The sequence below is a fragment of the Yimella sp. RIT 621 genome (assembly GCF_004146205.1).
Lineage (GTDB): Bacteria > Actinomycetota > Actinomycetes > Actinomycetales > Dermatophilaceae > Yimella > Yimella lutea.
On record NZ_SEIP01000010.1, the window covers coordinates 57,170 to 158,671 of the forward strand.

Below are 101,502 nucleotides of genomic sequence, written 5' to 3' on the forward strand. Positions count from 1 at the left end.
TGTGCAACATCCTCAGGCGATTAGATCGGAATACACGCGCAGGTAAATGTCCGCCACGTGCTCCCACGACAACGACTCCGCGTGGGATCGTGCAGCCATGGGGTCGACTGGCTCGCGATGCGCCGCGACGAGTGCATCTGCGAGGGCGCGGGTGTCATTCGGGTCGACGCCCCAACCCAAGCCGCCGGTCGCGTCGGCGAGTCCACCGTTGGTGCTCCAGACTACGCCCCGCCCAGCAGCCATCGCCTCGACGGCGACGATCCCGAAGGGTTCGAGCCGGCTCGGCACCACGGCGACCCGGCTGCGCGCGAGCAGGTCCTGGACGCCGGAGCGGTCGAGCGACCCGACGAATTCGACTCCGGAACCGGCCAATTCGCGCAATGCCGGGGTCTGTTCGCCGTCGCCACCGATGCGCAGCACAGCGTCCGGCAACTCCGTGCGGACCAACGCGAACGCCCGGATGAGGAGGTCGAGCCCCTTCTGCGGCACGTGGCGGCCCCACGCAGCGAAGGTCGGTTGGGTGGGCAGTTCGGTCACTTCCCACTGGGCGGGGTCGACGCCGTTCGGCACCACCAGGCAGTCGGCGAAGCGTGCGGCCACGGCGGCTGCGTCGTCGCCGGCCCTGCGTGAGCACGCGGTGAGCAGCGCTGCCCGCCGCGACCCGGCCCGCAGCGCGAGACGCATCTGAGCGCTGTGCTGGTAAATCTGCCCCGCATCCATCGTCACCTCGCCCTGCGTGGTGATCACGAACGGCACGCGGTGTCGCGCGGTATATGCGGTGAGGGCCGGCACCTGGTTGGCCGGGCACTGCACGTGCACCAGGTCTGGGGGTGCCCCGATCGCGGCCAGCGCACGCAGTTGGCGGGCGACGGTCGCCGGGTAACCGGCGAGTGCCCGCGGGTCACGACCCGGCAGGTCGAACACGATCCGGCGCACCGGAACCCCCTCCGCTTCGTCGACCTCGGGGAGGTCGGGCGGGTGACGATGGACGACGACGGTCACCTCGTGACCGCGTCGCTGATACTGCCGCGCCAACTGGAGTGTGAGTTCTTCGACGCCCCCCTTGGCGGGAAAGAAGGCACTGGGGGCCAGCCATATCCGCACAGGCTCAACTAAACAACACAGGTCGTGGTTCGATGTGTGTCGGTCCGACTTCCGGACCAGGGGTTTCACGCGGAATAGGGCGGCAATGGTCGAACGTCGGGTGTTGGTTACTGGCGGCGCGGGATTCATCGGGTCGCACCTGGTGGAGCGCTTGCTCGAGCGGGGCGACGAGGTGCTCGTCGTCGACAACTTCTACTCCGGGCTGCGGTCGAACGTGCACCATTTGATCGGCCACCCGTCGTTCGAGCTGATCCGGCACGACGTCACGTTCCCGCTGTACGTGGAGGTCGACGAGATCTACCACCTGGCCTGCCCGGCAAGCCCGGTCTACTACCAGCGCGACCCTGTGCAGACCACCAAGACCAGCGTGCACGGCTCGATCAACATGCTGGGCCTGGCAAAGCGCACCGGGGCGAAGATCTTGCTCGCCTCGACCTCCGAGGTCTATGGCGACCCGGAGGTGCACCCCCAGCAGGAGGGCTACTGGGGCCACGTCAACCCGATCGGCATCCGCTCTTGCTACGACGAGGGCAAACGGTGTGCCGAGACGCTCTTCTTCGACTACTGGCGCCAGCACGACCTGCCGATCAAGGTGGCGCGCATCTTCAACACCTACGGGCCACGGATGCGTCCCGACGACGGGCGCGTGGTGTCGAACTTCATCGTTCAGGCGCTCGCCGGCGAACCGATCACCATCTACGGCGACGGCCAGCAGACTCGCTCGTTCTGCTTCGTCGACGACCTGGTCTCGGGGCTGATCTCGCTGATGGATTCGCCCCCCTCGTTCACCGGGCCGGTGAACATCGGCAACCCCGGCGAGTTCACCATGCTCGAACTCGCCCAGAAGGTGATCGCACTGACCGACAGCGACTCGCAGATCGAGCATCGTCCGCTCCCCCAGGACGACCCGGTGCGACGCCGCCCGGACATCTCGCTCGCCCAGTCGGAGCTCAGATGGGCCCCGCAGGTCGTACTGGACGACGGTCTCGCGAAGACCGTCGACCACTTCCGGTCGCTGCAAGATGCCTGACCTCACCGCCGATCCGCTGCGGATCGCGATGATCTCGCACTACCTGCCCAGCGCCAGCAAGATCGGGGTCGGTTACCAGGCGCACGCATTGGCCAACGCTCTTGCTGATCGAGGCCACCACGTCACAATGTTCAGCGACTCCCCGCCCGTCGAGGATGCGCGGTATGCGCACCGGCTCGTCGCGGTCGAAGGACCGCTGCGGACCTTCCGCTTCGCGACCCACTTGAGGCGCATCGACTTCTCCGGCTTCGACGTCGTGCACGCACACGGGGACGACTACTGGCTGTGGAAACGTCGTGCGCCTGTTCACGTACGCACCATGCACGGGTCGTGTTTCGAGGAGGCGAAGCACATTCCCGGCGCGAAGGAGAAGCTGCGGATGGGCGCGCTCGGGGTGACCGAACTGCTCGCCTCGGTCGTTGCGGACCGGACCGTCTTGGTCTCCCCCGACACCCGCAAGTGGATGCCGTGGGTGCTCGATGTCGTGCCCAACGGCGTTGACACCGCACGCTTCACGCCTGCGGCGGCGCCGAAGTCAGACCACCCCACGGTCCTTTTTGTCGGCACGTGGCGCAACCGCAAACGAGGCGCCGAACTCGCCCGGATCTTCACCGCCGAGGTGCGCCCCCAGGTGCCCGACGCCGAGCTGTTGATGGTGACGCACGATGCCCCCGCGACGCTGCCCCACGGTGTGCGGGCGCTAGGTCGCCTCTCCGACGAGGAGTTGGCGCGTGCGTATGCGAGCGCATGGGTGTTCTGCCTGCCGTCGGACTATGAGGGGTTCGGCATTCCCTATGCCGAGGCCATGGCCTCGGGCACACCGGTGGTCGCAACGCCCAACATCGGTGCGCGGTATGTGTTGCAGAGCGGGCAGACCGGCGGGGTGCTCGCCGAACTCGACGGGCTCGGCGCTGCGCTCGTGAAGGTATTGACCAGCAGCCCCTATCGAGAGTCGTTGCGGCGCAAAGCGATCGAGCGCAGCGAGGACTTCTCCCTCGATCGAGTGATCGACCGCTACGAGGCGTACTATCGTAATCGTATACTACACCGCTGAGCACATCGCCTGTCGGCTCTGCCAGACGGCGACAAGTGCGGGCCCGAGGATGCTGCGATGCAGAAACTACCTGCGATGCTGCGCCCAACAACTTCGACACTGCCTCAACGCTTTGAGATGCCTGCACGCGAAGTGACCGCCGGAACGAGGGTGCGAGTATAGCGCCCCGCGTGAGCCCGACTGCCACCGAGAGATGCGTCGCTGTGCCTCGCTTATCACCTCGTCGATAGCACCCCCTCGCCGCGTCCAATGCCTGGAACCCGTAAAGTTCACGAGTACGACTCAGGCCAGAATCGCACGCCCGAACAGAGTCGAAATCACCCTTACCGACCGCCTGATCTCTGTGCGCAGCGATGATGCGCGAGCGCTCGCGCAACCCGGCCCGATAGTTCGCTGAGGAATTTGCGCCATGCTAATGATAACGCGCGAGGGATTCCATAATTCCCACATAGACCCCTCCAAGGCGTGCGGGGGACTGACCGTGGCGGTTGGCGGGGAAGGTCCGTAATGACCGAGACACTGGCGGTCGTGCCGCCTGAAGATGCTCCTGTCCCTGACCTCGATGCGTCTGCCTCGGTTGCTGAGCCGAGCGCCGTGCCTGACAAGGCGCTGGATACGGGTCCGTTTACCGCGACAGTGCGTCCTCGTAGGCCGCGGCCAATAGTGGAGCGACGGCCGCCACGGAGTAACGCTCGACTGCCCGAGACCGGCCACGCAGACCAAGCTCTGCCGCCACGTCGGGGCTGGTGAGCGTCTCCGCGATGGCGCGAGTCAGTCCGTCAATGTCGTAATCATCGACCACCCACGCTGCGTCCCCGACGACATGCGGGATCGAACCCGTCCTGGTCGTTATGAGGGGCCTCCCCGACGCCATGGCCTCGGCCAAAACGTATCCGAACTGTTCTTGCCAATACGGCGTGGAAAGGCTCGGGATGACAACGACATCGGCGGACCGGAACACCCGGGGTATGTCCGCGTACGACTGACCTTCCAGCAGATGAACGCGCTCGGCAACACCGAGTGCCTCCGCGGCCACTTTCACCCTTGTCGTTTGCGGGCCATTGCCGACAAGCACCAAGTGGGGAGCCGCCGCAGCACCGACGACCTTTGAGAAGGCGTGGACGAGTTCGATGACGCCCTTCTCCCTGATCATCCGACCCACGAAGAGCACGATCGGCGCGTCGGCAGGGATGCCGGCCCGCGCCGCAAGGAACGAGCGGTCGTGACCGGACTCGAATCGATCCGTGTTCAGGGCCGCAGGAACGACTCGGATCCGGTCTTCTTCCACTCCCTCGGCAATCAGCGTGTCCCGCGCCGGTTCCGTCACCGCTACGAAGACGGCGGCTGCGTCGCGGACACGCTGTTTGCGCTGCGTCATGACCGGGTCATCGTCGTACAGGAACGGAATGTTCTCCCAACAGGTCAACACAAGCCGAGCGCCGATGCTGCGGGCAATTTCGACGCACTGGTCAGTGAACGGGATGAACGTCTCCGCAGCGTGGACGATGTCGGCCGACCCGATTGCTTCGCGCAGTCCGCGCAGCATGCCGGCCTTCTTCAGGGGTGGGGGCAGGGGCAACCCGGCGCGGCGCGCAACTCGCACCGCTCGCCCGTTCACGTGCGGCGCCAGCAGTGTGACTGGCACGGGAACCAGGTCGACCTCATAGTTTGCGGGCGACTCTCCGATGGCTCGGACCTCGAAGCCGTCCAGGCCGGCGAATACCTGCGTCTCGAACGGGTTCAGCGCGCTACCTCGCACAAACGCCACCGACGGCCCCGCACCTGTCATGCCAATCCCCCATTGCTCATTAATCGCCGAACTCGATCACGTCTCCATCCTGCCCTGTCGCTCAATCACCCTCGCAGTCGGATCCAACGGCGCGGAGGTCGCTTTCCGCACTGCCGCCCGCTGCATACGACTGTGGGTCCTGCTCGGCCCAGTGCTTTGCGGCTCGTTGGAGCCGAGCAGGCGCCGCACCGAACCGGCCGGTGACCGCGTCGCGGAGGGCGTAGCCCAGCACAAGCCCGTTTCGTACGACGGCCCGGGTGCCCCGGCCTGGGCGCGGCTTGAGGTGCGGAAGCAGTTGTCTTCGTAGGAAGCGGGTCTCGCCGAGCACTCCCGCATTCGTGCGCTCATGCACAAACGTCAGACCGTTGCGCGCGTAGAAGTACAATCCGAGGTAGCTGAATTCTCCTGCGAATGAAGCGGAAACGGTGTGGTGGATCACCGCCCGTGTGTCGACCAGCAGCGGAACTCCAAGCCGCGCAGCCCGAACACTCCAGTCGGAGTCCTCGAAGTTGAGGAAGAACCGCTCGTCGAACAGCCCGACGCGCCGCCACACCGCCGCCGTGGCCGTGATGCAGCAGCCGGTGAGCACCTCGGACTCACGAACGCCGTCGTCGGTCGGCGACAATTCGCCCTCGCCCAGATGGCGCGCAAGCCCTGTGGACGGGTCGACGACGCCACCACCGAACCACACGCGGCCGGGCTTGCTGAGATACCGGACCTCCGGCGCAACCGCGGCCCCTCCTGCAGCTGTCAGTTCCAGTTGCTCAAGGGCGCCGGGCAGAACCATGGTGTCGTTGTTGAGCACAGTCACCGTCCGGGCACTCCGCTCCAGCGCCCAACGGAGCCCCGCGTTCATGCCTCCCGTGAAGCCCCCGTTCGTTCCCAATTGGAGCGTTGAGATGCGGTCACCGAATCGCAGGCGGGACGCATCGATGACACCGTCGAAGGATCCGTTGTCGATCACCAGCGGGTGAATCGTGGGCTCGCTCAGTACGATCGAGTCGAGACAACGCAACGTGTCTTCCCTACCGAAGTAGGAGAGAACCACAACCACATGATCCATTACCTCAACCCTGCACAGTCAAGAGCCGGAGCACTGCCCCGGCGGAGCGGTGGAGGCGACGTGGCATAGCACGCTGGATGGCGACGGCGTCTTCCTGTGCCAGGCCGGCCCGAGTGGTCCGAAGCATCAGAAGGAAGACTGCACACCCGACGGGGATCGCACAGAATGCTGCGACCCACCGACCCAGCTGGATCGGCTCGATCAGGGCCCATGTCGCAACTGCGACCGTGACTGCGAATGTCAGGCTCCCCGTCTGCTTGACCATTTCGGACCAAGGCATCTGCATCGCGCGCAGTTCGCTGCCGACGAGCAGGACCAGTTGGACCAGCGCCCCACTCACATTGGCGATCACTGCTCCCCATCCGCCGAGCGATGGAATGAGTGCGAATGCGACACCCACATCGACGATCAGCGCCAGCAAGTTGACCCTGAGAATCGTGCCGGCGGCCAGGCGCCCCATGACGAACGCTGAGACCGGACCACTTGCGACGAGCAACCCGGCAGAGATCGCAAGGGCGACGAACATCGGTTCGCTCTGCGAGTAGGCGTCTCCGTAGAGCGCTGGCATGAGCAGTGCGAAGAACGGAACACCTGCGACCAACAACAACGAAACGATCAGCGCTGAAGCACGGATCGTCCGCCGGAATGCCGCCTCCACCGCCGATGCTTGAATCTCCCGAAGTCCGGAGATCGCGGGCATCAACGGTCCGACCAATGCCTGCGCTGGGGCGAAGATGTGCGACGCCAGGCCGTAGGCCAAAGCGAAAGTACCGACCGCCGCCGCGTCCCCGAGCCAGGCGAGGAAGAACACTTCGGTGCGCGACAGGACCAGCGTGGCAACGAGCCCTCCGATCGCCGTTGGCACTGCGAATCTCCAGAAACCCGCCGGCATGCCCACCGGAATCTGTGGGTGGAGCACCGCGCGCCGATAGCCGGGATCAACAACAACGAGGGCGAGGCCAACCCCGAGCCCGCCAGCGGCCAGACGAGCAGCCCAGACAGCGTCTGCCGTGCCTACCAACCAGAGTGAAAGTAACGTCGCCGCCTGAACCAATATGTTCACAACCATCGCGTTCTGGGCGCCGGCGGCTGTCTTGTTCTCGATCGCAAGACATGTCGTCGCGCCGTCAAGAAGCGCAGGGCACCAGACACCGAACACAAGCGCAAGCAGAAGCATCGGCAGAGGTACATCGGCCACGAGCAAAACCACGAGCGTCAGCAGGGGTGCCGCGATGAACAGTCGGAAGCCTTGTGCCTTGGACAGGAGCCGTCGAACGTCGTCGTGGCGCCCTAGTGCGTGCCGCTTGGCGCCGAACTGGATCGTTCCAGTCGTCACCCCCACTGCGATGATCCCGCCCACGACGTCCATCAACGTCATCAGGAACGCGAGTCGTCCGTAATGAACGACTCCCAGCGCCCGTGCCAGGATCAGATTGACGACGAAGCCCATGGGAACAGCAGTGATCGTGTGGAGCATGGTCCAACTCGCACCGCGGATCGCCCGGTCCTGCAGTGCCCGGGGCCCCAGTTGTCCGGCAGCCCCAGCGCTGGCCATTTGATCCGGCCCCGGGCCGCTTTCAGCGCTCATCTTCGGTGCTCCATCTTCGAGCGTCGCTGCCGCGCTCACCGTCCTCCTCGCCGCCGACAGAACTCGGAGTCTCATGAAGCGCGTTGGCGGAGTCAACGATCACCGGGCGTCGCCAGCCGCTGATGGCCATTGCGATCGCCGTCGTGCCCGCAACGAGCAACAAGCTGCCGAGCACGTCGCTAGGCAGATGGGCATAACTCACGACGTTGCCGAGCGCCCCCAGCCCAGCAACTCCCGCGGCGACCACGAGGACGACCTGCGGAGGGCGCGACGGCCAGAGGAACACGGCTGCGACACAAGCCGATGCAATGAGCGCGGCGTGGGTCGACGGATAGGTGTTGTTGCTCGGGAGCGAGACGCCGAAGTCGGGACGATCCGGACCGCTGCGACGCAGAAGCCAAGCGATCACAGGTGCCACCGCGACTATCGTCGTTGCGACGAGTGCCCTCCACCGGCGTCGCGCGGCAGCGACGAGCGCGAGCGGAGCGACGACGACAAGACCGAGGACAGGCCCGACGTCGCGGGCCATCTCACCAAGCACGGTGTCGATCGGCGGTCGAATGTGATTGTGCAGGAAGCTGTTTGTCGCGGAGTCCAGGCGTTGGCCCTGGGCCGATCGGACAGCCACGAGGTATGACACGGTAAACAGTGCGAACAGGGCCGCCCCCGCGACCATGGACCGCCGGCAGTGGCGCCGTCGCTCGGTCACCGGCGCGCGAGTGCCCGCCGCCGGCCACCCTTCGCGTGGCTTTCACGCTTGGTCCCCGAACGCGTCGACGATTCCGACTCATAGGTATAAGTGCCGTAGTACGACTCCGACTTCGCGCTCACCATGTTCATCGCAAAACCGTCGATCTCGACACCGGCGGTCTGCAGCACCTTCACCGCCTGTGCGAGATCCCGCTTTCGCGTTCGATCTGCAGCCACGACCATCACAAGTCCGGCGGTCAGTTTGTCGAGCAGCACCGCGTCAACCACCGGGAGCACGGGAGGGCTGTCCACCAGGACATAGTCGAAGTCTGCTCCGAGCTTCTCGAAGACCTCGGTCATCCGTTGGGAACCGAGAAGTTCGCTCGGGTTCGGCGGCACCTGCCCGGCGGCGAGGATGTGGAGGTTGGTGTCGCCGTAGGGCTGAATCACGTCGTTGAGGTCGGCCCGGCCGAGCAGCACAGTCGTCAACCCGGCCGCGCCTTCCAAGCCGAGCGTGCTCGCCACGGTCGGCCTCCGGAGGTCGGCGTCCACAAGCAGCGTGCGAGAGCCGGTCTCCGCCACGGCTCGGGCCAAGTTGATCGCCGTCGAAGTCTTCCCTTCACCCGGCACGGCAGACGTGATCAGAAAGGCGTTCCCGGTGGTCGTGACGTCGACGAACATGAGACTCGTGCGCAGTCGACGCACGGCCTCCAGGTAGCCGTGGCGCTCCGCTGCGCGCGAGTTCCAGGACGAGATCACCTTCTGCATATTGTCTGCCGGGAGAGCCGCCAGAAGCGGGCTGTCCGACACCGTCTGCAGGTCACCCTCGCCTCGAACCTTCGTGTCGAACACATTGCGCATGAGGGCGAAAGCGACGCCGAGCAGCAGGCCTGCAAGCGCGGCAAGCTCGATGTTGCGTGTGACGTTCGGCGACGTCGGTGACGCAGGCACGCCGGCCGGCGAAATCGTGGTCGCGGCGACAGCCTGGCCGGACGACTTCAGCAAGGGCGAGAAGGTGGCTGCGGCCTCGGCGAGCTGGGGTCCCGTTGCATTCGCGATGGCGGCCGCCCGACGAGGATCGGAATCGACGGCAGTGACGTTCAGGATGGAAGCGCTTGGATTGACTGTCGCCGAGACATTGATCGGGTACCCGGCCGGCAGCCCGAGGCGGCGGCGAAGGGGCTCGATGACCGGGGGCGATCCGAGGACCGCAACATAGGTGTTGAGATCTTGTGCAGTGATGACTGCGATGCCATTGTTCGCGTTTGAACTCTGGGCAGTCGTCTGGAGGTAAAAACTCGATCGCGCAGTGTAGGAGCGGGGCTGTTGCATGGTGACGAGAGCCGCGACCGCGACGACGACGAGGGTGCACAGGGCGATGATGCGCCATCTGCGGCGCATTACCCTCAGAAACTCACGCAAGGTCACGATTGAATCCATCTGTCCGGTGGACACGTCGTCGTCAGCGATGATGCTGCGCCAGTGGACGCCCCCAACTGTCCTTACCCCAATTCTGCAGGAGTGTAACGTGCGTGTCCTACGCCTCTCGCACAGCGCGGTCGTCACCGCCTGGCGGGCCCGCGATCGGTTGATCCGCGCGCATGACATCGACCTCCGGCTGCTGTCGGCGAAGGTGTGGGACGAAGGCGGGCGCAACGTCACGCTCACTCCCCATCCAGGCGAGCAGGTGACCGGGGTGGCCACTCGGGGTAAGCACCCTGCCCTCTTCGTCTACGACCCGCGGCCCGTTTGGCGGGAGCTGCGCCGGCCGCTCGACGTCATCGACATCCACGAGGAACCGTTCGCGCTGGCGACTGCCGAGGTGCTGCTGCTACGGCGGCTGGCCCGCCAACCGGCGCCGTACGTGCTCTACTCCGCGCAGAACCTCGACAAGCGCTACCCCGTGCCGTTCCGTTGGCTCGAACGCTGGGCCTTGCGGCACGCAGCGGCCGTGCAGGTCTGCAACGCCGAGGCCGGGCGCATCGTGGAGCGGAAAGGATTCCCCGGCCGGTCGACGCTGCTCGGCCTCGGCATCGACACCTCCCAATTCACACCCCGTCCCGACCACCGACCGACAACGGGTGAGATTTGCGTCGGCTACGCCGGACGCTTCGAATCGCACAAGGGAGTGGGCGTGTTACTCGAGGCGCTCGCCCTCGAACCGCGGCTGCATCTCCAACTCGCCGGCGCGGGTCCGTCCGAGGCACGGCTTCGAACACAGGCCGCAGAACTGGGGATCGAGCCGCGGATCACCTGGCGCGGGTCGCTTTCCGGTGCGGCGCTCGCCGACTTCTACCGCGAAATCGACGTACTGGCCGTGCCGTCGTTGACCACGCCGAGTTGGATCGAGCAGTTCGGCCGCGTCGCCGTCGAGGCGATGGCCTGCGGCACCCCAGTGGTCGCTTCCGCCAGCGGTGCCCTACCCGATGTGGTCGGCGACGGCGGCCTGCTGGTGCCCGAAGCCGACCCCCACGCGCTGGCCGAGGCGCTGGTGCGGGCCGGCACCGAGCCGGAGCACGGTCGTCTCTCGGCGGCCGCGACCGCACGGGGCGTGCACTACGACTGGCGGCAGATCGCTGCCGACCAGGTGGAGATGTACCGCCGGATGCTGCACGAGCCATTGGCGACCGGGGAGCGCCGAGTGCACGTCGTGCTGGTCGCCTACGGCTCCCCCGACCTCGTCGACCGCGCGCTCGCGCCCCTCGTCGGCTTCGACATCACGGTGGTCGACAACAGTTCACGGACCGACATCGCCGAGGTCGCCGCCCGCCACGGGGCCGCCTACGTCGACCCCGACCGCAACGGCGGGTTCGGCGCGGGAGTCAACGTCGCGCTCGGGCGGCCCGACGTGGCGGGCGCCGACGTCCTGCTGCTCAACCCCGACGCCGTGATCTCCCCCGCCGAGGTGCACATCCTGCATACCCACCTCCTGGCCGACCCGGACCTCGCGAGCGTCGCGCCCGCTCAACACGATGCCGACGGAAGTCCGTCACGGGTCGCTTGGCCGCTCCCCTCGCCGGGCCGGTCGGTGCTCGAAGCGGTCGGTCTCGGCCGCCTCGGCCCACAGAACACGTACGTCATCGGGGCGATCATGCTGCTGCGCGCCGAGGCGCTGGCCCAGGTGGGCGGTTTCGACGAGCGGTTCTTTCTCTACGCCGAGGAGACCGACTGGGCGTCTCGCGCCGTGCGCCTCGGCTGGCGGCACGCGCTGGTGCCCGAAGTCGACGCCCTGCACATAGGCGCTGCGACGAGCAGCAACTCCGATGTCCGCGAGGCGCATTTCCACGCCTCGCAGGAGATCTACCACCGCAAGCACTTCGGGGCGGCCGGTTGGCAGGTTGCCCGCTGGGCACAGATCGCCGGCGCGGCCGCACGCAGTGTGGTCTTGAGCGGCGACCGCGGCGCGCAGGCTCGGGCCCGGGCCCGTCATTACCTGCAGGGGCCGTTGGCGGTGCGTGCCGCACTTGTGCGAACCTCTGACCAGTACGAGTCGACGACCTGATCAGGGCAGGCGCACATAGGACCCAGGGCGAGAGCAGGAGGGGGACGCGTGGCCGCACACAGCACCGTGCGACGGCTGCTGCATTGGGGCGGCGTCGCGTTGGTGGCAGTCGTCGCCCTGGCACTACTGCTCGGAGCCGGCCAACAGATTACGCACCGGCCGACCTTGGTGGTGATCGGGGCGGTGATCGTGTTGTTGTTCGCGCTCAGCCTCACCGAGTCGGCGCTGGTGCCGATCGCGTTCCTCCCGCTCTACCTGGTCAGCACGCGCGCAGGCCTCGGTGGCATTGACCTGTCGGTGTCCGACCTCGCCCTCTTCGCCGCCTTCTGGCCGGCGGTGCTCCTCGCGCCCCGTCCGTTCTCCCCCGCCCTCCGCACCCTGCTGTGGCTGTCGGCGACCTACCAGGCGTGCCTACTGTTCACCCTCATCCAGAACCCCTACCGCGCGAACTACTTCGAGTGGGCACATGAGTGGTTGCTGATCAGCGGGGCGTTGGTCATCGGCTGGACCATCGGGAGGCGCGGCTACGCCGGGCTCGGCCTCAGCATCCTGCTCGCGGGCGCGAGCGTGCTCGCGGTGATCACGATCGTCACCGGTCTGCGGCAGTACGCCGGAGGCGACTTCTCTGCGGTGTACGTGACGTCGCCGATGCCGATGCACAAGAACTTCATCGGACCGCTCATGAGCGTCTGCGCCATCGTCGCCTGGCTTCGGCCACCCCAGATGAAGCTCGGTCGGCTAACCCCCGTGGTGCTCGGCCTGCTGCTGGTGGCGCTCGGGATGAGCCAGTCGCGCCAGGCGATCGTCGGTCTCGCTGTTGCCATGGCGGTCGTCGCCGTGCGCCGGGGCGTGAAGCACCCGCGCCGCGTGCTGACGTTCGCGGCAGTTCCTGCCCTCGGCTTCACCACACTCACCGTGCAGGAACAACTCAGCACGACTTCCGATGCCGCGCAGTTCAACTCGGCCAACCAACGAGTCACCTGGTTCGCCGACACGATGGACGTCTGGGCGCACCAACCTCTCGTCGGGGTCGGCCTGCGCTGGTGGTACACCAACCGGTTCACCCACCGCTTCCAACCACCCAATGCATTGCTCGAGGTCGGCTCGTCGGCCGGCCTCGTCGGCGTGCTCGGCTTCGTGATCTGGGCCATCGGCAGCGTCGTAGTCACCTCGCGCGACCGCTCGGTCTATGGAATGATCGCCTTCGGCGTGCTGGTCGATCGCATGGTGCAGGGGCAACTCGACATCTTCTGGGTGGCCGTGACAGCGTCTCTGCCGTTCGTCATCATCGGCATCTGTCTCGGTGGCCGAGCCGCCGAACTCGACCCCACCGGCGCGGGCGCAGACATCCGGACTATGCGCGGCGCCGGTGGCAGCCACCGCGTCGAGGTGGCCGGAGCCAGTCCGCGGTGAGGGTGGTCCACGCGATCCGGTCGGGCAACTTCGCCGGAGTCGAACGCCATGTGCTCAGTTTGGCCATCACCCAGCGGCAGCGCGGTGACGAGGTGACGGTCATCGGTGGCGATGCCTCGCGGATGCAGGCCCCATTGGCCGAGGCCGGCGCACGGTTCACCCCGGCGACGACCACCCTCGACGTCGTCCACGCGTTGGCACGGCTGCGCAGTTGGGGCCCCGACGTGATCAATGCGCACATGACGGCTGCGGAGACGGCGGCAGTGATTGCCGGGCTCGCCCCCGGCGCGGCACCGATCGTCGCCACCCGGCACTTCGCTGCGCATCGTGGCCGCCGGCCGGCGCTCCGACCGATCCTGCGCCTCGGTACACGCCGCTTGGCCGCACAGATCGCGGTGAGCGACTTCGTTGCAGCGCACATCGATGGGCCGTCCACCGTCGTCCACTCCGGCGTGCCGGTGCGACCGCACTCCGACGTGCCACGCGAACGCACCGTGCTGGTCGTGCAGCGGTTGGAGCCGGAGAAGCTCACCGACCTCACGTTGAGCGCGTTCTCGCGCTCGGGCCTTGCCGCCGAAGGCTGGCGGCTGGAGTTGGTGGGCGACGGCGCCTTGCGTAACGACCTGCAGGACAACGCTGTTCGGCTCGGTATCGCCGGAGCCACAACCTTCCTCGGGCACCGCTCCGACGTGCCCGACCGGATGGATGCGGCCTCGATCCTCGTAGCGCCCACCGCCTCCGAGGCGCTGGGCCTGACCGTCCTGGAAGCGATGGCCGGTGGCCTGCCGGTGGTCGCATCGGCGTCCGGCGGCCACCTGGAGACCGTCGGATCCGCCTCGGATGCAGCGATGTTCCCGGCGGGTGACGTCGACGCTGCCGCCCAGCTGCTGCGCGAGCTCGCCGCCGCCGAGAGTCGACGCGTTGCCTACGGCGCGGCCCTCCGCGCGATCCAACGCGAGCGATTCACCCTCGAAGCCCAGGCCGAGGCCACCGACGCCGTCTACCGGAGCGTGCTGTGACCGCACACGACCTCGTGGTGATCTCGTTGGAGGCCTGGGACGAGGTCTGGCGCCGCAACCAACATCTCGTGCACCGACTGCTGCTCACCGACCCCGCGCTGCGCGTGCTCTGGGTCGAGCCGAGCGTCGACCCGCTCCACGCCGCTCGCTCGGGTCGACGTGCACGACCTGGGCGTGGCCTGCGTCCCGGCCCGAGCCTGCCGGGCGAGAACGGCACCAGAATCCTCCTGCTCGAGCCCACCAAGCTCCTCCCCCGCAAAATCGATCGCGGACAGGATCTGCGGTGGGCCCGCCACATCGCGCAGACGGCGAGGCGCATCGGTTTCGAACGTCCCCTGCTGTGGGTGAACGACCCACGGGGCGCAGACGTGCTCGACGCGACGGGTTGGCCGGCGATCTACGACATCACCGATGACTGGCTGCAAGCGGATCGCACCGCTGCGGAGTTGGCGCGATTGCATCAGCACGAGTCACTGCTGCTCGACCGGTGCGCGCAGATCGTCGTGTGCTCGCCCGCGCTCGAACGCACCAAGCAACGCGCCGGTCGCACCACCCTCATCCCGAACGCCGTTGATCCGGAGACCTACCGCCGACCCGCACCGCGCCCACATGATCTCCCGGTCGGCGCCAACGCCGTATACGTCGGGACGCTGCACACCGACCGCATCGATGTGTCCCTGGCCATCAGGACAGCAGAGCGTCTCGCCGGCCGTGCGACGCTCACCCTCGTGGGACCGAACCTTGTTACGCCCGACGACCGCACCCGCCTCGAGAGGGCAGGAGTGGTGCTCCTAGGGCAAAAACCGGTGATGGATGTGCCCGCCTATCTCCAGCACGCTGACGTGCTCGTCGTGCCACACCTGGTCAACGCATTTACCGACAGTCTCGACCCGATCAAGGTCTACGAATACGCGGCGGTCGGTCGACCGGTGGTGAGCACAAACGTCGCCGGCTTCCGGGATGCGCGTGACGATCGCGTGACGATCGCCGACGGCGAAGCATTCGCAGATGCTGTTGCCGAAGCGGTGCCCGCCCAGTGGCGGTTCCCCGATCGGGCCGACCGGCCGGTGCCGTCGTGGGACGACCGAGCACGCCAGATGGCGAGTGTTATCTCCGCCGCCACGGGCTGGGCGTAAGGGCGGAGACGATGGAGCCGGTCAGAAACGGTCACTGCCCTCGCGTTCAGGCTCCAGCGCGACATCACCGCTCTCGCAGGATCCCCACTGCAAGCAGTTCCACGACGAATCGGTCGACCTCAGGCGCGAGTTCACTCGGTGGCATGTCGTAGTGAGCCGCCAGGTCGCGGATCAGACCTTCGCGCGACGTCCCTGCCTGACATGCCCCCCAAATCGCCGCCGCAGTCTCGTTCATCACCATCAACGGGCCGTCCGGCAGCTTCGCAACGTAAAAAGTGTCGTCGGTGCATACCCAGCCGACACGTTCACCAATCACAAGGTCAGCCACGTCGTGACCGCCCGCGCCACCATGTCCAACTCTCCTGCCCTGCTTTCGATGCGCGCCGGATCGTCTCCGCAACAATCTCCGACCGTGTCGGCTGCCGTCCCAACCGATGAGACAAATCATCGAAATTGACGCGCGGCGCACGTGCGATGATCCGAATCCGCTGCCGCCACGAGTGCGCTGCACGGTACCGTCCCAACCATTCGGCAGTGCGGCTCCCGTCCTGCGTCACCGCGCTCCAGAGGGTGTAGTCAGGCTCCCTGCTGAAATCAGCGAGATGTCCCGTCGCTGCCGCGAAGGCCACCTGAGCCTGAAGTTGCCCAACACAGCGCTCGATCACCGCGGGATCGATGCCCGGCTCTACGATCCAGCGCTGGACGGGGTCGCCGACGCCCGACCTGGCGGCATTCAGGATCAGAATCGTGGCCTGCATCGGCAAGGATGGAACAGAACCGGTCGCCCCCGCGAGCTGGCGGGGTTGTCGTTCCTTCCACAGCAGCTCGAACGCTTCGTCGGCGGGGAGGTTGATGCCGGGAAACCAGCGATGTAGATCGAAGTAACCCCACAAGTCGTGCAAGTACGTCTGTGCATGCTCGAACGGCGACCCATTCGCGAAGGTGCTGTGGATCCGCCAGCCACGGGCACGTAGCGCCGTGTCGAGCCGGCTGACGTGGGCCGGGCGGACCAACGCATCGACGTCTGAGCCAGGTGCTTGTCTCGGGCTGAGGCGAGAATCGACAGCCTCGCCTTTGATGTGCAGCAAGTGAGCGCCGGCATCATCTGCGATGAGCTGCACCGCCGCTCTGCCGAGGACCACACGGACGCCGGAAGGCGCCTCCACCCGCTGCACACCGGTCCCACTCTGCATCGTCATCGGATGCAGCCTAACCCCGGTGGACAGCGACGCGTCTGGTCTCCGTTCTGCCCACTTCGTGCTGTTCCGTTGCCTAGTCCCTACCAGGGGTCTACTATCGGGCTCGGATAGTCGAAGTCCCCGGGGGGGTCCACCGATCCGACTCGGGACGACCAACGTCGACTCTGAAGGTGGGAATCATGAGTAGAAGCAAGACCGACGGCACCGTCACTCGGCGCAATGTAGCGAAAGGCGCAGCGTGGGCAGTGCCCGCCGTCGCGCTCGTGTCAGCTGCGCCCAATGCCGCCGCGTCGGTGCCGTGTGTGCCGACCTTCAGTTTCGGTGGCAACAGTTGTAAGTGCCCTGGGCAGTCGACCGACCAGTCGTGGGGGTATTACCTGCAGATCTGCGCGACCGTGAACGGGTGTACTGGTCCGGGCGGCGCGACCAAACTTTATATCTGGGACGTGACGAACAACGCTAAGAAGAAGCTGATACCGAGTGGGGCCAGTTTCCCGCTGGTTCTCGACATCGGAACCGGCAGTGCCTGCAGTACTGGATACCTCCTCTTCAACAGTGAGAGCAGCGCATCGAAGATCCGCTTTCAGTACAGCTTCGCTGCCAACGGAAGCGGCGCTCAATGGAGCAGCGACATCGATGCTCCGCCCAACTGCGGAACTAACGCCAGCGGCGGCTGCCTGCCGCCACGTTAGGTGAGTCGGCGCAGCGAGAGACGCGCCACAGCAGGTAAGCGGCCCCACCGACAGGTCGGGGCCGCTTACCTGTGTCAGCGAAATCAGGCGGCGCTCATCGCCTTCTGCAGGTTTTCGTCGATCGCGGCGAGGAACTCCTCGGTGGTGAGGAACGCCTGGTCCTTTCCGACGAGCAGCGCGAGGTCCTTGGTCATCTTGCCTTCCTCGACCGTCTCGACGCAGACGCGCTCAAGCGTCTCGGCGAATTTGGTGACCTCCGGGGTCTCGTCGAGTTCCCCGCGCTTGGCGATGCCACGCGTCCAGGCGAAAATCGACGCGATCGGGTTGGTCGAGGTCGCCTTTCCCTGCTGGTGCTGACGGTAGTGGCGGGTGACCGTGCCGTGCGCGGCCTCGGCTTCCACCGTCTTGCCGTCAGGGGTCATGAGCACCGAGGTCATCAGGCCCAGCGAACCGAAGCCCTGGGCCACGATGTCGGACTGCACGTCGCCGTCGTAGTTCTTGCACGCCCAGACGTAACCGCCCTCCCACTTCAGCGCTGCCGCGACCATGTCATCGATCAGTCGGTGCTCGTAGGTGAGGCCGAGCTCGTCGAACTTCTCCTTGAACTCGGTGTCGAAGATGCGCTGGAAGATGTCCTTGAACGCGCCGTCGTACGCCTTGAGGATGGTGTTCTTGGTCGACAGGTAGACCGGCACCTCGCGCTGCAGGCCGTAGTTGAACGACGCGCGGGCGAAGTCCTCGATGGATTTGTTGTAGTTGTACATACCCATCGCGACGCCGCCGTCCTCACCGAACTCGGCGACCTCGAGCTCCATCGGCTCGCTGCCGTCGGCCGGGGTGTAGGTGATCGTCACCTTGCCCTTGCCGGGCACCTTGAAGTTCTGCGCCTTGTACTGGTCACCGTGCGCGTGACGGCCGATGATGATCGGCTTGGTCCAGCCCGGCACCAGACGCGGGATGTTGCTGATGATGATCGGCTCGCGGAAGATCACGCCGCCGAGGATGTTGCGGATCGTGCCGTTGGGGCTCTTCCACATCTCCTTGAGGCCGAACTCCTCGACGCGGGCCTCGTCCGGGGTGATCGTCGCGCACTTGACGCCGACGCCGTACTGCTTGATCGCGTTCGCTGCGTCGACGGTGATCTGGTCGTCGGTCGCGTCGCGCGACTCCATACCCAGGTCGTAGTACTTCAGATCGATGTCGAGGTACGGGTGGATCAGGCGGTCCTTGATGAAGGCCCAGATGATGCGCGTCATCTCGTCACCGTCGAGTTCGACGATGGGGTTCTTGACCTTGATCTTCTCCATGCGGTTGCTGGCTCCTGAATCGGTGGGGGTACGGCGTTGTTCGCTCGCAACAGGCTATCCCCGACCGGCAGCTAGCGAACAACCCGGCCGCTACCGGCCGGTCAGGTACGCAACGACAACGGCACTCCAAGCGCCTTGGAGTGCCGTTGTCGTTGTACACGTCGGTTAGGAGGCAGCGACGCTGACGGCAGTGTCTGCCGTGCTCACGCCGTCGCTGCCCGACGCACTCCGCGCCTGCGGCGCGCGGTTGCCGGTGTAAGGACCCAGCGTTCCATTGCGTCGCTCGAAGGTCAGGTCCACAGCAGGCTGCGACCCAACGCCATCCTGGTCGATCGTGATTGACCGTTGCGTCCAATAGGTGACGTTGTTACAGCGGTCGCTCGGTTGGGTGAAGGTTGCCGTCACGTGGAAACCACCCAGGCGGAGTCTGCCGTCGGCGCTGACACTCGCCGGGTCGATCGAGCACGTGTAGGTAAAAACATAGGGCGTGTACACGAAGCCGTCCGCCTTTATCGTCGGAGTGCCGCGGACCGGGCTGGACCAACACGTCGAGTGCCCGCTGTTCGTTGCCCAGGTAGCGGTCTGGTTGCCGATGATCCAATATGTGAGGACCGCGTTCGAGATCACAGCCGTCGACTGCACGTCGTACAGGTATAGGCCGTAGGGAGCACCATCTGGCCCGTTGCCGCTGAGCGTTGAGTTCACCTCGAGGGTGTAGTTGCAGTTACCTCGAGACGTGGGCGAATTCAGCACCCAGCCATTGATTCCGGGATCCTTCCGGAGTGAGGCCGCTGCGGGGGGCGCGGCGCTTGCGAGCGCCACTACTGGCGCAGCCCAAGCCATCCCCTTGGCCACCGTCCGACGGTTCACACTGTTTTCCGAAGTCATACTTTCCCCACTAGGTCGTGCCCGCTACATCGTGCGCAGTCGCGCACTCCCGAATCGGCCAGGCGGCAGGTACGACCCAATTATCACACAACCATGGAGATGCGTCTCGCGGTCGACGAACTAACGGGCACTCTCCACACCCACGGGTGGTGCCGCGGTCGTGGTCAAGCCCGCACCCGGATCAGTCGAGGCCGACTCCTGCTCAGTGGTCGAGCTCGACGTCCACTGACGGCTCGAGGTGGGAGTCCATTGCCTGGTCGAGCTCGGTGTCCACTGCTGGGTCGAGCTCGGTGTCGACTGCTGGCTGGTGCTCGGCGCAACGTACGGGTTGGAGGTCGAGCTCGGCTCCGCCGCGGAGTTGCTTGCCGCGGCCTCGGTCGAGCTCGCGGACTCCTGGGTCGAGCTCTGCGTGGTTGTGGACGACTGCTCCGCAACGGGATTGGACATCGGCACGACCCACGCCTTGGTCTGGTCGGCCGCCCAGATGGTGCGACCCCAGATCGCGATGTCGGCCGACTTGACGCCGGTGGTGCCTTCGACGCATCCGCTGGCGGAGCCGTTCGCCTCGTCGGCGAGCGCGGCCACCCGGATGCCGCAGTTCTGGCTGCTGGCGACGTAGACCCGGTAGCCCTGCCCCGAGCCAGCGGTCGAGATGCCGGTGGAGTTCTTCACCCTGCCGACCGTCGACCAGGTGGCACCGGCGTCGGTGGTGCGGCGCACCACGCCGCCGTCGCACAACACGTTCGCGCGGTCGTTCGAGTCGGTCGCCAGGTCGTGGATACGCCCGGTGGCGCACGCCTTCGCGGTCGCCTTGCCCTCGCGCAGCAGAGTCGTCATCGCCGTGGGCTCGACGGCCCAGGCCGAAGCAGTCTTGGTGACCCTCGCCTCACGCTCGGTGAGTTCGACCGTCGCCGGCTTGCAGGAGGCGTCCAGCCCGGTCAGCACGGGGTTGCCCGCTTCGTTGATGGCGGCCGACGAGACAGAGCGCAGGGGCACCCGAGGGCCGTTCGCCCAGTTCGCCCCGGCGTTCTGGCTACGAGTGATCACCACCGAGCCCTCGCAGTTCGAACCGGTCACCACTCGCCACGCGGACTCTGCGCTCATGGGCACCACGATGACCCGATCGGCTTGCGCCGCCAGCGCTTTCGAACTCGTCGTCGACGAGGTCACCGACGTGGACGTCGACGGCGACGGGTCCTCGCTCGCCGTCCGCTCCCCCGGACGCATCGCCCAGGCGACGAGTGCGACGTCGAGGATCAGCAGCAGCCCGAGGGCGAACGGCCACAGGCTTCGGCGCACGGGAGGTCCCTTCGATCAGGTGGAATTCCTCGGACAGTATGCCGCCTTCGCCGCACTGGTCACACAATTCCCATATCTCATGGCTGCCGGGGCGTCACGCACCGACCGCTGATACTTTCGACCCGTACCCACCCGTAGACGTCCTGAGGGGATTTACGTGAGCACCCAGCCTGTCAAGGTAGCCGTCACCGGCGCCGCCGGCCAGATCGGTTACAGCCTTCTTTTCCGCATCGCCAGCGGAGCCCTGCTCGGCCCGGACACCCCGGTCCAGTTGCAGTTGCTCGAAGTCACCCCTGCGCTGAAGGCGCTCGAGGGCGTCGTCATGGAACTGGACGACTGCGCGTTCCCGCTGCTGCACTCCGTCGAGATCGGCGACGACGCCGAGAAGATGTTCGACGGCGCCAACGCGGCCCTGCTGGTCGGCGCCATGCCGCGCAAGGAGGGTATGGACCGCTCCGACCTGCTGTCGGCCAACGGCAAGATCTTCACCGGCCAGGGCGCCGCGCTGAACAAGGTCGCCGCCGACGACGTCAAGATCCTGGTCACCGGTAATCCGGCGAACACCAACGCGCTCATCGCCAAGGAGAACGCCCCCGACATCCCGGCCGAGCGGTTCAACGCGCTCACCCGTCTCGACCACAACCGTGCGAAGGCGATGCTCGCCAAAAAGCTCGAGGTTGCGGTCGACGAGATCAAGGACCTCGCGATCTGGGGCAACCACGACGACTCGATGTACCCGGACCTTTACAACACCAAGGTCGGCGGCAAGGTCGCGGCCGACCTGGTCGACGAGGCCTGGATCAAGGACGAGTACATCCCGACCGTCGCCACCCGCGGTGGCGCGATCATCAAGGCGCGCGGTGCATCGTCCGCCGCATCGGCCGCCTCTGCGACCATCGACCACATGCGCGACTGGATGCTCGGCACCGACCAGATCGTCTCGATGTCCGTCCCGACCGACGGTTCGTACGACGTGCCGGAAGGCATCATCTCCTCCTTCCCGTGCCGCGTGAAGAACGGCGAGTACGAGATCGTCCAGGGTCTGGAGCTGAACGACTTCAGCAAGGAGCGCATCATGGCGTCCGCCAAGCGCTTGCAGGACGAGCGCGCCGCGGTGGAGAAGCTCGGCCTCATCTGAGTCTCACTCGCGCGCGAGCCCCACGACCACTCGGTCGTGGGGCATCGTCGTCCCACCCCGAGGGAGGGCAGTACGTAAAGACCCGGTAAGTAGCCCGTCGCCGAAGGCCGCGCAGCAGAAGATCCGGTCTTCGTACAGCCGTAGCAGTACGCACTGGCGCGGGGCTCCCGGACCGGTGCAGGTTCCGGGGCCCTTCGCCGTGCCGGAAGAATCAGAGCCGGACGAGTGAGAACACCGTCGCGAGTGCGACGGCGAGCAGTCCGTACATCAGGACATCGGTGCCTCGGCGACGCACGACGATGCCGCCCGCGAACCGCTCCGGCAACGCCAGGCGCAGCAGAGCTCCCCCGGCCGCGGTGGCCGCCAGCAGATAACCGCCCGTGCGCACGTCGCCGAGCACCAGGACGGCGATGGAGCACACGGCGCCGGCGGCCAGCAGAGACCAGGCCGGACCGAGCGGCGGACGCCTCACGCCACCTTCTGTTCGGCTATCGTGACCAGATTGCTCAGCAACATCGCGCGGGTCATCGGGCCGACCCCGCCCGGGTTGGGGGTGATCCACCCGGCGACCTCGGCGACGTCCTTCGCCACGTCGCCGGCGATCTTGCCGTCGCGGCGGCTCACGCCGACGTCCATGACGGCTGCACCTGGCTTGACCATGTCCTTGGTGATGAGGTCGGGCACTCCGGCCGCGGCGATGACGATGTCGGCTTCGCGGACGTGGTCCGCAAGGGCACGAGTTCCGGTGTGGCACAACGTGGTTGTCGCGTTCTCCGATCGGCGGGTCAGCAGCAGGCCAAGCGGGCGGCCCACGGTCAGCCCGCGCCCGACCACGACGACGTTCGCTCCGTCGATCGGCACCTGGTAGCGCCGCAGGAGTTCGATCGCACCGAGCGGAGTGCAGGGCAGCGGGCCGTCCTTGCCGAGCACCAGCTTGCCGAGGTTCACCGGGTGCAGACCGTCGATGTCCTTCTCAGGGGAAACCCTTGACAACAGGGCGAATTCGTCGAGACCGGTGGGCTGCTGGACGAGGAACCCGGCGCACGCGTCGTCCGCGTTGAGTTCGTCGATGACCGCTTCCACCTCGGCCTGCGTGGCCGACGCGGGAAGGTCATGGCGCAACCCGCGGATGCCGATCGATTCGCAGTCCTTGTGCTTGGCACCCACGTACCAGTGCGACGCGGGGTCGTCCCCGACGAGGACTGTGCCGAGACCGGGAGTCACACCTTTCTCGGCGAGAACGGCGACGCGGGTGCGCAGTTCGTCCTTGATCGCTCGCAAAGTTGCCTTGCCGTCCATCACGATTGCGGTCACGGTCACCCATCCTGCCAGGTGGCACGGTTCGAGGTTCGCCGACTACTGACAATCGGAGGTCGCCGTGGTGGGCGAGGCGCCCGCCTGCCGGAAGAAGCTCTCGTGCAGGTGCAACAGCCTTCAGCGATTGCGGGCGAGACCTGCCCCCACGGCCGCGACCAATGTGATCAGCAGTCCGATCAACAGTTGCGCACCGATGCGGTCTCGGGCCGCAGGATCGATCAGATCAAGACCGACGGCCGTCAACAGCTGACCGGCGACGGCGAGCAGGCCGAAGATCAACACGCCGGTGATCCGTACCGCCCACGACGTGATCGCGATGAAGACGATCCCGATCAGTCCGCCGGTCAGTGCCCAGGGCGGCACGTCGCTCGACAGCGTCCAATCGTGTGCCCCGGACGTCAGCAGCACGACGAAGCTCACGACGAGCAGCGTGACGGTGCCGACGAAGAAGTTCTGCCAGGTCGTCGCCATCGGACTCTTGTTCGCGACCGACACGCGTCCGTTGACCGCCTGCTGGACCGCCATACCGGCTCCCACCAGGAACGCAGCGACCGCGGGCAACAGCGAGAACTCCCCCGCCCCTGCGGTGGTCGAAGCGACCACGACTCCCACGACAGCCACGATCGCGGCGAGCAACCGGACACCGGTCACCGCACGCACTCCCGCCGGTCCGAGTCCGAGCCGGTCGACGAGCAGTCCGTTCAAGGTCTGCCCGCCGACAACGGCCACGCTGAAGATTGCGACACCGACGATCGGCACCGACCACGCCTGCACGGCCACCAACAGCCCGCCGAAGAACCCACCGATGCACTGCCACCACTTCAGCCGTCCGGCTCGCAGCGCCTCGATCATCCGCAGGACGCCTCGCCGCACCGACGCAATCACCAGCGCAGCGATGGTCAACACGACGAGTCCGGAGCCGAAGCTCCACAACGCCGCCATCAGCGGGCGTCCGCTGTGTTCGCTGACGACGCCGTTCAAGCGTGACTGGACAGCGAGCATCGCGCCGGAGGAGAACGCGCCGGCGAGCGCCAGGAACTGGACGCGCGGAGAATGGACTTCAGTATTGGTGGACATCGAGATCCATTGTGTTCCGATACTTCATCCGCATGCGATGCGGGTCAGTAGGCGGACCGTGTCGCACCCGCCGCGGACCCGCTCGCGAACAGCAGAAGTCGCGGACCCTGCTCGATACGTCCGCGACTTCTGCTCGATGATCGTGAGGCTCAGTGCGCGAAATGGCGGGTGCCGGTGAAGTACATCGTCACGCCGGCTGCCTCGGCGGCGTCGACGACTTCCTGGTCTCGCACCGAACCACCAGGTGCGACAACGGCTTTCACACCGGCGTCGATCAGCACTTGGAGTCCGTCGGCGAACGGGAAGAACGCGTCGGACGAGGCGACAGCGCCGCGAGCTCGCTCTTCACCCGCGCGTGAGACCGCGAGGTGGGAGGAGTCGACCCGGTTGACCTGGCCCATCCCGACGCCGACGGACGCACCGTCCTTGGCGAGCAGGATCGCGTTCGACTTCACCGCACGCACAGCTCGCCAGGCGAAGCGCAGATCGGCGAGCGTCGCCTCGTCGACCGCGTTGCCGGCGACCAGGCGCCAGTTGTCGACCTCGTCGCCCCCGATCACTGTCCCGGACTCGTCCGTGACCTCGGCGTCCAGCGCGTCGCCGTCCTGCAGCAACATGCCGCCGAAGATGTGTCGCATGTCGCCGCCCATGCGTCGGGGCGCGACCTTGAGCAGGCGGATGTTCTTCTTGCCCTGCAGCACCTCCAGCGCCTCGGACTCGAAATCGGGCGCGATGACGACCTCGGTAAAGATGTCCTTGACCGCCTCGGCCATCTCGCGGGTCACCGTCCGGTTCGCTGCGATGACACCGCCGAACGCCGACACCGGGTCGCACGCGTGCGCCTTGCGGTGCGCGTCCGCGATGTCGGAGCCGACGGCGATCCCGCACGGGTTGGCGTGCTTGATGATCGCGACGGTCGGTTCGTCGCCCTGGTCGTACGCGGCCCGGTGCGCGGCGTCGGCGTCGGTGTAGTTGTTGAAACTCATCGGTTTGCCGTGCAGCAGTTCACCCTGCGCCAGGCCGGGGCCGCCGGGCTGGAAACCGTTGTCGTACAACGCTGCCGACTGGTGAGGGTTCTCTCCGTAACGCAGCGTCTGTGACTTGGTCCAGGTAGCACCGATCCACGCCGGGTAGCCGTCGCCGTCGGAGGTGTCGGTGAGCACGTTGCCCATCCAGGACGCCACATGGACGTCATAGGTAGCGGTGTGCACGAAGGCCTCCGCTGCCAGACGCTTGCGCTGCTCGAGCGTGAACCCACCGGCGCGGACCGCCTCCAGCACCGCGTCGTACGACGCCGGGTCGGTGACGATCGCGACGCTCGGGTGGTTCTTGGCTGCGGCACGCACCATCGAGGGGCCGCCGATGTCGATCTGCTCGACGCACTCGTCGGGTGAGGCACCGGAGGCGACGGTCTGGGTGAACGGGTACAGGTTGCTGACCACCAGGTCGAACGGCTCGACCCCCAGCTCGCCCAACTGCGTGACGTGCTCGGGCTTGCGCGTGTCGGCCAGGATGCCGGCGTGCACCCGCGGGTGCAGCGTCTTCACGCGTCCGTCGAGGCATTCGGGGAAGCCGGTGAGGTCCTCGACCTTGGTGACCGGCAGACCGAGCTTCTCGATGAGGGCGGCCGAGCCCCCGGTCGAGACGAGTTCCACACCGGCCTCGTGCAGACCGCGGGCCAGATCCTCCAGCCCGGTCTTGTCGTACACGGAGACGAGAGCGCGCTTGATCGCACGTTGATCGACGGACATGACACTCCTGAACAGTCGCTTGCATGCGATGTGGACCCAGGCGATCGATCCACGATCCAGTCACTCCCTGGTGGTCACCCACCTGCGCCAGTCGTGTGCGCCCAGCGTACCGAGGGGCCGTGACGACCCGAGCGGTAACCTCGCCCGCGTGAATTCCCCCGCCCGCGTGGTCGTCCTCCTGTCCGGTTCCGGCTCGCTGCTCCAAGCCCTGCTGGACGCGTCCGCGGACGACTCGTACGGCGTCGAGATCGTGGCCGTGGGTTCCGACCGTCCGGACGTACTCGGACTGGAACGTGCCGAGCGCGCCGGCGTCCCCACCTTCGTCCTGCGCACCAAGGACTTCGAGTCCCGGCAGGCATGGGACGACGCGCTCGGGGCGAAAGTGGCCGAGTACTCCCCCGATCTGGTCGTGTCCGCGGGCTTCCTGAAGCTCGTGGGGCCGGCGTTCCTGTCGAGGTTCGGCGGCCGCTATCTCAACAGCCACAACGCGCTGTTGCCGAGCTTCCCCGGAATTCATGGGCCGGCCGACGCCCTTGAGTACGGCGTCAAGGTGACCGGTGCGACGCTCTTCGTCGTGGATGAAGGGATCGACACCGGCGCGATCGTGGCGCAGTGTGTGGTGCCGGTCGAGGACGACGACGATGTTGACACCCTCACCGAGCGGATCAAGCAGGCCGAGCGGCCCCAACTCGTGGAGTACGTCGGACGCATGGCACGTGAGGGTTTTCGGGTCGAGGGACGTCGCGTGCGCATCGGCAGCACCGACAGCGGCTGAAACCCCCACCGGGCCACAGCGTTTCGTACCCTCGAAGGAACGACGCAATCGCCCCCGACAGCCGGGCGAGACAACGGTTGGAAGGGACACATGATCGATCGCGACGCGGCTCTCGACGCCGATCCACGCGAGTTGCGTGCCCAGGCGGTCGTTCTCGAGCATTCGGAGTCGGTGATTCGCTCGGTCGCCGAGACATTCACCGTCCCGACCGACCAGATCGTCGACGACGAGTTGTCCACGCTGGTCGCGCGAAGTCTTGCGGTCGCCGCCGGGACGGCCGACGGGATCGCCGACGGCATTGCCCAACTCAGCGAGTTCGTCCACGCCCAGGCCGCCACGCACGAAGAGGGCGCCCAGTGACAACTCCACCGATGCTGGACGACCCGGCGCAGATCCGCGCGATCGCGAAGCGGTTCGCCGATCAGACGACTCCGCTGACCCGCCAGCGCGTGAACGTCCTGTCAGCTGCCGCCTCGGTCGTCACCCAGCTACCGGCCGACGAACTCGCGACGTTCGTCCGCTCGAGTGCTCATCTGTCGACCCGATTGCTCGAACTCACCGCGACCCTCGACACCGCAGGGCGTGCATTGTTGGACTACGCCGAGGCGCTGGAACGTCGTCAGACCATCAGCGAGGAACCCGACTACCTCGACGAGACGATGCCGCGCAGCCTCGACACCGGTTCGTCGCTGGTTCATCCCCGGGCGTTGCCGACTCATTCGATCTCCGAGCATCTCGTCGGGGCCAAGGCGGACGAAGGCACCGTCACCGGTAGGAGCGCGACCGAAGCCGTCGAGCACGAACTGGACTTCCTGCGGACCCGGTGCCTGGAGGTGCTGAGCGAGCAGGCCGACCGTTGGGTGCATACACAACGCGACGGTGACCCTTACGAAATCGCCCGCAGCCTCGTCAGCCGACCGGGCGGTCGCAGGATCCGCCGGGCCGGGGAGATCGAGGTGTTCGACAGTGTCGTACCCGTGGAGATCGACGCACCGAAGGTGCCCCGGATCGGCCGCTGACCGGCCTTCGCCTCAGCGCAGGCGACGCCGGTAGTGCACCGCTGCGGCTGCGATCACAGCACCGACCAGCAACTCCCCCGCAACCCAGAGCGCCGAGGTCATGGCCGGCCCGATGAGGTCGAGTTGGCCCGGGTTCATCCCGGCGCGGCTCCACCACAACAGGATCGACACCACCAACGCGCCGAGGACCGCCGCAGACGATGCCACCTGCAGCTTGCGACCCAGGTGGGTCAGCACGGGCATGGACCACGTGGCGCGCCAACCGATGAAGGCGCCGGCCAGTACCGGGATCAGCAGGGCAAGCCGGAAGACTCCCGGCAAGGCACCGGGTTCGGGCAACGCGCCGAGCACCGGGATGCTCGGCAGCACGGTGGCCGTCGCCGACGAGGTGCTCAACGCACCCATACCGAGCACGACCGGCGCGCCGGTCAGCCAACCGGTCGCGAACAGGATCAGGTTCGGCAGCGCCAGCACTTGCGCGAACCACAGCAACGCGATCCCGCTGCCGTGCACATCGAGCAGCGCAGCGACCTTGCCGACCCGGTCGAGCCGCGTCATCACCAGCACGAACGTCACCATGGCGCCCGCGGTCAACAGGACGCCGACTCCTTCGATCGCCGGACGCAGCGAGCGTCGGACGTTGAGGTGCAGCCGCTCGGCGAGCTTCGCTGCCCACGGTAATTCCACCCCCGTGCCGTCGCGCCGGATCGACCAGATCACCGCGGCAAGCGCGATCAGAATCGCTCCGGGCAGGACGCTCCACCACTTCACCGGAGCCGATCCGGACAGCGACACGGCGGTGACGCCCAGACAGGAGATCACGAAGCCAGCAAGAAACGCCAGCGGGGTGCGCTGTTGCTCCTCGCCGGCCGCGTCCGCGTCGTCCAGAGCGCTCTGGACGGGTCGGTAGGCGAACCGGGTGAGCAACAGAAGCAGGGCGGTCAGCAACATCGGCGCGAAGTGCAGGCCCTCGATCTCGTTGTGCGGCACTGAGATCGAGCCGCGCAGCGTCAGCCCGACCCCGGAGGCGGTGATCGCCAGAGCGTCGGCCCACTGCGTCGAGGTGCGCGGGTCGAGCGTCCAGGACGCCAGCACCGGCGCGAACAACAGCAGAGCGAAAGCCACCGGAGCGAGCACGCCGTAACCGAACGCGAGCGCGTACGGCGGCGCGCCGCGTCCGACGGATCGTCCATCCGATTCGGTGCGGGCAGCAGGAGTGACACGGTCGAGCAGGCTCATCGCGAACCATGGTGACGCGGGAGCCCGCGCAGGCCGTTCAGGCGCGCCGTACCCAAAAGAATCAGGCCCGGAGACAGTGTCTCCGGGCCCGACAAGAACTCGGTCAGCCGAGCTTCTTCATGATCTCGCGCATGAGGTCGGCAGTCGCGGACGGCGTCTTGCCGACCTTGACGCCGGCGGCCTCGAGGGCCTCCTGCTTCGCCTGGGCGGTACCGGACGAACCGGACACGATCGCACCGGCGTGGCCCATGGTCTTGCCCTCGGGGGCGGTGAAGCCCGCGACGTAACCGACGACCGGCTTGGAGACGTTGTCCTTGATGTACGCCGCGGCGCGCTCCTCGGCATCGCCACCGATCTCGCCGATCATGACGATCGCGACGGTCTCGGGGTCGGCCTCGAAAGCTTCGAGCGCGTCGATGTGGGTGGTGCCGATGATCGGGTCACCACCGATACCGATCGCGGTGGAGAAGCCGAAGTCCTTCAGCTCGTACATCATCTGGTAGGTCAGGGTGCCGGACTTCGACACCAGACCGATCTTGCCCGGACCGGCAATGTCGGCCGGGATGATGCCGGCGTTCGACTGTCCGGGGCTGATGATGCCGGGGCAGTTGGGACCGATGATGCGGCTGGTGCCCTTGTCCTTGCAGTAGTTGAAGAACTCCGCGGAGTCCTTCACCGCGATGCCCTCGGTGATGACCACGATCAGCGGCATCTCGGCGTCCACGGCTTCGATGACGGCAGCCTTGGCGAACGCCGGCGGCACGAAGACGACCGACACGTTCGCGCCGGTCTCGTCTATGGCTTCCTTCACGGAACCGAAGACCTTGACCTGCTCGCCACCGTCGAAATCGACGGTCTGGCCGGCCTTCTTCGGGTTCACGCCACCGACGATGTTCGTGCCCGAGGCGAGCATGCGCGTGGTGTGCTTCATGCCCTCCGAGCCGGTCATGCCCTGGACGATGACCTTGGAGTCAGCGTTGAGAAAAATCGACACGAGTCTTCAGTCCTGTTCAGTTCGCGGCCAGTTCGGCGGCCTTGCGGGCAGCGCCGTCCATGGTCTCTTCGATGGTGACCAGCGGGTGGTTGAAGTCGGCGAGGATCTTGCGGCCCTCCACGACGTTGTTGCCGTCGAGGCGGACGACCAGCGGCTTGCTGGCTTCGTCGCCGAGGGTCTTCAGTGCGCCGACGATGCCGTTGGCGACTGCGTCACAGGCGGTGATTCCGCCGAAGACGTTGACGAAGACGGACTTGACCTGCTCGTCGTTCAGGATGACGTCGAGGCCGTTGGCCATGACCTCGGCGGAGGCTCCGCCACCGATGTCGAGGAAGTTGGCCGGCTTCGACTTACCGCCGGTGTGCTCCTCACCGGCGTAGGCAACGACGTCAAGGGTCGACATGACCAGGCCGGCGCCGTTGCCGATGATGCCGACGTTGCCGTCGAGCTTGACGTAGTTGAGGTTCATCGCCTTGGCCTTGGCCTCCAGCGGGTCGGCCGCGGCCTTGTCCTCCAGCGCCTCGTGCTCGGGGTGGCGGAAGTCGGCGTTCGCATCGAGTGAGACCTTGCCGTCGAGAGCGACGATCTCGCCGTCCTCGGTCTTCACCAGCGGGTTGACCTCGACGAGCGTTGCATCCTCGCCCGAGTAGACCTCCCACAGCTTCTGCAGGACGGGGACGATCTTCGCGCCGGTCTCGGCGTCGAAGCCGGCCTCGTCGACGATTTCCTTCGCCTTGGCCTCGTCGATGCCGACGTTGGGGTCGACGTTCACCTTGGCCAGAGCTTCCGGGCGCTCCACAGCGAGCTGCTCGATGTCCATGCCGCCCTCCTTGGAGCACATGGCCAGGTAGCTGCGGTTCGCACGGTCGAGCAGGATCGAGAAGTAGTACTCCTCGGCGATCTTCGCGCCCTGGGCGATCATCACGGTGCCGACGGTGTGGCCCTTGATGTCCATGCCGAGGATCTGCTCGGCGTACTGCTCCGCCTCGTCGGCGGTCTTGGCGACCTTCACGCCGCCGGCCTTGCCGCGTCCACCGGTCTTGACCTGGGCCTTGACGACGGTCACACCGCCGGACTTGGCTCCGATCTCCTCGGCAGCTGCCTTGGCCTCAGCCGCAGTCGTGGCGGTCTTGGCGGCCAGGACCGGGACGCCGTGCGCCTCGAACATGTCTCGCGCTTGGTACTCGAAAAGATCCACGCGGAATCCATCCTCTTCTCGGGGTTCAAAGGGATTTCCGCCTCGCACTCTAGCCCTCGGCTGTGACGCCGCCCACGTGGGTCCGAGTCCATTCCACGATGTCCGTGGTGGTTGCGCCGGGAGTGAAAACTGTGGCGACTCCGAGACCTTCCAGGGCCGGGATGTCCTCCTCGGGGATGATGCCGCCACCGAACACCACGATGTCTTCGGCATCCTTGGCCGCGAGCAGCTTCATCACCTCGGCGAACAACGTCATGTGCGCTCCCGAGAGCACCGACATCCCGATGGCGTCGGCGTCCTCCTGGATCGCCGCCTCGACGATCTGCGCGGGCGTCTGGTGCAGGCCGGTGTAGATGACCTCCATGCCGGCGTCACGCAGGGCACGGGCCACAACCTTTGCACCGCGGTCATGTCCGTCGAGCCCGGGCTTGGCCACGACGACACGCAACGGGGAAACAGCCTGATCAGCCGTGGACTCGGGAGAAACTGCTGCGGACGGCGCCGAATCGTTCATGCTCTCAAGCGTAGACCTGCGGGCGGGTTCAATCGCATTGTGGTGTTGTTCACAGATTTTCTTGGGGATTGGAATGTCACGGGATGATCACGGTACGGTGTTCCCCGCTCGGCCCCCGAAGAGAAGAAGTTGGTCCCTGTTTTGACTCGTTACAAAGGGCGGCATCGCCAGTCCGGTCCCTCGTTCATCAAGCGAGGGAAGGTCATCCTCCCGACGACGGCCGTTGTTGCCGGTGCTGTGGCTGCGGGGGCGGTCAGCACGGCGAACGGGGCCACCTACGCCACGGGGCCGACGACGGTCGGCACCGTCGAAGCGGTGAACTCGTGGACCGTCACAGCGCAGAACCAGTCGGTGTCGCGCAGCGCGACCCGCGCTTCTGCCGCGGTCGACGCCAAGGTGAGGGCGGCCGTCACGGCCCGCGCCAAGGCCAAGACTGCCGCCCAGACACGGGCGAAGACGCTCAAGGCCACCGCGAAGCAGAAGGCCGCGGTCGCGGCCATGAGCACGGCCACCACCGCACGCGACCACGTCGAACCGCCGAAGGCCCTTGCGGCGCCGCGCCTCGAGCAGCAGCCGACGCGTCAGGCGGCCACCGGCCTGCCGGCGCCCACCCAGCAGTACGGCGCCTCCGCCGGCAACGGCCCGGTGAGCTCGACAGCTCGCGCGCCGCAGCGGGCCACCGGTGCACCGGCAGCTGTCAACACCAACAGCGGTGGTTACGTCTGCCCGATCGCCGGCTGCGCAGGTGTCTTCACCTCCGGCTTCGGCTACCGCAACTCCCCCGGCGGCATCGGTTCCACGAACCACGGCGGTATCGACCTGTCGGTCCCGGTGGGCACCCCGCTGCGCTCGATGTCGTCCGGCACCGTGACCGCTGTCGGTTGGTACGGCGGCCAGGGCATGCGCGTCAACATCGATTTCGGCAACGGTGTGAGCGCGGTCTACGCGCACATGTCCGGCTTCGCGGTCAGCCCGGGCCAGCAGGTCGCTGCCGGCCAGATGATCGGCTGGTCCGGCAACACCGGCAACTCCACCGGCCCGCACCTGCACCTCGAGATCCACATCGGCGGTGTGGCGATCAACCCGTACGGCTGGCTGTCCGCGCGCGGCCTGCTCTGATCTCTCGACGAACAAACCCCATCGCCGTTCGGCGGTGGGGTTTGTTCGTTGTTCTCAGATCTTCTCGACCTTGCCGTACCGCAGCGCAAGACGCTTCACGCCGTAGTCACCGCCGAAGTCGATGTGTGCGATCGTACGATCCCCGCTGCCTTCGAGCCGGACGACGGTGCCCAACCCGAAGGAGTCGCTACTGACACGGTCACCTGCGTCGAGTGACGGAATCGGATGATTACCAGGGCTTTTCACACCCGGACGCGCGGCGAGACGGGCGACAGCAGGCGTGGATGACGGACGCATTCCGGTGGTCGCGACCCGCACCCAGTCGATGAGGTGACGCGGGATCTCGTCGAGGAACCGCGAGGGCGGGTTGTACTGCGGTGCACCCCAGGCAGACCGCACCTCCGCCCGCGAAATGTGCAATCGCTGTCTTGCTCGGGTGATGCCGACATAGGCGAGCCGGCGTTCTTCCTCGAGTTCCTTCGGATCACCCAGAGCCCGCATATGCGGGAACGTGCCGTCCTCCATCCCGGTGAGGAACACGACCGGGAACTCCAGGCCCTTCGCGGTGTGCAGAGTCATCAACGTGACGACGCCTTTGTCGTTCTCGTCACCCTTCGGGATCTCGTCGGCGTCGGCCACCAGCGAGACCTGCTCGAGGAAGTCCTCCAGCGACCCTTCGGGATAAGACTCGTCGAATTCCCTTGCGACTGCGACCAGTTCGGCGAGGTTCTCGATACGAGTCTCGTCCTGCGGGTCATGGCTGGCACGGAGTTCGGCGAGATAGCCGGACTTGTCGAGGATCACCTCGAGCAGGTCGCCGATGCCGTTGCCCTCGGTCTCGCGGGCCATCCGGAACTGTTCGAGGATCGAGGTGAAGTTCTCGATCGCGGCCACCGATCGGGTGGCGATGCCGGGGGCGTCCGCCGCTCGGCCGAGCGCGGCGATGAAAGTGATCCGTTCACGCTCGGCGAGCGCGGAGACGCAGGCTTCGGCACGGTCACCGATGCCGCGCTTGGGAGTGTTGAGGATGCGGCGCAGGTTAACCGTGTCGAGCGGATTGGAGACGACGCGCAGATAGGCGAGCGCGTCCTTGACCTCCTTGCGTTCGTAGAAGCGGGTGCCGCCGACGACCTTGTACGGCAGCCCGACGCGAACGAACACTTCTTCCAACGCGCGTGACTGAGCGTTAGTGCGGTAGAACACGGCGACGTCGCCCGGACGCACCCCATGGTCGTCACCGAGCGTGTCGATGGTGCGGGCTACGAAGGCCGCCTCGTCGTGTTCGGAGTCGGCGACGTAGCCGGTGATCATCGACCCGTCACCGGAGTCGGTCCAGAGGTTCTTCGGGCGGCGTCCTTCGTTCTTCTCAATGACCGCGTTGGCCGCCTGCAGGATGGTCTGCGTCGAGCGGTAGTTCTGCTCCAGCAAGATGGTGCGTGCGTCCGGGTAGTCCTGCTCGAACTCCACGATGTTGCGGATCGTCGCGCCGCGGAAGGCGTAGATCGACTGGTCGGCGTCACCGACGACACAGAGTTCGGCGGGCGGCACCTGACCGACGGCCGGATCGTCCGTACCGTGCCCGACCAACTCCTTCACCAGTTGGTACTGCGCGTGGTTGGTGTCCTGGTACTCATCGACCAGCACGTGCCGGAAACGGCGGTGGTAGTACTCGGCGACGTCCGGAAAGGCCTGCAGCACATGGACGGTGGTCATGATGAGGTCGTCGAAGTCGAGCGCGTTCGCCTGCCGCAGGCGGCGCTGGTACATCGTGTACGCCTCCGCGAGCATCCGCTCCTGATGCGTGCCCTCCCCCACCTGTCCGGCGTAGGTCTCCTCGTCGATCAACTCGTTCTTGAGGTTGCTCACCTGGTGGCTGAAGGAGCGCGGCGGGAAACGCTTGGGGTCGAGATCCATGTCGCGCATGACCATCGCCATCAGTCGCTGGCTGTCGGCCGCGTCGTAGATGGAGAAGGTCGACTTCAGACCGACCTTGGTCGCCTCGCGGCGCAGGATGCGCACGCACGCGGAGTGGAAGGTTGACACCCACATCATCTTGGCGGCGGGGCCGACCAGCGCCTCGACGCGTTCGCGCATCTCGGCGGCGGCCTTGTTGGTGAAGGTGATGGCGAGAATCTGACCGGGCTGGACGCCACGCGCACCCATCAGGTGCGCGATGCGGTGGGTGAGCACGCGTGTCTTGCCGGAGCCGGCACCGGCGACGATCAGCAGCGGCGAGCCGTGGTGCAGCACGGCTTCCTTCTGCTGGGGGTTAAGTCCTTCGATCAGCGACTCGGGGTCACGCATGGTCGGACGGTTCGGCCGCTCCCGGGGTTGTTCGGGCGCGTCGTGGCCCAGGCTCGCCCAGGTGGGGACGCCGTGCTCGTCGACGTCCGTCGCCGCGCCGGAGGAACCGGGCGCGCGGTGCGGTGACGCCGAATCGGGGGTCAGGCCGGGCAGGGGAAGGTCGTCGAACAAGCTGCTCATCTCACCGTCCAGGGTACGTCGCGCCACCGACGACCCCGAAGTCTGCGCCGATCATCGCAAAAGTGTGCCCAGCATGTGCCGCCGTCACGACACCCCGAACCCTCGGCGAAAGCGCCGGATAGCCTCGCCACCATGATCCGCCTGGTCGAACCGTCCGAAGCTCTCCGCGACTCATGGTTTAAGTCGATCGCCGAGTTCGGCGGCGATCATGTGCACGGCTACTCGATCTTCGGGTTCACCGCAAAGGAGCTCGCTGACCCCGACGGCTTCGGACGGTGGTTGGCACAGCAACGTCGTAACCTCACCGACCCCCCGGAGGGTTTCGTCCCCGCCGCGCTGTACTGGATCGTCGATGACACCGACCCGGATCAGGTGCTGGGCTCGCTCAGCCTCCGCCTCCGCCTCAACGACTTCCTGCTCGAGGAGGGTGGGCACATCGGCTATGGCGTGCGCCCGTCAGCCCGTCGGCGTGGGGTCGCGACTGCGGCACTCGCTGCCTCGCTCGGCACGGCGCGCGAGCACGGACTGGCCCGGGTGCTGGTGACCTGCGACGAGGACAACGAGGCTTCTCGACGCACGATCGAGCGATGCGGCGGTGTGCTGGAGGACGTGCGCAAGGACAAGCGCCGCTACTGGATCTCGCTCTAGCCGAAAGTCCGCATGACTCGCGGGCCGACTCGCTGAGCGCGCGGACTTTCGTTCACAGGCGCGGCACGAGCCAAGCGGCCGTCATGGTCAGGCCCGCGAGCACGAAGCCGCAGATGATCGTGGTGACGAACCCGTCGAAGCCCGAACGGCGGGGTCGAACGACCTCGGGATGCATCAATTCCCGCACCGCGTAGGCAGCGAACCCCAGTCCGAGTGGGACGCCCGCGATCCAGAACCAGTACCAGCGGGTGCCGCGCACCGGTCTCGGCCCGAAGACGATGAACGCCAAGGCGGCGAGTCCGAACGCCAGGCCCACCGTGCTCGCCGGCGTCCTGCGTTCGAGGCTGAACGATGAGTCCGGGCCGACCTGCTTGGTCAACCACTCGGTCACGGACCTGCGTTGCAGGTCGGAGAAGTAGGAGGTGTTGTGATCGACCGAGCCGGCAACGTCCGGGACCTCGATCCAGTGCGGGTGGTTCGCTCGGTCGAGCCAGACGATCACAGCCCCAGGCCACCTCGCCGACAAGGGAATCGCCGAAGAAGCGTGCGCCCCTGATTGGATGATCCGGTGGAAATCGAGTCTTCGCTGCGCCATGAACTGATCACCCGCCAACGCCGGCACCGTGCACCGTCGGTGTCGATTGCGCTGATCCGTGACGGTGAGGTCGTCTGGTCGGATGCCGCCGGGCATCCGACCGGACGCCCCGGCTCCCCTACCGCGACCCCGCAGACGCCGTACCGGATCGGATCGATCACCAAGACCTTCGTCGCCGTCGCCGTCCTGCAATTGGTGCGAGACGGCGCAGTCGCCCTCGACGACCCGATCACCGACCACCTTCCGGAGCTGGACGAGTCCGTGCGGGGGGTCACCGTCGGGTCGCTGCTCAACCATTCCAGCGGACTCCATGCCGAGACGCAGGGGCCATGGTGGGAACGCAGCGACGGCCTCACCTGGAAGCAACTGCTGCCCAGCGTGCGCCGGGCGCACCGTCCCGGAGCACGGTTCCACTACTCCAACGTCGGGTACGCGGTCGCCGGTGAACTCGTTGCCCGGCACCGAGATTCGTGCTGGTTCGATGCCGTCCGAAACGGAATCCTCGACCCGCTCGAGCTGACCCGCACGACCTACGAACGACCGGACGACGCCGCACCCGGATGGGCGGTCCACCCGCACGCCGATCTGCTGCACGACGAACCCACACACGATTCCCGAGCGATGGCCCCTGCCGGCCAGTTGTGGTCGACCGTCGGCGATCTCGCGGCCTGGGCGCGGTTCCTCGCACGTGGTGACGAACGCGTTCTGCCCGACGACCTCCGCCTCGACATGCACGTCCCCGGCGTCGTCGACGACACACCGGGCGGACGCTGGTCGCGCGCCTACGGGCTCGGCCTGGACGTCTTCAACATCGACGGACGCCGGTTCATCGGCCACGGCGGTTCGATGCCCGGCTACCTTGCGGCGCTCCGCATCGACCCAGTGACCGGGGACGGCTTCGCCGTGCAGGCAAACACGACCGGCAACTTCGATCTCGACCTGGGTTACGACCTGCTCAAGCGGTTCGACGAGCTGAGTCCACGCGACGATGAGCCGTGGACCGCAACGGGATCCATCGAGTCACTCGACATCACGGGAACCTGGTTCTGGGGGCCGCGGGAGCATGTTGCAACGTTGCACGGCGGCGTCCTCGAACTTCGTCCGGTACGAGTCGGCCGCGGTTCCCGGTTCGCGATGAGGGAGGGCGTTTGGGTCGGGCTGGAGGACTACTACGCCGGCGAGCGACTGCAGATGCACGTCGAGGATGGCGCGCAGTACCTCGATCTCGGCAGCTTCCGGTTCACCCGGACGCCGTACGACCCGGACGCCGACCTGCCCGGCGGCGCACACCCGGACGGCTGGCACTGAGCGAAAGTCCGCAGGACTCGCGGGTCAGCCCTGCGGAACTGCGGACTTTCGAGCGGGCCTACAGCAATCGCAACTGCTCCAACTCGTCCTCGCTGAACATCCGCGACCGGATGAGGAAGCGGACACCCTCGGGCGCCTCCAACGAGAACCCGCTCCCGCGTCCGGGCACCACATCGACGGTGAGGTGGGTGTGCTTCCAGTACTCGTACTGCGACTCGCTCATGTAGAACGGCACCGGTTTGTCGACGCCGTCGATCTCGACCTCCTGCAGCAGCACGTCGACGTCGCCGATGATGAAGTCGCCGTCCGGGTAACACATGGGCGCGCTGCCGTCGCAGCATCCGCCGGACTGGTGGAACATCACCGGCCCGTTGCGTTCGACCAGGGTGCGGACGAGGTCTGCCGCAGCATCCGTGAACGCCACCCGTTCGAGTGCGGTGCTCGCCACCATCGGTTCGTCAGTCATGTGTGCACTTCCGTTCGTGCTTGCCTGCGGCTGGATGCGAAAGTCCGCAGGACGCGCGGGTCGACTCGCTCGTCCTGCGGACTTTCGGCTGTCTGTCAGAAGAATCCGAGCGCGTCCGGGGAGTAGGACACGAGCAGGTTCTTCGTCTGCTGGTAGTGATCGAGCATCATCTTGTGGTTCTCGCGGCCGATGCCGGACTGCTTGTAGCCACCGAACGCGGCGTGCGCCGGGTAGGCGTGGTAACAGTTCGTCCAGACGCGTCCGGCCTTGATGCCGCGGCCCATCCGGTAAGCCTGCGCGCCGTCGCGCGACCACACGCCGGCACCCAAGCCGTACAGGGTGTCGTTGGCGGTCTTCAGCGCGTCGGCCTCCTCATCGAAGCTGGTGACCGAGACGACCGGCCCGAAGATCTCCTCCTGGAAGATCCGCATCGAGTTGTCGCCCTCGAACACCGTCGGCTGCACGTAGTAGCCGCCGTCGAGATCGCCCCCGAGCGAGGCGACGTCGCCGCCGGTGAGCACCTTCGCGCCCTCTTGCTTGCCGATGTCGAGGTAGCTCTTGATCTTCTCGAGCTGGTCGTTGGACGCCTGCGCACCCATCGTGGTCTCGGTGTCGAGCGGGTTGCCCATCTTGATCTTCTCGACGCGAGCAACAGCGTCCTTCATGAAGTCGCTGTAGATCGAACTCTGGACGAGCGCGCGCGAGGGACAGGTGCAGATCTCGCCCTGGTTGAGGGCGAACATCGCGAAGCCCTCCTGCGCCTTGTCGTAGAACGCGTCGTTCTGCGAGGCGACGCTGTCGAAGAAGATGTTCGGCGACTTGCCACCGAGCTCCAGGGTCACCGGGATGATGTTCTGGCTGGCGTACTGCATGATCAACCGGCCGGTCGTGGTCTCGCCGGTGAAGGCGATCTTGGCGATGCGCGGGCTGGAGGCCAGCGGCTTGCCGGCCTCGGTGCCGAACCCGTTGACGATGTTGAGCACGCCCGGGGGAAGCAGGGGACCGATGAGTTCGGCGAGCTTGAGGATCGACCACGGGGTCTGCTCGGCCGGCTTCAACACGACCGCGTTGCCGGCGGCGAGCGCCGGGGCAAGCTTCCACACCGCCATCAGGATCGGGAAGTTCCACGGGATGATCTGGCCGACGACGCCCAGCGGCTCGTGGAAGTGGTACGCGATCGTGTTCTCGTCGATCTCGCTGATGCTGCCCTCCTGGCCGCGCAGCGCTCCGGCGAAGTAGCGGAAGTGGTCGATCGCGAGCGGGATGTCGGCGGCGAGCGTCTCGCGCACGGCCTTGCCGTTGTCCCAGGACTCGATGACCGCGATGTCCTCGAGGTTCGCCTCCATGACGTCGGCGATCTTCAGCAGAATGTTCGAGCGGTCGGTGGCGGAGGTGCGTCCCCACGAGTCGGCCGCGTTGTGGGCCGCGTCGAGCGCAGCTTCGATGTCCTCGGCGGTGCCTCGACCCACCTGGGTGAACACCTGTCCGGTCTGCGGGGCGTAGTTGTCGAAGTACTCGCCCTTCTTGGGCGGGACGAACTCGCCGCCGATGTAGTGGCCGTATCGGTCCTCGACCTTGATCTTCGAACCGGACGTGCCGGGGCGCTCGAACACAGGCATCGCTGTCTCCCATCGTCGTTGTTGGTGCGATGGGTGTGACGCTAATCACGTCGACGTTGCATCGACGTTGCAACATCTGCGCCGCCTTCGTCGGGCGGTCCGATCAGCGGAACGCGGTCATCCCGCCGACGGTAGCGGCCGGGTCAGGCCAGACGTTGGAGGTGCGCCTGCGCCACCGAGCGCATCGGTGACCCGATCGGTAGCAAGCCGGCGAGGGCGGCCCACGCCTCGTGGTCGTCGGCTCCCCACGGGTGCCGCGTCCACGACATCAGCAGGTCGCTGCGTCCGCTCGACCGCACCGCGGCTGCGAGCGCCGCATGCACCCGCTCGCGCAGTTCGACGACGCCCGGTGCGTCCGAGCGCGGCAGCAACGGGCCGCGGTATCGCTGCACGGCTCCGGCGACGTCGCCCTGCTCCAACAGGTCGAGCACGACCGACCAGTCGCTGTGCACCGGCATGAGCAGTCGATAGGGCCGGGAGGCGAACAGGTCGTCGCCGAGCACCGTCCGCAGCCGTTGCAGTTCGGCCCGCACGGTCGATCGACCCGACTCGAACTCGTAGAGGCCGCAAGCGATCTCATCGCCCGACATGCCGTCGGCGCGACCGGCCAGCAGGGTGACGATCTCGCTGTGGCGCGGGCTCAAAGCGACCGTGCGCTCGCCGACGGACACCACCGCCGAGTCGACCCCGAGCCCGCTGAGACGCACCCCGGTGGGGGCCGGCGAACCGATGCGGTGCAACTCCATCTCGGCCAATCGGGCCGCGGCACGCAGCATCGCCATCGTCTGCGGGACGACGATGTGGTCTGCGCCGGTGACGTCGACGGCACCGATGACCCCGCCGCTGTGCGGGTCGCGGATCGGCACCGCAACGCACGACCAGCGGTGCACCGACTCCAGGAAATGTTCCTGCTGGCGGACGACGACCGGCTCGCCGAGCGCGATCGCGGTGCCGGGCGCGTTCGTGCCGACCACCCGCTCGTCCCAGGAGGCACCCTCTGCGAAACCGATCCGCTCCGCCTTGTCGAGCGCGTCGTTGCTCCCCCGAACGAACAGCAACTGCCCGTTCTCGTCGGCCACCGCCAACAGCGCATCGCAATCGACGATCGCCTGTTCGAGCACGTCGTGCAGCACCGGCATCGCGCGCCACAGCGGATGCGCGCGGCGATAGTCCTCGAGCGAGCCGCCACTGAGCACCAGCGGTGCCTGCTCCTCGCTCGCGCGAACGCCGGCGTCGAGCGAACGGCGCCATGAGTCGGCGACCACCGGGCGGACGAAGGACATACCCCAGTAGACAACGCAACGGGTCCAAACGAAAGCGGTTCCGACGATTCAGACCGACTCACATCCGAGGCTGCTCCAGCGTCTACACGTCATGATGAAGCACTGCGTACTGGAGTCCGTCATCGGATAGCTGACGATCGTCGCGGACGATGACTCGATCGTCGGCATCTACTACCTCGGTCACTGGGTCATGGATCGCAAGCGTTTCCTGCTTGATCTGGAAGAAGCCCATGAGGTGAGGGAAAAGCGTCTGTTCTAGCGCTCGTTCATCTGCTCGATCGCGCGCTCGTACTCCGCCTCGACCATCTGCACGACGCTCGGCCACGACTCCTTCGGCAGCACCGACGTGTTGTGCGCGATCATCTTCTCCCGCATCGAGACGTCGGTGAGGAGCCGGACGAGCGCGTCCGACATACCGGCGTCGTCGCCCGCGAGCAGGCCATTGACGCGATGCTCCACGAACTCCGACACCCCGCTCTTGCGCGGCGCCACGATCGGGAGCCCGGTGGTCCGTGCCTCGAGCGCCGCGATACCGAAGGCCTCGAGCTCCGCCGGCGCGATGTAGATGTCGGAGAGGCGATACCGCTCCTGCACCTGCATCCGCGTCATTCGTCCGGGCGCGCTGAACCAGTTCTGCGCACGCAGGCGCCTCACTTTGCTCTCGACCTTTCCGCGCAGCGGTCCCTCCCCCAGTACCTCGAGCCGAACGTCGACGTCCGGCACCTGACGGCGTGCCTCGTGCACGATGTCGAGCAGTTCGAGGGGGCGCTTGCGACCCATCAGACGCATCGCCGACACGATGCGTACCGGCTCGTCCGGACTCTTGGGCGCACGCGGCAACGGTGCCCACTGCTGGGTGTCGATGCCGTTGGGCAGGATCGCGACCTTGTGCTGCAGACCGGCCAGCGACATCACCGGCGCCGCCGCGACACCGGAGACCGCAGACAGCGCGGCACCCGATTTGGCCCACCGCGCGACATAACCCGCCAGGCGGATCGGCGCCTCCATCCGGGCGTGCAGCGAGTGCCAGGTGACGGCGGTCGGCAGATCCAGGTCGAGCGCGACCCGGGCGCAGTCCATCGAGAACGGCGCAACGACCCCCATATGGACGTGGGCCACATCGAACTGTCCCGCACGCAGCAGACGACGCAACGTCGGCGGGGCGAGCGGGTTGATCGGCAGGCCGTGCGGCATCGGAATCGCCAAGCGGTGCACAGGGATACCGTCGATGATCTCGAGTTCGTTGCGTCGCTGGCCCGGCTCGCGGGTGGCGGTGAAGGCGACAACCTCGTGCCCGGCGCGGGTGAGGTGACGGGCCAGATCGTGTACTTGGACCTCGATACCGCCCAGCCTGGGCAGGTAGCAGTCCGACAACAGGGCCACCTTCACGGGCGTAAGCATGTCATGCGCGAGAATGTCCGCGATGTCGCACACACTGGTGACGTTCCACGCACACCCTGACGATGAAGCCCTGCTCACAAGCGGCACGATGGCCAAGGCCGCCGCCGCAGGGCACCGGGTGGTGCTCGTGACAGCGACCGACGGGGGGCTCGGTTTGGCGGCAGGTGAATATCGGGACGACGGCGGGCTCGGCGCGCGCCGGCTCGCCGAACTCCGGCGCAGCGCGGACGCACTCGGGGTGGCCCGTGTCGTCCACCTCGGTTACGCCGATTCGGGGATGGAAGGCCGAGCTCCTGACAACGGGTTCGTCACCGCGTCCGCGGACGAGGCCGCCGGACGGCTGGCCGAGGTGCTCGACGAGGAGGACGCCGACGTCCTGACCAGCTACGACTCGGGCGGCGGCTACGGCCACCGCGACCACGTTCGGGTGCACGAGGTCGGTGCGCTCGCCGCCGAGATGGCGGGCACGAAACGGGTGCTGGAGGCGACCGTTCCGCGCGACCTTCTGGTCGGCGCTCTCAAAGCTGTGTCGAAGGTCTACACCTTCCCGGACGCGTTCGACATCGAGGTCTACGAGCGGGCGTTCACCGCCCGCAGGAACATCACCCATCGAATCGACGTGCACCGGCACATCGCCGCCAAGCGCGCCGCGATGGCAGCGCACGCGTCCCAGGCAACCGCGGACGACGGCGACCGCACGCTCGCGGCGTTCCTTCGCATTCCGCGCCCGGTCTACGACCTGGTGTTCGGTCGCGAATGGTTCGTCGACCCGGCCCACGAGGGCCCGGTCGCCCGGGACGTCTTCGCGGGGCTCGCATGACCGAACCCGACATGGAACTCGCGCAGGACACCATCGATGTCCAGCCCGAGATGCCCAAGTTCACCTGGAAGAGCGCGGTCAACGCGCTGCTCGGGATGGGGCTGGCAGCCGCCCTCATCATCTGGGGGCTGCCCTGGCTGGCCAAGACCACCTGGACGGAGATCGGAGTTCGGCTGCAGACGGTCGGTCTGCTCCCCTCGCTCGGATTCGCCGCGCTCATGCTGGCCGGCCTGTGGATCTACACCTTCACGCTCACCGCGTCCTGGCCAGGAATCACTCATACGCGGGCCGCGATCGTCAACGTCACCGGCTCTGCCGTCGCCAACACGATGCCCGGCGGCGGTGCGACGGCGCTCGCCGCCAGTTGGGTGATCCTGCGGTCGTGGGGATTCAAACGACGGGCCATCTCCACCGGTCTCATCGTCAGCGGTGTGTGGAACGTCCTGGCGCGGATCGCCTTGCCGCTCCTCGGGATCGTGCTGGTTTCCCGCAACAAGCACGACCTCCCACCGGCGGTGAGCAACGGCGCCTGGTGGGGCGGGGTCGCCGGCCTGCTGCTCCTGGTCGGCTTCATCGTCGCGCTCACCAGCCCGGTCCGTACCCGAAAGCTCGGCTCCTGGCTGGACCGCCGAGTCAGCCCGCTCATCGCTCGGGTGCGCAAAGGTCGCCAACCGCGCCTCGAGCACCTGCTCGTCGACCAACAGTCGCGGATGTCCGCCCTCACCCGGCGTGGTTGGTTCCCGATGACGCTCGGGGTGGTCGGACAACTGCTGATCTGGTTCGTGCTCTTCTGGCAGATCATGCGGGCGGTCGGTGTGGACCTGCCGGTGACCGACCTGTTTGCCGCGTACGCCATCGGTAGCCTGCTGCGCGCCGTCGGCATCACCCCGGGGGGTCTGGGCGTGGCCGAGGCCGGCATCATCCTGGTGCTGGGTAGTTGGGGCGCCGACCACACCTCCGCCGCGGCCGGCGCGCTGCTCTACGCGATCTTCACCAACGTGGCCGAGATCCCGCTCGGCGCACTGGGTTGGCTCGCATGGTGGATGGGACCCAAGGCCGCGCATGCGGCCGAGGACGACTGAGGCTCAGGCGAGTTCGCGGTCAGCCAGCCACGCGACCAGCGTGACGGTGCCGGCGCAGACGATCACCATGCCGAGGAGGACGGCCAGCGCTGCAACCTGTTCGATCCCCTGGCCGCCGAGCACAAAACCGAGTGCGAAGAAGGCCAGGCACGACACGAGGACCACCACGCCGAGCATCTTCAGGTAGTCCCCCATCGGGCGCGAATGTGCGGGTCGGGCCCCGCGTTGGACGAGCGTCGCGACCAGGACGGCGAGGGCGGCCCAACCGAGGCAGACTGCCGCCGCCGCGGCGATGTCGGACGGACGGTGCCAGCGTCCGGCGATCGTGCCGACTCCGATCGTGCTGGCCACGATCGCGCCGACGACTGTCACGACAGCGCGCCAACCGCGCGATGACACAAGGACGGCGCCGATGGCCCACAACATCGCCGCCGTCGTGTGACCGCTCGGCAGTGAGTTCGGCAGGCTGCCGACGCGTTCGAACACTGCGTGCTTGAGCACCTGAGTAGTCGCCGTGGCACCCAGGACTGCCAGCACGGTAGCTGCAGCGACTGCGTGACGACCACGTCGGATCGCGACGAATGTCGTCACCGCCAGGATCGCGATGACGGTGACCGGTGACACGGTGCCACTCCACGCGTTGATCCGGTCGAACGCCTCGGGTGGGCCCCCCAGGAAACTCATCAACCGGTTGTCCAGACGGGCACCGGCGAGATTGTGCAGGAACACCTTCACCAGGACGGCACCGGTCAGCGCTGATCCGAGCATCGCTGCGAGCAGCACGAACACTGCCGAAGCAGGTGGCTGCGTCGAGCGGGACGAGGTCCGGCGAAGGTTCTGGGTGCGGTCGATCGTGGACATCACCGTGCTCAACGCACGATGCCGACAAATTGCTCCGCCAGATCGCTCACACCTGGCCGGACGAGAACCCCCCTGCTCGCCTGGCCCAGGCGTAGCGTTCTCTGGCACCACCCCTCACACCCGTCACATCAGTAGGAAGCGAGACGGCCATGAGCGAACACGGCCCGGTTTCGGACGAGGAATCGATCTACGACGACTCCGACACCGCAAGTGGCAAGAGCGCCGTCCGGATCGCGTCCGTCGCGGCGCTCGGCGGATTCCTGTTCGGCTACGACAGCGCGGTCATCAACGGTGCAGTCTCCGCGATCGAGAAGAAGTTCGAGGTCGGTTCCGCCTCCCTCGGATTCGCGGTCGCGTCCGCCCTGCTCGGCGCCGCGGCGGGTGCTGTGTACGCCGGACGCCTGGCGGACAAGGTCGGGCGCCTGTCGGTCATGAAGCTCGCCGCCATTCTGTTCTTCATCAGCGCGATCGGCACCGGTTTCGCCCAGAGTCTGTGGATGGTCGTGTTGTTCCGCATCGTCGGCGGTCTCGGCGTCGGTGCAGCCTCGGTGATTGCGCCTGCCTACATCGCCGAGATCGCTCCCGCAGGTATCCGTGGGCGACTCGGGTCCCTGCAGCAACTCGCGATCGTCACCGGCATCTTCACCTCGCTGCTGGTCGACTACCTGCTCGCCGCTGCTGCAGGATCGTCACACGACGAGCTCTGGCTCGGGCTGGAGGCCTGGCGTTGGATGTTCCTCGCGATGGCCGTCCCCGCGGTGATCTACGGACTGTTGTCGACCACCATCCCTGAGTCGCCGCGTTACCTGATCGCCACCCACAAGATCCCCGAAGCTCGCAAGGTGCTCTCCACCTTGCTCGGGCAGCGCAACCTCGAGGTGAAGATCGACCGGATCCAGCGGTCGCTGCACCGCGAGGACAAGCCGTCGATGGCCGACCTCAAGGGACCCGCGCTCGGACTCATGCCGATCGTCTGGATCGGCATCGGGTTGTCGGTCTTCCAGCAGTTCGTTGGCATCAACGTGATCTTCTACTACTCCAACGTGCTTTGGGAGGCCGTCGGATTCAGCGAGCAGGACTCGTTCAAGATCACCGTCATCACCTCGGTCGTCAATATCGTCACCACGCTCATCGCAATCGCCACCGTCGACAAGGTCGGGCGTAAACCATTGCTGCTCATCGGTTCTGCCGGAATGGCCGTCTCACTGTCGGTGATGGCGTTCGTGTTCCAGACCGCGAAGATCGTCACCGTCGATGGCGAGGCCACCCCACAGTTGAGCGACGCGCAGGGCATCACCGCCCTCGTCGCGGCCAACGTGTTCGTGGTCGCGTTCGGCATGTCCTGGGGACCCATCGTCTGGGTGCTTCTCGGCGAGACCTTCCCCAACCGGATGCGCGCCGCTGCGCTCGCCCTGGCCGCCGGCGCCCAGTGGGTCGCCAACTGGGTCGTCACCGTCAGCTTCCCGTCGCTGCGCGACGTGTCGCTCGGCATCACGTACGGCATCTACGCCGTGTTCGCGGTGCTGTCGTTCATCTTCGTCAAGAAGTGGGTGCGCGAGACCAAGGGCATGGAACTGGAGGACATGGCCGACTGATCTCGATCGGTTGCAATAACGACCGGATCCCTTGACTACAGGCGTAGTCAAGGGATCCGGTCGTTATTGCGGCCGTTGTCAGACAGTCACTTCCACTCGATGGTCCCCGGCGGCTTCCCACCCCAGGGTCGATGGATCAGCTCACTCCCATTCAATGGTTCCCGGCGGCTTGCTCGTGACGTCCAGGACGACGCGGTTGACCTCGGACACCTCGTTGGTGATGCGGTTCGAGATCTTGGCGAGCACGTCGTAAGGCACGCGCGTCCAGTCGGCGGTCATCGCGTCCTCGGACGACACCGGGCGCAGCACGATCGGGTGACCGTAGGTGCGTCCGTCGCCCTGCACACCCACCGAGCGGACGTCGGCGAGCAACACCACCGGGCACTGCCAGATGTCGCGGTCGAGCCCGGCGGCGGTGAGTTCCTCGCGGGCGATCTTGTCGGCAGCGCGCAGGATGTCCAGTCGCTCGGCCGTGACCTCACCGACGATTCGGATACCGAGGCCGGGGCCCGGGAACGGCTGGCGCCAGACGATGTCCTCGGGCACGCCGAGTTCGAGGCCGACCTTGCGCACCTCGTCCTTGAACAGCGAGCGCAATGGTTCGACCAGCTTGAACTGGATGTCGTCGGGCAAGCCGCCGACGTTGTGGTGCGACTTGATGTTCGCAGCGCCCGTACCCCCACCGGATTCGACGACGTCCGGGTAGAGCGTGCCCTGCACCAGCCACTTGACCGGGTGTTCCTCGTCGCCACGGTCCGCCACGATGTCGCGGGCGGCCTGCTCGAACACGCGGATGAACTCGCGTCCGATGATCTTGCGCTTCTCCTCCGGGTCGCTGACTCCGGCGAGCGCCTCGAGGTAGCGGTCCTTCGCATCGATCACGACCAGGTCGACCCCTGTCGCGGCGACGAAGTCCTTCTCCACCTGCTCGGCCTCGCCATCACGCAGCAGACCGTGGTCGACGAACACGCAGGTCAACTGATCGCCGACGGCCTTCTGGACGAGGGCTGCCGCCACGGACGAGTCGACGCCGCCGGAGAGAGCGCAGATCGCGCGGTCTTCACCGATTTTCTCCTTCACCTCGGCGGCGAGTTCCTCGACCATCGCGTCCGGGGTCCAGTCGGCTTCGAGACCGGCGCCACGCCACAGGAAGTTCTCCATCACGCGCTGACCGAAGGTGGAGTGCATGACTTCCGGGTGCCATTGCACGCCGTAGAGCTTGCGGTCGTCGTCCTCGAATGCAGCGACCTCGGCACCCGGCGTGGTCGCGGTGACGCGGACACCGTCCGGCGCCTTGGACGCCGAGTCGCCGTGGCTCATCCACACCGACTGCTCGCTGGGCTGACCGTTGAACAAGGTGGAGGACGTGTCGGTGATCGACGCCTCGGTGGCGCCGTACTCACGCAGTCCGGTGTGTTCGACCGTGCCACCCATCGCGTTGACCATCGCCTGGAAGCCGTAACAGATACCGAGCACCGGCACGCCGCCGTCCAACAGGGCGGGTTCGAGCGAGGGCGCACCTTCGGCGTAGACCGATGACGGGCCGCCGGAGAGCACGATCGCGGCCGGCTGCTTGGCCAGCATCTCGGCCGTGCTCATCGTGTGCGGGACGACCTCGCTGTAGAGGTTGGCCTCGCGCACACGGCGTGCGATGAGCTGGGCGTATTGGGCGCCGAAGTCGACGACGAGGACGGGGTGTTCCTGAAGCGGAGCGGTCACCGCTTGAGTCTATCGAGCGGGGTGCCCTGCCCCGGCCAGCTGCCCCTGCACCTCGCGAGTGACCTTCTTCTCCAGCCAGAACGACAGCAGTGGCACGAACGCGGTGAGGATGTATCCGACCATGCGCCCCATGGGCCAGCGCAGCTTGCTGCCGAGGTTGTAGGTGGCGGCGACAAAACCCATGAACAGCAGCCCGTGCACCGGCGACCACCACGACAGGGCGTCGTTGTCCATCCCGTACTTGAGCACCATCTCCACCACCAACACGATCAGCGCGACTCCGGCGATCAGCGCGGTGATGCGGAAGAAGGTCAGGGCGCTGCGGACTCGCTGTGTGTCCTCGGTCGGGTACTGCTCAGACATTGCTCTCCTCGACGGCGGTCGGTTCATTGTCGGTGGACGTCGGGCGGCGGCGACGCTCGGGTGGTCCGTACACGTCGTCGCGCAACATCCGCCAGAAGACGTAGATGGCGAAGATCGCGAAGACCCACCACTGGAAGGCGTACATCAGGTTCACGAACCGGAACCCGTGCGTCGGGTTCGGCGGGGGTGGCGGGACGCGGGTGATCGAGTCGTCCGTCGCATTCGGCTTCTCCTCGAGCGCGAACAGGAAGGCGTTGTAGAGGTCTCCGCCCCACTCGTTGAGCTTGGCCGGAAGGTCGATCGAACCCGATTGTCCCGCGGGATACGTTCCGACAGAAGGAGATTCACCCGGCGCCATACCGCCGGTCACCGTTACATCGATGCGCGTCGGCTTCGAGGCGGCGGACGGGGAGGTCACGAATCCCCGCAGGATCACCAGTCGGGCGCCCGTCGTCCGCTGAATCATGGGCGTCACGACCCAGTAGCCGGACTGCCCGTCGAGGCGGCGGTCTGCGACCAGGAACTGTTTGTCGGGTTCGTAACGGCCCTGTGCGGTGACGCGGCGGGACGACTCGATCGCAGGAAACGTCTCGTGCGGTTTCAGCAGCTCGGTGATCGGGACCACCGGCTTGGTCGGGGCCTTGGCGACCTCCTGGTTGGTGCCGCGATCCTTGGCCACGTTGAGCTGCCACAGCCCGGCGAAACCCATGCCGCCGACGACCACTGCGAGCAGGATCAGCAACGCGGTCCAGCGCAGGGTGAACAGTCGACGCAGCACCTGGCCAGCCTAAGCCGCTACACCTGTAGTCAGGCGGGACGGGTGGTCGGCAGACCGAGGTCGACGCCGGGGACTCGAGCGGCAGGCACGTCGAGGCGACGATAGGGCTCGCCCTGCGCCGGACGCTCGTCCCGCTCTCCCATCGCCGGCCAGCAGGCCATCGCCCGTTCGGCCTGGGCGGTGATCGTCAGCGAGGGGTTCACACCCAGGTTGGCCGAGATGGCTGAGCCGTCGACGACGTGCAGATCAGGGTGTCCCCAGACGCGGTGGTAGGGGTCGAGGACGCCGCGCTCCGGTGAATCGGAGATCACGACCCCGCCCAGGAAGTGGGCGGTCAGCGGGATGCCGAAGATCTCGCCCCACGTGCCGCCGGGGAGCGCCTTCTCCTTGGCGACCACCTGCAGTCGATCAGCCATGGCGCGAATCGCCTTGTGCCCCTGCGGAATCCACTTCGGGTTGGGCTGGCCGTGACCCTGGCGGCTGGTCAGTCGAACCTTGCCGAAGCGGCGCCGTGCGGAGACCGTGATCGAATTGTCGATCGTCTGCATGACCAGCGCGATGATGGTGCGCTCCGACCACCTCGGTCCGGCTGCGATGCGAAGCGCCGACATCGGCTGCTTGGCGAACTGCCCGGCAAAGTCCTTGGCCTTTCCCAGCGGTCCGTTGTCGCCGTTCACCAGCAATGAGGTGAGCAGACCCATCGCGTTCGAACCCGCGCCGTAACGGACGTTCTCGACGTGGGTGGTGTCGTCGACGTGGAACGAGGTGGTGATCGCGACGCCCTTGGACAGGTCCATGTCTGCGGGGACCTTCGCGGTCGCCGCGCCGCCGAGGGCTTCGGAGTTGGTGCGAGTGAGCAGACCGAGGCACTCGGACAGCTGCGGCAGACGTCCCGATGCCTTCAACCCGTGCAGCAGTGTCTGGGTACCCCAGGTGCCGGCGGCCAGGACGACCTGTTCCGCGGTCACGCTGCGACGATCCTTGGACAGCCACGCGCCGGACCGCTCGGTGGTGACCCGAAAACCACCCTCGGGCAACGCTTCCAGATCGACGACGGTCCGCAACGCCTCGAACTCGACGCCGCGCCGTTCGGCCAGCGCGATGTAGTTCTTCATCAAGGTGTTCTTCGCGCCGACGCGACAGCCGACCATGCAGTTGCCGCACTCGGTGCATCCGGTGCGCGCAGGCCCCTCACCGCCGAAATAGGGGTCGTCGACGGTCTTTCCCGACTCACCGAAGAACACCCCGACCGGCGTCTTGCGGAAGGAGTCGGCGACCCCGAGGTCGCTTGCGACGTCCCGCATCAGTTGCTCCACCGGGCCGTCGCACGGGTTCTCCTCGACGACGCCGAGCATCCGTTTCGCCGTCTCGTAGTGCGGGGAGAGTTCCTCGTCCCAGTCGGTGATGTTCGCCCACTGCGCGTCCTTGAAGAACGGAGCCGTGGGCTTGTACAGCGTGTTCGCGTAGTTGAGCGACCCACCGCCCACTCCGGCCCCGGCCAGGATCATCACGTCAGGCAGTTTGTGGATCCGCTGGACACCGAAGCACTTCAGCGCAGGCGCCCACAGGTAACGGCGCGCGTCCCACGAGGTCTTGGCGAACTCGTCGTCCTCGAACCGGCGGCCGGCCTCGAAGACGTGGACGGCGTAGCCCTTCTCGGCCAGGCGTAACGCGGCGACCGACCCGCCGAACCCCGATCCCACCACCACGACGTCGTAGTCGTGCAGGTGCTCCTCGACGCTCATGACAGACCCGCCTTCTTCATCACCTTCAGGCCGGAGGTCATCATCCGGGCCCACGCCTTCTCCGACATGCCCTTCGGAATCACGAATCCCGGACCGTGCTGCACGGTGACGTTCTGGCTCTCGGTGTACTTCTGGATGCCCTCGGCGCCGTGCCGGCGACCGATACCGGACTGCTTCATGCCACCCATCGGCGCGCCGTTGCTCCCCCAGGCCGCGACATAGCCCTCGTTGACATTGACTGTGCCGCAACGGATCTGATTCGCAATACGGCGACCGCGCGCCGTGTCCCGCGTCCACACCGACGCGTTGAGTCCGTACTCGGAATCGTTGGCCTTCGCGACTGCGGCGGCGTCGTCGGCGACCCGGTACACCGAGACGACCGGACCGAACGTCTCCGTGCGGCAGACGTCCATCTCCTCGGTGACGCCGTCGAGCACGGTCGGTTCGTAGAAGTACGGACCGAGATCTGGGCGCGCCTTGCCACCGGTGAGCACCTTCGCTCCTGCCGCGACCGCATCGTCGACGTGCGCGCTGACCCGCTCGAGCTGCTCGGCGGAGATCAACGAACCCATGTCGGTGCCCCACTCCAGCTGCGGCCCGAGCTTCATGTCCGCCACCATGGGCACGAACACCGCGAGGAAGTCGTCGGCGATCTCCTCGTGCAGGATGAGCCGCTCCACCGAGATGCACAGCTGACCGGCCGAGGAGAACATCGCGCGCACTGCGCATTCGGCGGCGAGTTCGAGGTTCGCGTCCTGCGCGATGTACATCGGGTTCTTGCCACCCAGTTCGAGGGACGCACCCACCAACCGTTCGCCGGCGGCCGCGGCGACCTTGCGACCGGTCGCCGTCGAGCCGGTGAACATGACGTAGTCGGCGCGCTCCAACACCGCGTTACCGATGGTCGGGCCGTCACCGAGGACGACCTGCAGGAGCCCCTCCGGCAGGCCGGCGCGGTCGATGAGTTCCACCGCACTCAGCGCGGTCAGCGCACTCTTGTTGTCCGGACGCAGGACGACCGCGTTGCCCGCCAGCAGTGCCGGCAGGACGTCGGTGATCGACATCGACAGCGGGTAGTTCCAGGGCGCGACGACACCGACGACGCCCTTGGGGTGGCGCAGTTCGCGAGCTTGGGTGAGCATCGGCAGTGCGCCGAGACGACGCTTGGTGGCCAGGTACGACGGGCCCTTGCGCGCGTAGTGCCGGCTCACACCCGCCACGTCCAGCACCTCGTCGAACGCGTGTCGGCGCGATTTTCCCGACTCGAGCTGGATCAAGTCGAGCAACTCGGCTTGGTTGTCCAGGACGAGGTCGTGCAATTCCAGCAGGAACCTGGCCCGCTGTTTCACCGACACCGCTGCCCACCGCGGCTGCACCGACCGCGCGGTGCGGTAGGCGATGTCTACGTCGTCCACCGAACTCTGCGGGATCGTGCCCAAGACCCCACCTGTCATCGGCGTGACGCAGTCGAACGTCGCGGCTCCCGGGGAGGTCAGCACCCGACGCGCGAGGCGGGCAGCCAGGCCAGGTGCGATGACGTGCGGCGGACGGCTCTGCTCCCGAACCGCCGGATCCTGCCCGGAGGGGTGCGTCGAGTCGTGCGTGGAGTTCAGCAGGTCGGTCATTACTCCACAGTAGAACGCATCGCCGCCAACGTCACCCCAACGCAGAGACCCGGCCAACGAACACCGAAAGTCCGAAGGAATCCGACGTCAACCGGGCGGATCTGCTGACCTTCGCCGGGATGGTCAGCTCTTCTGATGCGGGGCGACGATGACCTCGACCCGCTGGAATTCCTTGAGTTCGAGGTAGCCCGTCGTGGCCATCGCGCGCTTCAGCGCACCGATGACATTGGTCGTGCCGTCGGCGCCGAGACCAGGGCCGACGAGGATCTCCTCGAGTGATCCCACCGAGCCGACCTCGACCCGCTCGCCACGCGGCAGTTCGGAGTGGTGCGCCTCGGAGCCCCAGTGGAAACCGCGTCCCGGTGCCTCGGTGGCTCGCGCCAGGGCGGCGCCGAGCATCACCGCGTCCGCACCGCAGGCGATGGCCTTGACGATGTCGCCGCTGGTGCCCATGCCCCCGTCGGCGATGACGTGGACGTAGCGGCCGCCGGTCTCGTCCATGTAGTCGCGACGAGCGGCGGCGACGTCGGCCACGGCGGACGCCAGCGGCACCTGGATTCCGAGCGTCTGCCGGGTGGTGTGTGCTGCTCCGCCACCGAAGCCGACCAGGACGCCGGCCGCACCGGTACGCATCAGGTGCAGCGATGCCGTGTAGGTGGCGACCCCACCGACGATCACCGGCACGTCGAGTTCGTAGATGAATCGCTTGAGGTTCAGCGGCTCGGACCGACCCGAGACGTGCTCGGCCGAGACTGTGGTGCCGCGAATGACGAACAGATCGACGCCGGCGTCGACGACGGCCTTCCAGAACTCCTGGGTGCGCTGCGGCGACAACGCGCCGGCGACGGTGCAGCCGGAGTCGCGAATCTGCTTCAGCCGCAGCCGGATGAGGTCCTCGCGGATCGGCTCTTCATAAATCTCGCGCATCCGGGCGGTCGCGTGGGCCGGCTCGAGCGCAGCGATCTCGGCGAGCAACGGTTCGGGTGACTCATACCGGGTCCACAGACCTTCGAGGTCGAGCACCGGCAGGCCGCCGAGCTTGCCGAACGCGATGGCGGAGTCGGGCGACATCACAGAGTCCATCGGCGCGGCCATGACCGGCAGGTCGAAGTGATAGGCGTCGATCTGCCAGCCGACGTTCACCTCGCGCGGGTCGCGGGTCCGACGCGAGGGCACCACCGCGATGTCGTCGAAGGAGTACGCGCGACGCCCGCGCTTGCCACGTCCGATCTCGATCTCAGTCACCCGGCGAGCCTATCGGTGCGCCAAGGACACAGACGCTGCGGGAAGCGGCCGCAGTGGCGACCGGTTTCCTGGACTACGGGCGTAGTCAGCGTCCGGCGTAGTTCGGTGCCTCGACGATGCCCTGCACGTCGTGCGGGTGCGATTCCTTGAGACCGGCCGAGGTGATGCGCACGAAGCGCCCCTTCTCCTGCAGTTCCGGAATGGTGTTCGCGCCGACGTAGAACATCGACTGGTGCAGACCACCGACGAGCTGGTGGACCACCGACCCGAGCGGTCCGCGGTACGGAACGCGACCCTCGATGCCCTCGGGCACGAGCTCGTCGTCGGAGGCGACATCGGCCTGGAAGTAACGGTCCTTGGAGAACGACTTCTTGCCGCGCGAGGCCATCGCGCCGAGCGATCCCATGCCGCGGTAGGTCTTGAACTGCTTGCCGTTCAGCAGGATCACCTCGCCGGGCGACTCCTCACAACCGGCGATGAGCGAGCCGATCATGACCGAGGACGCGCCCGCGACCAATGCTTTGGCAATGTCGCCGGAGTATTGCAGACCACCGTCACCGATCACCGGCACACCCGCCGGCTTGCAGGCCAGCGACGCCTCGTAGATCGCGGTCACCTGCGGTACGCCGACACCGGCGACCACGCGCGTGGTGCAGATCGAACCCGGCCCGACGCCGACCTTCACCGCGTCGACACCGGCGTCGACGAGTGCCTGCGCTCCGGCGCGGGTGGCCACGTTGCCGCCGATGATCTGAACGTGTTTGGTGGCCGGGTCGGACTTCAGCTTGCGGATCATGTCGAGCATCAGGCTGGCGTGACCGTTCGCGACATCGGGCACGAGCACATCGACACCGGCCTCGACCAGACGGGTCGCGCGCTCCCAGGCGTCACCGAAGTAGCCGACGGCGGCGGCCACCAGCAGCCGTCCCTGGTCGTCCTTGGAGGCGTCGGGGAACTGCTCGGACTTCACGAAGTCCTTCACGGTGATCAGGCCGACGAGTTTGCCCTCGTCGTCGATCAGCGGCAGACGCTCCCGCTTGTGCTGACGCAGCAACAAGGTGGCGTCCTCGCGGGTGATGCCGACCGGTCCCGTGACCAGCGGCATCGGCGTCATCATCTCGTGCACCTTGGCGGTCGCCCACTCCGCGAGCGGGGTGAACCGCAGGTCGCGGTTGGTGATGATGCCGATCAGCGTGTTGTCTGGGTCGACGACCGGAAGACCGGAGACGCGGTAGCGACCACAGATCTGGTCGAGTTCCTCGAGCGTGGCGTCGGGACCGATCGTGACCGGGTTGGAGATGATCCCGGTCTGGGTGCGCTTGACCAGATCGACCTGCTCGGCCTGGTCCTCGATCGACAAATTGCGGTGCAGCACACCGATGCCGCCCTGGCGCGCCATCGCGATCGCCATCCGCGACTCGGTCACGGTGTCCATCGCCGCCGAGATCAGCGGCATGCGCAGTTTCAGATCGCGGGTGAGGCGGGAGGTGGTGTCGACCTCGGAGGGGATCACATCGGTCTCCCCCGGCAACAACAGCACGTCGTCGTAGGTCAGGCCCAGTTGGCCGAAGATCGCAGGAACATCGCTCACAGTCGGCTCAGCAGACGTCATTGTGCAAGTCTACGAAGCCGAGGGAGCCGACGCGACGAGGGTGGTCACTGACTGGTGGCGGTGAAGGTCTCGTTCGCCAACGACTCCGAGGCCTGGTCCGCGGTCACGACGGAACTCTCGCTCGCGGTCGCGGTACGGGCACGCGGAGACGGCTGCGGCGGCGTCGGAAGTGTGGGACGCGCGGTCGGGCGCCCGCGCCGACCGTCGGTTGACGTGGACGTCGGCGTGCTCGTTGCCGTCGACGTGGGCGTGCTTGTCGCGGTGGACGTAGAGGTCGGACGCGTCGTCTTGGTGGTCTTCGTCGACTTCGTCGTCGACGGACCCGAGGTCGTCGGACTGCTGGTCGCGGTGGACGTCGAGGTGGACGTCGAGGTGGACGTCGAGGTGGACGTCGAGGTGGACGTCGAGGTGGACGACGATGTGGACGACGGCGTCGAAGTGGAGGTCGGGACGCTGGTCGACGTCGGAACGGAAGTGCCGGTGGGAGGCAGCACCGGACGCGTCCCGCGCGTGGACGTCGGACGTTGCTGACTCGTCGAACCTACCGAAGTCGTGGACTGCTTCCACTGCGTGCCGGTCCAGACCCACTGCGTACTGGGGGCTCGCGGTACCGAGGTCGGGTCATCGCTCGTTGCCGACTGCGTCTGCGTCGTCGTACCGGAGTGCTCGTGGGCGCGGTCGTCGGACCTGGCGTCCGACTGTGTTGTGCTGGAAGATGATTCGGCAGGTACGCCGGTCGCCTCGACCTTGCGGGGCAAGTGGTCGGCGCCGACGAGTCCGCGGGTGACCGTGCCGAGTTCACGGAACACCGGAACCGAGGTGCCGGTGACCGCAGCAGACACCGAACTCACCGACAGGGCCGCAACCGCAATACCGGAGACCGACGCGACACGACTCAGGTTGGGGCCCGTGCCGCGACGTCCGCGAAGGAGCCCATGGCGCGAGTAACGGCCGACGACCGGTTCCGGCCTGCTGGGGAGGTGATCGATCGCCTCGACCCACTCCGAGAGAAGCGCGATCGCTTCGTCGTTCGACGCCTCCGCACCTCGACGACCGCCGAGGGCGTCCAGCCACTCGTCGTCGCGACGGATGTCGTCCAGGCGCGGCGTCACTGCTGATCCTTCGTGTCGGTCATGATCTTGCGCAGACGGGCAAGCGCACGGTGCTGCGCGACGCGGACGGCGCCGGGAGTCATGTCAAGGGCGGCGGCGGTTTCTTCGGCAGACATGCCCACGGCAACCCGAAGCGTGAGGATCTCGCGCTGTTGTTCGTTCAACTGGTCGAGGTAGGCATGCACCTGCGCCGATCGGTCGGCCTCGAGCGCGTGCTCCTCGGGGGTCAGTCGCGCGTCGGTCTGCTCGGGAAGATCATCGCTGGGCACTGCACCACGCAGCACGCCGCGCTGGGCGTCGGCCACCTTGTGGGAAGCGATGCGATAGACGAATGCCTCGAACGGGGCGCCTTGGTCGACGTATCGAGGCAGCGCGGTCAACACGGCCACACACACCTCCTGAGCAACGTCTGCCGCGGCGTCCGAGGTCGCGGAGAAACGGCCGAGCCGGGCTCGGGCGTAGCGCAACGCGATCTCGTGGACGCCTGCCATCAAAGCGGCCGCCGCAACATCGCTTCCTGCACGAGCCTCAGCAGCCAGGTCCCGCAGGGGAATCTGCGCTTCCGATGGGGACATCGTGCGAGCGGCCCAGTTTGTTACAGGTCGGTGGGCAGCGTTTGGCGATCCGCTCATCCTGCCTTCCCCGAGTCCTCGTCGTCGGTTCCTGAACCCCGTCCCGGCCGAACTCCTGGACAGATGACCGAGGGGCGCACCCACCAGAGTAGGCATCCACCTGCCGTGCTGGTCAAATGCCAGTCGATCTGCCGATGCCGGAATGCGAAGCGCCCCGGTCCGTGAGGAACCGGGGCGCTTACCTGGATGGACCGCCTCAGTGCGCGTGTCCGTGGCCTGCGGCCGCTGCGGGCTCTTCCTCTTCCGGCTTCTCCACGACGAGCGAGTCGGTGGTGAGCACCATCGACGCGATCGACGCCGCATTCCGCAGAGCGGAGCGGGTGACCTTGACCGGGTCGATGACGCCGGCCTTGATCAGGTCGCCGTACTCGCCGGTGGCGGCGTTGAGGCCGCTGCCCAGCGGCTGCTCACCGACCTTCGACACCGCGACATAACCCTCGAGTCCCGCGTTCTCGGCGATCCAGCGCAGCGGCTCGGCGGCCGCCTTGCGGACGATGTTCGCGCCCGTGGCCTCGTCGCCCTCGAGCTGCAGGGAGTCGAGCGCCGAGACGGCGTGGATGAGCGCCGAGCCACCACCGGCGACGATGCCCTCCTCGATCGCCGCACGGGTGGCGGAGATCGCGTCCTCGATGCGGTGCTTCTTCTCCTTCAGTTCCACCTCGGTGTGGGCGCCGACCTTGATGACGCAGACGCCGCCGGCCAGCTTGGCGAGACGCTCCTGGAGCTTCTCGCGGTCCCAGTCGGAGTCGGTGCGCTCGATCTCGGCCTTCAGCTCCTTCACGCGACCGTCGACGTCGGCGGTGTCGCCCTGGCCGTCGATGATCGTGGTGGAGTCCTTGGTGACCACGACGCGGCGGGCCTGGCCCAGCACGTCCAGGTCAGCCTGGTCGAGCTTGAGGCCGACCTCCTCGGCGATGACCTGACCACCGGTGAGGATGGCCATGTCCTGCAACATCGCCTTGCGACGGTCACCGAAACCGGGGGCCTTGACCGCGACGACGTTGAAGGTGCCGCGGATCTTGTTGACCACCAGGGTCGACAGCGCTTCGCCGTCGATGTCCTCGGCGATGATCACCAGCGGCTTGCCCGACTGGACGACCTTCTCCAGCACCGGCAGGACGTCGGCGATCGCCGAGATCTTGCCCTGGTTGATCAGGATGTAGGCGTCCTCGAGGACGGCCTCCATCCGCTCCGGATCGGTCACGAAGTAGGGCGAGATGTAGCCCTTGTCGAACTGCATGCCCTCGGTGAAGTCGAGCTCGGTCACCGCCGTCGAGGACTCCTCGACCGTGATGACACCGTCCTTGCCGACCTTGTCGAACGCGTCGGCGATGAGGCCACCGATCGTGGTGTCCTGCGCGGACAGGGATGCGACCTGAGCGATCTCTTCCTTGCCGTCGACCTCGCGGGCATTGGACAGCAACTGGTCGTTGACGGCCTCGACGGCCTTGTCCATGCCGCGCTTCAGACCGGACGGCGAGGCGCCGGCGGCCACGTTGCGCAGACCTTCCTTGACCATCGCCTGGGCGAGGACGGTCGCGGTGGTGGTGCCGTCACCGGCGATGTCGTTGGTCTTGGTGGCGACCTCCTTGGCGAGCTGCGCGCCGAGGTTCTCGTAGGGGTCGTCCAGCTCGACCTCACGGGCGATGGTGACGCCGTCGTTGGTGATGGTCGGGGCGCCCCACTTCTTGTCGATGACGACGTTGCGGCCCTTGGGGCCGAGCGTCACCTTGACGGCGTTGGCGAGTGCGTCAACACCGCGCTCGAGCGACTTGCGCGCGTCGTCGTTGAACTCCAGGGTCTTTGCCATGGTGATGGAAGTCCTTGTCTTTCAATCTCTTTCGAGAGGTCTTGGGTGGACCGGGGAATGTGCGACGCCCCGGATCGCGGCCCGCAGAGGGCGGCGAGCCGGGGCGCCTTGAATGCTCGTGAGGCCGATCAGCGCTCGACGATGGCGAGCACGTCGCGCGCCGAGAGGATCAGCAGCTCCTGGCCGCCGTACTTCACCTCGGTGCCGCCGTACTTGGAGTAGATGACCTTGTCGCCGACCTTGATGTCCATGGGGACGCGCTCGTCACCATCCTCGTTGAAGCGGCCGGGGCCGACAGCGACGACCTCGCCCTCCTGGGGCTTCTCCTTGGCGGTGTCCGGGATGACCAGACCGGAAGCGGTGGTCTGCTCGGCCTCGACGGCCTTGACCACGATGCGGTCCTCGAGCGGCTTGATGTTCACCACAGCGGATCCTTTCTACGTTGTACCCACCGCGTCGTGCGGCGGAAGTTTGCCCTGTGACTCACCGGTTCCCGTGCTCCGGTCGCCGTCGCGGGGGTCGACCTGAGCCTTTGCGGAGCCGGCACTGTCACAGGCTGAGTGCCACTGGCGAATCTAGCACTCGCATACGTCGAGTGCTAACTGCCGTCCGACACTCTTCATTCCGTTCGGGCGGGCAGGATGGGGACATGCGATTCGGACCCGAGCCGACCCACACCATCGCCCATCTGAGCGACCCGCACCTGCTCGCGGACGGGCGCCGGCTGCACGGGGTGATCGACGTGATCGACAACCTGCGCCGCAGCCTGGACCAAGTGGTTCGCACCGGTCGGTCCATCGACGCGATGGTGTTCACCGGCGACCTCGCCGACCTCGGCGAACCGGACGCATATCGCGCACTGCGCGAGATCGTCGAGCCCGCCGCGAAGGAGTTGTCCTGCACGGTCGTCTGGGTGATGGGCAACCACGACGAACGTGCGCCGTACGCCCGCGGGCTCTTCGATCTCGCGGTGGACGACGAGCCGCAGGATCGCGTGTACGACCTGCGCGGTCTTCGGGTGATCGCGCTGGACAGCACGGTGACCGGCTACCACCACGGTGCGATCGACGACGACCAGATCGCCTGGCTGGCAGACCGGCTGAGTACGCCCAGCCAGCACGGCACCTTGCTCGCGCTGCATCACCCGCCACTGGTCTCGGCTGTCGACCTGATGAATGTCATCGGCCTCGACAACCAGGACGCCTTCGCATCGGTGCTGCGTGGCAGCGATGTCCGGGCGATCCTGGCCGGGCACCTGCACCACAGCTGTCACGGCACGTTCGCGGGCATCCCGGTCTCGGTGGCGGCCGCGTCCTGCTACTCCCTGGACGGCGGGGCGCCGAACGGAGCGCTGGTCGGGGTCGACGGGCGTCAAGGCTTCGACCTGGTCGACATACATCCGCACGGGCTGGTGCACACTCACATTCCGCTCGGCTCTCCCCCGGTGGTCAGCGGGTTCTCGCCGCAGGTGGAGGACGCGCTGGCCGCGCTCTCGCCGGCGGAGCGCCGCGAGGCCTTCTCCAGCAAGTCCTCCACCTGGACGCCGTCCTGATGGATGCCTCTCTCGTCGAGCGAATCCTCTCGGACGACGGCCGTTCGCTGCTCGACTCGCTGCCGTCGTACGACCCTGCTTCGGTGATGGCGTTGACGACGCGACTGCGCGCACTGGGCCACGATCCCGAACTCGTCAGTGCCGTGCTCACACAGTCGGCGCTGCGACACAGGGCGGTGGAGAAGTTCGGACCCGACGCCGCGCGGCTGTTCTTCACTCCCGACGGACTCGAGCAGGCCACCCGTCCGCGCATCGCCGACGGGCACGCGGCCCGCTTCGCAGCCGCGGGCGTGAACCACGTGTACGACCTCGGTTGCGGAATCGGCTCGGACGCACGGGCATTCGCTCGCGCCGGACTTGCCGTGCACGCATTCGACCTGGACCCTGCGACCGCGGCGATCGCACGCGCGAACCTGCCCGGCGGTACGACGGTGTCGGTCGAGGACGTCACGACCGTCGACGTCCCCTCACACGTGGGTGTCTGGCTCGATCCGGCGCGGCGCACCTCGGGCGTTGCCGACATCACCGGCCGGACCAGGCGCACCTTCCGGCTGGAGGATCTCCTGCCGTCCTGGAATTTCGTCACCGCTCTGGGGGCCTCCGGACGAGCGGTGGGCGCCAAGCTCAGTCCTTCCTTCCCACGCTCGGCACTCCCCGACGGAGCGTCGGCGCAGTGGACCTCCCTCGGTGGCGAGGTGCTGGAGTGCTGCGTCTGGTTCGGCCCTGTCGCCGACGACTCGCGGTTCACGGCTCGCGTCCTCACTGCAACGGACGACGTCGTGATTCGCAGCGAGCACATCGCTGCAGAGACCGACAGCGTCGACGGCCTGGCAGCCTTCCTCTACGAAGCCGACCGGGCGGTCGTGCGTGCCGGGGCGACCGGCGCGCTCGCCGACGCAGTGGACGGCACCGAACTGGCCTCCGGCCTCGGCCACGTCACCGGTGACGTGCGTGTCGATGTTCCGTACGCCCGGCGCTACCGCGTCCGGGAGGCGGTGCCGTTCAACATCAAGAACCTACGAGCATGGTTGCGTTCCAACGACATCGGGCGAGTCACGGTGAAGAAGCGCGGTGTGAGGTTCGACGATGCCCGCTTCGTACGCGACCTCAAGCTCAAGGGCGACGCGAGTGCCCTCCTCCTGGTGACCAGGTTGGCGCAATCCCAGATCGTCCTCGTGCTCGAGCCGGACGATTCCGACGAACCGGACCCTCGCCCGTAGCCTGAGCGCGATGATCAGAACCGTCTCCGTCCTCACCGTCAGCGCTCTCGCCCTATCGGCGTGCAGCGGCGACCCCGGCGGCCCGTCCGCCGGGACGACGTCGCCGGGATCCGCCCCGGTGACACCCACGACCTCTCTTGCGTCCGGCACGTCCTCGGTCGAACCGACGCCGAAGCCTTCGTCGCCGACGTCACCGGGTGCATCCTGCGTGGACGGCCTGCTGCTATCCATGTCGCCGGCACAGCGCGCCGGCCAACTGGTGATGGTCGGGCTGGACGCGAGCATGTCCGCCGAGTCACTCGACACGATGATCAAGGACCATCACATCGGCAACATGTTCTTCATCGGCGGCTGGCGCGCGACCTCTCGAGTGAGAAGCACCTCCGATCACGTTCAAGCACAAGTGAATTCGTCGTCGACGAAGAGTGTCGGGTTTTTGATCGCCGCCGACCAGGAGGGCGGCCAGGTTCAGCAGTTGAAGGGTGACGGCTTCTCTGCGCTCCCGTCGGCGCTGCGCCAGGGCGCGATGTCGTCTGCGGACCGAGCCGCCGTCGCACGAACGATCGTCCGCGAACTGAAGGCGGTGGGCGTCAACGTCGACCTCGCCCCGGTCGCCGACACCGTGCCGCCGGCGAACCCGCGCTCCAACGAACCGATCGGACGCTGGGGTCGCCAATACGGGAACAACCCCGCGAAGGCCGGCTCCGCTGTCGCCGAGGTGGTGCGGACGATGCAGGCGGGCGGCTTGCAGAGCACGCTGAAACACTTCCCCGGCCTCGGTCGGATCACCGGCAACACGGACTTCACCGCCGACGGCATCGTCGACGACCAGACCTCGGCTGACGACGAATACCTGCGCCCCTTCCGCGACGGGATTGCCGCCGGTGCCCCGTTCGTCATGGTGTCGTCGGCCTACTACTCGAGGATGGACGCCGAGAACCAGGCGATCTACTCGCCGAAGATCATCGACGGCGTGTTGCGCAGACAGCTCGGCTTCGGGGGAGTCGTAATGAGCGATGACCTGAATGCCGTTGCGGTACGTGATCTTCCGGCCGGTGAACGCGTGGTCAAGATGGTGCGCGCGGGCGGCGATGTGGCGCTCACCGGACTCGCGTCCGCGGCGCCGCTCATGGCGAGGGCACTGACCGCCGAAGCCGCGAAGGACCCTGTTTTCCGGGCGACGCTGAACGCGTCGGTGAAACGGGTACTGACGGCCAAGACCGCGATGGGCCTGACGTCCTGTTCGGGGCGCGAGTAGTCCGCAGTCAGACCGAGACCGTGCTGACCGGCAGGCTCGAGTCCGTGCCGAGGTCGAGGCTCGACGGCGTAAGTCCGCGAGCGACGACCTGGGCCCCGAGCGCTGCGACCATCGCCCCGTTGTCGGTGCACAGCCGGATCCGCGGGACGCGCAGGCTGATTCCGGCTGCGGCACAACGCTCTTCGGCCATCGTCCGCAACTGGGTGTTCGCGGTGACTCCTCCGCCGATCTGCAGATCCTTGATGCCGTGGTGCTCGCACGCGTCGATCGCCTTGCGAGTGAGCACGTCAGCCACCGCCGCCGAAAAGCTCGCGGCGACGTCGGCGAGCGGCACGTCCAGACCGTCGCGTTCGCGCTCCTGCACCCAGCGCACGACCGCGGTCTTCAGGCCCGAGAACGAGAAATCGAAACGATGCTTATCCATGTCGCGCGCCGACGTGAGACCCCGCGGGAAACGGATGGCGGTCGGATCTCCTTGCTGCGCAAGCCGATCCAAGTGCGGTCCTCCCGGATAGGGCACTCCGAGCACCCGCGCCACCTTGTCGTACGCCTCGCCGGCGGCGTCGTCGATCGTCCGGCCCAGCGCAGTCACGTCGGACGCGATGTCGCGCACGATCAGCAGATCGGTGTGCCCGCCGGAGACCAGCAGGGCCATCGTCGGCTCCGGCAACGGGCCGTGGTCGAGCACGTCGGCGCAGACGTGCGCACACAGGTGGTTCACCCCGTACAGCGGCTTGTCGAGCGCCCATGCGACCGCCTTCGCCGCCGAAACCCCGACCATGAGCGCACCGGCGAGACCGGGTCCTGCAGTCACGGCCACCGCGTCGACGTCGGCGAGGGTGAGTCCGGCGTCGTCGCATGCTCGCTCGATGGTCGGGATGATCGCTTCGAGGTGTGCCCGACTGGCGACCTCGGGCACCACCCCGCCGAAACGGACGTGTTCGTCGACACTGCTGGCGAGGCAGTCGCCGAGCAACGTGGTGCCGCGTACGAGCGCGACTCCGGTCTCGTCGCAGGAGCTCTCGATCCCGAGAACGACGGGCTCACTCATCGTCTGCCTCCAGCAGCGCTCGCATGATGATCGCGTCGACACCGTCCGGCTGGTAGTAGCCGCGGCGCACGTTGATCTGCTCGAAACCGTTGCGGTCGTACAGCTTTCGCGCGGCAACGTTGTCGGCGCGGACCTCGAGCATCAGTGCCTCGGCGCCGGACGACACAGCCTCGGCGCGCATCCAGTCCAACAGTTCTTGGGACAGCCCGGAGCGACGTCCACGGGGTCGGACGGCGATCGTCATCACGTCGGCGACATCGCCGGGACAGTCGACTCCCGCATACCCGACCACACCCTCGTCGTCCTGCGCGATCAAGTAGCGACGCTGAGGACGACCGGCGAGCTCGGACCACCAGGTGGTCTCGCTCCACGCCTCGTGCCCGAAAAGCTCCCGGTCGATCCTGGTGAGTTCGGGGATGTCGCTCCAGTGCATCTCGCGCGTGATCATGGCCGGCGCCGTTGTCCGGCAAGTGAGGTGAGCGCCGACTTCTGGCCGGCCGACGGGACGGCGTCCGGCTGCCGCAGATACAGGGGTTGCAACGGCAGCAGCTCCCCGCCGTCACGCAGACGGGACGCGACCAGCAGGCCCAGGTGAGCGGCACTCACGTCGGCCGGCTCCATCGCCGAGGCGAACACTTCGGGATAGAGCCTCGCTCCCCGGCCGGCCGCCGGCAGCGCTCGAACCTCATCGGGGAGGCCTGCCGGTTTGTGCACCTGCGGCTCGCTCTCGCGTTCACCGCGCACGTACCGCGCCCAGTAGACCTCCTTGCGACGTGCGTCGGTGGCGACGACGAACTCCTCCACGTCGCTCGTCGCGGCTTGATGCGCGATGGCGTCGAGGCTGCAGACCCCGTGGGCCGGGACACCGAGAACATACGAGAGCGTGGCCGCCGTGGTGATTCCCACCCGCAGACCGGTGAACGGACCGGGCCCGACGCCGACGGCGAGCGCCGTGACGTTCGCCCGGGTCACCCCGACTCCGTCGAACAGGTCACGAACGAGCGGCATCAGGATCTCGGTGTGGCGGCGCGCGTCGACGACGGTCTGCTCCGCGACGACCTCTGCACCAGACACCAGGGCGACGGTGACCGCCGAGGTCGAGGTGTCCATCGCCAGCAGCAGCTCACTCATGACGCGACCTGCGCAGCAACCGATTCGAATCGAGCGCCGTTGGGTTGCAACCGAATCGAGCGGACCTCAGTCGACGTGTCCACATCGATGACCAGTTCCAGACGCTCTTGGGACAGCTCCTCGGCCAGACCGGCACCCCACTCGATGACCGTCACCGCCTCGTCCAGTTCGGAGTCGAGGTCAAGGTCATCCAGTTCGAGAGAGCCGTCCAGGCGATACGCATCCACGTGCACCAACTCCGGACCGCCGACGAGCGAAGGATGGACGCGGGCGATCACGAAGGTGGGGGAAGTGATCGGTCCACGCACACCGAGTCCCTCGGCGATTGCCTGGGTCAACGTGGTCTTGCCCGCACCGAGGCCGCCGGTCAGCACGACGACGTCGCCGGCACGCAGCAGCGCGCCAAGACGACGGCCCCAGGTCTGGGTCGCTTCACGATCGGGCAGCGTCACAGGCGGGACGCTCATCGGGCCGCCTTCTGCTTCTTCTCCAGCACACCCTTGCGCCTCGGCCGTAGGTCGGTGACGGTGCGCGGCACCGTCGAACGGCGCTTGCTGGGTGGTTCGACGACGGCGCGGGAGGCACGTTCGGCGAGCGCGACGATCTCGGTGTTGACGATCTCCGGGTGCTCCAGGGGGAGCATGTGGCCGGAGTTCTCGACGACGATGTACTCGGCGTGCGGCATCTTCGCGACCATGACATCGGCGTGGGCACGCGGGACGATGCGGTCCTGCTGACCATGGATCACCAAGGTCTCGATGCCGTCGAACTCGGCCAACACGTCGGTGCGTTCATGGTCGACGAGGGTCGGCATGAAAGCGGAGATGACCGACATCGGGGTCTCGAAGATCATGTCGGCGGTGTAACGCACGACGGCCATCGGTACGTCCGAACCGAACGAATACCGATGCACGAGATAGCTTTCCACGTCCTTGCCGATTTCGAGGACGCGTTCGACGGTGCTCTGCCTTGCGGACAGCCGGGCGACGGTGCCGGGACCGAGGCGGTGCACGGCGGCGCCGACCTGCTTGCCGAGGCCGAAGTCGAGCGTGCTCAGCGCTCCCGAGCTCGTGCAGACGAATCCGGCACCGACCACGCGTTCGCGGATGATCTCCGGGAACTGTTCGGCCATCGCCATCATCGCCATGCCACCCATCGAGTGGCCGATGAGGATGAGTGGCCCGTCGGGGGCGGCTTCTGTGATCACCGCGTGCAGGTCACGTCCCAGCTGGGCGATCGTGTAGGACGACTCCTCGCCTCGTTCGGACAGGCCGTGGCCTCGGTGATCCCAGAGCACCACCCGGAATCCGGCTTCTCGCAACGCTTTTCGCTGGAAGTGCCACACACCGTGGTGCTGGGTGTAACCGTGCGACAGCACGACGGTGGGTCGCTCGCCGATTTTCGCACCGACCGGGTCGTCGATCTCCACGTGCAGCGGCACGGCGTCGCTGATCACGACGTCCTCGTGGTCGGGGATGTCGTCGTAGTCGACTTCGAGACCGAGTTCGATCGCGGTGCGGCGAGCCTTCAGCAGCCGATCGGCCGCGACTCCCGCGGCCGTGGCAGCACCGGCCGCCAGGATGCCGACGCCGAGACCGAGCAGTCCACCGTCACTCGCCATGGTGCTCACCTCCGACGTACACCCGCGGCAGGCGCGAGCTCATCCGGGCGACGATCTCGTAGCTGATCGTGTCGTTGGCATCGGCCCAGTCCTGCGCCGTCGGGACGCCGAGTTCGCCGTCACCGAACAGGACGACTTCGTCCCCGGCACTCACCTGCGCGTCACCGACGTCTACGACGACCTGGTCCATGCAGACGCGTCCGGAGATCGTGTAGCTCGAGCCACCGATCTGTACCGGTGCCCTGTTCGAACCCGACCGTGGGACGCCGTCCACGTATCCGATCGGCACGTCGACCACCGTCGTCTCGCGATCGGGCGCATAGGTGTGTGCGTAGCTGACCCCCTGGCCGGCCGGAATCCGTTTCACCACAGTCGCATTCGCGCTGACGGTCATGGCTGCACGCAGTCCGTAGTCGGCTGGTCGGCCGAGGTCGGGCACCGGCGACAGACCGTAGACCGCCAGCCCCGGACGCACCATGTCCCAGGCCGCCTGCGGCGTCGTCAGTGTCGCGGCGGAGTTCGACATGTGGCGCACCTCGAGGTCGAACCCGGCACGTTCGCAGTCACGGACAGCGTCCGCGAACTTCTCCTGCTGCTGCAGCACGGTGGGGTGAGTGGGCGCATCGGCGAACGCGAAGTGAGTGAAGACGCCGACGACCTTCACAGCGCCCTCGGCGACATACGGACCGGCGGCCGCGACCAGCGCGTCCCAGTCGGCGCCGTAGGCTCCGTTGCGGGCGAGACCGGTGTCGACCTTGAACTGCACCCGCGCTGTCCGCCCGACCCGGCGCGCCGCTTCGACGACCGCGTCGAGTTCCCAGACCGCTGGCACCCCGATGTCGATGCCGGAGACGATGGCCCGGTCGAAGTCGGTCCCCGGCGCGTGTAACCAGGACAGCACCGGCTCCTCGACGCCGGCTGCACGCAGCTCGAAGGCTTCGTCCATCTGGGCCACGCCGAGCCAACTCGCTCCCCCGGCCACCGCTGCCCGGGCGGACGGGACCAGCCCGTGCCCGTACGCGTCGCCCTTGACGACGGCCATCACCTCGGCATCGCCGGCAAAGCCCTTCAGGGCGCGGACGTTGGCGGCGATGGCGTCGAGATCGATCGTGACGCGGGCGGGCGAACCGCCGGGCAGGGATGAGGACATAGCGGTCCCATCATCCCACCCGTGGTCGGCGTTCGGACGCGTGCCGCCGGCGAGGCCGGTCACAGGAACTCGGCGACGGCCTGACCCGCGCAGCGAGCCACGTCGAGGGCACGGACGGGCCCTCCCGGGTTGGCCAGGTGAGCGGCGCGGCCGTGCAGCAACACTCCGAGGGCACCCGCTTCGGTCACGCCGAGCCCGGAGGCGACCAGTGCGCCGATCATTCCGGCCAGGACATCTCCCGAGCCCGCCGTGGCCAGCCAGGCCGGTCCGTCGGTCTGGCTGACGAGCGGCCCTCCCGTCGAGGACGGCGGCACGATCAGCGTGGTCGCACCCTTGAGCAGGACGTGCGCGCCGAGCGCGTCTGCCACCGCTCGGGCACCCGGCACTCCTTGGGTGTGCTCCAGCCCCAGCCGCTGCGCCAGACGCTTCAACTCGCCGGCATGAGGAGTGAGCAGTGTCGGTGCGGAGCGAGGTTCGTCGAGCAGGTCGAGGGCACCTGCGTCGAGCACGATCGGAAGGATGTCGTCCAGGAGTCCATCGACCAACTCCGGCGCTCCCCCATGACCGTCCCAACCGGAGCCGAGTAGCCAGGCCTGAACGCGTCCGGGCCCGCTGACGATCTCCGGGACGCTTCCCAACACCAGGTCGGTCGCGCGACGCGGGCCGATGTAACGCACCATCCCGACCCCGGTGGTGACGGCCGCAGTCACGCCCAGGACGGCGGCGCCAGGGTAGGACTCGCTGCCGGTCATCACACCCAGGACGCCGCGCGAGTACTTGTCGTCGAACGCACCGGGGGTCGGCCAGAGCCGGGTTGCGTCGCTCGCTTCGTAACGGACGACTACGGGCGAATCCGGTTCGGGCACGCCGATGTCCACCACGGTCAACTGTCCGCACGCTGCTTCACCGGCAGGCAGGAGATGGCACGGCTTCAACAGGCTGAAGGTCACCGTCTCGTCCGCGTACAGGCAGTCGGCGGCCACCACGCCGGACGGATCGACGCCCGACGGCAGGTCGACCGCGATGACGTAGGAATCGTTCGCGAAGAGGTCGGGCCGGTTCTCCAGGTGCTCGGGCAGGCCCGGCGACGCACCGATACCGACGATCCCGTCGATCACCAGGTCGGCTTCGACAAGTGCCTCGGCGGCAGCTGCGGGCACCTTTCCCGACCGCCACTCGATCGGCACCACACCTTCCGCCGTCGCTGCTGCGAGCGCCTCTTCGTGGGTGCGCGATCCGACCAACAGCGCGACGACGTTCAGTTCGAGCCGGGCCAGGTGCGCTGCGGCGTACAGCGCGTCTGCCCCGTTGTCGCCCGACCCGGCCAGCACGACCACCCTGTCGTCCTCGTCCGACCGGGCGCGAGCAACCTCTGCCAGGCCGAGCGCCGCGCGCTGCATCAACTCGCCGGGCTCGAGCTCCCTCTTGACGGCCTCCTCGGCCGCACGGACGTCGTCGATGCTGAATGCGCGGATCACTGTGTCCCCCAGTCGAGTTCGTTCGGTAAGTCGTACGGTGACTCATATGGCGAGGGCAGGTCGTGCGATGGTGACGACCCTTCGGCCACCACCATCGCAGTGACGAAGTCGCCGTCGTGGGAGATCGACAGATGGAACCGCTCGACGCCGAGTGCGCGGGCGCGGGCCGCGACAGTACCGGTCACGTGGAACCAGGGTTGCCCGACATCGGTCTTGTGCACCTCCGCGTCGGTCCACGCCAGGTCGCCGGGAGCGCCGAGCGCCTTCGCGATCGCCTCTTTGGCGGCGAACCTGCCCGCCACGGAGGACGGCGAACCCGCCTGTTCACGGTCGGTGAACAGGCGGGTCGCGAGTGCGGGCGTCCGCTCGAGCGTCGCGGTGAACCGGCTGACGACCACCAGGTCGACGCCGACTCCGACGATCGCCATCAACGGGACCTCGTGCGACGCAGGATCACTCGACGGTGACGGACTTGGCCAGGTTGCGCGGCTGGTCGACGTCCAAGCCCTTCGCGGTCGACAGTTCGAGGGCGAAGACCTGCAACGGGACGACGGTGAGCAGCGGCTGCAGCAGCGGCGAGGTGTGCGGCACGCGGATGACCTCGTCGGCGAACGGGACGACGGCCTCGTCGCCCTCCTGCGCGATCACCAGGGTGCGAGCGCCGCGGGCGCGGATCTCCTGGATGTTCGAGACGACCTTGCCGTGCAGTCCGTGCGGGGTGTCCGGCCCGGGCACCACGATGAAGACCGGCTGGCCGGCGTCGATCAGCGCGATCGGGCCGTGCTTGAGCTCACCGGCGGCGAACCCCTCGGCGTGGATGTACGCGAGCTCCTTGAGCTTGAGCGCGCCCTCCATCGCCACGGGGAAACCGACCTGACGACCCAGGAACAGCACCGAGCGGGTGTCGGCCATGAAGCGGGCGATCTCGCGGACGCGGTCCATCGTTCCGAGCAGTTCCTCGATCTTGCCCGGCACTTCCTGCAGTTCGGCGAGCACCGCCTTGGCGTCCTCGGCGTAAGTGCCGCCACGCAGCTGTGCGAGGTAGAGACCGAGGATGTAGCAGGCGGTGATCTGTGCCAGGAACGCCTTGGTCGAGGCAACCGCGATCTCCGGGCCGGCGTGGGTGTAGAGCACCGCGTCCGACTCGCGCGGGATCGTCGAACCGTGGGTGTTGCAGATGCTGATCGTGCGAGCACCCAACTCCCTGGCGTGCTTGACCGCCATCAGGGTGTCCATGGTCTCGCCGGACTGGCTGATCGACACCACCAGCGTGCGCTCGTCGACGATCGGGTCGCAATAACGGAACTCGTGGGCGAGCGCGACCTCGACCGGGATGCGGGCCCAGTGCTCGATCGCGTACTTGGCGACCATGCCGGCATACGCGGCGGTGCCACAGGCGACGATCGTGATGCGGTCGACGGCCTCGAGTTCGTCCTCGCTGATACGAAGTTCGTCGAGCACGAGCGAGCCGTCGTCACCGGTGCGGCCGAGCAGGGTGTCGCCGACGGCGTGAGGCTGCTCGTTGATCTCCTTCTCCATGAAGGTGTCATAGCCGCCCTTCTCGGCGGCAGCGGCGTCCCAGGTGACCTCGAAACGCTTGCCCTCGGCGGGACTGCCGTCGAAGTTGATGACCTTCACCTCGTCCGGGGTGATGGTGGCGATCTGGTCCTGCTCCATCTCCATCGCGTGCCTGGTGTGACCGATGAATGCGGCGACGTCGGAGCCGAGGAAGTTCTCGCCCTCACCCAGGCCGACGACGAGCGGGCTGTTGCGGCGAGCTCCGACGACCACGCCGGGCTGGTCGGCGTGCACCGCCAGCAACGTGAAAGCACCCTCGAGGCGCTGGACGACGCGGCGCATCGACTCGGTGAGATCACCGTCGAACTCGCGAGCGAGCAACTGAGCCACGACCTCGGTGTCGGTCTCGCTGGCGAACTCGATGCCGTCGGCCAACAACTCGTTCTTGAGGCTGTGGAAGTTCTCGATGATGCCGTTGTGGATGAGCGCGAACTTACCGTCGGTACCACCGCGGTGAGGGTGGGCGTTCTCGTCGGTCGGGCCGCCGTGCGTCGCCCACCGGGTGTGCCCGATCGCGGTGCGGGAGGCGTCCATCGGGTGCGCCTCGATCTCGGCGATCAGGTTGGCGAGCTTGCCGGAGCGCTTGCGCACCTCGACCTCGTCACCGCTGACCAGCGCGACGCCCGCAGAGTCGTACCCTCGGTACTCCAGTCGGGCCAAACCCTCCATGACGACGTCAAGGGCCTTCTGGTCGTCGCTCTTGCCGACGTATCCGACGATTCCACACATGGTCGACAGCCTAGAGCCTCCGCCCGGGTGGCCTGTCCAGGTGCGGCATCCGACACAATGTCGGACGTGTCACGTCCGACAATTTCGGCAGAGTCGCCGTATCTGGAGTTCAGTCGCGCCCAATGGGCCCGGCTGCGCGACCAGCACCCGATGAGTCTCGGCCTGGACGACGTGCGCCGACTGCGTGGCACCGGCGAGCGGATCGATCTCGCCGAGGTCGAAGAGGTCTACCTGCCCCTGTCGCGACTGCTCAACTTCTACGTCGGTGCCACGGCGGGCCTGCATCGGGTCACCTCCGACTTCCTCGGCGAACGTCCGGAGAAGACTCCGTTCATCATCGGCGTCGCCGGATCGGTCGCGGTCGGGAAGTCGACGACGGCGCGCATCCTGCGCGAGTTGCTGGCCCGGTGGGAGGGCACGCCACGGGTCGAACTCATCACCACGGACGGCTTCCTGTTCCCCAACGCCGAACTGCAACGGCGCGGCATCCTCAACCGCAAGGGTTTCCCGGAGTCGTACGACCGCCGGTCGCTTGTGCGCTTCGTGGCGGAGGTGAAGTCGGGCAAGCAGGAGGTCTCGGCGCCCGTGTACTCACACCTGACCTACGACATCGTCGAGGGCGAACGAGTCGTCGTGCGCCAACCCGACGTGCTGATTGTCGAAGGACTCAACGTCCTGCAGCCCTCCCAGGCCATCGCCGGACGCCGCAACACGCTCAACGTGTCGGACTACTTCGACTTCTCGGTGTACGTCGATGCGCGGGAGAGCGACATCCGTCGCTGGTACGTCGACCGCTTCCTCGGACTGCGTCAGACCGCGTTCGCCGATCCGGACTCCTACTTCCACCGGTACGCATCACTCACCGACGAGCAGGCGGTCGACCGGGCGAACCAGATCTGGGAAGAGATCAACCTGCCGAACCTGGTGGAGAACGTCGCGCCGACCAGGAGCCGGGCAACGCTCGTCCTCAGCAAGGGTGGCGACCACGGCGTGAGCCGGGTCAGCCTGCGCAAGCTCTAACGCCGCTGGGCCCGCGCGGACTGCTCGTCCTGCGCATCGAACTCGGTGCCGTAGCTGTCGTTCTCGGAATCGAGATAGCGGTCATCGTCCTCGTCGTCGCCGAACTCGACGTGGTCGAGAAGCTCCTCGTCGGCTTCGAACTCCTCGTCGTCGACAGCCGGGTTGGTCCGACGGTGACGCACCCAGAGCACCATGAAGATCGCGGCGAAGACGGCGAGCACGATCGCGGCGCCGAGCAGGCCGCCGAAGATGCTGAACAGCAGACGGGATGCACCGGTCGCCGGGGTGCCGCCGCTCTCCTCGTTCTCGAAGGTGGGGGCCAACGAGTTCCCCCAGGCAGCACCACCCGCACCGGCCAGTACGGCGAGCACGAACCCGATCACCCAGTACAGCGCTGTCAGCGCGCGATTTCCCACCATGACTCCCCCAACATACCGATCCGACCCGCGCCCTTTTCACCGATTGCGGGAACCCTGTGAAAGGACGCGGGGCGGCACCGATCGGTGCCGCCCCGCGTTCGCGCCGAGATCAGACGTCGGCCTGTTCCAGCAGATCGGTGACCAGTGCGGCGATCGGGCTGCGCTCGGAGCGGGTCAGCGTGACGTGTCCGAACAACGGGTGTCCCTTGAGCTTCTCGATCACGGCGGCGATGCCGTCGTGTCGCCCGACCCGCAGGTTGTCGCGTTGCGCGACGTCGTGGGTGAGGACGACCCGCGAGTTCTGACCCACTCGCGAAAGCACGGTGAGCAGCACATTGCGCTCGAGCGACTGTGCCTCGTCGACGATCACGAACGCGTCGTGCAGCGACCGCCCGCGAATGTGCGTCAGCGGCAGCACCTCGAGCAGTTCGCGGTCCATGACCTCCTCGACGACCTCGCGCGAGACCACCGCGCTGAGCGTGTCGAAGACGGCCTGCGCCCAGGGCCCCATCTTCTCGTTCTCGGTACCTGGCAGGTAGCCGAGCTCCTGGCCGCCGACGGCGTACAGCGGACGGAACACGATCACCTTGCGGTGCTGGCGACGCTCCATGACGGCTTCGAGTCCGGCGCACAGGGCCAGTGCAGACTTTCCGGTGCCGGCGCGTCCGCCGAGGCTGACGATGCCGACGTCGGGGTCGAGCAACAGGTCGAGCGCGATGCGCTGTTCGGCCGACCGACCGTGCAGGCCGAACGCGTCCCGATCGCCTCGGACGAGACGGACGCTCTTGTCGGCCATGACGCGCCCGAGCGCGCTGCCGCGCGGCCCGAGCATGACCACGCCTGTGTTGCAAGGCAATTCGGCGGCGACGGGCGATTCGAGGCGGGACTCGTCGTACAGGGAGTCCATCTCCTCGGCGGTGATGTCGAGTTCGCTGATGCCGGTCCATCCGCTGTCCGGAGCAAGCTCCGCGCGGTACTCCTCGGCGTTGAGTCCGACCGCGGACGCCTTCACGCGCATCGGAAGGTCCTTGCTCACGACTGTCACCCCGCACCCCTCGTTCGCCAGGTTACGGGCGACCGCCAGGATGCGGGTGTCGTTGTCTCCCAAGCGAAATCCGGCCGGCAACGAGTTCGGATCGGTGTGATTGAGCTCGACGCGCAAGGTGCCGCCGTCACCGATCGGCACCGGCGAGTGCAGGCTGCCGTGCTGGACGCGCAGGTCGTCGAGCATGCGCAGCGCGGAGCGGGCGAAGTAGCCGAGTTCCGGGTGATGCCGTTTGCCCTCGAGCTCACTGATCACCACGACCGGGAGCACCACTTCGTGTTCGGCGAAGCGCGTCATCGCGCGTGGATCCGACAGGAGCACCGACGTATCGAGCACGTACGTGCGGGGGCTGTCCAGTTCAACGGTCATGCCGACTCCTCTTGCGCGCGATATCTCGCGGCTACTCGCGGATGGTGTGCCGGTTGCCGGCCCGAGTGAGGACCGGGACCGGCCCTCTCATCCGCAGCGTGGGTCGCTGCATGAAGTGGGCCTCCCGAACGGCGAACGGGTGTTCGTCGTGATTGAAATCTACGACCAGGCCCGGCACGGAATCGCGCCCATTCGACCGGCGTGTTGCGAATTCACCGACTGTTCAAGCGCCGGAGTCGTCCCGTTCGCCACACCAGTCCCAACGGCCCCATCTGGGGGTGCGGGCCTGCGTCAGCACGGGACGTGGCCGGCAACGGGAACCCTGCCGACCCCGTCCCGTTCGAAGCCCGTCCGAAAACCGGCACCACCAGCGGACGATGAGTCGACGGTCACTTACCCATCCGGCGGTCACGGGTGGCGTAATCCCGCAGCGCGCGAAGGAAGTCGACGCGACGGAAGTCGGGCCAGTAGGCCTCACAGAAATAGAACTCGGAGTACGCGCTCTGCCAGAGCAGGAAGCCGCCCAAGCGCTGTTCGCCGGAGGTGCGGATCACCAGATCGGGATCGGGCTGCCCCTTGGTGTAGAGGTGTTCGGCGATGTGCTCGACGTCGAGGATCTCGGCGAGTTGCTCGATGGAGGTGCCATCGGCCGCGTGTGCCCGTAGCAGGGAGCGGACCGCTTCGGCGATCTCCTGGCGTCCGCCGTACCCGACCGCGATGTTGACGATCAGTCCCTCGACGTCCGCGGTCTGTTCGGACGCCTCGCGCAGCACCTCCTGGGTGTGTTCGGGGAGCATCGCCAGGGCGCCGACGGGGTTGATCTTCCACTGCTCGCGACCGGCGAGCTCGCAGACCACGCCTTCGATGATGCCGACGAGCGGCTCGAGTTCTTCGGTGGGTCGGTTCAGGTTGTCGGTCGACAACAACCAGAGGGTGACGACCTCGATGCCCATCTCCTCGCACCAACCGAGGAAGGGGGCGATGTTGTCGGCACCGGCCTTGTGCCCCGAGGCGGTGTCGGTGCCGCGGGCCTTGGCCCAGCGCCGATTGCCGTCGAGCATCACGCCGACGTGCCGCGGCAGGTTCTCCGTGGGCAACGAACGGGCCAGTTGGCGCTCGTACGCGCCGTAGACGAGGTCACTCGGTCCGCGCATCGCGGTCTGCTCCTTCGTCATGCCTCTGGGTCACCACCTGTCCAACGATATGCCCGTGGGAGGTTCGGACCACCGCGACCGGTTCCGGCGCGCCGCCCTACGATCTGATCATGAGCCAGATCGGGCAGCGCGTGGAGGAACTCGGCGAGGACGCCGCCCGCATGTTGCGCATGGTGAAGCCGAAGCTTCGCGGCTGGTTGCACACCGGCATGTTCCCGCTTGCGATGATCGCCGGGTTGCTCCTGGTCGTGATCACCCCGACGCTGAGCGGACGCGTCGGCGCGGCGGTGTTCACGATGACCGCCGGTCTGCTGTTCGGTGTGTCGGCGGTATATCACCGCGGCAAATGGTCACCGGCGTACGAGGGATTCCTCAAGCGCTTCGACCACGCCAACATCTTCCTGATCATCGCCGGCACCTACACGCCCTTCGCGCTCACGCTCCTACCCCGTGACGAAGGCACACAACTGCTGATCATCGTGTGGAGTGGCGCGATCGGCGGGGTGTTGTTCCGGGTGTTCTGGGTGAGCGCCCCGCGCTGGTTGTACGTGCCGATCTACGTCGCACTCGGCTGGGTGGCGATCTTCTACCTCGGTCCGCTGTACCGCGCCGGCGGTCCGCTGATCATCTCGCTCATCGCGTTGGGCGGAGTGCTGTACACGGCCGGTGCGGTCGTGTACGGATTCAAGCGTCCAGACCCGTCACCGCGCTGGTTCGGCTTCCACGAGATCTTTCACGCGCTGACCCTGCTGGCGTTCAGCGCGCATTACACGGCCGTGCTGCTCGCGGTGCTCAAGCTGCCACAGACCAACGCCTGAGGTCAGGCTGCTGGGCCGTTCTTCGACGGGTCCGTCGGCTCGTCCGTGGCCGGGTCGGCACCCTCACGCCTGCGGCTGGTCAGGTCGCCGGCTTCGTAGCGCACCCGGCGCATCCGCTTGTTCATGCTGCGGAACAGGAACCAGCAAGCCAGACCGAGGAAGAACAGGACCAGGAATCCCGGCAACCCGGCGGTGACATTGCTCGCGGCTTCTTCGGCGCGCATCAGGACAGCTTCCGTTCGCGGACCTCGTCGACGACCGGGGCCGCCGGCGGGTTCAGGGCGAGTTCGTCGGCCGCCTGCACGTCGTCCGGGAGGTCTGCGAACAGGTCCTCTTCGTGCAGTTCCTCGGCCGGCTTGACGTAGGAGATGGCGAGCTCGAACTCCTCGGTCGGCCAGATCGTGGCTTGCTCGGCAGCCGAGAGTGCGAAGAACGACCCGTCCGGGTCGATCTGCGTGGCGTGCGCGAGGAGCGCTCGTTCGCGGTGTTCGAAGAAGCCGGACGCATCGACGCGGGTCGTGACCCGGACGGGGTCGCGGTCCTCCCAGCGGGCCAGCCAGTCGGTGAAGGGCGATTCCTTGCCGAGGCCCAGCAAGCCCTCGTGCATCGCGGTCAGCTTCTCGCGGGAGAATCCACGGTCGTAGTACAACTTCAGCGGCTGCCATGCAGGGCCGGCGTGCGGGAACTGCTCGGCGTCACCGGCGGCCTTGAACGCCGCCATCGAGACGTCGTGGCACATGATGTGGTCGGGGTGCGGGTAGCCGCCGTTCTCGTCATACGTCGTCATCACGTGCGGACGGAACTCGCGGATCACCCGGACAAGCGCCTCGGTGGTGACCTCCAACGGCTCGAGCGCGAAGCAACCGTCCGGCAGCGGAGGCAGCGGATCGCCTTCCGGCAGACCGGAATCGACAAAACCGAGCCAGGTGTGCTCGATGCCGAGCACCTCTTGGGCAGCCGCCATCTCGCGACGCCGGACCTCGGGCAGGTTGCGCTTGATCTCGGGGTCGTCTTGCAGTCGGGGATTGAGGATGTCGCCACGCTCGCCCCCGGTGCAGGTGGCGACCATGACGCGGTAGCCGTCGGCGACGTACTTGGCCATCGTCGCGGAGCCCTTGCTCGACTCGTCGTCAGGGTGCGCGTGCACCGCCAGGAGTCGCAGCTGCTCTGTCACTCGTTCCACCTCGTCCTCAACGTTGTTGAACCGCCGCATATTCTCTCATTCCATGACCGACCTTCCGGACCACCCGGTTTCCTCGCGCCGCAACCTGTCGGCGGACGAGGAGGAGGAGCGCTCCTCGACCGGTTTCCGCCCGGGTGGCACCAAGCGCTGGTGGATCGCCGCAGGCGTCCTGATCACCATCGCCGCACTGACCGCCACCTGGTTCGGCATCTCCGCCACCCGGGGCATCTCGTGGGGACAAGCCGGTGTGAAGGTCGTGAACGACCGGCAGGTCGACGTCACATTCGACGTCGTCGACCAACGTGACCGGCCGGTGCGCTGCACCCTGGTCGCGTACGACGTCAAACACGCGACGGTCGGTCGCGTGAGCGTCGAGCTGCCGCCGAGCTCGCACTCCAGCACCCGCTACACCCGATCGGTCCGCACCGTCACACAGGCCGTGACCGGCGAGGTGACACACTGTGAACTGCGCTGAGAACGCCGCCGAGCGCCACTCACATTTGCCCGATCGGTGTGACATTCGACATCCCTGGGCGTAACATCGTGCTTTCACGAATCCGAAGGTCTGGGCCCCGCTGCTGAGAGCGAGCCGCCCAGACCTCGACTTTTAACAAGCTTGGCGGGACCGTCCTGCCACAAGGGAGATGACCGTGACCAGCACTGCCGACGCTTCGGCGACCTTCCTCACCCAGGAGGCGTACGACCGCTTGAAGGCCGAGCGAGACCACCTCCTTGGTGAAGGTCGCATCGAGATCGCAAAGCGCATCGAAGAAGCCCGCCTCGAAGGCGATCTGAAGGAGAACGGTGGCTACCACGCCGCCAAGGAGGAGCAGGGCAAGATGGAGGCCCGCATCCACCAGCTCGAAACCCTTCTGCGCAACGCGGTCGTCGGCGAGAAGCCGGCGGACGACGGCATCGTCGAGCCCGGCATGGTCGTCACCGTCGAGATGTTCGGCGAGAAGGAGACCTTCCTGCTCGGCAACCGCGAGATCGGTGGCGACACCGACCTCGACGTTTACTCCGAGAAGTCGCCGCTCGGCGCCGCCCTGCTGAACAAGTCCAAGGGCGACGAGGCCGAGTACGAGACCCCCGCGGGCAAGACCGTCAAGGTCAAGATCCTCGACGCCACCCCCTACGACGGCTGACTTCCGGCGCACACGCGACACGATCGGCCCCGCACTCCATCGGAGTGCGGGGCCGCTCGCTCGTTCTCGAGAGGTCTACTTGGCGACGGCCTTCTTGTACGCGCGGGTCGAGAGCGGAACGAAGATCGCCAGCAACACCAGGGCCCAGATCGCCGAGTACAGCACCGGGTGTTCGAGTGCCCAGGTGTATCGGGTGGCCTTCTCGACCGCTGCCGGATCTTGCCCGCCGGAGAGGGCATACAGGTTGCCGAAGCCTTCGCGAGCGGCCTGTGTGATCGTCGAGACCGGGTTCCAGCCGGCGAACGCCTTCAACGCCGACGGCATGTTCTCGCTCGGTACGAAGGTGTTGGCGATGAAGGTGACGGGGAAGATCACCATGAACGAGGCGTTGTTGACGACCTCGGGCGAGCGCACCTTCAGCCCGATGAACGCGAACAGCCAGGACAATCCGAAGGCGAACAGCAGCATCAGCAGGTAGGCGACGGCCGCGTCCAGGAAGCTGCCGCGGATGCGCCACCCGATCAGCAGACCGGTCAGCGACATCACGATCAGCACCAGGACGTTGTTGAGCACGTCGACGAAGGTGCGGCCGAACAGCACCGCGCTCGGGTGCATCGGCAGCGTGCGGAACCGGTCGATCACGCCCTTCTGCATGTCCTCGGCCATCATGAACCCGGTGATCGTGGCGCCGAAGATGATCGTCTGGGTGAAGATGCCGGCCATCATGAACTCGCGATAGCCACCCTGTACCGCGGCGCCGGACCCGGCGAGCGAACCGAAGACGTAACCGAACAGCAGCACGAACATGATCGGCTGCAACGTGGTGAACACGATGAGGTCGGGCACCCGCTTGATCTTCAGCAGGTTGCGTTTGGCGATCGTCAGCGAGTCGTTGAGGAAGGCGGTCATCGGACGTTCTCCTTGACCGGCTCGTCCGTCCCGTCGGCGTCCTCGGCCGGACGGCCGGTCAGTGACAAGAAGGCGTCGTCGAGCGTCGGTCGGCGAATACCGATGTCCTGCACGGAGATTCCTTCTTCGTCGAGTTGGCGGACCGCTGCGAGCAGCGACTGCGTGCCACCGTTGACCGGGACCGTCACCCGGCGACCGTTCTGGTCGGTCTTCGCCTGTCCGTCACCGATGTGGTCCAGGACCCGGAGCGCGTCCTCGACCCTGTCGGGTTCGGTCACGGTGATCTCCAATCGCTCGCCGCCCACTTGAGACTTCAAGTCGTCGGCGGTGCCCTCGGCGATGATGCGGCCGTGGTCGATCACGACGATGTTGTCGGCCAGCCGGTCGGCTTCTTCGAGGTACTGGGTGGTGAGCAGCACCGAGGTGCCTTCCCCCACCAACGTGACGATGACGTCCCACATGTCACCGCGACTGCGTGGGTCGAGACCGGTGGTCGGCTCGTCGAGAAAAATCACCGGAGGCCGGGCCACCAGCGCGCCGGCGAGGTCGAGCCGTCGGCGCATTCCGCCGGAGTACGTCTTCGCGGGACGGTCGGACGCGTCGTCGAGCCGGAACTGTGACAACAACTCCCGCGCCCGAGCCTTCGCCTCCGACTTTCGCAGGTGGTACAGCCGACCGACCATCTCGAGGTTCTCGTAGCCGGTGAGGTATTCGTCGACGGCGGCGTACTGACCCGAGACACCGATCTTGCGGCGGACCTCCTGCGCCTGGGTGGCCACGTCGGCTCCGCCGACCTGGGCGCGGCCCTCGTCGATCGGGATCAACGTGGTGAGCATTCGCACGGTGGTGGTCTTGCCCGCTCCGTTGGGGCCGAGGACGCCGAGCACGCTGCCCTGCGGCACCCGCAGCGAGACACCGTCGACCGCCTTCACGTCCTTGAAGTGTTTGGCCAGGCCTTCGGCCTCTACCGCTAGTGACATGTCGCATACTCTGCCACCTGGTACCGACAGCATCACCGTGCCCCGCCAGGTCTTGACCGAGTCTTGAACCTCGACTCAAGCAGCGAGCGCCGCGGTCAACACCAGGACGGCGCAAACGACGAGCAACGCGCCCCAGAGCAGACGGGTCTGGCCCGGCCGATCCGGCAACACCGGTGGATTCTCCGCGCGGGGTTTGGCGTACGGCGAGTCGAGCTCCGGACGAGGCGGCGCCGCCTGATCGAAGGGCGCACCGTCACGAGCACGTTCCCAACGCCTGATCATCATGACCTGGCGACGGTGCTCGCTCCACGTCCTACGGTCCCGCCCGGCCGCGACGAACAAGGCCAGCGCGGCGCCGGCAAGCACCGCCGCGACGAGAAACAGGATCATCCGCTGATCACGGTCAGCGCAGCGCCTGGTCGAGGTCGGCGATCAGGTCGTCGACGTCCTCGATGCCCACGGACAGTCGGATGAGGTCGCCGGGCACTTCCAACTCGGTGCCCTTGACACTTGCGTGCGTCATGCGTGCCGGGTGCTCGATCAGCGACTCGACCCCGCCCAGTGATTCGCCGAGCGTCCAGATCTTCGTCCGTCCGATGGCGTCGACGGCGTTCTGTTCGCCACCCTCGAGCTGGAAGCTGATCATGCCGCCGAACCGCTTCATCTGCCTGGCCGCGATGTCGTGGCCGGGGTGGCTGTCGAGGCCCGGGTAGTGGATGTGGGTGACGTCCTCGCGGGTCTGCAGGTAGTCGACGATCTTCTCGGCGTTGGTGCAGTGCTGTTCCATTCGCACGGCGAGTGTCTTCAAGCCGCGCAGCACCAGCCAGGAGTCCATCGGTCCTGCCACCGCTCCGAGCGAGTTCTGATGGAAGGCAACCTTTTCGGCGAGCTCGTCCTGACCCTTGCCGACGATCAATGCGCCGCCGACGACGTCGCTGTGACCGCCGGCGTACTTGGTCGTGGAGTGCATCACGACGTCCGCGCCAAGCGCGAGCGGCTGCTGCAGGTAGGAGGAGGCGAAGGTGTTGTCGACGACCAGCAGTGCACCTGCTTCGTGGGCGACCTGCGCAACGGCCGCGATGTCGGCGATGCCCATCATCGGGTTGGTCGGGGTCTCGATCCAGATCAACTTGGTGACGCCCGGACGGATCTCGCCACGGATCGCGTCCGCCTGACCCACCTTGGCGAGCGAGTAGTCGACGCCCCACCGCTTGACCACCTTGTCGACGAGGCGGAAGGTGCCGCCGTATGCGTCGGTCGGGATGATCATGTGGTCACCGGGCTGCAGCACGGCCCGCATCAGGGTGTCCTCGGCGGCCAACCCCGAGGCGAACGCGAAGCCGCGCGAGCCGCCCTCGATCGCGGCGAGACAGGTCTCGAGCGCGGTGCGGGTCGGGTTGGCGGAGCGGGAGTACTCGTACCCCTCGCGGAAGCCGCCCACACCGTCCTGCTTGTAGGTGGACGTCTGGTAGATCGCCGGGGTGACGGCGCCGGTGCGGGGGTCGGGTTCCGAACCGGCGTGGATGGCGCGGGTGGAGAAGCCGTGCTGCTCGTTGGTCATGGTCCCAACCCTACGACCGCGATGGATGACATTCCGAGTCCTCCTGGCGTACCGTCACACCCAGGAGGGGCATCGGGCCTCCGCCTCGGGCAAGGGGGGTCAGACCATGTTCTGGATCATCGTTCTTTCGGTCATAGCCGTCGTCCTCATCGGCGCGGCCGTCTACGACCGGGTCAACTCCGGCAGCAACTGGAAGTCCCGCGGCCACCTGCGTCAGAATCTCCGTAGGGGCCCCCGCATCGAAGGCGACCGTGACGGCGCACGGCTGGCGTCGGCCCACATGCACAAGGTGTATCAGAACAACACATTCGGCGGCTCCGGCTCGGGCGGCCCCGGCGTGTGATCGACACATGAGCAACAAAAGGCGGGCGGCCCGTTCGGGGCCGCCCGCTGTTCTTGCGTCCGGCGCGTCTCACAGCGCCGCGTGCAGCGCCTTCCAGTCGATGCCCTTCGGCGCACGGTCGACGATCGTCTGCAGCAGGCCGAGGCGGGCGGCCTTGAGCGCCTCGTCGTCGGCCATCACCAGGATCTCGTCGAAGAAGGTGTTCGCCGGGTCGACGATCGCCTTCGCATCGGCGAGCCAATCGACGAGGCCGTCGCCCGCGTGGTCGGGCAGGGCGTCGACCCGGTCGGCGAGCGCCTTCTCGGTGTCCTCGACGAGCACGGACCGGTCGTAGGCACCGGTGGTGCCGGCCGGCACGATCCGGGTGATGCGCTGGGTCACCTCGACCAGGGGCGCGAACCCGTCGGTCGCACGCACGGCCTCGATGTCCTTGAGCGCGAGCTCCGCCTTGCCGGGGGCGTCCGCGAGCGGTGCGACGGCGTCGACCAACCCGGCCGAGATGCCCTCGTCGCGCAACTGCTGGTGGAAGCGTCCTTCGACGAATTCCTGTGCTGCAGCGACCGATTCGTCACTGACGTCGACACCCTGGGTGCGCAGACGGGCAGCCGCGGCAGCGAGGCCGGCGCTGATCGTGATCGCACCGACGCCGTCGACTCCGCGCAGGATGCTCGCAACACCGAGTGCCGCACGACGCAACGCGAACGGGTCGGACGATCCGGTCGGCTTGGCGCCGATCGCGAACATGGCGGTGAGCAGGTCGAACCGGTCGGCGAGCGCCAGCAACGCTCCCGGCACCGAGGTGGGCAGCGGGCCGCCGGTGGTGCGCGGCAACTCCATCTCCCACAGCGCGGAGGCGACCTCGGGGGTCTCCCCTGCCTTCGCGGCGTACTCCTTGGCCATGAAGCCGGCGAGCGACGACAGCTCGACGACCATCTGTGACGAAAGGTCGAACTTCGCGAGTTCGCCTGCCCGGGAAAGCGTTTCGCGGCCCGAGGCGTCCAGGTCGATCGTCTCGGCGAGCGCCGCCGCGACGTCCTTGATGCGGTCGGAACGGTCGGCCATCGAGCCGAGGCGGTCTTCGAAGGTGAGCTTGGAGATGCCCGCGCGCAGTTCGGTGAGGTCGACCTGCAGGTCGGCGTCGTAGAAGAACGCCGCGTCTTCGTAGCGGGCCCGCAGCACCGACTCGTTACCGCCGCGCACCACGTCGTCGTCGCAGTCGCCGTTCGCCATCGTGATGAAGTGCGGCATCAGGGCGCCCGACGCGTCCCGCACCGGCAGGTAGCGCTGGTGCTTGCGCATGACGGTGGTGAGGATCTGCTCGGGCACCCGCAGGTAGCGCTCCTCGAACCCACCGAGGATGCCGTGGGGCTGCTCGACCAGGTTGGTTATCTCGTCGACGAGCGCCGACTCCGCCTCGAAATCGACTGTTCCGCCGACAGATTCAGCAAGCCGGGTGGCCTGCTCGACGACCGACGCACGCCGGGCCTCCGGGTCGAGCACGATGCCCTTGTCGCCCAGCAGCGCGGTGAGTTCGTCGGCCGACGCGACCGGCACCAACGCATTGGGGTCGGTGCGGTGCACGTAGGTGGTGCGGCCGGTGCGCAGCTGCGAGATCTGTGCGGGCACCAGGTCGGCGCCCCACAGCGCGACGAGCCAACGCACCGGACGGCTGTAGGTGAGCTCCGGGTCGGCCCAGCGCATGTTCTTGTCGGCGCGCAGCGAGCCGACCACCGCCTCGACGATGCCGCCCAGCACCCCCAGCACGTCGCGTCCGGGCTGCTGCACCTTCACCGCGACGTGCTCGGCACCGTCGAACTCGGCACGCACCAGGTCGTCCACGGAGACTCGCTGGCCGCGCGCGAATCCTTCGCATGCCTTGGTCGGGTTGCCCTCGGCATCGAACGCCGCGGCCGCCTTGGGACCCTTGCGAAGGGTCTCTGCGTCCGGCTCCTGCGCACCGACCCCGGCAACGGTGGCCACGATGCGACGTGGGGTGCCGACCACGGTGACGTCACCGTGGTCCAAGCGGGAGGCGTCCAATCCATCGACGATCGCCTGACGCACCTGGTCGATGGCCTGGCCCACGACGTGCGGCGGCAACTCCTCGACTCCGACCTCGAGCGCGAAGGTCTGCGGATCGGTCGAACTCGGCTGTGTCGCAGGGGTTTCGCCTGCCGAGGGCGCCATGACGGAGTCGCCGATCTGCATCGACGGCAGGTCCGACTTCAGCAGCGGGTTGCCGAGTTCGTCACGACGCTCGGTCCACAGAACTCCGGCCTCGCGGGCGAGCTTGCGCATCAGCGAGAAGGAGCGGGCGCGCTCGGTGGTCGAGACGGCGCCGCGGCTGTCGAGCACGTTGAACGCGTGCGAACTCTTGAGCACGTATGTCCAGGCGGGCACGGGCAGCCGGGCCTCGATGAGCTTGCCGGCCTCGGCGGTGTAGCGCTCGAACAGGTCGCGATTGGTCTGCACGTCGGCGGTGTCGAGGTAGTACTTCGACATCTCGAACTCGTTCTGGCCGAACACCTCGCCGTAGCTGATGCCCGGGGCGTACTGCATGTCCTTGAAGTGGGATACGCCCTGCAACGCCATCATGATGCGCTCGATGCCGTAGGTCAGCTCGACGCTGATCGGCTCGAGGTTCTGGCCGACGACCTGCTGGAAGTAGGTGAACTGGGTGACCTCCATGCCGTCCAGCCACACCTCCCAGCCCAGACCCCAGGCGCCGATGGCCGGCTGCTGCCAGTTGTCTTCGACGAAGCGGACGTCGTGCGCGTCCAGGTCGATGCCGAGTGCACGCAGCGATTCCAGGTAGAGCTCCTGCGGGTTGCCGGGGTCGGGTTTGAGGATCACCTGGAACTGGGTGTGCGTCTGCAGTCGGTTGGGGTTCTCGCCGTACCGGCTGTCGTCGGGGCGCACGGACGGCTCGACGTACGCCACCCGCCAGGGCTCCGGTCCGAGGACCCGCATGACAGTGGCCGGGTTCATCGTGCCCGCCCCGACCTCGGTGTTGTACGGCTGGACGACCATGCAGCCACGGTCGGTCCAGAACTTCTGCAGCGTCAGGAGGGCTTCTTGAACGGTCAGCACCGCCCAAGGTTATCGAGAGTTCCCGGCGTCCCCGACCACCACCGAGTGGCCGGGCTATGAACTGGTGGCCGGGCTATACCCCGGCCGGTGGTTCACAGCCCGGCCACTCGGTGAGTCAGATCGAGTTCCCAGACCTGCAGAACGCCCTGCCGCTCGTACCCGAGGTCGGCGTTGACGGCCAGCATGTGCCGGTTATCGTCGGCGTTCCACGTGCGCACGCGGCTCACTCGCGGCAGCTCGTCCATCAGCGCGAGTGCCGCAGCAGCCTTGAGCCGCAGACCGAGTCCATGGCCCCGAGCTTCACGCAGGACCAGGGTGTCCTGCTGGTAGGCCAGCGTCGGGGTCTCGCGTGGCGATTCAACCTGGGTGAAACCGACCATCTCCTCGCCCTCGAAGGCGACCGCGACGACGACGTGGCGCTGCGCTTGCTTGGTCGCCCAGTCGAGGTTCTCGCGCACTCGCTCCGGCGTCCAGGCCTCTTCTTCCGTGGTCATGTCACCCTGTGGGGCGTCGGTGCTCATCCGCTGTTCGAGAATCGCAAGGCCCGGCAACCATTCGTCCGGGACGTCGTCGACGCGCCACTCGACCCGGAACGCGGCAGCATCCTCGATCCCCTCACCGGCCGCCAGCCCGGCCAGCCGATCACGGTCGGCAGGCAGCGGCATCGCGCTGCGGAAGAGGGTCTGGACATTTCTGAATCCGAACCGCTCGGCGAAATCGGGGCCGACAGAGACTTCTGCGTCCGTCGGGGTTTCGGTGTCGACCTGCACGGTCGTGCGTCCGGCCTCGCCGACCCGTCGCAGCACGTCCTGCGCCAGAGCCATGCCGACACCCTTCTTGCGGTGATCCGGATCGACATGCAGCATCAACAATGCAAGGTGCTTGTTGTCATGGGCCGGCATCGCCACGGCCGCCATGCCGATCACCGCGTCGCCCTCGACGGCGGCGAGGTCGATGAAGGTGTGTTGGGTACCGCGGCGTCGCCCCTGCACCTCACCCAGGCTCCAACCGGAGTGTTCACTGCCCCAGACAGCCTCCCCGCTGCGGGTCTGGACGTCGATCCAGTGCTGAGCCTGCTCGCCGTCGCCGAACAGGTCGATCTCACGCACCTCGAAAGTCATGGGTCGATCCTTTCCCGGGTCCGCCAGCAGGCACAACCGAGTATTCCGAAACGGCGGACAGGAAGTTCGACGCTCAACTACTCTTGAACAGCGGGTCTGACGGCCCGGTCCATTCACTTGCCAAGGGGAACCTCCACATGCGTCGCATCGCCGCCGGGCTGGCCGCTGCCTGTGCTCTGTCCACCATCGCTTCGGGCACCCACTCGGCGGACGCCGCCCTGCCGCCGCTGAAGTTCGGCGCCTTCGCCGCCGACCCGCGCGGAAACGACCTGCCGGTGTCGAACACCAAGCTCAACGCGGAGTGGATCCAGCTGACCAACACGACAACTCGGGCAATCAACCTGACCGGGTACACCGTCCGCGACAACGGCGACAACCACATCTTCCGCTTCCCCCGCAACTTCGTGCTGGGTGCGAAGAAGACGGTGACGATCCGCACCGGGCGCGGCACCGCGTCCGCCACGAACCAGTACTTCGGAAAGACGACCCAGTACGTGTGGAACAACACCGGCGACACCGCTCGGCTGGTGAACTCCCGTGGTGCAGTGACGCACCGCTGCACCTACACCAAGGCGCTCTCCGGGATGAAGTACTGCTGAGTCGACAACGCGCTCGAACGAACCGCTCGGGAAGGTTCCCGGGCGGCTCGTCGTTGTGTCGGACATGATCTTCGGTTTCGGACGCCCCGCCACCATGGTCACCGCCGACCACGCACTGCCCGGCCGTGACAACGAACTTCCGGGAATCCCGGACACACACGAGGTGCTCGGCACGCCTCTTCGTGGCCCCTGGCCCGACGGCACGCAGGTGCTGTACGTGGCGATGGGATGTTTCTGGGGAGCCGAACGGATCTTCTGGAAACTGCCGGGCGTGGTGACGACGGCCGCCGGTTACATGGGCGGCTTCACGAAGCACCCGACGTACGAGGAGACCTGCACCGGACGCACCGGGCACACCGAAGCCGTGCTGGTCGCCTACGACCCCGCACAGACTTCACCCGAACTGTTGCTCAAGGAATTCTGGGAGAATCACGACCCCACCACCGCCAACCGCCAGGGCAACGACGTCGGTACGCAATACCGATCGGCGATCTACTGGACGACGCCCGAGCAGCAGGAAGCCGCCGAGGCGACTCGCGACAGCTTCCAGACAGTGTTGAGCGACAACGGATTCGGCGAGATCAGCACCGAAGTGCGCAGTGCCGAGGACGCCGGCCCGTTCTATTACGCAGAGGGCTACCACCAGCAGTACCTGCACAAGAACCCCGGCGGATACTGCAATCACGGACCCAACGGCATGACCTGCCCAGTGGGCATCGTGCGTCAGGACCAGTTGCCCGCACAGTCCGATGTACTCCCGCCGGACGGACATCCGACCCACTGAAGTCGCGGAGAACAGGGTAGATCTGCCCATTCCCTTTGACGGGCTCTAGGAGCATCCTGGAACCGGCGCGGTATTCCCGCTCCGAATTCTCAAGGGGAGGCACCATGAAGAAGAAGTTCGGCATTGCTGCTTCGGCAGTCGCACTGGCGGCCACGGCCGGCATCTCACCCATCGGCGCAGACAACGCGCAGGCCACCGCCTGCACTGCACCGTGGGGCTCGCTGGCGAAGACCTCTTCGCCCATGACCACACGCCCGGTCACAGGGGTCCGGGTCGGTCAACACGGATGCTTCGAGCGGATGGTCATCGACCTGGGCCGCGGATCCGGCAACACCGGCTACGACGTCCGTTACGTCAGCAAGGCGGTCGTCGACCCGAGCGGCCAGGTGCTGCGCCTGCGGGGTGGCGCCGTCCTGCAGGTCATCGCGAAGGCACCGGCGTACACCACGTCCGGCGTTCCCACCTACCGCCCGGCGAACCGCATGGAAGTGGCCAACGTCGCCGGTTGGTACAACTTCAAGCAGATCGCCTACGGGTCCTCCTTCGAGGGCCAGACGCAGTTCTTCATCGGACTGCGCGGACGCCTGCCGATGAAGGTGTTCGTGCTCAACGACACGGACGGTGGCCAGCGACTGGTGATCGACGTCGTCAACAGTTGGTGATCCGCTGAAGCAACTCCAAATGCACGAGGGAACGCCGCAAATGGCGTTCCCTCGTGCATTTGCCGTTCCTTAACGCCGGCTGGAACGGGCCCATTCGGCAACCCGTGGGGTGGCGCCTGGTCGAAGAACGGACCCGAAGAATCGACTGCCGCGGACCTGAGCAGCATCCGCCCGGCAGCAAGCTGAGGCTTTGCTCAGCGGCGCCGCGAAGTGCCGCGCGTTAGGCTCGTGGAATGAAGATGAGCGACGCCCTGGAGAAGGCATTCAACGACCAGATCACCCTCGAGTTCGAAGCATCGATCGTCTACCGCCAGCTCGCGATCGAGATGGACGAGATGGATCTTCCCGGTATGGCAGCGTGGCTGCGCCACCAGGCCGATGAGGAGATCGTGCACGCGAACAAGTTCATCGACCACGTCGCCGACCGCGACAACGACGCGAAGATCGGCACCATCCCCGCACCGCAGGTGCAGGTGCAGACGGTGCTGGACGCGTTCGAGGCCGCGCTGAAGCACGAGCAGCGCGTCTCCGATTCGATCCGCGACCTGTACCGGGCGGCCGAGAAGGAGGGCGACCTCGACTCCCGCCCGCTGCTCAACTGGTTCCTCAACGAGCAGATCGAGGAAGAGGCGACGGTCAGCGAGATCGTCGGACGAGTGAAGCTGATCAATGACGACGGTCCGGGACTGCTGCGCCTGGATGAGGAACTCGGCAAGCGCCCGACCGAGTCCACCGAGGCCTGATCGCACATACGAAAGGCGCCGTCCCCGGATCCGGGGACGGCGCCTTGCGTTGGCCTCAGCGCCGATCAGTGCTTGGTCTGCGAGGAGGTGAGCGGCGGCTGGCTCGACCATGGGAAGTCGATCCACTGATCGGTGTACTTCCACACATAGTCGCAGTTGACGATCGTGCGCGATTTCTCGTAGATGCACGCGATCTTGGACTCGGCCACGTGGTCGGCGACGAACTCCTGCACCAGCTTCAGCGTCTTGCCGGTGTCGGCCACGTCATCGACGACAAGCACCTTCATCCCTGACAGATCCACCGCCGCAGGTGTGGGCGGCAGCATGATCGGCACGTCCAGTCGCTGATCGACGCCGGTGTAGAACTCGACGTTCACCACCGACACGTTCTTGATGTCCAACGCGTACCCGAGGGCGCCGCCGAACGGCAGACCGCCACGCGCGATCGACAGGACGAGGTCCGGTTCGAAGCCGGAATCGACCACATTCTGGGCGACCTCGCGCACCGCACGCCCGAAGTCTTCGTAGGTCAGCACTTCCCGCTCAGCAGCCATGTGTAGATCCTGCCGCATGCCGTCCCGAACGTGTGCACCGGCCACTTGCATATATCGAACATGTGTTCGATGCTTGATGGATGACCACGACCCTTCCGGATCGACTGGAGACGATCGCTGCCCTACGCAGCGAACTGCACCGCGCACAGCCGGCCGGACAGTCGCTGCCCACCCATTCCGCCCTGACCGAACTGGTCGGGCCGGGACTACGAGTGGGCACCGTTCACTGCATCACCAACTCGACAAGCCTGGGCATCGCTTTGATGGCCGGCGCATCCGCCGCCGGATCATGGTGCGCCACAGTCGGTTTCCCGGATCTGGGCCTGGAGTGTGCGGACGAGTGGGGCGTCGACCTGGAACGTCTTGCCCTCATCCCACAAGTACGACCCGAGCAATGGCTCGACACCGTCTGCGCGCTGATCGAGGCGATCGACGTTGTCCTCGCCCGCCCTGCTCCACCCCTCGCACCCGGGTTGCGCAATCGACTGCTCGCCCGCCTGCGCCACCGGGGCGCGACCCTGCTTGTTGCCGGCGCTTGGCCGCAGGCGACCAGCACCTTCGAGGTGACCGCCGATCGTTGGCACGGGCTCGAACACGGCCATGGCCACCTGGTGAGTCGCGAGTTGACGATCTCGTGCACCCGCGGCCACCGCACCACGAGCGCCACCGTCCAGTGGCCACCACCGCACCGTCGGTGAGATCTTCCGCGACATGAGAAGTGGCCCCGGGAGAACCCCGGGGCCACTTCATGCGATCACGACAGCTCAGTGGTTGTCGCGGCCGTCCTTCAGGTCGCGAGCCTTGTCCTTCGCCTTGTCGGCAAGGCCGCGGTTGTCGTCGCGGTCACCGTCGACACCACGACGGCCGTCCTCGTCGACGACGACTTCCTCACGGCCGACCTCGGCGTCGACGCGGCGCTCGTCCTGGACCTTGTTGGTCTGCAGTCCGACGCGCTCCTTGTCGACGACCTCCTTGTCGACCACCGGACGCTCCTCGGAGAGGGTCACCGACACCTCGTCGTCGCCGAGCTTGCCGCCACGGCTGCCGTCGCCATCGGTGATCGGCTCACGGACGACCTCGAACTCCTCGCGCTCGACCGGCACGGTGACGGTCTTCTGCTCGGTGACGACGTGCTTGCGCAAGCGGACGCGGCCGGTCTCGACACGCTCCTTGCCGACCTTGAGCTCCTCCTCGCGGCGGACGACCGAGTTGTCGTCGCCGTCGAAGCCACGTCGGTCGCGGTCGCCGGTGTCGGGACGGTCGAGGTCACGGTCGACATCTCCGCCACGGCCGGCAACTTCACCAGCAGCACCGGCAACACCCAGGCCGTCACGGTCGCGGTCGCCGTCATTGCCGATGCGGCCGTCATCCACACCGCCGGCGCGGCCACCGTCGAGCTGGTAGTAGCGGTAGATCTCGTCCTGCTCCTGCTCGGACAGGTGACCGTCGGCGTCGACGTTCGGCGCGTCCTTGATGAAGTCCTTGGTGTACGGGACACGCAGGTCGTCACCGTCGTTCTGCGCCATGTCCAGCGGAACGAAGGTCTCGTTGTTGCCGAAAAGCCCGGTCTTCACCGTCACGAAGGTGGGGCGGTCGGTCTCGTCGTCCAGGTAGACCTGGCCGATGGAACCGACCTTGTCACCGTCCTGGTCGACAACGTTCTGGCCGTGCAGCCGATTGATGTCAAGCGTCATGAACTACAACCCCTTCAAGAGATGTTGGTTGAGACTTCCTGCTCTCCCAAGACTGTTCGCTGAACAGTCACATCTCATTTGTGTCATGCCTGAGGACGAAGTGGGGGCTTGCGGAGCGACAGATTTTCTGATTGATGTCCCACCTGCCCGCGACTCACCGCGCTTGCCTAGTTCGTACACATGTTCGATACTCGATGGATGACCGCGTCCATCCCACTCAGCACACGCCCCGCGCGTGCGCTGGTCGTGTGGTGCCCGAACTGGTCGATCGAGGCGGTACGCCGCTCGATGGGAAGCGCCGCCCCGTCGGCCTTCGCACTGGTTCGGGCCGGCCGGCTCGTCGCGGTCTGCGAGACCGCGGCCCAGGAAGCCGTGACCGTCGGCCTACGGGTCCGAGAAGCGCAGGTGCGGTGTCCGAATCTTGTTGTCCTGCAACATGACCCGGCACTCGACGAGCGACGCTTCGCGCCGGTTCTACGTGCGGTGGAGAAGCTCGTTCCCCACATGCAGGTGCTGCGTCCAGGCACAATCGCGATGCGTATCGCCGGTGCTTCGCGTTTCTACGGCAGCGAGGACGCCGTGGTGGAGAGCCTGTTCGACCAACTGAGCGACACCGACGTCCCCGACGCCCGGATCGCGGTCGCCGAAGGACTCTTCGCAGCAGAGCAGGCCGCGTACGCGACGACGCCCGAACGCCCGTTCGTCAACCTGTCCGCCGACGACACCCACCGCTTCCTGCGTACCCTGCCGGTCGAGGCCGTCGCGCAGGAGATCGATCAACTTGACCTGGCAAAAACTTTGCGTCGCATGGGTATTCGCAACCTTGGCGGGTTCGCTCGACTGCCTCGACAACAGGTTCATGCACGCTTCGGCGAGGGTGGCCTGCGCGCCCACCGACTCGCGAGCGGGCAGGACGCTCCTTTGTTGCGCACATCCCCGGTGCCCACCGATCTTTCGGTACGTGCGGTCTGCGACCCACCGGCCACCGACACCGCCACCATCACCCACTGGGTACGCGTTCACTGCGAGCAATTGACCGAGCGCCTGCGCCGTGCCGGACAGGTCTGCCACGAGATCCGTGTCGAACTGCGCACCGAGGCAGGAGTGGTACACGAACGCCGGTGGCGGCACACCTGGCCCTTCGGAGTCGACGACATGGTCGAGCGGGTCCGGTGGCAACTCGACGACTTCGACGCCGAACAGCAGACCCGGTTCGACGCAATCAGCTCCGTGGCCGTCGCCGCCGAATCTCCCACGGCTGCAAGCGAACACGCTCAAGGCCTCTGGGGAGAACGCCCCGACCGACACATCGTCCATGCACTCACCTCGCTGCAGCACGAACTCGGTCACTCGGGCGTGTGCAGTGCGACGTTGGTCGGCGGACGGTTGCTGCACGAGCGACAGGCGATCCGTCCGTGGGGTGATGCCGCTCCGGCCCAGGCCCGGCTGGAGCAACCCTGGCCGGGCACCGTCCCGGGCCCGGCACCGGCCACCGTCTTCCGACGAGCCCGCCCCGCAGAGGTGAGCACGGACGACGGCGAGGCGGTCGGGGTCGATTCGCGCGGCAACCTTTCCCGTCCGCCGACCCACTGGCGGCCGGCCCATGATCGGTCTCCCCGGCGCCGGATCGTCGCATGGAACGGACCCTGGCCGCTGCGTCAGCATTGGTGGCAAAAACCGTTGCAGGTCAATCGTTTTCAGATCATCGACGACGCATCCCAGGCGTGGTTGCTGATCGCCGCACCGAACGGCTGGTGGATCGAGGCTCGCTATGACTGACCTACGCAGGTTGTGGTGGTGAGGGATGGGATGGAACAACCCGCCGATCCCGTGGTCGCAACTGGAGCAGGCCCTCTCTCACGGCGTCCGCCCGCAGGTGCGGCAGGAGTTGGTCGCCGACGGTGGTGACGGGCCGGCGTTCTCCCGCAAACGTGCCAAGTTCACTCCGGCCAGGATCGACCGCCCCGACGTCGTCGTGCCCTACGCCGAACTGCATGCCCACTCGCACTACAGCTTCCTGGACGGTGCCTCCTCGCCCGAGGATCTCGTCACCGAGGCGGTGGCGCTCGGGCTGCACGGGCTCGCACTCACCGACCACGACGGGCTGTACGGCATCGTCCGGCTCGCCGAAGCTGCCGAGAGTTACGGCGACCTGATCACGATGTACGGAGCCGAGCTGTCGTTCGGATTGAGCGCGCCGCAGAACGGCAACGCCGATCCGGAAGGACATCACCTCGTCCTGATCGCCGATGGCGTGGAGGGGTACCGGAAGTTGGCCACCGCCCTCACCGACGGTCACCTACACCCGGAGGCGGAGAAGGGGCGCCCGGTGCACGACCTCGCCCGCATCGCGAGCATCACCTCCGGGTCAAGTTTTGTGCTGACCGGGTGCCGCAAAGGCCTTGTCCGGCAAGCACTTTCGCGAGGTGATGAAGGCGCTGCCATGAGCGAACTCGAGCGTCTGGCCGAACTCTTCGGTCACGATCGCGTTCTGGTCGAACTCACCGATCACGGTGATCCGAGTGACGGTCCACGCAATGACCGACTGGCCGATCTGGCTCGCCGGTGCCGACTCGACGTCGTGGCGACCAACGCCGTCCACTACGCCTCACCGGAGAACTACCCGCTCGCAACAGCCGTCGCGGCCGTTCGCGCACGGCGCAGTCTCGACGATCTCGACGGCTGGTTACCCGCGTCCGACCAGGCTCACCTGCGCAGCGGGGGCGAGATGCAGCGACGGTTCGGTCGGTTCCCCGGTGCGATCGAGCGCACCGTCGAGATCGCCGACCAGTCCGGCTTCCGTCTCCGTGCAGCGACCCCACGTCTGCCGAAGCAGGACGTACCGGCCGGACACACGTCGATGAGCTACCTGAGACAACTGGTCGAAACCGCTGCGGCACAAAAGTTCTCGCCGATGTCGGCCGAGGTGCGCCAGCGGCTCGACAAGGAACTCGACGTCATCGAGGCCAAGGACTTCCCCGGCTACTTCCTGATCGTCCACGACATCGTCACCTTCGCCCGTGGCGAAGGCATCCTGTGCCAGGGCCGCGGGTCGGCGGCCGCGTCCCTGGTCTGTTACGTGCTGGGCATCACGGTGATCGACCCGATCTTCTACCGGCTGCCGTTCGAACGCTTCCTGTCCGAACTACGCGAAGAAGCACCCGACATCGACATCGATTTCGATTCCGGACGACGCGAGGAGGTGATCCAGTACGTCTACAGGCGTTATGGCCGACGCAATGCGGCGCAGGTGGCCAATGTCGTCACCTATCGTCCGAAGAACGCCGTCCGCGACATGGCAAAAGCTTTGGGGCACAGTCAAGGTCAGCAGGACGCATGGTCCAAGCAGGTCGAACGGTGGGGCGCCGACATCAGTAGTGCCGACCACGACATCCCCCTACCGGTGATCGGCCTGGCGCAACAGGTGCTGACCTTCCCGCGGCACCTGGGCATCCACTCCGGTGGCATGGTGCTCACCGAGCGACCGGTGGGTGAGGTGTGCCCGATCGAACCGGCCCGGATGGAGAACCGCACCGTCCTGCAGTGGGACAAGGACGACTGCGCGTGGATGGGACTGGTGAAGTTCGACCTGCTCGGCCTGGGCATGCTGGCCGCGCTGCAGTACACCTTTGATCTCGTGCAGGAGCACCTGGGCGAGCAGTGGCACATCGAGACGCTGCCGAAGGGCGAACGCGGGGTCTACGACATGCTCGCCCGAGCCGACTCCATCGGTGTCTTCCAGGTCGAGAGCCGCGCTCAGATGGGCACCCTTCCCCGCCTGAAGCCCCGCTGCTTCTACGACCTCGCGGTCGAGATCGCGCTCATCCGTCCCGGCCCGATCCAGGGCGGCGCCGTCCACCCTTACATCCGCAGGCGCACCGGCGAGGACGAGATCACCTACCCACATCCGTTGGTGAAGGACGTGCTCGAACGCACCCTCGGCGTCCCGTTGTTCCAGGAGCAACTGATGCAGATGGCGGTCAGCGTCGGCGGCTGCTCCCCCGCCGACGCCGACTTGCTGCGCCGGGCGATGGGTTCCAAGCGCGGGGTGGAACGGATCGACGCCCTGCGGACCCGGCTCTATGAAGGTATGTATGCCAACGGCATCAGTCCCGAAGTGGCCGACGAGATCTACAACAAGATCGAGGCGTTCGCCAACTTCGGGTTCGCCGAGTCACACGCGCTCAGTTTCGCGGTGCTGGTCTATGCCAGTTCCTGGCTGAAACTGCACTACCCCGCCGCCTTCCTCGCCGCCCTGCTGCGCGCGCAACCGATGGGCTTCTACGCACCGCAGACTCTCGTCGGTGACGCCCGCCGCCACGGCGTGCAGGTGCGTCCGCCGCATCTGCACCGCTCCGATGTGTACGCCGGACTCGAACCGATCGACGACTCCATCACCTCCCCCGCCTCCCCCTCCGGACTCCCCGACTGTCTGTGCGACCACAGCGAGGACGACATCGGACTGTTCGACCCGAGCCGGCCCGACGACACCGCCGAGCACCGGCGTGATGCCCCGTTCGCCGTACGGCTCGGGTTCGACGAGATCAAGAACCTCGGCGAGGCAGCCGCCGAACGCATCGTCGCCGCCAGGCAGAAGGACGGCGAGTTCACCGATCTGGCCGATCTGTCCCGCCGGGCGGTGCTGGACGCCGACCAACTGGAGGCTCTGGCGCTCAGCGGCGCGCTCGATTGCATCGCCGGCTCGCGGCGTGATGCCCTGTGGCGGTCCGCGGAGGCGGCGACCGTCCGCGAGGGCCAGTTGGAGTTCACCGTGCCCTACCAACCACCGCTGCTCCCCTTGCTCACTCCGGGCGAGATCCTGCAGCACGATCTGCAATCGACCGGCATCAGCCCGAACGATCACCCGATCCGGCACAACCGAGAGGCGTTGAGCGCCAGAGGAGTTCGACCGATCGAGTCCTGCCGGACGGTCGAGTCCGGACGCCGGATCGAGGTGGCCGGCGTCGTCACCCACCGGCAGCGTCCGGCCACCGCGAGCGGCATCACCTTTCTCAACCTCGAGGACGAGACCGGCCTGCTCAACGTGATCGTCAGTCGTGGCGTGTGGCACCGTTACCGACGGATCGCTCGCACGGCGCCCGCCATGGTCATCCGCGGCATCCTCGAAAGTTCGGCCGCCGACGGTATGGCGATCACCAATCTGGTCGCCGACCGGCTGGAACCGCTCACGATCAGCGTGCGTACCGGGTCGCGCGACTTCCGTTGACCAGGTTCAGTCGTCGTCGCCGTGACCACTCGGCCGCACGAACGGGAACGCGAGCGTGGCTTTGATGTTGGTGCCGAGCAGCATCATGATCAGTCGGTCGACACCGAACCCCAGGCCACCGGTCGGCGGCATGCCGAGTTCGAGTGCCCCGAGGAAGGCCTCGTCGACCTCCATCGCCTCCGGGTCGCCCGCGGCAGCGGCCATTGACTGACGGGTCAGACGCTCGCGCTGATCGATGGGGTCGATGAGCTCGCTGTACGCGGTGCCCATCTCCGCGCCGAACGCGACCAGGTCCCACTGTTCGGCCAACTTCGGGTCGTTGCGGTTCGGACGCGCCAGCGGCGAGACCTCGACCGGGAAGTCCTTGTAGAAGGTCGGGAACGTGGTCTGCTTCTCGACCAGTGCCTCGTACAACTCCATCACCAGCTTGCCCGGACCGGCCCCGGCCGGCGCACCTACACCGTGGGCGGCGCAGATCTGCGCGAGGTCGGCGAGCGGCGAAGCGCTGGTGACGGTCTGCCCGACCGCCTTCGACACCGCCTCGTGCACGGTCACGACCGGCCACGGACGGTCCAGGTCGACCTCGTCCACTCCCCCTGAAGCGTTGGGCCGCAAGGCGACCGGACGGCCGTTCACGGCAACCGCGGTGCGCAGCACGACCTCCCGCATGAGTTCGCGCATGGTGTCGTAGTCACCGTAGGCCTCGTACGCCTCCAGCGAGGTGAACTCCGGGTTGTGGGTCGCGTCCGCGCCCTCGTTGCGGAAGTTGCGGTTCAGTTCGAAGATCCGCTGCATCCCGCCGACCGCCAGCCGCTTCAAGTAGAGCTCGGGTGCGATGCGCAGGTACAGGCCCATGTTGTAGGCGTTGATATGCGTCTTGAACGGACGCGCGGTCGCGCCGCCGTGGATTGTCTGGAGCATAGGCGTCTCCACCTCGACGAACCCCTTGTCGGTGAGGACGTCACGCATGGCTCGCACGCCGATGAACCGGCGCTGCAGCATCGCGAGTGAGTTCGGGTCGAGGAGCAGGTCGAGGGAACGGTTGCGCGCCCGGACGTCCTCCGACAGTCGGGTATGCATCACCGGCATGGGGCTCAAGCACTTGGACGCCATGCGCCACGAGTGCATCAGCACCGACAGTTCTCCGTTGCGGGAGGTCGCGACCACGCCGGTGACGCTGACCAGGTCGCCCAGGTCGACCGTCCGGCGCCACAGTTCACGCTCCTGGCGGGGTGTTCCTTCGACGGTGACCATCACCTGGATCCGTGAGCCCTCGTCGTCGAGGACTGCGAAGGTGACGCCGCCCAGGTTGCGCCAGGCACGGATGCGTCCGCTGACCGACACGGCGACGTCGGTCGTCGTGTCGGGGGCCATCCCCCTGTGTGCTGCAACAAGCTCGGCCACGCGATGGGTGCGCGGCACCGACACGGGGTAGCCCTCGAAACCCGCCTCCCGCAGCAGCTCCAGCTTGCCTCGACGGACGCGCTGTTGCTCGCTGAGTTGCACGGCGTCCGGTTCCGGGATGAGCAGATCGCGTTCCTGCTCACGCACGGTCTCGTTGAACCCCTCCTCGGTGCGCACCGGTTGGCTCTCACCCGGACGAGGTCCGATGAGGAAGCGAGGACCGACCGGACGCACGAAGCCCTCGGCGATACCCATCGCCAGCCCGGCGCGGGCCACGGTGAGGGCGGGGTCGTAGCAGAGCATCCGTGGAACCCACGTCGGGCGGTACTTGTCGTTGGACCGATAGAGCGTCTCGAGTTGGTAGAACCTGGACGCGAACGACAACGCAGCATCCGTCAGCTTCGTGACCGGACCGGCACCCACCTGATCGGCTGTGCTGAACACGTTGCGGAACACGGCGAAGTTCAGCGACACCCGGCGAATGCCGAGGTCACCGCCGAGTTCGATCAGCTTGGCGACCAGGTACTCGTTGAGACCGTTCTCCGCGGAGCGGTCTCGACGCATGAGGTCCAGGGACACACCGCGCACGCCCCACGGCACGAACGACAGAAAACCACGAATGACACCTTCGCGGTCTCGGGCCGTGATGAGTACGCATCGACCGTCGGCCGGGTCACCAAGTCGGTTGAGCGCCATCGAGAAACCACGCTCGGTCTCGTTGCCGCGCCATTCGGTGGCCAGGCGTTCGATCTCGGCGAGTTCATCGGGGTTCAGGTCACCGTGTCGACGAACTTCGGCGGTGTATCCGGCCCGGTTGATCCTGGTGACCGCCTGTCGCACCGGACGCATGGACCGACCCCGCAGACTGAAGGAGTCGACGTCGATGATCGCTTCGTCGCCCAATGGGAAGGCCCGCAGGCCGGCGTCGACATACATCTGGGACGCCTTGTCACCACTGGAAAGAACCGCACTGTACAGACCGAGTTCACGGCACTGCTTGCGCCAGGCTTCGATGGTTGCGGGCCACGACCCCGGATCGCCGATGGGGTCGGCACTGGCGACGCTCACACTTCCCTCGTTGCGGAAGGTGAGGACCGCCCGGCCGTCCGGTGAGAACACCGCGGACTTGTCGCGGCGCGTGGCGAAGTAGCCGAGCGAGTCGTCCTCTCCGTGCTCCAGCAACAGGCGGCGGACCGCCAGTTCCTGGTCGGCGCTCTGCCATCCCGCCCCGTGGCCGGCCCGCCACACCGCCAGCAGCGCGAGCACCAGCGCGATCGCCGACGTGAGGCCGGCAAGTACATAGATCCAGTGCGGCCCGTAATGACCGTCGAAGACCGGAGTGCCGGGCGGGGTCTCGATTCCGAACGCCGAACGGACGCTCCAACGTGCACGCTCTCCCGGGCCCTTGAGCGTGTGCGGGAAGAACCAGGTCAGCGCGAAGGACAGACACGCGGACAGCAGCAGTCCGCTCAGCAGGACTCCGAGACCGAGCCGGAGGCTGCCCTTCTGCAGACGGGCCGGGAATGCGGACCTGCTGAGCAGCAGCGCGATGAAGACGACGGTCTGTATCGACAGCGCGACCAGATTGAACGCGACACCTGAGCGGATCTCGATGTAGTCCCGGGTCCAGCCGTTGACCTGTTCGACCGTCAGCCACTCGGGAGAGTCCCAGGCGACGTAGACCAGCAACGCCGAAGAGATCAGCGCGACGAGCATGACAACCAGCACCACGGTGTGGGCGGCACGCAGACGTCTGCGGACGGCCCCGGCCAGAACGAGTGTCAGGGCCGCAATGAAGAGGCTGGGTTCTGATGGAAGGCCGGCCAGGGAGAACAGGTCGGAGACGACCAACCCGATGATCTCCAACCCCAGCAGGAGCGAGATCAGCGACCACAGGGCGGCCACCACCAGCAGACGCCCGAGCCAGACGGCGACCCGTTCGCGCCAGCCTGTCTTGAGACGTACCGATGCGGCGGATCCGCCATACGAATTGATCGAGCCCTTGAACACCCTGCTGACGCTCACCCAGCGGCCTCCGCATTCTGCTTCTCGCACCCTCATTCCCGAGGCCCGACGTCCATCTTGCAGGACGCCGGTGCGGTCCGCGTGGTTGGGGCGAAAAATGAACGCCGGAAACCGGCCGAGGAATGCACAAAGGGCCGCCCCTGAGGGGCAGCCCTTTGCCTTTAAAAA

Annotated in this window: 92 protein-coding genes; 33 read left to right on the forward strand and 59 right to left on the reverse strand. The window is 66.9% G+C overall.

Annotation, left to right across the window (positions count from 1 at the left end; translation table 11 throughout):
* Positions 1-12 precede the first annotated feature (12 nt).
* Positions 13-1,233 carry a glycosyltransferase family 4 protein gene (locus tag EU513_RS10810; RefSeq protein WP_129625909.1) on the reverse strand — a complete coding sequence of 407 codons (1,221 nt, stop codon included), beginning with the start codon at positions 1,231-1,233 and terminating at the stop codon, positions 13-15.
* On the opposite strand from EU513_RS10810, the gene EU513_RS10815 reads away from it, so the two are divergent.
* Both EU513_RS10815 and EU513_RS10820 read left to right on the forward strand, forming a co-directional pair.
* A complete protein-coding gene (locus EU513_RS10815; protein ID WP_129625910.1) occupies positions 1,190-2,134 on the forward strand; it encodes a UDP-glucuronic acid decarboxylase family protein in 945 nt (314 codons plus the stop codon). The genes EU513_RS10810 and EU513_RS10815 overlap by 44 nt on opposite strands.
* Positions 2,127-3,188, forward strand: coding sequence for a glycosyltransferase family 4 protein (locus tag EU513_RS10820; protein WP_129625911.1), 1,062 nt, complete (start codon positions 2,127-2,129; stop codon positions 3,186-3,188). Before EU513_RS10815 ends, EU513_RS10820 begins: the two co-directional genes overlap by 8 nt.
* 625 nt (positions 3,189-3,813) lie before the next feature.
* Here the strand turns inward: EU513_RS10820 and EU513_RS10825 are convergent.
* From EU513_RS10825 to EU513_RS10845, 5 genes are all read right to left on the reverse strand, one after another.
* Positions 3,814-4,977 (reverse strand): glycosyltransferase family 4 protein, encoded by a 1,164-nt coding sequence (locus tag EU513_RS10825; protein WP_129625912.1) that lies wholly within the window; start codon positions 4,975-4,977, stop codon positions 3,814-3,816.
* A 61-nt stretch (positions 4,978-5,038) separates the two neighbouring features.
* Positions 5,039-6,040, reverse strand: coding sequence for a glycosyltransferase family 2 protein (locus tag EU513_RS10830; RefSeq protein WP_129625913.1), 1,002 nt, complete (start codon positions 6,038-6,040; stop codon positions 5,039-5,041).
* A gap of 4 nt (positions 6,041-6,044) precedes the next feature.
* Positions 6,045-7,703, reverse strand: a complete 1,659-nt coding sequence (locus EU513_RS10835) for an oligosaccharide flippase family protein (protein WP_370447358.1) — start codon at positions 7,701-7,703, stop codon at positions 6,045-6,047.
* A complete protein-coding gene (locus EU513_RS10840) occupies positions 7,618-8,256 on the reverse strand; it encodes a phosphatase PAP2 family protein (RefSeq protein WP_168990245.1) in 639 nt (212 codons plus the stop codon). Before EU513_RS10840 ends, EU513_RS10835 begins: the two co-directional genes overlap by 86 nt.
* A gap of 77 nt (positions 8,257-8,333) precedes the next feature.
* Positions 8,334-9,746 (reverse strand): polysaccharide biosynthesis tyrosine autokinase, encoded by a 1,413-nt coding sequence (locus EU513_RS10845; RefSeq protein WP_129625916.1) that lies wholly within the window; start codon positions 9,744-9,746, stop codon positions 8,334-8,336.
* A 100-nt stretch (positions 9,747-9,846) separates the two neighbouring features.
* On the opposite strand from EU513_RS10845, the gene EU513_RS10850 reads away from it, so the two are divergent.
* From EU513_RS10850 to EU513_RS10865, 4 genes are read left to right on the forward strand one after another with little or no spacing between them, the layout of a single operon-like run.
* Positions 9,847-11,820 carry a glycosyltransferase gene (locus tag EU513_RS10850; protein ID WP_239701239.1) on the forward strand — a complete coding sequence of 658 codons (1,974 nt, stop codon included), beginning with the start codon at positions 9,847-9,849 and terminating at the stop codon, positions 11,818-11,820.
* A 48-nt stretch (positions 11,821-11,868) separates the two neighbouring features.
* Entirely contained in the window at positions 11,869-13,233 is a 1,365-nt protein-coding gene (locus EU513_RS10855) for an O-antigen ligase family protein (protein WP_129625917.1), read from the forward strand.
* Positions 13,230-14,252: a glycosyltransferase family 4 protein gene (locus EU513_RS15920; RefSeq protein WP_168990246.1), complete on the forward strand. Its 1,023-nt coding sequence runs from the start codon at positions 13,230-13,232 to the stop codon at positions 14,250-14,252. The genes EU513_RS10855 and EU513_RS15920 overlap by 4 nt, the downstream gene beginning before the upstream one ends.
* On the forward strand, positions 14,249-15,388 hold the full coding sequence (locus EU513_RS10865) for a glycosyltransferase (RefSeq protein WP_129625918.1): 1,140 nt from the start codon (positions 14,249-14,251) through the stop codon (positions 15,386-15,388). The genes EU513_RS15920 and EU513_RS10865 overlap by 4 nt, the downstream gene beginning before the upstream one ends.
* A gap of 64 nt (positions 15,389-15,452) precedes the next feature.
* Here EU513_RS10865 and EU513_RS10870 read toward each other — a convergent pair whose 3' ends face one another.
* Positions 15,453-15,716, reverse strand: a complete 264-nt coding sequence (locus tag EU513_RS10870) for a PqqD family protein (RefSeq protein ID WP_168990247.1) — start codon at positions 15,714-15,716, stop codon at positions 15,453-15,455.
* Positions 15,709-16,587, reverse strand: a complete 879-nt coding sequence (locus tag EU513_RS10875; RefSeq protein ID WP_129625920.1) for a nucleotidyltransferase family protein — start codon at positions 16,585-16,587, stop codon at positions 15,709-15,711. The genes EU513_RS10870 and EU513_RS10875 overlap by 8 nt, the downstream gene beginning before the upstream one ends.
* Positions 16,588-16,766: 179 nt before the next feature.
* Between EU513_RS10875 and EU513_RS10880 the strand changes: the two genes are divergently transcribed.
* On the forward strand, positions 16,767-17,279 hold the full coding sequence (locus EU513_RS10880; protein WP_129625921.1) for a hypothetical protein: 513 nt from the start codon (positions 16,767-16,769) through the stop codon (positions 17,277-17,279).
* A gap of 83 nt (positions 17,280-17,362) precedes the next feature.
* On the opposite strand, the gene EU513_RS10885 is transcribed toward EU513_RS10880, so the two are convergent.
* The 3 genes from EU513_RS10885 to EU513_RS10895 all read right to left on the reverse strand — a co-directional run bounded on the left by EU513_RS10885 (position 17,363) and on the right by EU513_RS10895 (position 20,773).
* Complete coding sequence (locus EU513_RS10885) at positions 17,363-18,586, reverse strand: NADP-dependent isocitrate dehydrogenase (RefSeq protein ID WP_129625922.1); 1,224 nt, start codon at positions 18,584-18,586, stop codon at positions 17,363-17,365.
* 165 nt (positions 18,587-18,751) lie between these two features.
* Positions 18,752-19,291, reverse strand: coding sequence for a hypothetical protein (locus tag EU513_RS10890; RefSeq protein ID WP_129625923.1), 540 nt, complete (start codon positions 19,289-19,291; stop codon positions 18,752-18,754).
* A gap of 303 nt (positions 19,292-19,594) precedes the next feature.
* Entirely contained in the window at positions 19,595-20,773 is a 1,179-nt protein-coding gene (locus tag EU513_RS10895) for a hypothetical protein (protein WP_129625924.1), read from the reverse strand.
* A 157-nt stretch (positions 20,774-20,930) separates the two neighbouring features.
* On the opposite strand from EU513_RS10895, the gene EU513_RS10900 reads away from it, so the two are divergent.
* Complete coding sequence (locus EU513_RS10900; protein ID WP_129625925.1) at positions 20,931-21,911, forward strand: malate dehydrogenase; 981 nt, start codon at positions 20,931-20,933, stop codon at positions 21,909-21,911.
* A gap of 211 nt (positions 21,912-22,122) precedes the next feature.
* Here the strand turns inward: EU513_RS10900 and EU513_RS10905 are convergent, their stop codons facing one another.
* The 4 genes from EU513_RS10905 to purH all read right to left on the reverse strand — a co-directional run bounded on the left by EU513_RS10905 (position 22,123) and on the right by purH (position 26,056).
* Complete coding sequence (locus tag EU513_RS10905) at positions 22,123-22,383, reverse strand: DUF3017 domain-containing protein (protein ID WP_205744752.1); 261 nt, start codon at positions 22,381-22,383, stop codon at positions 22,123-22,125.
* Positions 22,380-23,225 carry a bifunctional methylenetetrahydrofolate dehydrogenase/methenyltetrahydrofolate cyclohydrolase gene (locus EU513_RS10910; RefSeq protein ID WP_129625926.1) on the reverse strand — a complete coding sequence of 282 codons (846 nt, stop codon included), beginning with the start codon at positions 23,223-23,225 and terminating at the stop codon, positions 22,380-22,382. Before EU513_RS10910 ends, EU513_RS10905 begins: the two co-directional genes overlap by 4 nt.
* Positions 23,226-23,345: 120 nt before the next feature.
* Complete coding sequence (locus tag EU513_RS10915; protein ID WP_129625927.1) at positions 23,346-24,305, reverse strand: DMT family transporter; 960 nt, start codon at positions 24,303-24,305, stop codon at positions 23,346-23,348.
* Between the two features lie 149 nt (positions 24,306-24,454).
* Entirely contained in the window at positions 24,455-26,056 is a 1,602-nt protein-coding gene (purH, locus tag EU513_RS10920; RefSeq protein WP_129625928.1) for a bifunctional phosphoribosylaminoimidazolecarboxamide formyltransferase/IMP cyclohydrolase, read from the reverse strand.
* A gap of 148 nt (positions 26,057-26,204) precedes the next feature.
* Between purH and purN the strand changes: the two genes are divergently transcribed.
* From purN to EU513_RS10935, 3 genes are all read left to right on the forward strand, one after another.
* Entirely contained in the window at positions 26,205-26,831 is a 627-nt protein-coding gene (purN, locus tag EU513_RS10925; RefSeq protein ID WP_240796028.1) for a phosphoribosylglycinamide formyltransferase, read from the forward strand.
* A 90-nt stretch (positions 26,832-26,921) separates the two neighbouring features.
* Positions 26,922-27,191 (forward strand): hypothetical protein, encoded by a 270-nt coding sequence (locus EU513_RS10930; protein ID WP_129625929.1) that lies wholly within the window; start codon positions 26,922-26,924, stop codon positions 27,189-27,191.
* The gene (locus EU513_RS10935) at positions 27,188-27,850 is read left to right on the forward strand and encodes a hypothetical protein (RefSeq protein WP_129625930.1); all 663 of its coding nucleotides are present in this window, start codon (positions 27,188-27,190) and stop codon (positions 27,848-27,850) included. The genes EU513_RS10930 and EU513_RS10935 overlap by 4 nt, the downstream gene beginning before the upstream one ends.
* Positions 27,851-27,862: 12 nt before the next feature.
* On the opposite strand, the gene EU513_RS10940 is transcribed toward EU513_RS10935, so the two are convergent.
* The 4 genes from EU513_RS10940 to EU513_RS10955 all read right to left on the reverse strand — a co-directional run bounded on the left by EU513_RS10940 (position 27,863) and on the right by EU513_RS10955 (position 31,795).
* On the reverse strand, positions 27,863-29,089 hold the full coding sequence (locus EU513_RS10940; protein ID WP_129625931.1) for a DUF6350 family protein: 1,227 nt from the start codon (positions 29,087-29,089) through the stop codon (positions 27,863-27,865).
* Positions 29,090-29,192: 103 nt separating this feature from the next.
* Positions 29,193-30,083, reverse strand: a complete 891-nt coding sequence (sucD, locus tag EU513_RS10945; protein WP_129625932.1) for a succinate--CoA ligase subunit alpha — start codon at positions 30,081-30,083, stop codon at positions 29,193-29,195.
* A gap of 16 nt (positions 30,084-30,099) precedes the next feature.
* Entirely contained in the window at positions 30,100-31,281 is a 1,182-nt protein-coding gene (sucC, locus tag EU513_RS10950; RefSeq protein ID WP_129625933.1) for an ADP-forming succinate--CoA ligase subunit beta, read from the reverse strand.
* 49 nt (positions 31,282-31,330) lie between these two features.
* Positions 31,331-31,795, reverse strand: a complete 465-nt coding sequence (locus EU513_RS10955) for a cobalamin B12-binding domain-containing protein (protein WP_129625934.1) — start codon at positions 31,793-31,795, stop codon at positions 31,331-31,333.
* 141 nt (positions 31,796-31,936) lie between these two features.
* Here EU513_RS10955 and EU513_RS10960 point away from each other — a divergent pair, with 141 nt between their 5' ends.
* On the forward strand, positions 31,937-32,914 hold the full coding sequence (locus EU513_RS10960; protein WP_129625935.1) for a M23 family metallopeptidase: 978 nt from the start codon (positions 31,937-31,939) through the stop codon (positions 32,912-32,914).
* Between the two features lie 54 nt (positions 32,915-32,968).
* Here the strand turns inward: EU513_RS10960 and pcrA are convergent, their stop codons facing one another.
* Positions 32,969-35,398 (reverse strand): DNA helicase PcrA, encoded by a 2,430-nt coding sequence (pcrA, locus tag EU513_RS10965; protein WP_129625936.1) that lies wholly within the window; start codon positions 35,396-35,398, stop codon positions 32,969-32,971.
* 132 nt (positions 35,399-35,530) lie between these two features.
* On the opposite strand from pcrA, the gene EU513_RS10970 reads away from it, so the two are divergent.
* Positions 35,531-36,046 (forward strand): GNAT family N-acetyltransferase, encoded by a 516-nt coding sequence (locus tag EU513_RS10970; protein WP_129625937.1) that lies wholly within the window; start codon positions 35,531-35,533, stop codon positions 36,044-36,046.
* 52 nt (positions 36,047-36,098) lie between these two features.
* On the opposite strand, the gene EU513_RS10975 is transcribed toward EU513_RS10970, so the two are convergent.
* The gene (locus tag EU513_RS10975; RefSeq protein ID WP_129625938.1) at positions 36,099-36,548 is read right to left on the reverse strand and encodes a hypothetical protein; all 450 of its coding nucleotides are present in this window, start codon (positions 36,546-36,548) and stop codon (positions 36,099-36,101) included.
* Between the two features lie 66 nt (positions 36,549-36,614).
* Here EU513_RS10975 and EU513_RS10980 point away from each other — a divergent pair, with 66 nt between their 5' ends.
* A complete protein-coding gene (locus EU513_RS10980; protein WP_129625939.1) occupies positions 36,615-37,949 on the forward strand; it encodes a serine hydrolase in 1,335 nt (444 codons plus the stop codon).
* Positions 37,950-38,007: 58 nt separating this feature from the next.
* Here EU513_RS10980 and EU513_RS10985 read toward each other — a convergent pair whose 3' ends face one another.
* From EU513_RS10985 to EU513_RS11000, 4 genes are all read right to left on the reverse strand, one after another.
* Positions 38,008-38,415 carry a DUF779 domain-containing protein gene (locus tag EU513_RS10985; RefSeq protein WP_168990248.1) on the reverse strand — a complete coding sequence of 136 codons (408 nt, stop codon included), beginning with the start codon at positions 38,413-38,415 and terminating at the stop codon, positions 38,008-38,010.
* A gap of 95 nt (positions 38,416-38,510) precedes the next feature.
* Complete coding sequence (locus tag EU513_RS10990; protein ID WP_129625940.1) at positions 38,511-40,034, reverse strand: aldehyde dehydrogenase family protein; 1,524 nt, start codon at positions 40,032-40,034, stop codon at positions 38,511-38,513.
* Positions 40,035-40,177: 143 nt separating this feature from the next.
* Positions 40,178-41,317, reverse strand: coding sequence for a GAF domain-containing protein (locus tag EU513_RS10995; protein WP_129625941.1), 1,140 nt, complete (start codon positions 41,315-41,317; stop codon positions 40,178-40,180).
* Positions 41,318-41,572: 255 nt separating this feature from the next.
* On the reverse strand, positions 41,573-42,718 hold the full coding sequence (locus EU513_RS11000) for a glycosyltransferase family 4 protein (protein WP_129625942.1): 1,146 nt from the start codon (positions 42,716-42,718) through the stop codon (positions 41,573-41,575).
* Positions 42,719-42,740: 22 nt separating this feature from the next.
* Between EU513_RS11000 and EU513_RS11005 the strand changes: the two genes are divergently transcribed.
* Together EU513_RS11005 and EU513_RS11010 are read left to right on the forward strand one after the other, a co-directional pair.
* Positions 42,741-43,538, forward strand: a complete 798-nt coding sequence (locus EU513_RS11005) for a PIG-L deacetylase family protein (protein WP_370447357.1) — start codon at positions 42,741-42,743, stop codon at positions 43,536-43,538.
* The gene (locus tag EU513_RS11010; protein WP_168990249.1) at positions 43,535-44,620 is read left to right on the forward strand and encodes a lysylphosphatidylglycerol synthase transmembrane domain-containing protein; all 1,086 of its coding nucleotides are present in this window, start codon (positions 43,535-43,537) and stop codon (positions 44,618-44,620) included. Before EU513_RS11005 ends, EU513_RS11010 begins: the two co-directional genes overlap by 4 nt.
* 3 nt (positions 44,621-44,623) lie before the next feature.
* On the opposite strand, the gene EU513_RS15925 is transcribed toward EU513_RS11010, so the two are convergent.
* Entirely contained in the window at positions 44,624-45,481 is an 858-nt protein-coding gene (locus EU513_RS15925; RefSeq protein ID WP_168990250.1) for a phosphatase PAP2 family protein, read from the reverse strand.
* 149 nt (positions 45,482-45,630) lie between these two features.
* Here EU513_RS15925 and EU513_RS11025 point away from each other — a divergent pair, with 149 nt between their 5' ends.
* Positions 45,631-47,076, forward strand: coding sequence for a sugar porter family MFS transporter (locus EU513_RS11025; protein ID WP_129625945.1), 1,446 nt, complete (start codon positions 45,631-45,633; stop codon positions 47,074-47,076).
* 141 nt (positions 47,077-47,217) lie between these two features.
* Here the strand turns inward: EU513_RS11025 and guaA are convergent, their stop codons facing one another.
* The 7 genes from guaA to guaB all read right to left on the reverse strand — a co-directional run bounded on the left by guaA (position 47,218) and on the right by guaB (position 56,163).
* A complete protein-coding gene (gene guaA, locus EU513_RS11030; RefSeq protein ID WP_129625946.1) occupies positions 47,218-48,795 on the reverse strand; it encodes a glutamine-hydrolyzing GMP synthase in 1,578 nt (525 codons plus the stop codon).
* A gap of 9 nt (positions 48,796-48,804) precedes the next feature.
* Positions 48,805-49,158 carry a DUF3817 domain-containing protein gene (locus EU513_RS11035; protein WP_129625947.1) on the reverse strand — a complete coding sequence of 118 codons (354 nt, stop codon included), beginning with the start codon at positions 49,156-49,158 and terminating at the stop codon, positions 48,805-48,807.
* Positions 49,151-49,936, reverse strand: coding sequence for an SURF1 family protein (locus tag EU513_RS11040; RefSeq protein WP_129625948.1), 786 nt, complete (start codon positions 49,934-49,936; stop codon positions 49,151-49,153). Before EU513_RS11040 ends, EU513_RS11035 begins: the two co-directional genes overlap by 8 nt.
* Positions 49,937-49,965: 29 nt before the next feature.
* Complete coding sequence (locus EU513_RS11045) at positions 49,966-51,681, reverse strand: GMC oxidoreductase (protein WP_129625949.1); 1,716 nt, start codon at positions 51,679-51,681, stop codon at positions 49,966-49,968.
* Positions 51,678-53,306 carry a succinic semialdehyde dehydrogenase gene (locus EU513_RS11050; protein ID WP_129625950.1) on the reverse strand — a complete coding sequence of 543 codons (1,629 nt, stop codon included), beginning with the start codon at positions 53,304-53,306 and terminating at the stop codon, positions 51,678-51,680. The genes EU513_RS11045 and EU513_RS11050 overlap by 4 nt, the downstream gene beginning before the upstream one ends.
* 123 nt (positions 53,307-53,429) lie before the next feature.
* A complete protein-coding gene (locus tag EU513_RS11055; protein WP_129625951.1) occupies positions 53,430-54,551 on the reverse strand; it encodes a GuaB3 family IMP dehydrogenase-related protein in 1,122 nt (373 codons plus the stop codon).
* A gap of 85 nt (positions 54,552-54,636) precedes the next feature.
* Entirely contained in the window at positions 54,637-56,163 is a 1,527-nt protein-coding gene (gene guaB, locus EU513_RS11060) for an IMP dehydrogenase (protein WP_129625952.1), read from the reverse strand.
* A 54-nt stretch (positions 56,164-56,217) separates the two neighbouring features.
* Between guaB and EU513_RS11065 the strand changes: the two genes are divergently transcribed.
* A complete protein-coding gene (locus tag EU513_RS11065; RefSeq protein ID WP_129625953.1) occupies positions 56,218-56,694 on the forward strand; it encodes a hypothetical protein in 477 nt (158 codons plus the stop codon).
* Positions 56,695-57,271: 577 nt separating this feature from the next.
* Here the strand turns inward: EU513_RS11065 and shbA are convergent.
* From shbA to groES, 3 genes are all read right to left on the reverse strand, one after another.
* Positions 57,272-57,850, reverse strand: coding sequence for an RNA polymerase sigma factor ShbA (gene shbA / locus EU513_RS11070; RefSeq protein ID WP_239701175.1), 579 nt, complete (start codon positions 57,848-57,850; stop codon positions 57,272-57,274).
* Between the two features lie 253 nt (positions 57,851-58,103).
* Positions 58,104-59,717: a chaperonin GroEL gene (gene groL, locus EU513_RS11075; RefSeq protein ID WP_129625955.1), complete on the reverse strand. Its 1,614-nt coding sequence runs from the start codon at positions 59,715-59,717 to the stop codon at positions 58,104-58,106.
* Between the two features lie 128 nt (positions 59,718-59,845).
* A complete protein-coding gene (gene groES / locus EU513_RS11080) occupies positions 59,846-60,139 on the reverse strand; it encodes a co-chaperone GroES (protein ID WP_205744757.1) in 294 nt (97 codons plus the stop codon).
* Between the two features lie 227 nt (positions 60,140-60,366).
* On the opposite strand from groES, the gene EU513_RS11085 reads away from it, so the two are divergent.
* Genes EU513_RS11085 through EU513_RS11095 form a run of 3 tightly spaced genes read left to right on the forward strand, consistent with a single transcriptional unit; the run spans position 60,367 to position 63,747 of the window.
* Entirely contained in the window at positions 60,367-61,269 is a 903-nt protein-coding gene (locus EU513_RS11085) for a metallophosphoesterase (protein WP_129625957.1), read from the forward strand.
* On the forward strand, positions 61,269-62,489 hold the full coding sequence (locus EU513_RS11090; protein WP_129625958.1) for a methyltransferase domain-containing protein: 1,221 nt from the start codon (positions 61,269-61,271) through the stop codon (positions 62,487-62,489). The genes EU513_RS11085 and EU513_RS11090 overlap by 1 nt, the downstream gene beginning before the upstream one ends.
* A gap of 10 nt (positions 62,490-62,499) precedes the next feature.
* On the forward strand, positions 62,500-63,747 hold the full coding sequence (locus EU513_RS11095) for a glycoside hydrolase family 3 N-terminal domain-containing protein (protein WP_129625959.1): 1,248 nt from the start codon (positions 62,500-62,502) through the stop codon (positions 63,745-63,747).
* A 7-nt stretch (positions 63,748-63,754) separates the two neighbouring features.
* Here EU513_RS11095 and tsaD read toward each other — a convergent pair whose 3' ends face one another.
* The 9 genes from tsaD to glmS are packed head-to-tail and all read right to left on the reverse strand — an operon-like array spanning position 63,755 to position 72,485.
* Positions 63,755-64,798: a tRNA (adenosine(37)-N6)-threonylcarbamoyltransferase complex transferase subunit TsaD gene (tsaD, locus tag EU513_RS11100; protein WP_129625960.1), complete on the reverse strand. Its 1,044-nt coding sequence runs from the start codon at positions 64,796-64,798 to the stop codon at positions 63,755-63,757.
* The gene (gene rimI / locus EU513_RS11105) at positions 64,791-65,246 is read right to left on the reverse strand and encodes a ribosomal protein S18-alanine N-acetyltransferase (protein WP_239701172.1); all 456 of its coding nucleotides are present in this window, start codon (positions 65,244-65,246) and stop codon (positions 64,791-64,793) included. The genes tsaD and rimI overlap by 8 nt, the downstream gene beginning before the upstream one ends.
* Complete coding sequence (tsaB, locus tag EU513_RS11110) at positions 65,243-65,929, reverse strand: tRNA (adenosine(37)-N6)-threonylcarbamoyltransferase complex dimerization subunit type 1 TsaB (protein WP_129625961.1); 687 nt, start codon at positions 65,927-65,929, stop codon at positions 65,243-65,245. The genes rimI and tsaB overlap by 4 nt, the downstream gene beginning before the upstream one ends.
* Positions 65,926-66,396 (reverse strand): tRNA (adenosine(37)-N6)-threonylcarbamoyltransferase complex ATPase subunit type 1 TsaE, encoded by a 471-nt coding sequence (gene tsaE, locus EU513_RS11115; RefSeq protein WP_129625962.1) that lies wholly within the window; start codon positions 66,394-66,396, stop codon positions 65,926-65,928. The genes tsaB and tsaE overlap by 4 nt, the downstream gene beginning before the upstream one ends.
* Entirely contained in the window at positions 66,393-67,550 is a 1,158-nt protein-coding gene (locus tag EU513_RS11120; RefSeq protein WP_129625963.1) for an alpha/beta fold hydrolase, read from the reverse strand. The genes tsaE and EU513_RS11120 overlap by 4 nt, the downstream gene beginning before the upstream one ends.
* Positions 67,540-68,700, reverse strand: a complete 1,161-nt coding sequence (alr, locus tag EU513_RS11125; RefSeq protein WP_129625964.1) for an alanine racemase — start codon at positions 68,698-68,700, stop codon at positions 67,540-67,542. The genes EU513_RS11120 and alr overlap by 11 nt, the downstream gene beginning before the upstream one ends.
* Before the next feature lie 59 nt (positions 68,701-68,759).
* Positions 68,760-70,178, reverse strand: a complete 1,419-nt coding sequence (locus EU513_RS11130) for an NAD(P)H-hydrate epimerase (RefSeq protein WP_129625965.1) — start codon at positions 70,176-70,178, stop codon at positions 68,760-68,762.
* On the reverse strand, positions 70,175-70,606 hold the full coding sequence (locus EU513_RS11135) for a holo-ACP synthase (RefSeq protein WP_129625966.1): 432 nt from the start codon (positions 70,604-70,606) through the stop codon (positions 70,175-70,177). Before EU513_RS11135 ends, EU513_RS11130 begins: the two co-directional genes overlap by 4 nt.
* A 25-nt stretch (positions 70,607-70,631) precedes the next feature.
* The gene (glmS, locus tag EU513_RS11140; protein WP_129625967.1) at positions 70,632-72,485 is read right to left on the reverse strand and encodes a glutamine--fructose-6-phosphate transaminase (isomerizing); all 1,854 of its coding nucleotides are present in this window, start codon (positions 72,483-72,485) and stop codon (positions 70,632-70,634) included.
* Between the two features lie 57 nt (positions 72,486-72,542).
* Here glmS and coaA point away from each other — a divergent pair, with 57 nt between their 5' ends.
* Positions 72,543-73,505 (forward strand): type I pantothenate kinase, encoded by a 963-nt coding sequence (gene coaA, locus EU513_RS11145; RefSeq protein ID WP_129625968.1) that lies wholly within the window; start codon positions 72,543-72,545, stop codon positions 73,503-73,505.
* Here coaA and EU513_RS11150 read toward each other — a convergent pair.
* The 3 genes from EU513_RS11150 to EU513_RS11160 form a co-directional block, all read right to left on the reverse strand.
* A complete protein-coding gene (locus tag EU513_RS11150) occupies positions 73,502-73,921 on the reverse strand; it encodes a hypothetical protein (RefSeq protein WP_129625969.1) in 420 nt (139 codons plus the stop codon). The genes coaA and EU513_RS11150 overlap by 4 nt on opposite strands.
* A 112-nt stretch (positions 73,922-74,033) precedes the next feature.
* Positions 74,034-75,338 (reverse strand): PhoH family protein, encoded by a 1,305-nt coding sequence (locus EU513_RS11155; RefSeq protein ID WP_129625970.1) that lies wholly within the window; start codon positions 75,336-75,338, stop codon positions 74,034-74,036.
* Between the two features lie 389 nt (positions 75,339-75,727).
* Positions 75,728-76,492, reverse strand: a complete 765-nt coding sequence (locus EU513_RS11160; RefSeq protein ID WP_129626001.1) for an isoprenyl transferase — start codon at positions 76,490-76,492, stop codon at positions 75,728-75,730.
* Positions 76,493-76,602: 110 nt separating this feature from the next.
* Between EU513_RS11160 and EU513_RS11165 the strand changes: the two genes are divergently transcribed.
* Positions 76,603-77,310, forward strand: coding sequence for a hemolysin III family protein (locus EU513_RS11165; RefSeq protein WP_129625971.1), 708 nt, complete (start codon positions 76,603-76,605; stop codon positions 77,308-77,310).
* Positions 77,311-77,312: 2 nt separating this feature from the next.
* On the opposite strand, the gene EU513_RS11170 is transcribed toward EU513_RS11165, so the two are convergent.
* Complete coding sequence (locus tag EU513_RS11170; RefSeq protein WP_129625972.1) at positions 77,313-77,534, reverse strand: hypothetical protein; 222 nt, start codon at positions 77,532-77,534, stop codon at positions 77,313-77,315.
* Positions 77,534-78,484 (reverse strand): mycothiol conjugate amidase Mca, encoded by a 951-nt coding sequence (gene mca, locus EU513_RS11175; protein ID WP_129625973.1) that lies wholly within the window; start codon positions 78,482-78,484, stop codon positions 77,534-77,536. The genes EU513_RS11170 and mca overlap by 1 nt, the downstream gene beginning before the upstream one ends.
* A 52-nt stretch (positions 78,485-78,536) precedes the next feature.
* Here mca and EU513_RS11180 point away from each other — a divergent pair, with 52 nt between their 5' ends.
* Together EU513_RS11180 and greA are read left to right on the forward strand one after the other, a co-directional pair.
* Entirely contained in the window at positions 78,537-78,968 is a 432-nt protein-coding gene (locus EU513_RS11180) for a DUF4307 domain-containing protein (protein ID WP_129625974.1), read from the forward strand.
* A gap of 169 nt (positions 78,969-79,137) precedes the next feature.
* On the forward strand, positions 79,138-79,638 hold the full coding sequence (gene greA, locus EU513_RS11185) for a transcription elongation factor GreA (protein WP_275578169.1): 501 nt from the start codon (positions 79,138-79,140) through the stop codon (positions 79,636-79,638).
* 75 nt (positions 79,639-79,713) lie between these two features.
* Here greA and EU513_RS11190 read toward each other — a convergent pair whose 3' ends face one another.
* The 4 genes from EU513_RS11190 to EU513_RS11205 all read right to left on the reverse strand — a co-directional run bounded on the left by EU513_RS11190 (position 79,714) and on the right by EU513_RS11205 (position 83,088).
* Positions 79,714-80,547: an ABC transporter permease gene (locus tag EU513_RS11190; protein ID WP_129625976.1), complete on the reverse strand. Its 834-nt coding sequence runs from the start codon at positions 80,545-80,547 to the stop codon at positions 79,714-79,716.
* Entirely contained in the window at positions 80,544-81,527 is a 984-nt protein-coding gene (locus EU513_RS11195) for an ATP-binding cassette domain-containing protein (protein ID WP_129625977.1), read from the reverse strand. The genes EU513_RS11190 and EU513_RS11195 overlap by 4 nt, the downstream gene beginning before the upstream one ends.
* A gap of 75 nt (positions 81,528-81,602) precedes the next feature.
* Complete coding sequence (locus EU513_RS11200; RefSeq protein WP_129625978.1) at positions 81,603-81,917, reverse strand: hypothetical protein; 315 nt, start codon at positions 81,915-81,917, stop codon at positions 81,603-81,605.
* A 13-nt stretch (positions 81,918-81,930) separates the two neighbouring features.
* Positions 81,931-83,088 (reverse strand): cystathionine gamma-synthase, encoded by a 1,158-nt coding sequence (locus EU513_RS11205; RefSeq protein WP_129625979.1) that lies wholly within the window; start codon positions 83,086-83,088, stop codon positions 81,931-81,933.
* A gap of 106 nt (positions 83,089-83,194) precedes the next feature.
* On the opposite strand from EU513_RS11205, the gene EU513_RS11210 reads away from it, so the two are divergent.
* Positions 83,195-83,431, forward strand: coding sequence for a hypothetical protein (locus tag EU513_RS11210; protein WP_129625980.1), 237 nt, complete (start codon positions 83,195-83,197; stop codon positions 83,429-83,431).
* A gap of 69 nt (positions 83,432-83,500) precedes the next feature.
* Here EU513_RS11210 and EU513_RS11215 read toward each other — a convergent pair whose 3' ends face one another.
* Together EU513_RS11215 and EU513_RS11220 are read right to left on the reverse strand one after the other, a co-directional pair.
* Positions 83,501-86,521 carry a glycine--tRNA ligase gene (locus EU513_RS11215; protein ID WP_129625981.1) on the reverse strand — a complete coding sequence of 1,007 codons (3,021 nt, stop codon included), beginning with the start codon at positions 86,519-86,521 and terminating at the stop codon, positions 83,501-83,503.
* A gap of 92 nt (positions 86,522-86,613) precedes the next feature.
* Entirely contained in the window at positions 86,614-87,642 is a 1,029-nt protein-coding gene (locus EU513_RS11220; protein ID WP_129625982.1) for a GNAT family N-acetyltransferase, read from the reverse strand.
* 137 nt (positions 87,643-87,779) lie between these two features.
* Here EU513_RS11220 and EU513_RS11225 point away from each other — a divergent pair, with 137 nt between their 5' ends.
* The 4 genes from EU513_RS11225 to EU513_RS11240 all read left to right on the forward strand — a co-directional run bounded on the left by EU513_RS11225 (position 87,780) and on the right by EU513_RS11240 (position 90,430).
* Positions 87,780-88,241, forward strand: coding sequence for a lamin tail domain-containing protein (locus tag EU513_RS11225; RefSeq protein WP_129625983.1), 462 nt, complete (start codon positions 87,780-87,782; stop codon positions 88,239-88,241).
* Positions 88,242-88,305: 64 nt separating this feature from the next.
* Positions 88,306-89,025 carry a peptide-methionine (S)-S-oxide reductase MsrA gene (msrA, locus tag EU513_RS11230; RefSeq protein WP_239701163.1) on the forward strand — a complete coding sequence of 240 codons (720 nt, stop codon included), beginning with the start codon at positions 88,306-88,308 and terminating at the stop codon, positions 89,023-89,025.
* A 104-nt stretch (positions 89,026-89,129) separates the two neighbouring features.
* A complete protein-coding gene (locus EU513_RS11235) occupies positions 89,130-89,687 on the forward strand; it encodes a hypothetical protein (protein WP_129625984.1) in 558 nt (185 codons plus the stop codon).
* 233 nt (positions 89,688-89,920) lie between these two features.
* A complete protein-coding gene (locus EU513_RS11240; protein ID WP_129625985.1) occupies positions 89,921-90,430 on the forward strand; it encodes a ferritin in 510 nt (169 codons plus the stop codon).
* A 65-nt stretch (positions 90,431-90,495) separates the two neighbouring features.
* On the opposite strand, the gene EU513_RS11245 is transcribed toward EU513_RS11240, so the two are convergent.
* Positions 90,496-90,984, reverse strand: coding sequence for a phosphoribosyltransferase (locus EU513_RS11245; RefSeq protein ID WP_129625986.1), 489 nt, complete (start codon positions 90,982-90,984; stop codon positions 90,496-90,498).
* Between the two features lie 80 nt (positions 90,985-91,064).
* Between EU513_RS11245 and EU513_RS11250 the strand changes: the two genes are divergently transcribed.
* On the forward strand, positions 91,065-91,682 hold the full coding sequence (locus tag EU513_RS11250; RefSeq protein WP_129625987.1) for a hypothetical protein: 618 nt from the start codon (positions 91,065-91,067) through the stop codon (positions 91,680-91,682).
* Between the two features lie 66 nt (positions 91,683-91,748).
* Here EU513_RS11250 and EU513_RS11255 read toward each other — a convergent pair whose 3' ends face one another.
* On the reverse strand, positions 91,749-92,678 hold the full coding sequence (locus tag EU513_RS11255; protein WP_129625988.1) for a DUF2382 domain-containing protein: 930 nt from the start codon (positions 92,676-92,678) through the stop codon (positions 91,749-91,751).
* A gap of 198 nt (positions 92,679-92,876) precedes the next feature.
* Here EU513_RS11255 and EU513_RS11260 point away from each other — a divergent pair, with 198 nt between their 5' ends.
* Both EU513_RS11260 and EU513_RS11265 read left to right on the forward strand, forming a co-directional pair.
* The gene (locus tag EU513_RS11260; RefSeq protein WP_168990253.1) at positions 92,877-94,457 is read left to right on the forward strand and encodes a DNA polymerase Y family protein; all 1,581 of its coding nucleotides are present in this window, start codon (positions 92,877-92,879) and stop codon (positions 94,455-94,457) included.
* Positions 94,458-94,482: 25 nt separating this feature from the next.
* On the forward strand, positions 94,483-97,905 hold the full coding sequence (locus EU513_RS11265; protein ID WP_129625990.1) for an error-prone DNA polymerase: 3,423 nt from the start codon (positions 94,483-94,485) through the stop codon (positions 97,903-97,905).
* A 6-nt stretch (positions 97,906-97,911) separates the two neighbouring features.
* Here the strand turns inward: EU513_RS11265 and lysX are convergent, their stop codons facing one another.
* Positions 97,912-101,334, reverse strand: a complete 3,423-nt coding sequence (lysX, locus tag EU513_RS11270) for a bifunctional lysylphosphatidylglycerol synthetase/lysine--tRNA ligase LysX (protein WP_240796029.1) — start codon at positions 101,332-101,334, stop codon at positions 97,912-97,914.
* Positions 101,335-101,502: the final 168 nt, after the last annotated feature.

Excerpts from the sequence above, each read along its gene's own strand:
- EU513_RS11050 (WP_129625950.1), bottom strand. The coding sequence starts at position 53,306 with ATGACCGACCTGCTGAACTCCACGCACGACTCGACGCACCCCTCCGGG.
- EU513_RS11245 (WP_129625986.1), bottom strand. The coding sequence starts at position 90,984 with ATGGCTGCTGAGCGGGAAGTGCTGACCTACGAAGACTTCGGGCGTGCG.
- EU513_RS11010 (WP_168990249.1), top strand. The coding sequence starts at position 43,535 with ATGACCGAACCCGACATGGAACTCGCGCAGGACACCATCGATGTCCAG.
- groL (WP_129625955.1), bottom strand. The coding sequence starts at position 59,717 with ATGGCAAAGACCCTGGAGTTCAACGACGACGCGCGCAAGTCGCTCGAG.
- EU513_RS10820 (WP_129625911.1), top strand. The coding sequence starts at position 2,127 with ATGCCTGACCTCACCGCCGATCCGCTGCGGATCGCGATGATCTCGCAC.
- EU513_RS11240 (WP_129625985.1), top strand. The coding sequence starts at position 89,921 with ATGAAGATGAGCGACGCCCTGGAGAAGGCATTCAACGACCAGATCACC.
- glmS (WP_129625967.1), bottom strand. The coding sequence starts at position 72,485 with ATGTGTGGAATCGTCGGATACGTCGGCAAGAGCGACGACCAGAAGGCC.
- EU513_RS11025 (WP_129625945.1), top strand. The coding sequence starts at position 45,631 with ATGAGCGAACACGGCCCGGTTTCGGACGAGGAATCGATCTACGACGAC.
- EU513_RS10915 (WP_129625927.1), bottom strand. The coding sequence starts at position 24,305 with ATGTCCACCAATACTGAAGTCCATTCTCCGCGCGTCCAGTTCCTGGCG.
- rimI (WP_239701172.1), bottom strand. The coding sequence starts at position 65,246 with ATGATCACGCGCGAGATGCACTGGAGCGACATCCCCGAACTCACCAGG.
- EU513_RS11170 (WP_129625972.1), bottom strand. The coding sequence starts at position 77,534 with ATGCGCGCCGAAGAAGCCGCGAGCAATGTCACCGCCGGGTTGCCGGGA.
- EU513_RS11225 (WP_129625983.1), top strand. The coding sequence starts at position 87,780 with ATGCGTCGCATCGCCGCCGGGCTGGCCGCTGCCTGTGCTCTGTCCACC.
- EU513_RS11200 (WP_129625978.1), bottom strand. The coding sequence starts at position 81,917 with ATGATCCTGTTTCTCGTCGCGGCGGTGCTTGCCGGCGCCGCGCTGGCC.
- tsaB (WP_129625961.1), bottom strand. The coding sequence starts at position 65,929 with ATGAGTGAGCTGCTGCTGGCGATGGACACCTCGACCTCGGCGGTCACC.
- EU513_RS11120 (WP_129625963.1), bottom strand. The coding sequence starts at position 67,550 with ATGGCGAGTGACGGTGGACTGCTCGGTCTCGGCGTCGGCATCCTGGCG.
- EU513_RS10885 (WP_129625922.1), bottom strand. The coding sequence starts at position 18,586 with ATGGAGAAGATCAAGGTCAAGAACCCCATCGTCGAACTCGACGGTGAC.
- EU513_RS11165 (WP_129625971.1), top strand. The coding sequence starts at position 76,603 with ATGAGCCAGATCGGGCAGCGCGTGGAGGAACTCGGCGAGGACGCCGCC.
- EU513_RS11000 (WP_129625942.1), bottom strand. The coding sequence starts at position 42,718 with ATGCTTACGCCCGTGAAGGTGGCCCTGTTGTCGGACTGCTACCTGCCC.
- EU513_RS10875 (WP_129625920.1), bottom strand. The coding sequence starts at position 16,587 with ATGACGATGCAGAGTGGGACCGGTGTGCAGCGGGTGGAGGCGCCTTCC.
- EU513_RS10990 (WP_129625940.1), bottom strand. The coding sequence starts at position 40,034 with ATGCCTGTGTTCGAGCGCCCCGGCACGTCCGGTTCGAAGATCAAGGTC.
- EU513_RS10810 (WP_129625909.1), bottom strand. The coding sequence starts at position 1,233 with ATGAATCCCGCGCCGCCAGTAACCAACACCCGACGTTCGACCATTGCC.
- EU513_RS11210 (WP_129625980.1), top strand. The coding sequence starts at position 83,195 with ATGTTCTGGATCATCGTTCTTTCGGTCATAGCCGTCGTCCTCATCGGC.
- EU513_RS15925 (WP_168990250.1), bottom strand. The coding sequence starts at position 45,481 with ATGTCCACGATCGACCGCACCCAGAACCTTCGCCGGACCTCGTCCCGC.
- EU513_RS11085 (WP_129625957.1), top strand. The coding sequence starts at position 60,367 with ATGCGATTCGGACCCGAGCCGACCCACACCATCGCCCATCTGAGCGAC.
- EU513_RS11250 (WP_129625987.1), top strand. The coding sequence starts at position 91,065 with ATGACCACGACCCTTCCGGATCGACTGGAGACGATCGCTGCCCTACGC.
- EU513_RS11135 (WP_129625966.1), bottom strand. The coding sequence starts at position 70,606 with ATGGCGATCGTCGGAGTCGGCGTCGACCTGGTGGTCGTCAGCCGGTTC.
- EU513_RS10985 (WP_168990248.1), bottom strand. The coding sequence starts at position 38,415 with ATGACTGACGAACCGATGGTGGCGAGCACCGCACTCGAACGGGTGGCG.
- EU513_RS11260 (WP_168990253.1), top strand. The coding sequence starts at position 92,877 with ATGACCGCGTCCATCCCACTCAGCACACGCCCCGCGCGTGCGCTGGTC.
- EU513_RS11255 (WP_129625988.1), bottom strand. The coding sequence starts at position 92,678 with ATGACGCTTGACATCAATCGGCTGCACGGCCAGAACGTTGTCGACCAG.
- EU513_RS11235 (WP_129625984.1), top strand. The coding sequence starts at position 89,130 with ATGAAGAAGAAGTTCGGCATTGCTGCTTCGGCAGTCGCACTGGCGGCC.
- EU513_RS11265 (WP_129625990.1), top strand. The coding sequence starts at position 94,483 with ATGGGATGGAACAACCCGCCGATCCCGTGGTCGCAACTGGAGCAGGCC.
- EU513_RS10830 (WP_129625913.1), bottom strand. The coding sequence starts at position 6,040 with ATGGATCATGTGGTTGTGGTTCTCTCCTACTTCGGTAGGGAAGACACG.
- EU513_RS10955 (WP_129625934.1), bottom strand. The coding sequence starts at position 31,795 with ATGAACGATTCGGCGCCGTCCGCAGCAGTTTCTCCCGAGTCCACGGCT.
- EU513_RS11190 (WP_129625976.1), bottom strand. The coding sequence starts at position 80,547 with ATGACCGCCTTCCTCAACGACTCGCTGACGATCGCCAAACGCAACCTG.
- EU513_RS10835 (WP_370447358.1), bottom strand. The coding sequence starts at position 7,703 with ATGAGACTCCGAGTTCTGTCGGCGGCGAGGAGGACGGTGAGCGCGGCA.
- EU513_RS11180 (WP_129625974.1), top strand. The coding sequence starts at position 78,537 with ATGACCGACCTTCCGGACCACCCGGTTTCCTCGCGCCGCAACCTGTCG.
- greA (WP_275578169.1), top strand. The coding sequence starts at position 79,138 with ATGACCGTGACCAGCACTGCCGACGCTTCGGCGACCTTCCTCACCCAG.
- tsaD (WP_129625960.1), bottom strand. The coding sequence starts at position 64,798 with ATGAGTGAGCCCGTCGTTCTCGGGATCGAGAGCTCCTGCGACGAGACC.
- EU513_RS11155 (WP_129625970.1), bottom strand. The coding sequence starts at position 75,338 with ATGACCGTTGAACTGGACAGCCCCCGCACGTACGTGCTCGATACGTCG.
- msrA (WP_239701163.1), top strand. The coding sequence starts at position 88,306 with ATGATCTTCGGTTTCGGACGCCCCGCCACCATGGTCACCGCCGACCAC.
- EU513_RS11205 (WP_129625979.1), bottom strand. The coding sequence starts at position 83,088 with ATGACCAACGAGCAGCACGGCTTCTCCACCCGCGCCATCCACGCCGGT.
- guaB (WP_129625952.1), bottom strand. The coding sequence starts at position 56,163 with ATGACGTCTGCTGAGCCGACTGTGAGCGATGTTCCTGCGATCTTCGGC.
- EU513_RS11005 (WP_370447357.1), top strand. The coding sequence starts at position 42,741 with ATGTCGCACACACTGGTGACGTTCCACGCACACCCTGACGATGAAGCC.
- EU513_RS11220 (WP_129625982.1), bottom strand. The coding sequence starts at position 87,642 with ATGACTTTCGAGGTGCGTGAGATCGACCTGTTCGGCGACGGCGAGCAG.
- EU513_RS11035 (WP_129625947.1), bottom strand. The coding sequence starts at position 49,158 with ATGTCTGAGCAGTACCCGACCGAGGACACACAGCGAGTCCGCAGCGCC.
- EU513_RS10880 (WP_129625921.1), top strand. The coding sequence starts at position 16,767 with ATGAGTAGAAGCAAGACCGACGGCACCGTCACTCGGCGCAATGTAGCG.
- EU513_RS10970 (WP_129625937.1), top strand. The coding sequence starts at position 35,531 with ATGATCCGCCTGGTCGAACCGTCCGAAGCTCTCCGCGACTCATGGTTT.
- EU513_RS10930 (WP_129625929.1), top strand. The coding sequence starts at position 26,922 with ATGATCGATCGCGACGCGGCTCTCGACGCCGATCCACGCGAGTTGCGT.
- EU513_RS11195 (WP_129625977.1), bottom strand. The coding sequence starts at position 81,527 with ATGTCACTAGCGGTAGAGGCCGAAGGCCTGGCCAAACACTTCAAGGAC.
- pcrA (WP_129625936.1), bottom strand. The coding sequence starts at position 35,398 with ATGAGCAGCTTGTTCGACGACCTTCCCCTGCCCGGCCTGACCCCCGAT.
- EU513_RS10995 (WP_129625941.1), bottom strand. The coding sequence starts at position 41,317 with ATGTCCTTCGTCCGCCCGGTGGTCGCCGACTCATGGCGCCGTTCGCTC.
- EU513_RS11045 (WP_129625949.1), bottom strand. The coding sequence starts at position 51,681 with ATGAGCGTCGAGGAGCACCTGCACGACTACGACGTCGTGGTGGTGGGA.
- coaA (WP_129625968.1), top strand. The coding sequence starts at position 72,543 with ATGTCGGACGTGTCACGTCCGACAATTTCGGCAGAGTCGCCGTATCTG.
- EU513_RS11160 (WP_129626001.1), bottom strand. The coding sequence starts at position 76,492 with ATGCGCGGACCGAGTGACCTCGTCTACGGCGCGTACGAGCGCCAACTG.
- shbA (WP_239701175.1), bottom strand. The coding sequence starts at position 57,850 with ATGTCCCCATCGGAAGCGCAGATTCCCCTGCGGGACCTGGCTGCTGAG.
- EU513_RS10815 (WP_129625910.1), top strand. The coding sequence starts at position 1,190 with ATGGTCGAACGTCGGGTGTTGGTTACTGGCGGCGCGGGATTCATCGGG.
- purH (WP_129625928.1), bottom strand. The coding sequence starts at position 26,056 with ATGTCCGTCGATCAACGTGCGATCAAGCGCGCTCTCGTCTCCGTGTAC.
- alr (WP_129625964.1), bottom strand. The coding sequence starts at position 68,700 with ATGTCCTCATCCCTGCCCGGCGGTTCGCCCGCCCGCGTCACGATCGAT.
- EU513_RS10825 (WP_129625912.1), bottom strand. The coding sequence starts at position 4,977 with ATGACAGGTGCGGGGCCGTCGGTGGCGTTTGTGCGAGGTAGCGCGCTG.
- EU513_RS10940 (WP_129625931.1), bottom strand. The coding sequence starts at position 29,089 with ATGAGCCTGCTCGACCGTGTCACTCCTGCTGCCCGCACCGAATCGGAT.
- EU513_RS11095 (WP_129625959.1), top strand. The coding sequence starts at position 62,500 with ATGATCAGAACCGTCTCCGTCCTCACCGTCAGCGCTCTCGCCCTATCG.
- tsaE (WP_129625962.1), bottom strand. The coding sequence starts at position 66,396 with ATGAGCGTCCCGCCTGTGACGCTGCCCGATCGTGAAGCGACCCAGACC.
- EU513_RS11090 (WP_129625958.1), top strand. The coding sequence starts at position 61,269 with ATGGATGCCTCTCTCGTCGAGCGAATCCTCTCGGACGACGGCCGTTCG.